Genomic DNA, 115,343 nt, shown 5'->3' with positions numbered 1-115,343 from the left:
GTCTACGTACAAGCGATTGACGGTGACGGCGAATTCGATCATGGAGCAAACAGCGGTTGGATGTATAACGTAAACGGCATTTACCCTGGTTACGGCTCCAGCAGCTATACACTCAAAGACGGCGATAAAGTGGAATGGAGATATACGACCAATCTCGGTAAAGACTTGGGGGCATCAACCAGCCAGTGGCCGGATTTGCCCGATGACGCAACAGATAACGAGGTGCCACCGAATAATGAACAAGATCAGAACACGGATTCAAGCGGCAGCGTGAACGTGGATCTGAACAAGCACTATTCGGATGCGAAGCAAATTGCAGCATGGGCGACCAGCGCCATCGAAACGGCGACGAGCAAAGGCTTCGTTAAAGGCACATCAGGCAAGTTAAATCCGAAATCGAAGATTACAAGAGCAGAGTTTGCCAAGCTTATGGTGGAGGTTCTCGGATTGAACGTGACAGCCGGAGCAGCAAGCCAGTTCACTGATGTACCACAGAACAAATGGTTTGCATCCTATATTAATACGGCCTACAACTCGGGGATCATTATGGGCTTCGAGAATCGATTCAATCCAAATGAGACGATTACGAGAGAGCAAATGGCAGCCATTGTTGTACGAGCCTTGAAACTTAAGCAATCTTCCTCATCCGTAACGCTTCAAGATTGGGATCAAGTATCGAAGTGGGCTCAAGCCGACGTTCAGACCGTTAGCGCGCTGCAAATCATGCAGGGATCGGCTAACCGCTTTAACCCGGCCGATTCGGTTACTCGCGAAATGGCGATCGTCGTCGCTATGCGGGCTTATGCGTACAAGCCGGATCACAATTCATAGTCACTGATAAAGCAAGAGCGATTCGAGATTCGATCGCTCTTGCTTTTATTTTACCAATATTGCATTTTAAGCCAATGGCGAGTACGATTTAGGTTATGCGAAGAAAGGGACGTGACGACACTATGAATAACTTCGAGAATATCAAATTAACTTCACTGTCCAGCAAGGGAGGCTGCGGTTGCAAAATAGGGCCGGCCGATCTGTCGGAGGTGCTGCGCAATCTTCCGGCTGCTGAGCCAAATCCCAATTTACTGGTTGGTTTAGATACGAGCGACGATGCCGGTGTATACCGTTTAAGCAATGAACTGGCACTGGTGCAAACGCTCGATTTCTTCACCCCGATTGTGGATGACCCGTATGATTTTGGACAAATTGCCGCGGCGAACGCAATCAGCGATATTTATGCGATGGGCGGCAAACCTTTAACAGTGTTAAATATCGTCGCTTTTCCGATCTCTACGCTAGACAAACGCATTCTCTCCGAAATTTTGCGAGGTGCTGCCGATAAAGTACAGGAAGCCGGCGCAACGCTGGTCGGTGGACATTCCATTGATGACAAAGAGCCTAAATTCGGTCTTGCCGTTACAGGTCTTGTGCATCCGGAGAAGGTGCGTACCAATGCGGGAGCTAAGCCCGGAGATCGATTAATTCTAACAAAGCCCATTGGAGTAGGCATCTTAACAACTTCAATCAAGAAGGATCAATTATCGATCGAAGAGACGAAACGATTGACCCAAGTAATGGCCACGTTGAACAAAACAGCAGCGGAGGTAATGGAGCCGTACCAAGTAAATGCTTGTACTGACGTGACGGGATTCGGATTAATCGGACATGCTCTTGAGATGGCCAAAGGCAGCCAGATGACTGTTAAGCTTCATCATAAGGATGTACCTCTGCTTCCGAGGGTACGAGAACTGGCGGAAAACGGATTTGTACCGGGCGGTACGAAGAATAACTTCGTTCACGTTCAGCATGATGTAACGTTCCCGGATGCGCTTGATCAGGTCGGCCGCTGGATTCTATGTGATGCGGTTACTTCAGGCGGGCTGCTTATTTCCGTAGCAGGTGAGCAAGCGGAATCCCTCTTACAGCAATTGTTGCAAGCTGGGGTAGAAGCAAGTATTATCGGTGAGATCACGGACGAGAAACCAGGACATATTATTGTAGATTAGAAGGGGAAGCCGATATGTTTCAAGACCTAAAACTTCAAGAATTGCTTGCACTGCGACAGCAGAAGAAAATAATAACGATTGATGTAAGGTCGCCTTCCGAGTTTGAGGATGCCACCATTCCGGGCAGCTTGAATATCCCTTTCTTCGACGATAACGAACGAGCAGAGATCGGTACGCTATATAAGCAAGTCAGCATCCAAGCGGCCAAAGAACGAGGCCTTGAGATTTTTTCTGCCAAGCTTCCTTCTTTCATTAAACAATTCTCCCTCATCCCCGGCAAGAAGGCAGTTTTCTGCTGGAGAGGGGGCATGCGAAGTAAAACAACAGCAACGGTCTTGTCTCTTATGGACATTCATGTTAGCCGGTTGGAAGGCGGCTATCGTGCCTTTCGCCAAGGTGTGGTCCAAACGATTGATGAACTTGACGTGTTGCCTCCTGCATATGTGCTGCATGGCAACACAGGCAGCGGGAAAACAGCGATTCTGCGTCAATTGCAAGAGCGGGGCTATCCCGTGTTGAATTTCGAAGAGCTGGCTGGGCATCGCGGCTCCGTGTTCGGGAATATTGGGGTAAAGGCACATAATCAGAAGAAATTCGATGCGTTGTTAGTAGATGAACTGGCGAGCATTCAGCGGGCTTCTTATCTACTCTTCGAGGCGGAGAGTAAACGAATTGGCAAAGTCGTCATCCCGGATCAATTGCTGTTGAAGAAAGAGGCGGGGCATCAAATATGGCTGGAAGTCCCGCTCGAAACGCGTATTCAGCATATTTTGGAGGACTATCGTCCTTGGGAGCATCAAGAGGCTTGCTTGAAGTCCTTCCTTCAAATCAAACCACGCATCCATACGCCGATCGCGGCTGAGATCGAACTGTGTTTGAAAGAAGAGAAGTATGACCGTGCTGTGGAGCTGCTGCTTGTCTATTATTATGATCAGCGTTATGCGCACACTTCATCGGGATACAGCTCGGAGAACAAGACAGTCATTGCAGCGCAATCTACCGAAGAGGCAGTTGCAGCCGTAGAGCAGATGTTACGTTCACTGCAGCCTACATCTATATAGTTTAATGCGATTAATAAATCCGCTGCTAGTGGCGGATTTATTTTTTTTGCCTATGGACGAACATTTTTCGCGAGGGCAACTCTATTTACTCGTCCCACTTTTGTGAGCCGCATGACAAAACGTTTCTCTAGACCCACATCGGTTTTGGCTGGTACGATAAGGCAACAAAGCAGTAGAGGAAGGGATTATTGCCGTAATGGAACAGCAGAAGTATGATCAACTGAAAATTGGAGAACGCGGTGCACTCCTTAGTATAATTGCGTATATCCTTCTATCTTCATTAAAGCTTACGATCGGGTATATGACCGGATCTGAAGCGCTGCAGGCGGACGGACTGAACAATGCAACCGACATCGCGGCTTCGATTGCCGTTCTTATTGGACTGCGACTGGCTCGCAAACCGGCAGATGATGATCATCCCTATGGTCACTGGAAGTCCGAAACGATTTCTTCCATGCTCGCTTCCTTTATTATGATGGTGGTCGGCTTGCAGGTTCTTTACCAATCCGTCACTTCGATCTTCCAAGGAGATGAGAAGTCCCCGGACCTGCTCGCGGCATGGGTGGGTATCTTCTCCGCAGTCGTCATGTACAGCGTGTATCGCTATAACAAGAAATTGGCTGCGCAGATTAACAGTCAAGCGGTCATGGCCGCTGCCAAAGATAATCTCTCGGATGCTTTTGTAAGTCTAGGCACGTTCGTAGGCATCATCGGTTCGCAATTTCATTTGGCATGGCTCGACCCGCTTACAGCCATCGTCGTTGGAATAATCATTTGCCGGACGGCATGGGTGATTTTCCGTGAGGCATCGCATCATCTCTCAGATGGGTTTAACGAAGAGACGATCCTCTCCTTCAAAGAAATTGTCTTGAACGTACAAGGCGTAGAGGACGTTCGAGATATTCGCGCAAGAAATTACGGCAGCAATGCAGTGGTTGACGTGACCTTACTCATTAAGGGAGATATGGAATTTCAAGAAGCACATGATGTCGCAACGAGAGTAGAGATGGAGTTGAAAAATTCGTCGAACGACGTTTACGAAGTCCATGTGCACTATGAGCCGGTCGAATAAGTAGACTTCCACACATGACCCGCAGCCAGCTGCGGGTTTCTTTATGTTGAGAACGGTACTGGAATAATTATGAATTTATACAGAGGTGATTATGGACGAGATGTAGAATGTTTGAAGTAGACATTAACCCACTCACAAAGGAGAAATAAGGGTATGGATGCAGCGAAAACTAGTGTATTTAATGAGCTTAATCAATATGTACTGGATATTCGAAATCAAATTTCAGCCTCTGCGACATCTGTTGTCGTGATCCAGAATGATCAGATCGTTAACGAATATTATGCGGGTTACCATGATAAATCGCCTAACAGTCGAATGATCGATGAGCGATCCCAGTTCAATGTAGCATCCATTCGCAAAACGTATTTGGGATTCGCCATTAGTCTTGCACTGTATGAAGGAAGAATTAAGGACATTAATGATTTTGTGTCCGACTATCTCGATGACGTGGACGAGAGTATTATCGCCCAGACTACAATTAGGCATCTGCTTACGCATACTCACGGATTACAGGGTCCAATGAAGAGGTTATTTCCTTCGGGAACGGATTGGAAATACAACAATGCCGGAGTGAATTTGCTGATTCGCATCGTACAACAGGTCTTTAATCAGACCCTCGCAGAGGTAATAAACGAAAGAATTATAGAACCGTATGGGTTTACAGAGACAGGCTGGAGAAGAGAAAAGAATGACAACTTGGTATGGCTTGGTGAGGAGTATCTAAGCGATCAAGGCGGCGAGGCGAATCTCTTCGTGAGCACAAGAGAGCTAGCTTACTGGGGACAGATCCATCTGTCTAGAGGCATGTATATGGGGAAGCAAATTCTTCCGGCTGCACTGTTTGATCAAGTCGTTTCTATTGCAACACCGAGCCGCCTTGATGAATCCTTGCCTCGAAACGGTTTCTTCTGGTGGGTGAAGGACAAGTTCCGTCCGTTATCCGAGCTCGGGAATGAGCTTCCGAATGGTTCCTATCAATCGCTCGGTTTCTACGGTAATGCGGTATTGGTTATTCCCGCGTATAACGCTGTGGCGGTTCGCATGTTAAATCAATTGGAACCGAATCCGGCCGACTATGATTATCTGCAGGATATTCAAGGCTTTGGGAATCTGGTTGTGAAAGGTTTGAGTGAGCAATGACGACAAAATTTATTCCAGTAAGTATAGACGCAGAGCGAATTCGGGCAGTCTCTAATCGCTGCTTACATCTCGATCAAGGATCTCTGATGGAGTGGCATTGTGAAACAATCAAATCAGCAAGACCTAATTTCGTGACAGGCGGCGTGTATCGGATAACTGGTCTGACAAGCATTGATGATGGATCACCTCGATCATGGTCTTTGATTTTGAAAGTCGTCCTTGTTGACCCGAATCGAAATGATCCGACGCATTACAATTACTGGCGCCGAGAAATTGAAGCCTATGAATCAGGTTATCTTCGCCATCTGCCAGCGGGGATAAAGGCTCCGGAATGCTATGGTATTGACGAAAATGCCGACAGTACCGTATGGCTGTGGCTAGAGGATATCATTCAGGAATCACGATCCTGGCGGTGGGACGATTATGCGTATGCGGCGGAGAAGCTTGGCGAATTTCAGTCCGCCTACTTAGCAGACAGCCTATTGCCGGATTTACCTTGGGCGAATCATCACTGGATGCGCTCATGGATTCATGAATGTCAGACCTATCGAACGACGAATCCCATGACGGCAACGATAAGTGATAACGATTCCAAGTACAGAGTGACCGCCGTCATTGAACACTTCACTACTTTTGAATCATTAATCGATGATTGGCTTATCGAGTTAGAGCAATTACCGCGAACCTTTGCTCACCAGGATTTCTATGAGCTAAACATTATGTTACACGCAGAGCATTCTCAGGTTTGGCAGCTAGCCGTGATTGATTGGCAGTTTGCCAGCATTTCCGGAATAGGGGAGGATTTGGGCCGATTCTTAGGTTTATCGCTTAGCCGCGGGAACGTGCCTATGGATCGATTCCGAGCCTATAGGGAGCACTTGCTATCCTCATACCTCGAGGGGATGAAGCGAACGGGTTGGAATGGGGACGAATTTATGGCGAGATTCGGTTATCTAGCTTCTTTCGCCTTACGCGCAGTTTGGGAAGTACCGAAGCTGCTCCGCAAATGGGAACAAAATGCCGAATCGGCAGAGTGCCAACGGTTGCTGCTCATTACAGAATTACAGATGGAAGCCGTGAACGAAGTTGAACGACTGCGAACCTTACTCGTTGCTTCCAAGTTGAAGGAAACGATATGAACAAACTTCTCATCGTAGGTATAGTAGCCAGCGGTAAAACAACGTTAGCCAAACGATTATCAAGTCAATTGGATCTGCCTTGGTATGAGCTGGATTCCATTGTTCATCACGTAACAGCCGATGGTCGACACAAACGAACACCAGCAGAACAACTTGAAGTCATTATGGATATTGATGATCAAGAAGGAAAGTGGATATTCGAAGGCACGGACCGTGAGTCGTATCAATGTTTATATGAAATGGCAGATACAATCGTGTTTCTGGATCCGCCGCTATGGAAGCGTAGAATTCGAATCTTCACGCGGTTTATGAAGCAGAAACTCGGTATCGAGAAATGCCATTACAAACCGGATATGAAAATGTTGCGCATGATGTATAAGTGGACGCAAGATTTCGAACGGAATCGAAGCCGTTTCGAAAGTAAGCTGCAGATCTATCAAGCTAAGGTGATCCGCATGAATGATAACAAAGACGAAGAAGCCCTGACGTAACTTACGCGCAGGGCTTCTTTGTATTTCTTGAATAAGGACATCCAAATGCTCACATGATAAAACGAAGCTGTTGGAAGGAGGTGGAAATGACTTGGAGCCAAACTTTCCAGTCGATGTGAACGAAAGTGTGACAATCAATCATGATGCATTACGCCATATTTTTGATAACTGTGCGGATATCGTATTTAGACCTTTAAAACTCACGGATCAATCCGAAGTTTTACTTGTTTATATAGAAGAGTTTACAGATTCGACTAGACTGGAACAGATCATTTCGGCATGCATGATTAGTCGCGATGTGGATCGGCTGATGCAATATCAAATAATTACTCGGTTCTCGGAGGTTATAGCCAACGTTCTCAAAGGCTGTACCGTTATTTTTATAGATGGAAAGCCTTGTGCTTATTTGGCCGAAATGACCGTTTACAAGCAACGTGCAATCTCTGAACCAACGAATGAGGCATCCATTCGCGGGCCGCGTGAAGGCTTTACGGAAGATCTCAAGACGAACTTAAGTTTGATTCGAAGAAAAATCAGTCATCCGTCCTTAAAGTTCGAAATGCATCAGGCAGGCGAATTAACCAATACGGATTTTGTCATGGCGTATATCGAAGAAAAGGCGAAACCCGAGCTGCTCCAAGAGGTCAGAAACCGACTTCAATCGATTCGCACGAATCAACTGATGGACTCCAGCTACATTGAAGAGTATATCGAGGACAAGACGTTCTCCCTATTTCCACAAATCCAAAATACGGAACGTCCGGACACCGTTTCTTCGAGTTTGTTATCTGGCAGGGTAGCCATTATCGTGGACGGCTCTCCAAACGCATTGCTGCTGCCTATGACGTTCTGGTCCGGCTTTCAAGCAGCGGAAGACCATTATGAACGATTCATCTACGTTTCGGCGGTCCGAATATTAAGAATCATATTTGTCATTCTGTCATGTCTTCTGCCATCCGTCTATGTTGCGCTCACGACGTTCCATCCACAGATGATTCCACTTGCGGTGATGCTCAGTATCTCGGCTTCGAGAGAAGGAATTCCATTTCCAACCGTTATTGAAACCTTGTTAATGGAATTGATGTTCGAAGGATTGCGGGAAGCCGGTCTTCGATTACCTAAAGCAATTGGGTCAGCAGTGAGTATAGTTGGCGCGTTGGTAATTGGAGAAGCAGCCGTTCAAGCGGGATTCATATCTGCCCCTATTGTGATGATCGTAGCAGGTACCGGGATTGCATCCTTTGCTTTTCCAAGCTATAGCTTGGCCTTGCCGTTTCGAATGCTGCGGTTTCCGCTTCTAATCGTAGGCGGTTTCCTTGGTTTATATGGTGTCGCGATCGGAGTCATCTTCATTATGATCCATCTCGTAACGTTAAAGTCGTTTGGGGTTCCTTATTTAAAGCCTGTAGCTCCTATAGGGAAAAATATTTGGAAGGATACGCTTATACGATTGAATAAACGATACGTATCGGCGCAACGAAAATAATGAGGAAAATCAGTTTAATGTTTTGTTTGATCGCGACACTATTCATTTCCGGATGTTGGGATAGAAATGAAATAAACGATTACGCGTTTTGGATCGGAACCGCACTGGATTTATCCGAGGACGGGACGCTGCAGAAAAGTGCTCAGATTGCCGTTCCTGCTGATTTCAAGGCGAGAAGCGGCGGTCAACAACAAAGGGCGAACATTGTTCTAACAACGACTGGTACTTCCATCGTAGATTTGGAACAAGAAATTCAAGACAAACTGCCCCGTAAGGTTTTTCTGGGACATCGAAGGTCCATATTCATCGGAGAGAAGCTTGCGCGTAAAGGCTTAACCCAAATCATGGATCAATTCTCACGGAATACCGATACACGTATGCGCACGGATATCTTCGTTGTGGATGGTGGAAGAGGATGCGATGTACTGAAAATCAACAGTCCCTTTAATCAATTTTCCGCAATCGTTGCCGTAGATCAAGACCGCTTCTGTCGTTTAGGCGACTCTGCCTTACGTGATGTCTTACTTGATGTAGGACGCGATGGCATTCGGCCTTCTATGCCAATGGTTGAGACCTCACCTAATAATGCGCTTGAGAAACATAAGATAATCGAAGTGAAATCCGTTGCCATCTTTAATCGACACTTACAAATGGTCGGTAAGGTGACGGGTAGAGAATCGCTGGAATTGTTCTGGGTGAAAGGCGTATTGAAAAATCAGTTTATTTCGTTGGAAACGGGAGGAGGCGCCGTATCCTTATTTGAAACCAACTTAAAGAAAACCGTTCATACCGAATTTGAAGGAAATAAAATCAAAGCGTACATCAAGCTGGTGGGAACCGGGAGGGTCCTTGAAAACAACACTAACATCGATATCTCGGTAACCTCGGAACGTATTCCGTTAGAACGCAAGCTAAATGAAATGAAAGCCAAGCAAGTAGAGGAAACAATCAAGAAAGTGCAGCTTCAATATGGACAAGATGTATTTGGAATCGGAGAAGAGTTCCACAGAGAACATCCGTACAAGTGGAAAGAAATTAAGACCAGATGGGATCAACTATTTCCGACTGTAGAGGTATCGGTAACCGTGAAATTGAGAATTCAGAATACGGGGGCAATTGGAAGACGCATCCCAGGAATAGGAGACAGGAAGTGAAAATTTCTCCTTGGCAATTGTTTTGGATGTTCACCACATTGGAAATTTCAATGAGTATCTGGCTCACGGTGTCTCCTTCCATCGAGATTGCGAGACAGGACGCCTGGATATCCCTATTAGTGGCGGGGGTCATTGGATTATTCGTGACCCTGATTTGTATTCGAGTTTCACAAAGGCATTCTTCACTTACTTTGGTGGAATTTGCACAGAAGCTGTTCGGGAAGTGGGTCGGGAAGCTGATAGGCATGTTGTATATCATCATGTGGTTTTCAGTTGCGTCCGATATCTTGCGCATTTTCTCCCTGTTCATTAAGCAATTTCTATTTCACAATACGCCGATTTGGGTTATCGCATCGCTAATGGTCGCAGCTATGGTCTATATCAATTTGGCTGGAAGCATCGAAGCGATCGCTCGTTTTAGCGAAATGGCCGGACCGCTGCTTTTGGTTGGCATCGTCATTACATTTGCATTAAACTTAACTAATTTGCATCCCTCGCTAATTTTCCCGATCTATGCGGATACGGGGATACAGCCTATAATAAAGGGCTCTTTTGTGAACGCGTCATTTCTAGGGGAGTCCATGATGATCATGATGTTGACGCCTTTTATCGCAAACTCGCAAAAGTTGGTTAAGCCGACGCTGCTAGCGATATGCGTTCCATCCGTGGTCGCCGTTCTAACGGCAATTATGGTCATTATGACATTCGGAGCCAATATCGGTTCAACCTTAATATTCCCTTATTTCAGCATGGTCCGATTTATTAACTATCTGGATTTTGTTCAAAATATGGATGTCTGGATTATGTTCATCTGGATCTTCAGCGTGTTCGTAAAGTTGGCGATTTATTTGTTCATTAACAGTTATGGTACCGCACAATTGCTTGGTATCAAGAATTGGCGAAGAGTTCTATTCTATGCTGCAGCCGTCATTTTCTCTATCTCACTCTTACCCGCCAATATTATAGGCATGCTGGATTACGCGAACTTTGTATGGATTCCGTACATATTCCCTATATTTATTGTCGGTTTGCCGTTACTTCTATGGCTCGTAAGTTTAATTAGAGGGCGCTCACTTGTGCATGAACCTAACTAACTGCGTTGAACTTGAAATGAAAAAAAGCCGCGAAATCGCGGCTTATTCTCGAATCCAGACAAGCATTTCCCCCGGCTTGCGATTACCCCACTGCGTATAAGGAACCGCATAGATGCTCTGCTTCTCCAGCTTCAGCGGCGAGGTTCTATAGAGCGACGTGTTCTCCGAGTCCACATCTGCTTGACGATATCCTTCAGCATGCAGCGCAACGGAATTCCCATTATGCACAAGTCGAATTTCAGCATCCGCAGGGAGTATGAGATTCGGAAGGGCAGCACCATTGTCCATTTCCTCGAAGCAGTATACGAGAGGTCCGCGCTGCAGAGCTACGCGACCTGCATTGGCGCGAACGTTAGGATGAGCATAGATGCGCTTCGGTTCCATATCGAATTCGAGCGTGATGACATCTCCTTCTTGCCAATCACGGGTCAAGTAGGCAAATCCTTGGCGAATTTCGGGTTCCACAGGACTACCATTCAAGGTAAAGCTCGTTTGTTGCGACCAAGCTGGAAGACGCATCGCAATAGTGAACTCACCAGTTCCCGCCGCAGTTGCAACGTGAAGACGAACCTGTCCATTCCAAGGCAAACCGCTCTCGAGCTTAAGGCTTACTTGTCGTCCGGCTAACGTAAGCGTCGTTTCTGTTCCGATATACAGATGCGTGTAGAGAACATCTGAACTTGAAGTGAAAATATACTGCCCGAGAGAGGAGAGCAGCCTCGAGATATTCGGTGGGCAGCAAGCGCATGCGAACCATTGTTGCCGGATGGACTTAATGTGATGTTTGCCTGGATTGCCTCTGCTTGCTGCTGGCCACACCTCGAGCGGGTTGACGTAGAAGAAGCTTTGTCCATCGCCGGCCAGTGCTGCCGTTACCGTATTATATAGCGCGCGTTCCATGACATCCCCGTATTCACCGTTCGGCTCGAGCTGCAGCATTCGTCTGGCGAAGAAGATTAAGCCGATCGATGCACAGGTTTCGGAATAGTTCGTATCATTGGGCAAATCGTAATCAAACGTGAATGCTTCGCCGTGATGCGTAGAACCGATACTTCCGGTTACATACATTTGCTTGTTCACAACATTGCTCCATAACCGCTGACATGCAGCCAATAAACTTGCGTCTCCCAGATGAAGTGCGAGATCAGCCATGGCAGTGTACATATAGACAGCTCTTACGGCATGTCCGGTAGCTACCTCTTGTTCGCGTACGGGCTTATGAGCTTGCAGATAACGTAGATCCTGATGTTCCCTCTGAACGACCCCAGGCGTCCAGTAGGTGATGCGACCGCGCTTCTCCCATTCTTCTACCAAATAATTCGGCTGCTGACCGCGCTCATCAATGAAGAAACTCGCCAGCTTCACATATCTCTCTTCCCCGGTGATTTCATAAAGTTTGACCAGAGCTAATTCGATTTCCTGATGACCGTCATAGCCTCGGAGTTTGCCCGGTTCATCCCCGAAGTGGGTATCGATATGATCGGCCAGGCGTATGGCCACGTTCAGCAGGGTCGACTTGCCGGTTCCTTGATAATAGGCTACTGCCGCTTCGATTAGATGGCCGGCCGTGTACATCTCATGGCAGTCCATTAAGTTCGACCAGCGTGCACTTGGCTCGGCAATGGAGAAATAGGTGTTCAAATAACCATCTTCTTGCTGAGCGGATGCAATTAACTTGATGGCCTCGTCTGCAATACGTTCCAGATCGGCGTCCGGAGTGGCTGCTAATGAGTAGCCGACGGCTTCCAGCCATTTGTACATATCGGTATCCTGAAAAACAAACCCTCCGAAACTTCCTTCTTCCAGTCCTGCTGCAATACGAAAGTTACGTATAACGTGGCTTGGCTCCGCCGATTCTATGCGATCGTTCATCGCTTCCCATTGATAGGGAATGACCGTCTCGCGAATCAGATTTACATAGGAAGACCAATAGCTATCTTGCACTTGAACGGCACGAAGGTCGAGTGGGGAGGAGAGGGCTAGTCTATGATCTGTTGTCATGTGTGGTTTCGCTCCTTTAGTTGAACTTGCAAATCTATCATAAATGAAGAGGGAATCGGCTGTCGGTAGGCGAACTAGTAGATTAGGTGTCAAAAACTGACTTCATTCCGAAGAATTCGCAAAGACAGGAGCTGTTGCGGGATTGCTTCCTCTATATGTGCATGAACCATATCGACTGGTTATGGCCGGCCAGTTTATGTCCGATGAAACGTGGTCCCATACGGATCGAACGATTTATGACTACGAGCTAATTATTGGCGTTTCAGGTGTTGTATTCTTGGAAACAGATGGCCTTATGTACGAGGTGAAAGCAGGAGATATCCTATTTCTGATGCCCGGAGAACGACATCGCGGATACCGGCTTTCTTCGCCCGGCGTGTCCTTTTATTGGTTTCATTTTCATTTGCCTGAAACGTTGGGGAGTGAGCCGCTGCGCCTTGTTCCCCGTTATGCAGAATGCTCGAATCAGAGCAGAGTCCATATATTAGCTCGTCAATTATTGCATGCGGCCAATGGCGGTTACCGGATTCCGCGAGCGGGGGACTATTATCTGACCTGTCTGCTGATTGAGCTGGCAGAGCAGCTTGAGCATTCGAATGAGCTGGAAGCGATGGATCCAAGGCTGCCGCAATTGCTGGAATGGACGCGTCTTCATGCGCTTGATCGCGATATTTCCGTAGAACGGATAGCTGCCCATCTGGGCTATAACAGGGATTATCTCTCTCGGATGTTCAAGCAGAAATTCGGCTCCGGACTCCTCAACTATATCCACCATATCAAGCTTGAGACGGCGAAGGAGATCCTTGCGGATTCGAAGCTTCACGTGAAAGAGGTGGCTGTACAGGTAGGTATCGCCGATGACAAGCAGTTTGCCAAGTGGTTCAAGCGATTATCCGGCGTAACGCCGACGGCCTATCGCGAGGCTTTCGCCCGGACACGGTTGAATAAAGATTAGCGCTCAACCTAGACATCCAGAATAGGTGAGCGTAACTTATCAAAGGAAAACGAAGCTTTTCTAGGGATATGTTCGCTTGAAAGCGTTTTAATATGGATGATAATAGATCATTGCCAGGAGGGGTCCCATGAAGCTGCTGATTGTCGACGACGAGGAAAGAACACGAGAGCTGCTGAGAAAGTACATCCCATGGGATGTACTGGGAATCGATGAGGTCCAAACTGCACGTAATGGGCAGGTTGCTCTGGAGCTCGCATCGGAATGGGGACCGGATATCGTGCTTTGCGATGTCAGGATGCCGAAGATGAATGGGATCGAGTTTGCCCAGCGCCTTCGGGAAACGGACGCCGCTTGTACCTTTATCTTTCTTAGCGGGTTCTCGGATAAAGAATATTTAAAATCAGCGATTCATTTAAAGGCACTCAACTATATTGAGAAGCCTGTCAATTTGGAAGAGGTACGCAGCGCCGTACAGCTTGCCGTACAAGTAAAGCTGGATGAACGCAAGAAGCAATCTGAGGATAGGCGGCTTCAAGCCGGCGTTGATCGAAGCTTGCCTTTCTTGAGACAAGAGATGGTACGCAAACTAATCGCTAATCCAACTTCAAGCCACGTGAGGCCTGCGCTTGAGAATGAAGCGACCTTCTTGTTGCCGTTGAAAGGACCTTATACGGTAGTTGCAGCGCCGCTGTACTGGGATTCCGTCGAATTGCCGGAGGACCCGACCTCTATTCAAGAAGGAATCCTATATTCGCTGAGTACCCATTCTCGCATCGGGAAGCATCGGCTGATCAGCGGCTTTGATTCACGGAACTGGCTTGTTCTCATTCTTCCGGGAGCCTATGGCAGCACTTATAGGCAGCAGAGGGAGATCATCGAAGAGCTTTATGTTGATTTGCGGAAGACGGCAGGAGAATTCATCGATCTTCGTGTAGGCGTCGGCGAGCCTGTTGCTACGCTTGAGGAAATTCCCTATTCCTATCGAACGGCAGTCAATATGAGCATTGTTCAATATTATGGCGATGGCTGCAAGCCCTTGTTTCATTCGGAGGTTACTGTGGGTCATTCACCCATGGAGACCAAATGGGAGGAAATTCGAAGCTTTAGAGATGTACTCCGTAAAGGCGATATCGAGGAAGCTAAACGGACGATACACCTGCTGACAGAGCGTGCCCGCAAGCACTGTGATCTGGATATTCTTAAACTAAAGGACAATTTCTTTCAATTTCTGCTCGTTATTCTTGAGGTGGCTGTGCAGCAAGGCATCACGGAACAATCCGAGGATGCGGAACGCAAGTACATCTGGAAAGAAGTCGACCGCAACCCAAGTTTGGATCGACTGGAGGCCTATGTGTTATCCTTCCTGCAACCTTTCTCGGAACGTACGCACGGGGAAGAGCAGGGGAGCGTGAAAATCCGGGAAATTGTTCGCTATATTCATGCGCATTTCCAGGACAAAGGATTTACGATTCAAGCGATCGCGAATCATGTGAATCTCAGTGAAACGTACTTATGCTCCTATTTCAAGAAACAGCGGGGAGAAACCATCAAGGAATTCATTACGCTAACCAGAACGGAGAAAGCCAAGGAGCTGCTGAGAGACCGCAATATGAAGCTGTTCGAGGTTGCCGTGCGGGTTGGATTTAATGACGCTAATTATTTTACGACGTTCTTTAAACGATACGTGGGTTGTACGCCCTCCGAATACCGGGAGAGAATGCCAAGATGAAGCCGACAGCCAGGAAAGCCGTTCAATGGTTCAACAACCTCAGCATCAGTTATAAGCTGTTTGCTTCTTATTTGCTTGTGATCTGCATTCCTTTTCTGCTTCTGCTCTTGATTCACCTGAATATAACGCAGCGGGAGAATAAGGAGCAGATGCTTTACTCCGCGCACAAAATGCTGGACGAGACGAAGTCGTATTTGGAGTATAAAGCGCAGGCCGTTACGGAGGTGCTTAATTTCATCGCCTTTAACGAACTGGTGCAAACGAGCGTAGCTTCCGATGCCGCTCAATATGAAGATGTGAATCTATGGGGAACCGATGCCAACAAGCTGGCAAAGGTTCTGAATCAATTTCGAAACAACGAAGATATTGATACGATTCAGCTCTATATGAAGCAAGGACTAGCGAGCGCTGCGGACAACTCGGATTACTTACGTATGGGCAGCATTGAATCCACGGAGTGGTTCAAGACCTTTACCGCGTCGAACTATGCCTATGCCTGGCTGCCATCCGCCGCGCTTGACGGTACGGCTAGCGAAGAACGAATCTCCGTGCTGCGCAAAATTCCGAATTACCATAATATCCAGCAGTTCGATGGCATGGTTCGCGCTCAAATGAAGCAAAGCGCTTTACAGTCCGTGCTGGAGCATGCCGTCATTACGCCTTCGACTTCTGCGGTTCTCCTTAACAGACGCGGCGATATTCTAAGTGCTACCTCTAAATTTGCCTACAATCAAGATCAATTACGGGACATTCTTCTTCTTCACCCGCCAAAGGTAGATAAGGATAACTATTGGAACGACAATCTGGTATTCCTTGGTACGCGACTGTCCTTCGGCATTCAAGAAATCCCGCATACGGATATGCGAATTGCGATGATCGTGCCGTATTCCGATATCCTGAAATCGACAACGAAAGCTCGGAATCGGTTGATTTCGATTTTTCTCATCGTCATTCCGCTGACACTCCCGCTTTCCTTCTTCGTAGCCTCCTCTGCTACGAAACGATTAAGGCGGTTAATTGTTCATGTTCGGAAGGTAAAGAATGGCCACTTTCAACTGGCTCCGCTGCCGACAAACGAAGATGAGATCGGGGAATTAACGCGTAATTTCAACGTTATGGTGCAGAACACGTCTCGTTTATTGGATGAGACCTATACACTCGGGCGCGAGGTGAAGAATAAGGAGCTTAAAGCGCTGCAAGCCCAAATCAATCCGCATTTTCTATACAACACGCTGGATTTGATTAATGTGATGGCCATTGAGAACGGCTCGAAGGAAATCTCCAAGGTTGTCGATGAGCTGGCGATTTTCTATAAGCTGAGCTTGTCGAACGGCAGGGAACGCGTCACGCTGGCAAATGAAATCAAACATGTGGTCTCCTATGTTCACATCCAGAACATGAGATTCGGCGGCTGCATCTCGCTGATCTTAGAGATCCCAAGGGAGCTTAATGAATGCATCGTGCCCAAAATCATACTCCAGCCGATCATTGAGAATGCGATCTTGCACGGGATTATGGAGAAAGAACGAGAAGAAGGGACGATTCGCATTAGTGCACGCGCGGTCAAAGGGGATGTTCTTATCGAGGTTGAAGATGATGGCGTTGGAATGAAGCCTGAGGAACTGGAGCAACTATTCAGTGAACAGACGAAGCAAGTTGGCGGTTTCGGCGTTCGTAATATTCAAGAGCGGCTCAGAATCTCATACGGCGCTGCTTATGGCGTAGAATTCGAAAGCGAAATGAATCGAGGGACGATCGTCCGATTGCTTCTTCCTGATCAGAGAGAGAGCAGCAGCTAGCGTAACATTTCGAAGGAAAGCGTAACTTTATCGGATATCCTCGTCTATGTAAACGCTTTACAATTAACTATATCAAGCACATAGAGAGAACAGATATGGATGGTGAAGGATATGGCAACCGAAATCGTGCCGGAACTGGCGTCTGAACCGGCACAAAGAACGGCGCGCAAGAAGAAACAAGGCGGCTTTATCAAGGAGCTGGTGAGCAATCGGGTTTTGTATCTCATGTTTGTTCCGATCACGGTTTATTTTATTATTTTCGCGTACATTCCAATGGCGGGTATCGTGATGGCCTTCAAGGAATTCAATTACCGTGACGGGATTTTCGGCAGCCCGTGGAACGGCTTTACGAATTTCCATTATTTCTTCGCTTCCGGCAAGGCGCTGCTCGTGACAAGAAACACGATTCTATACAATGTTATCTTCTTGACCTGCTATACGCTATTCTCGATTACGGCAGCTGTATTCATTGCTGAAATTCAGAAGAAATGGTTTAAGAAGTTAACGCAGTCCATGATGTTTCTGCCTTATTTCATTTCGTGGGTAACGGTAACCGCTTTCGTCTACAATTTCTTGAATTTCGAATATGGGATCGTGAATCACATCCTGAGCGGGCTTCATATCTCGGCGATTGATATTTACTCTACCACCTGGTATTGGTATCTCATTCTTCCTTTTCTCTATGTATGGAAGTGGGTAGGATACGGAAGTGTTCTCTATCTCGCGGCTATTGTCGGAATCGACCAAGAAATTTACGAGGCGGCAACCATCGATGGGGCGACTCGTTTCCAGCGAATTACCCAAATCACACTTCCGCTGCTAAAGCCTACGATGATCATTCTCATTCTATTAGGCCTAGGTCGTATCATGCGCGGCGAGTTCGATATGTTCTACCAGCTGATCGGGAATAACGGGACGTTGATGGATACGACGGACATTATTGATACGCTCGTCTTCCGATCGTTGCAGGGAAGCCTGGATTTCGGCATGGCCTCTTCGGTTGGCTTCTATCAATCCGTGTTGACGCTGATCATTATTCTCTTCGCGAATTATTTGGTGAGGCGATATGACAAAGATCAAGCCTTGTTCTAATTCCTATGAAAAGCAGGTGAATGCAGCATGAAAGACATGACCGCCCCAACAAACAAACTGGATCAATCCCCCTTATTCACTTGGTTGTCTTATAGCATTGTCAGTCTAATCGCGATCATCTGTTTAGTCCCATTTATCGTGCTTATTGCCGGGTCATTCTCCTCTGAGAGCTCGGTACTTAAAGAAGGCTTCTGGTTCTGGCCTAGGCAATTTTCGTTAGATGCTTATCATGCCATCTTCCGGTATCCGGAGGAAGTGATTTCCGCTTACCGCGTTTCAATTCTGTTGACGGCAATCGGGACGACCCTCTCCTTATTCATCTCGACGATGTCAGCCTACGTGCTTTATCGCAAAGAAGTGAAGTACCGGGGAGTATTGGCTTTCTTTCTCTTCTTCACCACGCTGTTTAACGGCGGATTAGCCCCTTATTACTTATGGTTAAGCAAGAACTTACATCTGCAAAATACGTATTCGGTTCTCATTCTGGGTCCGATGTTCAATGTCCTGTTTGTATTGATTCTGCGCAGCTTTATTCGTGGCTCGGTACCGGAACCGCTAGTGGAGTCAGCCAAAATCGACGGAGCAGGTGACTTGCGAATCTTTCTCCAGATCGTTCTTCCACTATGCAAGCCAGCACTGGCTTCGATCGGTGTCTTTACGGCACTCGCTTACTGGAACGACTGGTGGACGGCGCTGATGTTTACGAACAAGGATTACTTGGTTCCATTGCAATATTTACTCTACAAAATGCTTTCTTCGATTAATCTATCGGCTGCTATGTCCCAGCATGTGTCCAGTATCGATCAGCCAAAGGAAACGTTTAAGCTCGCGATGACAGTCGTCGCAACGGGGCCGATTATTATCCTATTCCCGTTTGTGCAGAAGTACTTTGTCAGCGGCATTACGATTGGTGCTGTGAAAGGGTAAGCGAGGAGAAGAAGCAAGATTGGCAAGCTTAAGTGCGATATAAGTTCCCTCGGGCCCGGGGGATTTGTATATAGAGGATGATACCATTCATAGGAGGGTTTCTTTTGAATAAGCTCAAGAAGAGAATGCTGCCGATTGTAACGGCACTGCTCGTGATCGCGGTTATTCTATCCGGTTGCGGCAATAACAACAGTAATAATACAAGCAGCACAGCTGAGGAAAACAAGAAAGCTGCCAATACGACTACAGACAACGCTGCGAATGCGACAGATTCTACGACGGCTAATACGGAAACAACGGCTCCGGCGGAAGAGGCAAAGCCCGATAATGCCAAGGAAGTCAAATTGGTCGGTTATTTGCTCGGCGATGCTCCCAAAGGAATGCCTGAGGTGCTTGCAGCGCTTAATGAGAAGCTGAAAGCCGATATTAATGCAACGCTTGAGCTGAACTATATCGGGTGGGGAGATGTGGCCTCGAAATATCCGCTTATTCTTGCTTCCGGAGAAGATGTGGATTTCGTATTCGCCGCAGATTGGAATTACTATGTATCGGAAGCCACGAAAGGTGCGTTCATGCCAATCGATGCCGAGATGATGACGAAATACATGCCGAAGCATAATGCGAAGCTTCCGCCGGAGGCGATGCAAGCCGCGCTTATAAATGGCAAATCGTATATGATTCCGACGTCGACGCCGGACCGCAAAGTAAATGCCGCCGTTGTACGCAAAGATATCCTGGAGAAAGCCGGTTTAACGAATGTAACGAAGTTCTCTGAACTTGAGCCGTATTTCGCTGAAATTAAGAAGAGTTATCCGGATATGATCCCGTTAAATCTGGACTCCCAATACGACCTGCCTACGCCGTGGGGTTATCTGCTGCAAGAGAAAATCGCCTATCCAGGTGCTCCGATTGATTCCGGAGATCCAAGCGCTGTAGGGGTGACCACGGATAATGAAGATCCTGCAGGCAAGATTGTCAGCATGATGGAGGAGCCTTTCCTTAGCGCTGAGAAGTATGCTACAGGGATTATGAAGAAATGGTATGATGCAGGCTATATCAACAAAAATCCGTATGCCAACAAAGTGCGCTCCAAAGACAACTTCTGCGAAGGCAAGTCCGGCGTCGCATTCGGTAATTCCATCGATCTTCAAGCGACGCTTAGCGCTTGCGCTGCCAAGGGTATCGATGTTCAACTGATCCCTGGATTGTCCCCTACCGGCCATGCACCTTCCAACAGCTGGCTGAACAACGGCATCGCGATCGCTGCCAATTCCAAGAACCCGGAACGCGCGCTGCAAGCGTTGGATCTAATCATGGAAGACGAAGCTTATGTTAATCTCGTTTACTTTGGTATTGAAGGCAAGAACTATGCCGTTACGCCAGATGGAAAGCTGACGCTGCCTGAAGGGATTACACCAGAGAACAATACGTATCCGCCGGATGCTGCAGGGTTCTGGTTCGTGAATAAGGATTTCTTCAAGCCTTGGGATACTTGGTCTGATTCGTATATCGAGCTTAACAAGAAAGTGAAAGATTATTTGCTCCCGGCTACTTACCTAGGCTTCAGCTTCAACTCAGAGAGCGTGAAGTCCGAGATTGCAAACTTGAAGAATGTATCGACGCAGTATGCAAGCCCGTTGTTTATCGGTGTGGTCAAGAACGTCGATGACGGCTACGCTACGCTAACATCGAAATTGAAAGCAGCCGGTATCGATAAGGTGAAAGCTGAAGTCGAGAAGCAAGCGGCAGCTTTCATGGCAGCGAAAGGCTAATAAGAGTAAACAATCATATCGTTAATGGAGAAGTGTTGGTCCAGGGAATGGAATTCCTGTACCAACCTTTTTCCATTACAGGAGGCGATGAGTTCCCCCATGAGAAACTATCGAATTTCAGTTCAAGACGATCGTAAAAAAATCTATGCAGGTCATATTAACCTCGGCGGCTCCAATCCGGATGGCGAGCATATCGGATTTACAAATTATTATATGGAGAAGAACGGTGAGCCTATCATCGGGATCTGCGGCGAATTTCACTACGCTCGTTATGACGAACGTTACTGGGAAGATGAGATAATCAAGGTGAAAATGGGCGGCGTAAACATCATTGCTACTTATATTTTCTGGAATATGCACGAGGAAGTCGAAGGGGCGTTCGAATGGAGCGGAAGCAAGAACCTCCGCCAATTTATTGAGCTGTGCGGCAGCCATGGTTTGTACGTCATTGTTCGTATCGGACCGTTCAATCATGGTGAAGTGCGAAATGGCGGACTCCCGGATTGGCTGTTCGGGCGTCCGTTCGATGTTCGTTCCAATGATGAGGGTTATTTGTTCTATGCGCGGCGTTTGTACCATCAAATCGGATTACAAGTGCATGGATTGTTGTATAAAGACGGAGGGCCGGTTATTGGAACTCAGATCGAGAACGAGCATAATCATTCTTCCGCGCATTGGGCCATGACATCCGGTATCAATAATGTCTGGTTGAACGGTGGGAGTGACGGCAATGCACATCTGCTTACGCTGAAGGATATCGCGCTTGAGGCTGGGATCGATACGCCGATTTATACGTGTACTGGCTGGGGAGGCGCATCGACGCCTGTTCCGGACATGCTTCCGTTATGGGGCGGATATGCCTATTGGCCGTGGATTTACTATGAGGAAGAACGATTCGCAGGGGTGAAGGAGCATCCGGCGACGCCAGAATATATTTTCCGAGATAAACATAATAACAGCATTCCGAAGAGCTATAACTTCGAACCCTTCTATACACCGGAGGACTATCCCTATGCGTGCTGCGAGATGGGCGGCGGTATGGTGCAATTCTATAAATATCGGTTCAAGCTGCCCTACAAGAGCGTCCCTGCGATGACGATCATGAAAGCGGCAGAGGGCTGCAACCTGCTGGGCTATTACATGTATCATGGCGGGACGAACCCTAAGGGGACCATCAATCCGTACACTAACGATCTGGCTACTCCGAAAATGTCCTATGATTTTTACGCGCCGATCGGTGAGTTTGGTCAAGTGAGGGAGTCGTACAAGCGGACGAAGTTACTGCATTATTTCTTCACAACATTCCAGAAGTCGTTCGCCTTAACGAAAACCATCTTGCCGGGAGATACGTCTGAGATGGACCCCTATGATGTAGATACGCTGCGATATGCGGTCCGATCCAAGGACGGATCAGGATTCTTATTCTTGAACAATTTCCAAGACCATGTCGATAATCATGATCTGAAGGACGTTTCGGTAAGCATTGAAATGCCCGAAGAGACCCTTACAATTCCGAGTCATGGCGGAATGACGATTGGCAGTGAATGCAGCACGATGCTGCCATTCAACTTTGACCTTGGCGGGATTATGCTGAAATATGCAACAGCACAGCTCGTGACCAAGCTTGAGGTTGAAGATGTGCTGTACTATTTCTTCACGATTCCCGGTGGGATGAATGGAGAGTACGCCGTGTTATCAGCGGACGTCGCGGCTATCGAGGTGGATCGAGGAGAGGTTGAGACGAGTGGAGCCTGGACATATGCACGATTGACGGAGCCAAGTACGGGAGGTATGATTCGACTTGAATCCGTAGGTGGCAAGAAGATCGTCATCTATTCGATGACCGATGAACAAAGTCTTACCTTCTGGAAAGCGGAAGTTGGCGGACGGGAGCGGATCTTGTTCACCGATGCTAATTTGCTCGTGTCCGGTCTTGAGGTTAAACTTGAATCGACTGGCGAGGAAGCCGTGTTGTTGCGCGTATTCCCTGATTTTGATAGCGAGATTAGTCTAGTATCTGGCGGGGATTTAATCGGCACAGAGGATGATGGTATTTTCAATTTATATCGGTTGCAAGCGCCTAAGCGCGAGATCGCATTTGAATGTTCGAGAGTGAAGGACGATCGTGCCATATTGTCGATTCAATCAGGCGCATTCGATGGCATCAAAGAAGCGCTGCTTCGCATCGATTACAGCGGCGATATCGGGTATGCATTCATCGACGGCGAATTAGTACATGACAATTTCTGCAACAACACGACGTGGGAGATCGGACTTAAGCGGTTCGAAGAGCGACTCATCGAGAAGGGCATGTACATTTACGTTTCGCCGATCCGCAAAGGAACCGTCTTGAACAGCAATACGACGATGGCAGGTTGGAATGAAACGGCGAAGGAACAGATTGCTGCGATAGCCTCCATAACCGTTGTGCCTGTGTACGAGATCGTATTAACCGTAGGATGAGAAGAGGGATCAGATGATTATAGTTAGGTCGATGGAACAAGGTGATTTTGATTTTCTGATGGATATGCATTACGAGTCGATTCATATTCAAGAAGGCAAACCGCCCAAGGACGAGCTTCTGAATGCACCTGCAATTAAGAAATATAGTGAGGGATGGGGCAGAAGTGGAGATCGCGCATTAATCGCGTGGAATGAAACCCAAGCAGTGGGGGCCGTTTGGTATCGCTTATTCGATGAATCTGACAAAGGATATGGATTCGTTGATCCGGATACACCGGAGTTAGGAGTTGCCATACTGCCTGATGCCAGGGGACAAGGAGTAGGTCTGGTACTCATGAATGAAATCATGCAGCAAGCCAGAGCCGACGGTTACAAAGCTCTATCGCTCAGTGTCGACCCAGACAATCAAGCAGCGGTACGGTTGTATGAGAAACTAGGATTTGAGTATTGCGGGATGTGCGGAACTTCTTGGACGATGAAAGTGGCTCTCTAAAGCCTGTGGCGTCGTGTAGCATTCACTCTGAAACTTCTAACGAACCGTATGGGGCTTATTAGACCATAAATACGAGGCATGGATTGACTAGTAAGTGACAATAGAAAAAGGCTGCCGATGGCAGCCTTTAATATTACAGAATGGAAGCGCGTGTACATCCTTATTTGGGGTTCGTAATATCGAATATTTTACCGATCATCCCAGCGGAACCCAGCGCATTCACGGCATCGGTTGGGATAAAGATGGTTGTTGCTCGGCCATCAGCCATTTGACCGAGTGCTTCAAAGGATTTATAAGCAAGGATTTGCGCATCCAAGCCTGCTGCTTTAATGGCTTCGATTCTCGCACGCTCCGCATTAGCCACATGTTTAATCGCCTCTGCTTTACCGATCGCTTCGAGCTCCTGAGCCTTTTGCTTCGCTTCTGCATCCAAGATTTGTCGCCGCTTCTCCGCTTCCGCAGCTAGGACGACAGCTGATTGCTGCGCCTCTGCACGCAGTACGGTCGATTGTTTCTCGCCTTCAGCCTGTAGAATAATGGCGCGTTTCTCACGTTCGGCTCGCATTTGTTTCTCCATCGAATTCTGAATGTCGGAAGGAATGGCTAATTGCAGCACTTCGACGCGGTCGATGCGAACACCCCAGTTCTCCGATGCCTGGTCGAGTACCAGTCGCAGATCCGTTTGGATGCGGTCGCGGTTGGAGAGAATTTCGTCCAATTCCATCTTGCCAATCGTCGCACGAAGAGCAGAAGCCACAATATTATGTATGCCTCCAACATAGTTCGCAATACCGTAAGTTGCGAGCTTGGGATCCACTACGCTGAAGAACGTCGCAAGCTCGATACCGATCGCGACATTATCCTTCGTAATGACGGATTGAGAAGGTACCGTTTCCTGATGAATGCGAAGATCGTGACGCCCCCGAATTTTATCAATGACCGGTATGATCAAATTCACTCCGGCATGAAGCGTTTTGTTGTATTTGCCAAGCCTCTCCACAATAGCTACGGTTTGCTGGGGAATAATGCGAATCCCTTTGATTACAATAGCAACAACTACGGCCAAAACAACGATAAATACGAGTATGCCAACCAAACTGCATCTACTCCTTTGTAACGAATAGTTTAGTAACACTAACCTGAGCGATGATGACTTTACTTCCTTCTTCGATTCTTTCGTTCCCAACAGCGGACCAAATTTCACCATGCACTTTGACCAACCCGGCCTCATCCGGTGAAATGGTCTGAACGACAAACGCTTCTTGTCCTACCAAATAGTCGGAGAGTGGAGGTATCGTTGATTTCGATGAAGAGGGGATTACTTTACGAAGGAGCGGCAGCAGGAAGACATACATAAGAGCAATCGCTACGACAAAAGTGAAGCATTGAACGAGAATCGGGAGTCCGGCAAGTGCGGTAATCATAGTGAGGATAGATGCGGCAGCAAGGAGTAGAAAATAGAACGTTCCCGTGTGCAGCTCGATCAATACGAGCACGGCAGTCAGAATCAGCCAAGCTAAGGCGAACATGAATCTCCTCCTTCACGAAGCGTCCATTTCTATACCTATGTTTCTACTTCTTGTTCAGAACATTTGAAGGTGTTATATGCCAATAAAATCCTACAAAAGTAAGTCTAATCCCCTATACTAATAGAGTGAAACAAAGAGTGTGGTGTGAGATACGATGAATGAAATTTGGAGGAACCGTGTTTCACAGCGTAGTTTCCGTGAATAATGAGAGGATATGGAATGAAATAGGAGGTACCGATTAAATTTTGAAAATAGTCTTACGAGTAGGTACAGTCTTTCTTTTATGGAACCTGATAGCTTGTGGCAGCGATTCTTTTTGACTTTCAATTACTCTAGGAGGGAACAACATGGAAGTATTTGCAGACTATTTGAATGGGATTGATAACCCGCAGCATCGTGCTCGCACGGAAGAAGTGTTGCAGTGGGTAGCTGAGAAATTTTCAGATCTAGAGCCTAAGTTCGCGTGGAAACAGCCGATGTATACCGATCACGGAACCTTTATTATTGGTTTCAGTATATCCAAACAACATTTGGCTGTTGCTCCTGAGAAGGCAGGGATGAATCATTTCGCGGCTCAGATTAAACAGGCAGGGTACGATCAAACGAAGCTGTTATTCCGTATTCAGTGGGATCAAGAGGTAGATTACGCCCTGCTTGAGCAAATGATCATGTTTAATATTATCGATAAAGCAGACTGTTCGACATTCTGGCGAGTATAAGGAGACACGACGATGAAGAAGCTTCGCTGTGCAATACTAGATGACTACCAGCAAGTGGCTTTGACTGCTGCCGACTGGTCACCGGTTCTGGATCGGGTGGAGGTTAAGAGCATCAATCGTCACATCGATCAACAAGATGAGCTGATCGAGTTAATCGCCGATTGTGAGATCGTCGTCATCATGCGTGAGAGAACGCCGTTCCGCGCGTCTCTTCTTGACAAGCTTCCCAGCTTGAAGCTGCTTATTACGACAGGTATGCGCAATGCGTCGATTGATCTTGAAGCTGCCGCATCCAAAGGCATTATCGTTTGTGGTACAGGAGGCGCCGGCAATGCAACCGCCGAGCTCACTTGGGCGTTAATGCTCGGCCTTGCCCGACATATCGTGCAGGAGCACAACGCAATCCGAAGCGGCCAGTGGCAAAGCACCATCGGCGTAGATTTGTACGGCAAGACCCTTGGTGTTCTTGGACTTGGTAAACTGGGCAGCCAGATCGCAAAATTCGGACAAGCGTTCGGCATGAATGTTATAGCGTGGAGCCAGAATTTGACGCAGCAGCGAGCGGACGAGGCGGGGGTAAGATTAGCTGCTACGAAGGAGGAGCTTCTGGAGAACAGTGATTTCTTGTCGATCCATCTCGTATTGAGTGACCGCACTAGAGGGTTGATTGGTGCTGCGGACCTGAAGCGTATGCGTCCTACTGCATTTCTGATCAATACCTCCCGAGCTCCGATCGTTGATCAAGCCGCACTTGCGGAAGCTTTACAGAGCGGCTGGATTGCCGGCGCTGCGGTTGACGTATTCGAGGTGGAACCGCTGCCGAAGGAAGATCCCTATCGATCGCTTCCGAATTTGCTGACAACGCCGCATATCGGCTATGTTTCGGAAGCCGGTTATGAAGCATTTTATAGAGACATCGTTCAAGATATAGAAACCTATCTATCCGGAGAGCCAATTCGAATCATGACCAAGTAGTTGCTGCATGAAATTGGTTGATTGCCACGATGCACAATGTTTAGGGAATCCATACTATAGGAGGAACATCATATCCTTATTCCGTGTCAAGGAGGGGTTCTTCACTTGGATTTCAATAAGCTGCTGCTGAACTTGAACATGGGCACATACACACGTAACATCCCCTTGAAGAATTCTTTTGGCAACGTGTTTCCCGTGTTAAATGATGAACTCCTGGCGCAGCTACTTGAGATACAACCCGGAGAGTTAGTCCTCGACATAGGCGGCGGATCTAATCCGTTCAATCGCTCGAATACAGTGACAGAGCCTTTTCTGACCCATAACTCCCATCGTTCCGGGACGGGTGTTGATACTCGGTATAATTATGTGGAATGTTTCGCGGAGAAAATGCCATTTCACGATAAGAGCTTCGATTTTGCGCTTTCCCGCCAAGTGTTCGAACATACCAACTCTCCCAAAGACGCATGCGAGGAAATGATGCGAGTCGCCAAGCGAGGGTTTATTGAAACCCCGCAGAAGATATTCGAGTTGTTGCTTGGTCCTAATCCATCTCATAATTGGTTTGTATCCCTGCAGGGGGATACGATTATCTTCGAGCGGCGGCAGTTTATTCGTCACCCGTTCGGTCATCTCTCATTAAGTACCGTTCCCTCCTCGCCAGAGCTTCAAGTACTTACGCATTGGGAACTCAAAAACCTCAGCAATGTACAATACTATTGGGAAGGTGCTATCTCGTACGAGGTGTTTGATGATCCGAAGGGATTTGATTACAGCAACCCGGACCATGCCTCCCAGTCGCATCTGGATGTTGCACTATGCGCACTCCAGCAAGGTGGTCATTATCTGGATCACCGAGAAGCGGATGCCAGAGAAGCCGTGCGACTTAAGCCAGATTGGGCACTTGCCCGTAATACGCTGGGCATTATTCTGTGGAACCAAGGGAAGAAACTCGAATCAGCAGCTGAGTTCACTCAGGCTTTTCAATTAGATCGACGCGAGGAATTTGCGCACAACGCTCATCTATCCGAGAATGAAGCACCTGTTCTTGTACGATTCGAAGATACACTCGCAATGGATGAAGCGTTCTATAAGCGCTATAGTCAAAGCAGCTATTTTGATATGAATGCGTATTTGCACCGACCACATGTGAATCGTTGATGAGGAAAGCGCTGCAGGAGGTCCTATGAGAACTTATATTTACATGGTAAGGCATGCGGAATCACCGAGAACGGACCCCAATGAGCGAACACGAGGGCTAACGGACAAAGGTTGGATTGATTCGCGCAAAATAACTGAAATGCTCAAGGATGAGGGTATCGATACATTCATTTCCAGTCCTTATCGGAGAGCAATATTGACAATCGAGGAAGCGGCTGCTTGCTACGATAAAGAGATTATCATAGTTGAAGATTTGCGAGAGATGGCGTTTCCACAAGACGATGGGAGCTTGACGGAAAAAGATCTTTATTCGTTCATATCGAACATGTTCCAAGACCCTGATCTATCATTACCTGGCGGAGAATCATGCCGTGCGTGTACAGATCGGTCTGTTGGCGAATTGACGGGGATTATGGAGAGGCACAAAGGGCAGAAAGTCGTTATCGGCACGCATGGCATGGTGATGACGCTAATGATGCGGTATTTTGACCGTAAATACGATTATCAATTTCTATTAGAGACTTCAAAACCTGATATATATAGGATGGAGTTTAATGAGGGAGTCCTGCTGGGCGTACAGAGAATGTGGCAATAGAGAAGGCGTAACCTATATGCGTTAATCAAACAGGCTGCCTGAGTGGCAGCCTGTTTATTTGTCTTATTTGAAAAAGAGAAAATGAGTCGGTACCGGTCGAAGTTGCCCGTCTGACGGGTGATTCACGATGCGGCCATTGAAAACGAGAGATGATGAACCTCCGCCGTCTAAGTTATAGCCATCGATCGCGCCGAACCGTTGAAGGAGCATTTGCGCCTCTTCAAGCGTCGCGCCTGAACTGCCATTCTCGTTGCGTCCATCGATAACGAGGAAGAGAAGCTGATTATCTTTATAATTGGCGACAATTGTTCGCGGTGCACGCAATGGGCTGGTTCGCCATTTGTCAGGTATCGGCTGTGCGTTGCCATTATGTAGGAGCACAGGTACAAACGATGCACCAAACTTCGGATTTTCGCTGTCCAGACGCGATTTGCTCGTATATTTGCCTCCGATGAGCTCTAATTTATCGTTTAGCCCAACGAAGAACAAATCCTTGTAAGTAGGGGAAAAGCCGTTCAAATACTTACCGTTCATCACGGTGGTACCGAGCGGATAACGTTTGCTGCCGTCATCTGCGAAGCCGCCGGCATTCACGCCGGCAATGGCACGGTAACGATTGACGGCTGCGAGAGTCGTTTCAGCTCCGCCATTCTTGTCTTGACCCAGCACCATTTTCATCGCTTTAGGCGATTTCAGCTTGACCTTCAGCGCATATCCGTTAAAGTGCTGCGCATGAATCACAAACAGCTGCGCGCGGACATTGTCCGAGTCGATCTGCTGCGTTGGTGCGCCAATCTTCCGCGTAATGCGCCGGTCATAAATGCGATAGGGCCGATTTGCTTGAGAAACGGCCAGCGAGACGATGGCGTTCATGTTTTTGCCCGTAGTCGTATAGAGTTGGATCGATTTCTTGAGTGACTTCGCTGTGACAAGTGCCGTTTTTTTCGCTTCGTCTAGCCCGGCAGTCAGCTTCGCGGTATCCGCCGGCACTGTTGTATGTGTTAAGGCAGGCTTCGGATATGTGCTGTCCGGAAGTGTAATCGACAGATCCGAGGCCATCAGCCATATGAGCAGTCCGATGAATGGGGCACATGCCATGAGAAAGAACCTATTGATTTGCTTAACGTTCAACGTCATTTCAGCACATCCAAACTTTTCTGCAGCTCGGCCAGTTTTTTCTTAACCTCATTCAACTGCGTGAATAGTTTGTTGCTGTTGTCGGTTTTTGAATTCGTATTATCTTTCGTGAATTCCAAGAGTTCGTTAAGTGCATCGACTTTGCCCTGCACCTTGTTCAGCTCGCCTGAGAAGTCAGTTTGCATCTGCTTCAGCTGCGCATCGTAATTCTGCTGCATCAGCGTAATTTGCTGCGCCGTTTGAGCGCTAATGTCTTGGGTCAATTTGTCTTTTACTTGGCCAGTATACCAAACTGTACCTATAACGCCGCAGCTGATCAGCAGCGCCCAGGCTGCAAGAAACATCGGAACAGAAGGCTTTGATTTACGGGAAGTTCTCTCGACAGAACGGCTTGCCGACGTCGGGACGTTCGTTTCCATGCTATGAATCGCTCCTCTTACTATCATTCAGAACCTCTATTCTACCACAAAAGTAGTAGGGGAAAAAGAAACGCTGGTGCTAGAGAATAACTTGAACCCTTTTTGTCTTCTGCTTGAAGGGGTTTAACCCGACCTATCGAATATTCACAATATAAAGTCAGAGATAGAGTGAGTAGGAAGGAAATAGTAGAGGAGAGGCTTCAGAATGAAAGAAAAATCGTTTATCCCTTTCGGTTTTCAATACTACCGCTCACCTACCCCGTACCGCGATCAGTGGGCGATGGATCTGGAAAGGATTTCGTTGAATGGCTTTAATTGCATCAAGCTTTGGGTGCAATGGAGGGATTGCCATCCTTCCGAGAACACCTTTATTTTCGACGATATCGCGGATTTGATGGATTTAGCGGAAAGCCATCGATTGAAAGTCGTGCTTAACGTCATTTTCGATGTCGCACCGGTTTGGTTTTACAAGAAATATCCCAATTCCTTGATGGAAACGGCTGACGGTACCGTGCTTAAACCGCAGGCGCTTAGCTACCGGCAAATCGGTGGTGCTCCGGGTCCATGCTATCATCACGAGCCGGCACAACGAGAGAAGGATCGTTTTCTTATGGAAGCCGTCAAGAAGTTGGGCGGCCATTCGGCACTCTGGGTATGGGATCTATGGAATGAGCCGGAGCTCACGACTGGCATTAAGCGAAAGCTTGCGTTCGAGAACCAGGTTTGCTATTGCGATCATTCGCTGCAAGCATTCGCTGTCTGGTTACACAAGAAATACGAATCCATAGACGCTCTAAATCTGAAATGGCAGCGCAGGTATGGCGATTGGTCCGAAGTCGAACCGCCGAGAGGACAAGCGATTTATAACGATATGGTGGACTGGCGGTTGTTCATGTCGGATGCGCTTACCGAGGACTTAAAGCGAAGAATCCAAGTTGTCAAGGCACTGGATACGGAGCATCCTGTCATGGTCCATACTGTGCCTTCGCCAATCTTTAACTTGATTACGGCTGGTTCGGACGATTTCATGCTTGCCGAGCCGTGCGATCTGTTCGGCAATAGTCTTGGTTCCTCGGCTTGGTCCGCAGATCTGTTATTGTCCGCTGCAGGAGGAAAGCCCGTTATCAACTCCGAGATTCATGCTCTCCCCGGTACTACCGCGCTGAAGCCTCGGAAGCTCAATTGGACCGAATTGAAACGTCATGTTCTCATTCCGCTTTCTCGGGGCATACTTGGCTATTTGTTCTGGCAGTATCGTCCGGAAACACTGGGACATGAGGCTCCTGCTTGGGGGAGTACCTATATGGATGGTAGTGAAACGCCTTGGTTGAAGGAAATGGCGGCTTTGAACTCGACTATTCAACTTCACGGCGACAGACTTACTGAATCAACTCGCCCCTCAGACGGTATTGCAATCCTATTCAGCTCAGAGAACCAAATCGCTAATTTCGCCGCTTATGCGCACTTGGACACCTATAACGATTCCGTGCAAGGCATGCATCATCTGCTCCACGATCTTAACTACAAAGTCGAATTTGTCCACGACAGACTGCTAAACAAGGAAACATTAGCTCGATTCCGATGCTTGTGGATGCCGTATCCTCTATATTTAAACCGGGACTTGTGTAAGATAATCCGCGAGTGGGTGGCAAACGGCGGCATTCTTCTTGCTGAGAATTCCTTCGGAGCGCTTCAAGCAGAAGATGGGACGCATAGCCCGATCGTTCCCGGTTACGGGTTCGACGAAATATTCGGTGTCCGTGAGACTTGGATTCACTCGGTCGAGCATCTGGACCACAGCTATCATGAAGTTATAGCGGAATCCCGAATTGCAATTCCGATTGCCTCGCTTACAGCGTCCGGTACTTCGGATGTAACTTTGGAAGGTTCTTACTATAAAACGGACATTACTGTCCGTTCGGATGTCGACGTATTAGCTGCGTTTGCAGAGGATGGCATGGCAGCCATCACTTGTGCCGATTATGGTCGCGGCAAAGCGGTGTGGATAGGCTCATTGCTGGCGGCTGCTTATGAGCGGAATCCGCTTAATGGAACGAGAACATTTTTCAGAGAATTGCTTCAAACGAAATTCGGTTTAACGCCTTATGTAACGATAGAGGGTGAAGACGGTGTTCGCGGTGATGTGCTCTCGTGGGAAGCGGAAGGGACAAGCGGTTGTTTCGTGTTTGCCAGCAATTGGAGTGATTCCGACAGGGAAGTCCGCATCCGGTTGCCGAAGCCATATTCGGCAGCAGCGTGTTGGTTTGCAGATGGGGAAGGTACATTGGAATCAAGCGGGGGTGCGGAATCATGTCTTCGTGTCCGACTTGCCCCCGGAGATATTCAGGTCTTTACAATGTGTGCGGGAATTGAAGAATAGGAAATGGGGTCGAATGCAAATCATGACAACGGACTGGACGAACAAAATTACAGAAATCACATTGTTTGTGGAAGATTTGAATCGATCGAAGGCATTCTATAAGGAGACGTTTAAACTTGCGATCCTATTTGAAGATGACGCTTGCGCGGTGTTTGATTATGGGAATACCTATATCAATCTGTTAAATCAATCGAATGCCAATGAGTTAGTTGAGCCGGCGCCGGTTGGTCGCAGCGGTGATGGCGCGCGGTTTCAGTTCACGATCCAAGTACCAGACGTTGATCGGGTATGCGAAGAGTTGAAAGAACGTGGCGTTCAATTATTGAATGGACCGATAACTCGCCCTTGGGGTCGGCGAACGGCTTGTTTTGCCGATCCGGATGGGCATATGTGGGAAATTGCGCAGGTTCTTTAATAGCAATGGGAATAGCGAGGCTGCCCGGATTCACAATCCGGCAGCCTTTTTTCGTTACAGATGTGTAAACATTTATAGTCAAAATGTATATTATAATATACAAAATGACAATAATCATGTATGATACCCATGTGGAGGTGATGTAGTGGTTGAATTACGTAACCGCGTCCGAGAGCTGAGGGCTCGCGATCGATTGTCGCAAGGCGATCTCGCCCAATTAATCGGCGCATCCAGACAAACGATTGCCTTAATCGAAAGAGGGGATTACGCGCCTTCAATCGTATTGGTCTTGAAGATTTCGGCAGTCTTTCAAGTGCCGGTGGAGTCCATATTTTTCTTAGAGGGGGATGAGGAGAACCATGAATAATAAATCCAAAAAGATAACTGCGCTCTACTTAATATCCATGATGGCCTTAGGAGGGGTTGGCGGGTTTCTTCTTACCAGCGAATCGGTTCCGCGTCCGGACCATTTAACGTTTAACCCCGGCATCGTTTACGATTACGATATCATCTTTGGGGTTATCGGCATTGCTTGTTTCCTTCTGACGACATGGAGCATCATAGGAATTCTGCGGTATACTTCCAAATCGGGTTACGAGCCTAATGGGTCTGAAGATGAACCGACTGCCGACGAGCATGCGGTTGGCAAGCTCATGAAAATTAGTGCCTACAATTATATGACGGCTGCTTTGTGGTTCGCGCTTTGTATGGCTTATTTTGCCAGCAGGGAAGCCCAAGCCAATGATCAAGAAGGCTTCCTGATTGTGAATCTGTTATGCGCGGTTGTTTTTATCTTAGGAGCGGTTGTATTGCAGTCCATCATCGTTCGTCATTATAACAAGCTGTTTCCGGATCGCTCCATTTCGATGCGTACAAGGAACACACAACGCGAATTGTTCGATAAACTGGACGAAGCTGAGCGATTCACCGTTTATAGGTCGGCCTACAGCTCCTTCAAGGCCGTCAATGTCATGATCTATAGCGGCATATTGTTCTTCATTCTATACTCGTTCCTCTTCGAATTTTCACCGCTGCCTATCATGGTCCTCACCATCATCTCTATTGTCCAGAAAGCCGTATACTTTCGCGAAGCAAGCAGATTCGGCAAATAAATAAAAAAACAAGCTGCCGTAAATTGTCGGCAGCTTATTCTTTGTGATTAAAGGGAGAATCGATTGCTTAAAATGGTGTACTAAATGCATTGATGAACGTGAATTCAGGGGGAGTAAAGCGCTGGTTCGTAACGAGTTGCCCAACCTCGTCGATTCCGTATACCGTTAATACAGTATCACCAATTAAAGGAGGCATCATTTCATCAAATTGAACTTCATAAGCAACGTTACCAGCAATAAAAAACGTCGCAACTCGACTGGATTTAGGTACTAGATTAATAGATTGAGAATATAGGTGATTAAAACTAGTCGAATCAACCGAAGCGTAAACTTTTACAATAAATGAAGTTGCTGTAGTTTGATTATTGTTCTTAATATTAACCACGATGGTTGATGCAGCAGTGCCGAATTCCCGTGTGTTTGTAACCCATCCTGTAGTATAAGGCATCCAAAAGCACTCCTTTCAACGATATCATTTTCATAGTACATGCAGTATGTTATGAGAACAAAATTATTATGTTACAATATTTGGAAGTAAAATTTCTATGACAGCGGACTTATGTCTAATCGGCCAAAAACATGTTATAATAAGTGCGCAAAACACATATTTTGCGCACTTTCGTCTCAGATCGACAAAAGACAGCAAAGTCAGCCCATCATAGAGGTGAATCCATGTCCCAAAACTACGAAATTGAGGAAAATTACGAGGAAGAGCTGCGTGCTTTTCATATATGGATGAAGCAAGCGGGATACACAACGACTACTCAGAGAGAGTATAAGAGAGAAGCATACTCCTATCTCCAATCGCTGGATGGGTTATCGGCCCAGAAAGCCGGTAAGATGGATGTGATCGGATATCTGGTATCCAAACAGGATTCCACCGGAGATCGCACGAGAAACAGAACGCTTTCGGCGATACGCTCCTTTTATGTGTCCTTGATTGATTTTGAAATGGCAACGAGGAATCCAGCCATGGAAGTGAAGAAATCCAAGACAGAGAAGAACAAGAAACCGGTTTACCTTGAAGAAGAGGAGCTTGTTCAGAGTCTGGCATTCGTAGACGGTCGGTACCGGGATCGCAATCTGGCGATTTTCTTGCTGATGAGCTATTGCGGCTTGCGCGTTGGAGAAGTACATCGGTTGAATCTCAAAGATTTCAAGAAAGCGAAGGGAACGATCGAAGTATTCGGTAAAGGGAGAAAATGGAACGAGATTCCCGTACCCGAAATGTTGAGCTCAATGCTGGCGAAAGTGGAGCAGGAGCGAATTGCCCCTTATCGCGAGAAAGAAGAAGCCTTCTTCGTCTCTCAGAAAGGGAAGAGACTGTCCATTCGGCAAATCCAGAAAATCGCGGAACAGACCTTTGCCGCCTTCAAAGCGGACAAGCCGGGGCTGACCGACATGAAGCTGTCTTGTCATAAATTGCGACATACTTTCGCGACGATGCTGCTTCGGAACGGCGTCGATATTCGGATCGTGAAGGAACTGCTCGGCCATTCCTCGATTGAAACGACGATGATTTATACCCATGTCAATGACGATCAGAAGAAACAAGCCATGTCGACCATCAACATTCCGGTACTGATCTAATTTCATATCCTTTCATTCAAGAGCTGCCATGAGGCGGCTCTTTTTCATATTGATTAGGATAGTTCATCCTTTAGCTGAATAAATATTAGCATAGCTGCTTCGACAACGTCCGCAGGTGCTGAATAAGATAACGGCAAGAGGAAACGGCATTCGCCGTGAGAAAAAGGGTGACACATCATGAGAAAACAACGACGGATCAACAATCAACCATCGGATTTGTTTCCGGTCAGAGGAATTGACTATCTTGAAATTTATGTCGGAAACGCCAAACAAGCTGCACATTATTTAAGTAAAGGGTTCGGCTTTAAGGTGGTGGCTTACGCGGGCTTAGAGACAGGGGAACACGGCAAAGTCTCGTATCTGCTGGAGCAGAATCAAGCGCGGTTTGTACTCAGTGGAGCGTTATCGCCGGACCATCCCATCGCAGAGTTTGTCATCAAGCACGGTGATGGCGTCAAAGACATTGCCATGCGAATCGACGATGTGGAGAAAGCTTACCATGACGCTGTCGCACGCGGCGGCATCCCCATTATGGAGCCGAGGGAATATAAAGATTCGCATGGAACAGTGACGACAGCCGCCATCGGGACATACGGGGATACCATCCATACGTTAATTAATCGCAGTAATTATAAAGGTGTGTTTCTGCCCCATTACGAGGCATGTGAGCTGAACATCCCGCATCAAACGACCGGGTTAATCGGGATCGATCATGTTGTCGGCAATGTGGAGCAGATGGAAGAATGGGTATCGTATTACGAGAAGGTTATGGGCTTCAAACAAATGATTCATTTCGATGATAAGGATATCTCGACCGAATATTCGGCGCTGATGTCGAAGGTGATGTTTGGCGGCGGACGGATCAAGTTCCCCATTAATGAGCCTGCGACAGGCAAACGCAAATCACAGATCCAAGAGTTTCTCGACTATTACCATGGGGCAGGCGTCCAGCATATCGCGATTCTGTCGAATGACATCATTGCAACTGTAACGGCATTAAAGGATAACGGGATCGAGTTCCTGAGCACACCGGACAGCTATTATGAAATGTTAACGGAACGAGTCGGCACCATCGATGAGGAGATTGCGAAGCTTCAAGAGCTGAACATCCTTGTAGACCGCGACGATGAAGGCTATCTGCTGCAGATTTTCACCAAACCGATCGTGGATCGTCCTACGTTGTTCATCGAAATCATTCAGCGCAAAGGGGCCGTTGGATTCGGAGAAGGCAACTTCAAAGCGTTGTTTGAATCGATTGAAAGGGAACAAGCGAGAAGAGGAAATTTATAAGAAATTACGACAACAATGAGGAGCTGGTTCGATGAAAGTAGATCCTGGCACGCTGCCGTGGAGGGATGCCTATAAGCTGCTGATCGGCTCCGTCCTGCCGCGTCCTATCGCATTTGTCTCCACGGTTGATCTGCAAGGCAATAGTAATTTAGCTCCGTTCAGCTTCTTTACCGGCATCTGCGCGAAACCGATGATGGTTTGTTTTGCGCCGATGATTCGGGGGTCGGATGGGAAGAAGAAGGATACCCTTGCCAATATTGAAGCGACCAAGCAGTTCGTCATCAACATCGTGGGCGAGCAAATCGCTGCACAAATGAACGACTGCGCCACCGAATTCCCTCCGGAGATCGATGAGTTCACCTATACGGGACTGACGAAAGTGCCGAGTCACACCGTACAGCCACCAAGAGTACAAGAATGTGATGTCCAGCTTGAATGTACGCTGCATCAAATCGTAACACTGGGCGAGTTGCCCGGCGCTGGCAGCCTTGTGATCGGCCAGGTCGTATGCATTCATGTGCAGGATGAATTGTTCGAGGGCGGCAGGATCAACAGTGAATTGCTGCGACCGATTGGCAGAATGGCGGGGCAAACCTACACGAGGGCGATTTCCGACACCTTTGAACTGGAAAGGAAGTAAAGCCTGGCAGTGAAGGGGGAAAACGAATATGGCGTTCTATCATCGGATGGGGGAGATTCCGCCGAAGCGACACACACAATTTCGACAGCCCGACGGCACCTTGTACCGTGAACAAGTGATGGGAACCAAAGGCTTCTCGGGCATCCAATCGATTCTCTATCATCACCATGCGCCGACCGCTATCACGAAGGCGCAGTTGCTGTCCGCGAGCAAACCGCAATTCGAGACGCAAGGTGCGCTCCGTCATCGCCACTTTCGCACCAATCGATTGGTCTTGAAAGGCGATGCCATCTACGGCAGGCAATATATGTTCGGCAACGACGATCTCTTAATCGCTGTCGCACATCCTACAGAAGCGATGGATTACTACTATCGCAATGGGGACGGCGATGAATTGATTTTCGTTCATAAAGGAAGCGGCAAAGTGGAAACGATGTTCGGCACCCTGCGCTATCGGCCCGGCGATTATATCGTGATTCCGATCGGAACGATCTACCGAGTAGTACCGGATTCCGGCAAAACAAAGCTTCTCATCGTGGAAACGAACAGCTGGATCACGACACCGAAACGATACCGCAATGAACAAGGCCAGCTGCTGGAGCACAGCCCGTACTGCGAGCGGGATATACGGCTTCCGGAACATTTGGAAACGTTTACAGAAAGCGGTGAATTCGAAGTTCGCACTCGAAAAGGCGGCTATCTGCATGCTCATATTTTCACTCATCATCCGTTGAATGTTGTCGGCTGGGACGGCTATCTGTATCCATGGATATTGAATATTCGCGATTTCGAACCGATTACGGGACGGATTCATATGCCTCCGCCGATTCATCAAACCTTCGAAGGCAACCAATTTGTAATCTGCTCGTTCTGTCCGAGGATGTACGATTATCATCCCGATTCGATTCCTGCGCCTTATTATCACAGCAATGTCGATAGTGACGAGGTGCTTTATTATGTGAAAGGGAATTTCGGCAGCCGCAAAGGGATCGAGGAAGGTTCGATGACCTTGCATCCATCAGGCATCCCGCATGGACCCCATCCCGGTAAAGTAGAGGACAGCATCGGCAAGAAGGAAACCAATGAGCTGGCGGTCATGATCGATACGTTTCGCCCCTTGCAAGTTGTCGAGCATCTGCAGTCGATCGAGGATATGAATTACGTATACAGCTGGGTATCGCGTCCGGTGAATCCATAATCCGGCTAGAACCTGAAGGAGATGCTGACTATGCGGCAACGAGCAGTGTGGTTTCCGAAGCAGTCGGAACAGGATCAAACGCGATTATATCAGTTCATGCTCAAGCACGGATTCACGGATTATGAGGCCTTCTATAGCAAATCGATTGAAGACGTCAGTTGGTTCTGGGATGCAGTCGTGCAAGACATGGGGATTGAATGGGCAATTCCCTATGATAAAGTCGTAGATTTCGCAGCTGGCCTTCAGTGGCCTTCTTGGTTTACACAGGGACAGTTGAATATCGCGGTTAATGCGGTCGACAGATGGTTGTCGGACCCTCAGGCAGCGGGCAGAAATGCAATGATCTGGGAAAGCGAGGATCAACAAACGCTGAGCTTCACCTATGCCGAGCTTGCCGAGCAAGTGAATCGTGCAGCACATGGATTGCGGCAGCAATTCGGATTATCGGCCGGGGAACGTGTTGCTCTCTATATGCCGATGATCCCGGAAACCGTTATTGCAATGCTAGCTTTGGCCAAACTAGGCGCTGTTGCTGTTCCCATCTATTCCGGTTACAGTGCCGAAGCGGTGGCTAAACGAATCGATGGATCCGGCTGTACCTTGCTAATCACAGCTGACGGTTATTACAGGCGCGGAAAACCAATTCATATGAAGGAAGAAGCCGACAAGGCGGCTGATGCGGCAGCTTCCCATGTTAAGCTGGTCGTTGTTCGCCGGTTGGGCATTCCGGTCTCTAAGCGGAAACAGGCAGGTGAAGTCGACTGGTTCGAGCTCATGGGCGCCGAGAACAGTGATGAATCAACACCATTCCCAGCAGCAGCGATGAACAGCTCCGATCCATTAATGCTCCTCTACACCTCCGGAACAACCGGTTCGCCCAAAGGCATCGTTCATACGCACAGCGGATTCCCAATCAAGGCTGCGTTCGATGCCGGTTATGTGATGGACTTTAGGCCGGGGGACACGATGTTGTGGAATACCGATATGGGATGGATGATGGGGCCATTCATGGTGTATGGCACCTTATTAAACGGCGGTACGATGGTGCTGTACGATGGAGCACCGGATTTTCCCGGCCCAAGTCGGATATTTAACCTCGTTAATAAACATAAAGTGACTCATCTTGGCATTTCGCCAACACTGATTCGGAGCTTAATGAAGCACGGTGAAGCATGCTACAACGGATGTGATCTGACCTCGCTAAGGGTCATCGGTTCGTCCGGCGAGCCTTGGAATCCCGAGCCGTGGCAATGGTTATTCCATGACATCGGTCAAGGCAGGATACCGATTGTTAATTATTCAGGAGGCACCGAGATTTCAGGGGGCATTCTGGGGAATGTACTGCTTAAACCGATCGCCCCTGCAGGTTTTAACGCTGCAATTCCAGGCATGCATGCGGATGTATTCTCGCAGGAAGGGAAACCGGTTCGAGGCGAGGTCGGGGAACTGGTGCTGAAGAATGTCTGGCTCGGCATGGCAGGCGGCTTCTGGCAAGAGCCGGAACGATACGAGAACACCTATTGGTCGCGATGGCCGGATATTTGGGTGCACGGCGATTGGGTGGAGTTGGACGATGATGGCTTCTGGACGATCACTGGACGATCTGACGACACGCTAAACGTGGCTGGAAAGCGGCTTGGTCCCACTGAAATGGAGTCGCTGCTCGCCCAGCATCCTCGCGTCGTGGAAGCGGCGGCAGTCGGCGTACCTGATGATCTGAAAGGAGAAGCCGCGGTTTGTTTCGTCGTTCTGGATCATCCGCCACTTCATCCCAAGGAATCAACTGCGATCATTTCCGAGCTATTCGAATGGGTAACGAGCCGGCTTGGCAAAGCATTCAAACCGTCGGCGATTCACATCTTAGACGCATTGCCTAAGACAAGAAATGCAAAGGTGATGCGCAGAGTAATACGATCAGCTTATCTCGCTATTGATCCCGGCGACCTGTCAGCACTTGAAAACCTCGATTCGTTAGAAGCAATTAGGAAATTGAGAGGGCAGGGGAACTCAAACTCACTGCATGATAGCAGTTAACCACCATGCGATGCATAAGCAAAGGAGATCATCCAATGGCGTGTTCGTTTATTCCTGTTGATGCGGAATCGCATTTTCCGATACAGAATTTGCCTTATGGCGTCTTCCGTCCACTGCATAGCAGTAATTGCATGCCTCGAATTGGTGTGGCAATCGGGGATTATGTGCTGGATTTAGCCGTGTTGGATGAAGCTGGCTGCTTCGATAACACCTCTGTCTCAGGGAGAGGCATCTTCGCACAACCTTCGCTTAATGCATTCATGGCGATGGGGCATCAGGTGTGGCGTGAAGTTCGTTCCATCCTTAAGCGACTGCTGGTTTCGGAAGAGCCGGCACTGCGAGATAACCTCCCGCTCCGATCGTCGGCATTTCACCATCAACGTAATGTCGAGATGCTGCTGCCTGCGGCAATCGGCGATTACACCGATTTCTATGCATCCAAGTCACATGCTGTTAACGTCGGTACTTTATTCCGAGGCAAGGAACAGGCTTTGATGCCGAATTGGCTTCATCTGCCGGTAGGATATCATGGCAGGGCAAGCTCTATCGTCATTAGTGGAACGGATGTTCGGCGTCCCTGCGGACAGATGAAACCTCCCGATTCCGCTGCGCCATTCTATGGACCGATCGGTCAGCTTGATTTTGAATTGGAGATGGGGTGGTTGATCGGTACAGGTAATAAACTCGGGCAGCCTATCCCAATTGACGAAGCGAAGGAGCATGTATTCGGACTTGTGCTCGTCAACGATTGGAGTGCTCGCGACATTCAAGCCTGGGAGTACCAGCCGCTTGGACCTTTTCTCGGTAAAAACTTCGCGACCTCCATCTCTCCCTGGGTTGTCACGCTAGAGGCACTGGCTCCATTTCGCATTCCGGCAGTTATTCAACAAGAGCCTGCCCCGCTTCCATATCTGCAAACGAAGAATGATGCAATAACCTTCGATATTCGACTGGAGGTTTATTGGCAAAGTGATGCCAATGGCAGCCGAGAACGAATCGCCGTCAGCAATTACAGCAATCTCTATTGGACGATTGAGCAGCAGGTCGCACATCATACGGTAGGCGGATGTAATTTGCGTCCGGGCGACCTGCTCGCTTCCGGAACGATCAGCGGTTCCACGAAGGAATCGCGAGGCTGCATGCTGGAGCTGACATGGCGGGGAACGGACCCGCTTCACTTGAACAGCGGCCAAGAGGAACGTTCTTGGCTTGCCGATGGCGATCGGATTACGATGACCGGCTGGTGCCAAGGCAATGGCTACCGAGTCGGTTTCGGAGAGGTTACAGGGAAAGTATTGCCGGCAACTAGATAGCACGCGCAAACTGCAGAGGGAGTGGAAGACATGAGAATGATTCCTCCTCATTTGTCCCCCTATATATCCGAGCAAAATTATGATCAGTACACGCCTATAGATCACGCCGTATGGCGGTATGTCATGCGTCAGAATCACCATGCCCTGCGAGATACGGCACATGCCGCTTTTGTCAGTGGACTGCAGCAGTCAGGTATTCAAAAGGAGAGTATTCCCCGCGTATCCGAGATGAACGCATGCCTTGCCCGAATCGGCTGGGGGGCAGTCATCGTCAATGGTCTCATTCCCGGCGCTGTGTTTTACGAGCTGCTTGCGAATGGGATTCTGCCCATTGCCGCCGAAATCCGCAAGTTATCCAATATCGAGTACACCCCGGCTCCCGATATTATCCACGAAGCTGCCGGGCATGCACCGATCTTGTTCGATCCGGAATATAGAACGTATGTGCAAACGATAGGGTCAATCGGCACTAAGGCTTTCTCTATGAAAGAAAGAGGAGAAGCCTTCGAAGCGCTGCGCCAATTAACGATCGTCATGGAAGATCCGAAATCGACAGCGGAAGAAAAGGCTGCTGCCCAGAAGCTGGTAGAAGAGAAACAACAAGCGATAACTGAACTAACGGAAGCGGAGAAAGTGTCCCGACTATTCTGGGCAACCGTCGAATACGGGCTCATAGGGGAACTGGATAATCCGAAAATATACGGCGCAGGCTTGCTGTCTTCCGTCGGAGAGAGCAAACATTGTTTCACCGATGCGGTAATGAAGCTGCCGTACACCGTTGATGCTTGTGCCGCCAGCCCCAAGGTCGTAACGGAGATGCAGTCCCGTCTCTTCGTATGTCATAGCTTTGAGCAATTACTAGAAGGTGTTGAAGCATTGGCGAACACCATGGCATTTCGAATCGGCGGCACGGAGAGCTTGGAGAAAGCGCTGCGTTCGCGTAATGTGGCGACTATTGCGTTCAACTCGGGCATTTGTGTTACGGGGATCATCCAGAGCATCGAGAAAGACTCGAATGGTGAAGCCATCTATATGAACACGACGGGCGGAACCGCGTTGTCGATTGACCATCAACAATTAAGCGGGCATGGCCAAGATTATCATGCTACAGGATACGGTAGTCCCATTGGTAAGCTGCAAGGCGGGATTGCAATAGAAGACTGCGATGATCAAGCACTTGCCAGGTTAGGCATACTTCAAGGAAGTCATACGGAGCTGCCATTCGAAAGTGGAATTCACGTTACAGGACGGATCAAGAGCATCCTTAGAAACGCTCATCACGTCGTCCTCATATCTTTCGAGGACTGTTCGGTCACCTGCAACGGAAAGGTGTTATTCAAGAAAGAGTGGGGCACATACGATTTGGCTGTAGGATCAAGTATCGTTTCCGCGTATCCGGGTGCGGCTGCCCCCGGTGCCTACTACAGTGCAGTTGTGCCTCTAGCCAAAGAAGAAGTAGAACCTACCCAATCCGCTCCACCTACCGAGCTAGAAACCCTCTATCAACAAATAAGAGTAATAAGAGAAGCCAGCGGTGCCGCTGCTCAATCTCTCCAAGCACTCACCGAAATCCATAATAAGCTCAACCAAACGTATGCGAACGATTGGTTACTGCGATTAGAGATGCTCGAATTAGCTGCAGGCAACCGGGAATTGCAATTACTAGAGCTCCCGCTGCAAGAAGAACTGCTAGAACTGAGCAAGTCGGCTTCCATCCGCAATCTCATCCTTAATGGTTTAGCTGTACTAAAGTTCCACTAAAGTTTAGAAAAAGCAGTGGTGCAGAGAAGCTCTCGTTCATACATTGATATGTATATCAATATTTGAATAAGAGGGTGTCTTCCTTGGGTCATAATCGTCGTCGGTTGAGAATCGTTGTCCTCACTTTCATAGTTTCACTGCTGCTGGGTGTTTTCCCGCTTGCTACCGCGAGCGCTAAAGCAAGTAATAACCAATTGATTGTGATCAATAAGAGCACGAACAAGTTGGCATATTTCAATAACGGTGAGTTGATTAAGACCTTCTCGGTTGCGACCGGCAGAACGCGGACATTAACCCCTGAAGGCAGCTTCGAAATCGTCAACAAAATCAAGAACAGACCGTATTACAAAGAAAAAATTCCCGGAGGCGATCCTCGGAATCCGCTCGGCGACCGTTGGTTAGGCCTTGAGGTTGACGGAACGGAAGGCACCACGTACGCGATTCACGGCAATAACAATAGCAAATCTATCGGCAAGTACGTAAGCGCAGGCTGTATCCGGATGAAGAATGATGAGATTCATTGGTTATTTCCACAAATTGAAATCGGGACGCTCGTGATCATTACAACGTCGGAGCATACTTTAACTGAAATCGCAGAAGAGCATGATTACCCGGTTATGAAGAGTTATGAGGGAAAGCTGCTCGTAAACGGAGAATTGAAGGCATTAGATAACGACTTGTTCTTAGCCGATTCACGCGTGTTTATTCCGATGCGTGAAGTCTTTGAATTATTGGGAGCCGAAGTAACGTGGGATGATGCAACTAAGACAGTGACAGCGGTCATCGGAGATCGAACACTTACCCATACGATACAGACGAATACCGTCGATGTGAATGGAGAGTCCGTAACCATAACCACATCTAAACTGGTAGCCGATAAGGTGCTGCTCCCGCTGCGGAATATATCGGAACTGATCGGTTATACCGTAGAGTGGGACAGCAGTACAAGAGAAATCCGAATATCCAAATAATACTAAATGCGTGCAACCCCTGTTTCTAATTAGGGTTTGCACGTTTTTCAATTTGCATCCGTCTCTTGACCGATTCCATTCAGCGGCGAAAACGATTAGAATAGAAGAATATGAATGAAACGGAAAGGGGGGATATCATTGTTCGAGCCTTATGATGCGCTGCTTTATGCGCTGTCCATTTGTACGCTTGTTTCATTGGCTTACTTATGTTTCGTTTGGATTCCGACCGCTGCTGATGACGCCAGATGGACGAGAATCCGCGAAGCGGATATGCCGTTATCTTTGCTGAAAAAACCGCCTGGTACTGTATTGACCCAGCGGCAGCGGCTAACTCGGCATACGAAACGCAAAGAAGCGCCTGACGATGATTCATCCCCGTGCATGACCCTGTTGATTGCCGCAGCATAACAACAACAGGGAGGATTATTAATCATGTTAAATATGTACGCTCAAGTCGGGTTTTTTCATCAATATTTTGTTTCGCCGTTCTCTTGGATGATTGATCATTTTGCAGGATGGTTTGGAGGCAGCTTCGGTCTTGCTGTTATTGCAATCACAGTAATCGTACGGCTGGCGCTTATGCCATTCATGATTAATCAATATAAACAGCAGCAGAAGATGAGACGTAAGATGACAACTATGCAGCCTGAACTTGATGCCATTAAGAAGAAATACGCCAATAATACGGATGCGGATAAGCAGCGAAAGCAAACGGAGGAAACGATGGCGGTGTACAGCAAGCATGGGTACAACCCTCTGAACATAGGCTGTCTGCCGATGCTCTTACAAATTCCGATCTTATCCGGCATGTATTACGCCATTCGGTCAAACCCAGAGCTTGCTCACCATACGTTTCTGTGGTTCCAACTCGGGAAGCCGGATCTTATCCTGCCGTTCCTGGCTGCCGGCGTGTACTTGGCTCAAGCACTGATCTCTAAGAGTGCAAATCCTCAGATGAATGCAGCCAAAGGAATGGGCTGGATTGTATATCTTTCCCCGGTCATGATGGGCATATTCTCATTCTCCGCACCGGCTGCAATGCCGCTCTATTGGTGCATCGGCGGGATGATTATTATCTTGCAAACACTGATTTCCAAATGGATGTATCCGCTAGAGGAGACAACTGCCATGCCAGTTAAGACAGCTCAGTCTTAAATGAACAAAGAACCGATCGGATCAATGATCCATCGGTTCTTCTTTATTTAGTGGCATTAATTCATTTGATTTCGTCACTGGAAAGAGAGATAATGTCCATGCAGTAAGTATACATACACAGCTATCAAACTTAAAGGAGCACATCATGACACCTATTTTACTTATACCTGTTGCCATTATGATTCCGGTTATTCTCTTCATCGTCGTTATTATTAGGTATAACAACCGGCAAAAGGAAGATAAAACAGAATAATTAAAACGTCAGAACAACTCGAGCAAGGTGCCGCCAATCATCCCAGCCATTACTATGGTCCAAGGCGGTAATTTCCAGAAAACTAACAGTAGAAACAAGATGGACGCCAGTGCAAAATCAGCCGAATCGATAATAGCTGTTGTCCATAACGGATTATACAAGGCTGCTAATAGTATACCGACCACAGCCGCGTTAATGCCTACCAATGCTGCCCCAATGTGCCTGTTATTTCGAAGAGCGCTCCAGAAAGGCAAGGTTCCAAGGATCAATAAAAAGGCGGGCAAGAAGATCGCAATTGTCGCAAGAATGGCCCCGAAAACGCCTTTAGTCATTGCGCCTAAGTAAGCTGCGAAAGTAAATAGCGGCCCGGGAACCGCCTGCGCCGCACCATACCCGGCAAGAAAGTCTTCTTTGCTTATCCAACCGGGTGGAACCACTTCTTGTTCCAATATCGGAAGTACAACATGACCCCCGCCAAATACGATTGAACCAGACCGGTAAAAGCTATCGAATAGAGCCACCCATTCGGAAGATGAGTGATGTCTTAGAATGGGGAGCGCAATCAAGAGACCGAAGAACAAAGTCAGACAGAAGGCAGCGAACGTACGTGTAATTGGAACATTTAGCGCGGGAGCATCCTGCACTTCCGTATTTCGAGATATAACTAACCCCATCAATCCAGCGGAAATGATGAGCGCAGCTTGGCTAAATACAGACTGCCACAGTAGCGAAATTACAGCAACCGCGATAGCGATGGAGGCTCGGATTTTGTCCGGTGCGAGCTTCTGTCCCATACCAAGGATAGCTTGAGCAACAATGGCTACCGCTACGATCTTCAAACCATGAATCCAGCCCACTTGACTAATATCCAATCCGGTTAGAACGTAAGCGAATACGACCAGTGCAATTACTGATGGCAGCGTAAATCCAAGCCAAGCTATTAATCCGCCGAGCAAGCCGGCTCGCATCGTACCGATACCAATGCCGACTTGGCTGCTGGCCGGACCGGGAATGAACTGGCATAGTGCAACGAGATCGGCATAGCTCCGTTCATCCATCCACTGCCTTTTGCGAATGTATTCATTATGGAAGTAGCCTAGATGGGCAATGGGTCCGCCGAAAGAAGTAAGTCCCAGCTTAACTGAAACGACGAATATTTCCATTAAGGCTTTTAAACTCCGTTTAGGCAGCTCGTTATTCGGATTAGGCCAGGTCACTTCTGTAACATCCTTCACGTCATGGATTTATTGATCGCCAATACGGTCAATGTTATAAATGTAGCAAAGGAATAAAGCTTGTTCAATCGTTTTCACAGAACTAATAAATTCGCAGTGGTGGTGTATTTGTATTGGATAACACGATTCGTAGGACAGAGCTCGCTACATTTGCAGGAGGCTGTTTCTGGTGTATGGTTCAGCCGTTCGACACGCTTCCGGGGATTGAATCTGTCATTTCAGGTTATACGGGCGGCCATACGATTAATCCGACCTACCAAACCGTCGGTACGGAAACGACAGGTCATTTTGAAGCCGTTCAAATTTCGTTTCAGCCGGACTTGTTTCCCTATGAGCGTCTGCTCGACATCTATTGGCAGCTTATCGATCCAACAGATTCCGGAGGACAATTCGGTGACCGCGGTTCATCTTACCGAACCGCAATATTCGTACATAACGAGGAGCAGCGCAAGGAGGCAGAAGCCTCCAAACAAGCGCTGCAGAAGAGCAAACGATTCAAGAAACCGATCGTAACCGAGATCGTACCCGCCGTGCAATTCTATCCCGCAGAGGATGAGCATCAGGATTACTACAAAACTCACCGAAGGTCCTACAATATGTATCATGAAGGCAGCGGGCGTGATGAATTCGCTGAACGAAGCTGGAACAGCAAGAAAGACAAGGATCGACTCCGTCAGCAGTTAACGGAGCTGCAATACGGCGTCACGCAGAATAGGGAGACCGAACCGGCATTTCATAACGATTATTGGAATGATGAACGGGAAGGGCTCTATGTCGATGTTATTAACGGCGATCCGTTGTTCAGCTCAAGGGACAAGTACGATGCAGGAACCGGCTGGCCAACCTTCTCAAAGCCCATCGAGGAGGGTTGGATTCGGAAAGAATCGGATCTAAGCAACGGTCAAGTGCGCACGGCGCTGCGAGCTCGTATATCCAAATCGCATTTGGGCCACTTAATCCAAGAACGTAACAAGCTCGAATATCGTATCAATTCCGCATCCTTGCGTTTTGTGCCGGTAGAGCAATTAGAGACGGAGGGGTATAGCCGTTATAAGCAGCATTTTGCATAATTCTGGGTTTGCAGGCGAATACTTTCATTGATTCTATTCTAGTGCAGACCCTGGAGAACAGAAATGATAATCGATCCTTCCGTTGCAAACAACATAAGCAAATTGGAGCAGCTGTATGCGGATAACAACTATTTCTGCTTCCAGAACTTCGAATCGAAACAAGGGAATCCACTGGGTGCGGTTGCCTATTTAAGTGTGATTATCAATCAGCAAACCTTGAACAAGCAGTTCGTCAGGAAGATCAACGAGGATATTCTCGCTCATGAGCATCCGACGGCTGAAACGATTCTCGAATCCATTCGTTCGTTAGGCATCGTCACCGAAATCCCTTCATTGGACAAGGTTACCGGGATGATCGCTGATGCCGGAATCGTATTTTTCATCGAAGGCTTAACGGTGTGTTATGGCATCGGGATCCCCGGATATGAGACGCGCGCTGTCGATCAACCCACCTCGGAAATCAACGTGCGCGGGCCGCGCGAAGGTTTCACAGAGGACTTGAAAGTGAATATGGGTTTGGTTTATCGCAGGATGAAATCCACTAAATTGAAATCCAAAATCGTTGTTCTTGGACGGGAAAGCCAGACAAATGTGATGATCGTATATCTCGAAGATCAAGTAGAAGCTTCCGTTCTGCGCGAGGTCGAAGAGAGAATTGAGTCGGTCAAGCTGAATATCGTCATAGACAGCGCCCAAATCGAAGAATGGATCCAAGACAGCCCGTATTCGCCGTTTCCTCAGATTATGAATACGGAGAGACCAGACCGTGTTGTGAACGCTTTAAATCTGGGGAAAGTGGTTATTTTCACAGACGGAAGCCCGAATGCGCTTATTGCCCCCTCCACCTTTACGGATTTCTTGCACCCCAGCGAGGATCTCTACGAAAAGTTTTATTTTGCCAATTTCCTACGCCTATTACGCATGCTCACATTGCTTATTTCACTCTGCGGACCTTCCTTATACATCGCGTTAACGACATTCCATCTAGAGATGATTCCGACACCGCTCATGCTCACGTTTCTGTCCACCAAATCAGGCATTCCGTTCCCGACTTTTCTGGAGGCTCTTATCATGGAGGTTGCTTTCGAGATATTAAGGGAAGCAAGCATTAGGCTGCCTCGTACGGTTGGTCAATCCGTAAGTATCGTTGGTGCGCTCATTATTGGAGAAGCAGCTGTTCAATCCGGCATTATCTCCAGACCGATGGTCATTGTCGTCGCGATGACGGGCATTGCTTCATTTACGATTCCGGCATTCAACACGGCGATTACGCTGCGTTTGCTGCGATTCCCGCTCATCTTCATAGCTGCGTGGACAGGCGTTCTCGGCTTGGCACTTGGCTTGTTTGCGATTGTCCTGCATTTATGTTCGCTGCGGTCGTTCGGGAAGCTGTATTTGCCTACGTTTAATGCAAATCGTTGGAAGGACGTAACCGAGCATTATTTGCTGCTCCCGATCAAGCACCGAAGACAGTCCAAGAATGACGCCTCATATGCATCTATGGAAGGGCAGGTTAGTGGACATGAGGATCATTAAACGGCTCTTGCTTGGCTTCATTCCCTTGTCGCTTCTTGCGGGATGCTCACCTGATGTCAGGGAAATCAACAGTATCGCGCTTGTTACGATTACCGGGGTTGATTACGATGAGGAATCCAAGAAAATGATTATTACGTTGTATTGCAATCACACCCCTTCGGCCAGCAAGGATGTGCCGAATAGGACGTTAGAGTGGATCGCAAGTGCTTCGGGGGATTCGATTCTTGATGCGGCGCGGAATATTAGAAGCCGTGCAGGCAAACAATTGATTTGGCAGCATGACAAATTTTTCATCGTGGGGGAAAGCGCGGCACGGCATAAGTTGTACGAAATCATTGATTACTTTAATCGCTCCCGTGAAATCCGGATGTCCGGTTATTTGGCGATAAGCAAAGGCAAAGCATCGGATATTCTTCATTTGCAGTCGGAATCCGGCGACCTGATCACGAATGAAATCGAAGGCAAGGTTAGGAACGAGCATCTATGGGGCAAGAGCATCAACATCGAGCTTAAGGACATCGTCAACTATTATACGGATTCGTACCGCGGATTCGTGCTTGGGAAATTGTTTATTTCGAAGCCGATCAACAGCGATCGCGAGGTCATGATTCTGAGCGGGGGGGCTGTGATCAATAAGGGAAAGCTCGTAGGCTGGATGAACGCCAATGATGTGCTGAGTGTACATTTGCTTATGGGGAAGAAGAAATGGAGGAACATGGAATTCGTTCAATCTGTGCCATTTCATTCAGATAAAGTTTCGCTCATGATGAAGATCGTAAAAAGTAACATCTATTACAAGTCCGTGAGCGGAATGCCGGCATTAACCATCGATGTGAAATTAAAAGGAACATTAATTGATACAAGCGGTCCCATTCAATTTACGGCTAACGATGCGCTTGAACAGCTGGAGGATGCGTCAGAGGCGGCAATGCAGAAGCAGCTTACGGCAAGCTTATCTCATTTTCAGCATGACATGAAAGTTGATGTTCTGGGCTTCTCCGATTTCCTTAGGCAGTATCACCCATATGTATGGAAGAGAACGAAACCGAATTGGACGGAAGTGTATCCAACCTTGCCCGTAACCATTACAGTCAGCGCCAGCATTCCGAATCTCGGCATGAGCCAAGTCCTGGGAGGACCATGATATGCTAATCTTTACGATCGTAGTGCTATTCTTCGTTTATGTGATTACGTCGTACGTCAAGCTGAAGAAACAAGGATGTAGAAAAGAAGCCGTCGTGCTGTTGTTCTTTAGTCTGTTTATCACCTGTTACTTCATTCCGGTTATTGAGGATTGGATGCCCACTTCGGAATCGCTGAATACATATTTATACAAACCTATTTCTTTGTATGTGAGAAATGCGTTACATGTACAGTTGGGAGTCGATTAAATCGTGAAGCAGGAGAAAATATCGAGTTTCCAGCTAGGATGCCTTTGTTTTGCGTTTATGTCAGGATTCTCGACTTTATATTTGCTCGAAGCCAAATGTCTTACCCAAGATGTTTGGATTTCCAATATTCTAGCTACGATTGCAGTGATTCTTACGTTGGTCATATCTTCGCATATTCAGAAACAATTTCCTCAGAAGAATTTCGGTGATATTATCATCATCCTTTTAGGGAAATGGATCGGGAAGGTGCTTCTGACGATTTTCATGATCGACTTAGTTGGTCTTGGCGTGTTGTCGGTTCGCTCCATAGCGTTGTTCTATACAAGCGCAATACTGCCCAATACTTCGCCGAATTTGATTATGCTCATTGTGTTTATCGTGACGATATATGCCGTTTCACTGGGTATCGGCACGATCGTTCGAAGCGTTCTTGTCATCTTGCCGTTCTTCATCATCTCGATTATCGTCATCGGCATATTCATCTATCGGGACGTGGAATATAATCCTTTTCTTCCCCAGTTTCAACACCCGATTAACATGTATGTATACGGAACGATGATTTCATTCGGATTTCCCTTTGGAAAATCAGGCGTAATGGCATTTCTGTTCTCTGACGTGAGCAATCCCAAGAAAGTATTGTTAAGCTGCAGCGTAAGCGTGACGTTTTCTTGCTTATATTTGTTGATATCAACGTATCTCGCATTCGGCTGTTTAGGAACCACGATGTTTAAGACGGCATCGTTCCCGTTCTTCTCGTCGATCCAACTTGTTAAATTCGGAGAATACATTGAACGGATTGAGATTCTGATCATCGGCATTTGGACCATTTTTACGTTATTTGAGATTATCATTGTTCAATATGTATTTGTGAAAATATTAGGAAGAGTGTTTGAGCTCAAAAACACGAAATCCTTTATTATACCGGCTGGAATCCTATTTTTCGCAGTCGCCATCAAAAGCTTCCTGCTGCCGACGGATTTAATCACTTACGACATCAACATTTTGCCATTTACGATTATCATGCCTGTTGTGATTGTGCCTATCGTGCTCCTTGTCTTAACCTGGCTGAAGATGCGGAAGTCTGGCATTCGGCCAGTCTAACCGTTAACGAATTCGATGTTCGCGAATGAAAAAACAGCGGATTGCAAGCATGCTTGCAGTTCCGCTGTTTTTTTGTTTGTCTTCAACCTTTAACCTGTCGAAGGGCTGTTCGGTACATTTCCCTTCTGATTGCGGTTACGATCCGTAGAACCGGCTACATTATTCTCGGCTTGACGGGAATCCGCCTGCAAGGCGTTCATTTTATCCTGCAGTGTTTTGTTCTTATTTCTGGACAATGCTCATCCTCCTCGGGTGATATGTAGTTGCCTTGAGGGAGGCGCTCATAGGTTGCCCAATCCGCGTGTCACCGATTCTTCGTCGAAATGGTTTTCATTTATGTCCTGATCGCAACAGTTATTGTCCAGATCGACCATGATTCCATGCTTTAGGCTGATTATGATGAGGGAAGTAATCGTTTTCATGTGAAATCGCAAACCAATCAGTAGACTATCTGAATGCTGCATGTCCGATCTTTGGATCGTACACGCAAACCAATCAGAACTAAAGGAGCGATAAGAACCCAATGATTGGAGTTGGAATCCTCGGATTTGCCCACGGACATGTCAATGCTTATTGTGACGAATGGAGAACGGTTGATCACGGCGTGAAGGTGCTTGCCGCATGGGATCATGATGCACAGCGTTTGGAGACGGCCTGCAAGACGTATGACCTTCAAGGGTATGCGGATGCGGTCCAAGTAGTCGAACGAAGCGATATTCAGGCGGTAGTGATTGCGTCCGAAACGTCGCGCCATGCTGAATTGGCAGAGCTCGCAGCCAGTCACGGCAAGGCGATCATCTTGCAGAAGCCGATGGCGCTCACGATGGCGGAAGCAGACCGAATCGTTGAAGCTGTGCAGAAGCATCAAGTCCCGTTTACGCTCGCTTGGCAGATGAGAACGGACCCCCAGAACATCCAGATGAAGCAGTGGATCGAGAGCGGTGAGCTCGGTCAAATCTTTATGGTTAGGCGCAGACATGGACTACCGGTAGGCTTGAATGCTGATTTTGCCGACAGCTGGCATGTCGATCCGGCAGCGAACCGCGATATATGGGCGGACGATTCCGCGCATCCGACTGATTTCATTCACTGGCTGCTTGGGGCGCCGGAAAGTGTAACGGCCGAGATCAGTTCCATGTATAACCCGCGCATTCCGATGGATAACGGAATTGCCGTGTATCGTTATGCTGACGGTCCGATGGCTGAGGTAAGCTGCTCGTTCACATGTACATCAGGTCAGAATACGACTGAAATTATCGGCGAGCTTGGCACGATTGTTCAGAACTACGGGGACGCCACAAGCTGCAATGTGCCTCGTCCTGACGATGGCGCAGGGCTCATGAAATATACGACGGCTACCGGAACTTGGACACCGAGCGACATCGCAACACCGGCGAACCATGGCGTCCGTATCCGCGGACTCGCGAAACCGCTGGCCGAATTCCTACGCGGCGAGCGAGAACCGATTGCATCTGCCGAGGAAGGACGCATATCGCTGCGAATGGTACTTGCTTCGTACGTTTCCAGCGGCGAAGGACGGCGTGTATTGCTCAGTGATCCGAAGATCGAGAACGTTTAATAGACAACCCAATAACTATAAAACCATTTCAGGAGGACTCAATCATGGCAGTGAAAATCGGAATCGTAGGTATGAACGGAATCGGCAATTTGCATGCGGTGTGTCACAAAGAAGATGAGCTCGCTGATCTCGTTGCTGTCTGCGATATCATCAAGGAACGTGCGGATGCAGCAGCGGAGAAGTATGGCGTGAAAGCTTACTACAGCTTGAAAGACATGATTGAAAATGAGCCGGACATCGAAGTCATCGATGTTACGACAGGCGGAATTGATAACGGAAGCTGGCATTTCGAGCCTGCGATGGAGGCCATCAGCTACGGGAAGCATGTGCTGGTCGAGAAACCGCTTTGCCATGATATTCGCGAAGCGCGCGAGCTGGTTGCCTATGCTGAGAAACAGAAGGTCTACCTCGGCTGCAACCTGAACCATTATTTCACCGAACCGGCTGCCAAAGGCAAGCAATACATCGAGAATGGCGACATCGGCGAGCTGGTGTACTGCTTGGCTAAGATGGGCTTTAACGGCGGAGAGGCCAATTATGGTTTGGCCGGATCCGGCAAAGTGAAAGGTCATCCGTATTTCCACATGAAGGCGTTTCTTACGCACCCACTTAGTGTAATGAGACATTTCTGTGGGGACATCACCCATATTCAGACGTTCTCGGATCGTCCGGGCTTCCGCAGAAGCGCTGGCGATGTGATGGCATCGATCAACAGCATCCATCTGAAATTTGCCAATGGCGGCGTTGGTTACTTGCTAAGCCAGCGCGGCGATGCTGTTTACGGCCTTGGCGGCTGGTGGAGCCTTGAGATGGCCGGAACCAAAGGGACGTTCTGCATCGAGAACTGCGTGGAGAAAATCTCGTACTGGAAAGCAGAGAAGGGCATTCCTGCGATCAGCGTACAGCCGGAGCCTGAAGTGACGGACTATGGCACCAATGACTTTAATTCGACGTTTAATCACAGGCTGCATGCATTCTTGGAAGACGTATCGAACAAGGTTCCATTCGAGGAGCTGCGTGCCAACGGCCGCGATGCGCTTGCTGTATTGGAATATACGTTCGCGGTTATCGAGTCGTTCGAGCGCGGCGGAGAAATGGTTAGACCGCATCCGCTGCCGCCGCTTCATGGCGATCCGTTGTTCTTGAAATAGAAACGAACTTTAATCAGATACTTGAGGAGGAACTAACAAATGATTCAAATCGGCGTGAACTCGGTATTATTCAAATCCTATGATTTCGCTCAAGCAGCTAAATTAATTGCACAATGCGGGTATGACGGCGTGGAAATTTCGGCGATTCAAGGCATGTGCGAGCATCTGGACCTCAGCCGCTGGCAGGAGCAGAAGGATGAACTGCAGGCGATCGTCCAAGAGAACGGTTTGAAGTTTCTCTCGATGGAAGTCGCATCGCTTAACGAAGATCGTCTGTTGCTTGCGTTCGAAGCGGCACAAGCCATCGGAATTCCGATTATCAATGTCGGCCCAGGCGGCAAATCCGGCGTGGATGAGGACTTGGCGGCTTCGATCGCAACGTTGAGCCGCTTGTCAGAGATTGCTGGCACCTACGGCGTTACGCTTTGCGTGAAGGCACATGTAGGCAACTCCATCTACAACACGCCGACTACACTCGCGGCAATGGATCAAATCGCGTCGTCTTCGTTCGGCATCGATATGGACCCAAGCCACATTCATCGCTCCGGCGAGAACGCAGAAGAAGCGCTGCCTGCCGTAATCAGCCGCGTGAAGCATATCCATATCCGCGACTGCAAAGGCCGCGAGCAAGGCCCGGGTTCCATCGAACTGCAAGCATGCGGTCGTGGGGAAATTGATCTGTTTGGCTATTGCGAAGCACTGGTTGTGGGAGCTTATGACGGTCCTGTCGTGCTTGAAGTTATCGGCGCGCAGCCAACGCATACGATTGAGCAAGTGACGGCTGTTGCGGCGGAGTCCTATGGCTATCTGAATGCGATCTTCAAGAAATTAGACGCTCGTTAGTCGGTAAGGCTATAAGTTTTATGCATAATCATTCATTCTTCGTTCGATCAAACAATTACGCTTAGGAGGCTACTGCCATGTCTGCTAAAAAACCTAATATTCTATTCTTCGGCATCGACAGCTTGCGCCGCGACCATATGAGCGGCTATGGCTATTCCCGTCTTACGACGCCATATATTGATAAACTTGCTTCACAAGGCGTAACGTTCGAGCAGCATTTTAGCCCGAGCATTCCGACTACGCCTGCCTACGCTTCCATGCTTACAGGTATGGATGTGTTCGGAACAGACGTCGTAGCGCTTCGCCACGAAGGCCCGCTTGGCGGACATGTGGACACGCTGGCTGAGGTGTTAGAGGCCAATGGCTACAACACGACTTGCATCGGATTTACCGGCAATCCATCGGCACGCGGCTTTCAAACCTATCTGAATTATGAATCCTGGCTGCCGGAGCAAGAGAGCGGTCGAGCCCCAAAAGCGGAGAACCTGAACAACGTTGCGATTCCGGAACTTGAGCGCCTTGCGGCAGAAGATAAGCCTTTCTTCTTGTTCATGCGTCATATGGATCCGCATTCGCCGTATTTGCCTCCACAGCCGTTCGAGCGAATGTTCTATGGCAAAGACGAGAAGGACCCGTCGAACACATCGATGGAGCCGGTATATGATTTCAAGCCATTCGGCGATTATTTGAAGTCATGGATCGGGGAAGACGTAACTGACCATGAGTATGTAACCGCTCAGTACGACGGTTCCATCGCGTATATGGACATTGCCATCCAATCATTATTCACGAAGCTTGCCGATATGGGACTGGAAGAAGATACCCTTATCGTCATTACGTCCGATCATGGCGAAACGCTGTATGAGCATGATTGTTATTTTGACCATCATGGCCTCTATGACTGCACGCTCGTCGTACCGCTTATTATCAAGTTCCCTGGACGCGTGCCAGCCGGTAAGCGAGTATCGAGCGTCAGCGTTATTTCGGACATTATGCCAACGGTTCTGGACCTGCTAGAAATCGACTCCGGTACTACCTATGACGGGCGCAGCCTAAATGCCTTCATCAAAGGTGAAGCCGATAGCAGCTTGGAGAAAACCGAACTCTATATTACAGAGTGTACGTGGATGCGCAAACACGGCTGGCGGACGCCGGAGTGGAAGCTGATCTGCTCGCTGGAGCCTGATTTCCATTACAAACCGGAGATCGAGCTGTACAATCTCGTTCGCGATCCTCAGGAGAATGTGAACGTAGCGGATCAAGAGCCGGAGGTCGTAGCTTTCCTTCAACAGCGGATGAACGAATACATCGCTAAGCGCGAGGAAGAAGTCAACCGGACCAATCCGATCTACACGAACACGAACTGGCACGGACAGAACAAGATTTTCACCTCCTCGCAGGAAGCATATGATTCCCTCTATATCGGGTCCATCACCAATGCGATTAAACTGCAGCAGAAGGACAAGGAGAAGGAACAAGAAGAAGTCAAAGAGACGGTAGAGAGCAATGATTAAGGTTGCTGTCGTAGGTGTTAACCATATTGGCAAAATCCACTGTCATGCTTACAAGCAGCACAAGGATACAGAGCTGACAGCGGTATGCGATCTCATGCAAGAACGCGCAGAAGCAGCCGGTAAGCTGCATGGCGTTCCGTTCTATACGGATTTGCGTGAGCTTCTTCAGAAGGAAGACGTCGACGTTGTCGTTGTGGCAACGGCCGGCGTCGAGAAGGGCAGCCATCACTTCGCCCCGACGATGATTGCGATCGAGGCTGGCAAGAGTGTTTTCGTTGAGAAGCCGATTTCGAACAACATCGAAGAGGCTCGTACGATGGTGGCAGCAGCAAGAGAGAAAGGCGTTCGGCTCGCCTGTAACTTGAATCATCGGTTCACGCCTGCCGCCTACAAAGCCAAGGAGCTTGTCAATTCAGGCAAGCTCGGCTCCTTGCTTTTCCTGAATATGCGCCTTACGATCCGCAATCCGCAGGAGGATACGGAATGGCTGCATATGCGCGCGCTGCATCCGCATTCCATCGATGTGATGCGTTATTTTGCAGGGGATATCAAGCGGGTGCAATCCTTTATGACCAAAGCTCCCGGCCGCCAATCGTGGTCAACCGTATCAATCAATATGGAATTCGCATCCGGTGCGGTCGGTCATTTGACCGGCAGCTACGATATGTCGATGCGGCATCCGATTGAATTCTGCGAAGTAGCAGGGAATGAAGGCCGGATTGTCGTAGATAACGTATATGAAAGCATGACCTATTATCCGCACGAATCCGATGAACTTACGGTCGTTCGAAACCCGCTGTTCGGCGGTATGAAAGGCTTCGACGATACGTTTGAACAACGCATCAATTGTTTTATTGAAGAATTGAAATCAGGCGTTACGCCTGAACAGATAACGGCATCAGGAGCAGACGCGCTTGCAGCCCAAGAAGTCATTGAAGCGGCCATTAAGTCGCATCAGCTTGGAGGAGCTCCGGTTACAGTCCTTTCCTAAGGATGCCGCAGGAGATACGGAGGGAAACATACATGAACAACGGTTATGGCTCGGTACTTTGGTTTACCGGACTATCCGGAGCAGGCAAAACAACGACAGCCAAAGCCGTAGAGAAGAAGCTCCTAGAGCGCGGAAGACGGGTAGAGCTGCTCGATGGCGATGAGCTGCGAGCTACAATATGCAAAGGGCTGGGCTTTAGTATGGAAGATCGTTTCGAGAACATTCGAAGAATCTCTTACATCGCTAATTTGCTCTCCCGCAACGGGGTTGACGTGCTGGTCTCAGCCATCAGCCCATACAAAGCAATGCGAGAATACGCGAAAGAGCAAATACCGTCTTTTGTGGAAATTTACGTGAAATGCCCGCTCCATGTGTGCGAAATGCGCGATGTGAAAGGGTTGTACGCGAAGGCGAGAGCCGGGGAAATTACGCGTTTCACCGGCGTATCCGATCCGTATGAGGAACCGGAGAATCCCGCTATTACGCTGTGCACCTCCACTTCGACGCCTGAGCAGAATGTGGATCAAGTTCTGGCCTGGATGGATCTGCATACGTCGACGTTATACAAAGACAACCAGAAAGGACTAAGTGGGCTATGAAAATCATTCTAATCTCGCTGGATACGCTTCGGGCATCCCGTCTGAGCAGCTATGGCTATGCGAAGCGAACAAGTCCCCATTTGGATCAAATCGCGCGTGACGGCGTACTCTTCGAACAGGCTTACGCCGCCGATATTCCGACAGAGGTAGCCCATACGGGCGTCTTCACCGGCAAAATCGGTCTCACTACCGGCGCCGTCTCCCATGGCTCTGAATTGACGCAGCTCCCGAAATCGGTCGAGTGGCTGCCGAATTTGCTGCGCTCAGCCGGATTTACCACGGCGGCTGTCGATAATATGTATCAGTTGAAGGAATGGTTCGCCCGCGGCTATAACTACTACATCAACAGCGTAGGCGGCAACCGCTGGATTGATGGCAGCACAGTGAATAAGCTGGCTCTGCCATGGATCGATCAGCATAAGGATGAATCTTTTTTCCTGTTTCTGCATTATTGGGATGCGCATACGCCGTATTTGCCGCCTGAGTCTTACATTCCGGAGTTTTATGATTCGGCGAAGGATCCCTTCGATCCACGAAATAAAAGCATGGAGCCCGCCTATAATCACTCGGCTTATCCGTTCTTCAAGCACCATCATTATGATCTTGTCGGCCAAGTGACGGACACCGACTATTATGATGCGCTCTATGACGCCGAAATCCGCTACTTGGACGATCGGTTGAAGGAACTGGACGATCATTTGGCGAAGCTAGGTATACAGGATGACACGCTGCTCGTCTTGTTCGGCGATCATGGCGAGAGTTTAACTGAGCACGATATCTATTGGGATCATTGCGGCTTGTACGAACAAACCGTTCATGTACCTATCATTATGAGATGGCCGGGGCGTATGTCGGAAGGAAGACGCGCTTCTGGACTTGTGCAGCAAGTCGACCTGCTTCCAACATTGCTTGAAGCAATTCGCAAGGAAGCGCCGGAGGGCATCGATTTAGCCAAGCTGAAGGACCCGGCAGGACTGGACGGCAAGAGCTTATGGCCAACAATAGCTGGCCAATCAGAAGGTACACATGATACGGTCTACTTGAGCGAGTGTGCGTGGCAGGCAGCAAGAGGCATTAGGACGGATCGTTACAAGTTTATCCGAACCTATGATGCCGGACCTTTCACGAGGCCGCCGCGTGAATTATATGATTTATCCGTTGATCCTGAGGAGAAAGTGAATCTGGCCGCTACTGAGTCCGCGCTTGCTGAAGCATTCGAGCATGAGCTGGAAGAATGGGTTCAGAAGAAGCTGCAAGGACGACTGGATCCGTTGGTTGTTCAGCTTGAGGAGAAGGGTTTGCCTTTCCGCAGACGGATCGAACAGATCTTGGCGGGAGCGGGAATGACGTGGGATGAATGGAAGAGCAATCCGGATCGCACGAAGTTTGATGAAGCAGCCAGTAAACATTCGCATAGTAAATAGTAAGAAGAGCAAGTCAGACTTGTTGGTGAAGGAGGGCGTGTATGAAGGATATCTTAAGCAGCACCGGGTTTATGAAAGTCGAATTTCCTTTCTGGATTACACGCACGGTTCAAGGCTCGATTCGCGAGCATGGGCATGAATTCGTTGAGCTTGTGTATGTCGTTCGGGGAAAAGGGATGCATGTCTTCGAAGGCACTCATTATGCCGTTCACGCGGGCGATGTGTTCATTATCAATCCCGGCGAAACCCATGCCTACGAAGTGGAGAGAGGCGAGCAGATGGAAATTATCAACTGCTTGTTTATGCCCTCCTTCATCCCGGATGCCCTGCTTGCCGAGCTGGAAATCACCGGATCGATGGATTATTTCTATGTGCATCCCTTCCTGAAAGAGGATGTCCGGTTCAATCACCGCCTGAATCTGCATGGGCAGGATGCCGCTCATGTACTGATGCTGCTCGAGAATATGCTGCGCGAGATGAATGGACGCTCAATCGGACACACCACGCTAATTCGGCTTCAGCTTATTGAGCTGCTTGTCTTGTTATCGCGCTACTACACGTTGATGCAGCAGCAGCGCGCACATCCTTCACCTCGCCAGATGGAGCGCGAAATGACGGCGAAACGCATTTATGGCTATCTGGAACGCAACTATGAGAAGAAGATTACACTACAATCCTTATCCTATCTGTTTAGCTCCAGCATTCGGCAGCTAAATCGGTTGATGCAGGAGGAATACAATCGAAGCGTATTCGAAGCGCTTCATGAGGTGCGGATTGAACGCGCCAAACATCTGTTAATGGAATCCGACGAGAAGGTGATTGTCATCGCGACGATGGTCGGCTATGAAGATCAATCCTTCTTCAATCGGTTATTCCTTAGACATGTAGGTTGCTCACCAAGCCAATATCGTGTAAGCGGCTAACCCGAGAGGAGACAACAACCGTAATGGTACAGCGCCCTCCTAATATATTGTTAATAACAGCCGACCAATTGCGTTATGATTGTGTCGGCTACAGCTGCGTCTACCCCGTCCAAACGCCCAATCTGGATCGCCTTGCTGCGCAAAGCACGGCGTTTCACCATGCCTACTCGCATATTCCGGTATGTTGTCCTGCCAGGCAATCGATGCTTCATGGCAGAAGGGCGGAGACCATTGGCGCGTTGTGGAATTATAATGCGTTTCTGCCGGTGGGCAGCTTGCAACCGGAGCATTATACTTGGAGCGCGGCTCTTGCGCAGAATGGCTACCGATCAGCTTTCTTGGGCAAATGGGGCGTCAATCCGAGCGAGGAGCCTACATCATTTGGCTACGATTCCTATGTGAGTGAAACAGAGTACCGAGAATTCCGGAAGAATCGCTACCCGGAGCTGGCGTATACGAACGGCTATTTCGGAGAGACCAATCCGATTCCGCTTGAGGATTCGGAGACGCATTGGTTTGCAGAGCGAGCCATTGAAGCGATCGATCAACTGAACACCGGAGAAGAGCCCTGGCATGTGGCTGTTCATTTCGCCGAGCCGCATCTGCCATGCCGTCCAGCCGGCAGGTTTGCTGACATGTATGATCCGGAAGAGATACCGGAATGGCATGGATTTCGAGAAACGTTCGAGGGAAAACCCTATATCCAGCAGCAGCAGCTGGTTAGCTGGGGAGTGGAGAACTATACGTGGGCCGATTGGGCGCCGGTAGTTGCCCGATATTACGGCATTATCAGCCAGCTGGACGAGGCGATTGGCCGGATACTTGATGCACTTGAGCAGAACGGAGCTGCCGAGAATACCGTCGTTATTTTCACGGCTGATCATGGCGATATGTGCGGTTCCCATCGAATGATGGATAAGCATTACGTCCTCTACGATGATGTGGTGCGCGTACCGCTGATGATTTCTTGGCCGGGCCGCTTGCAATCCGGTGCGGCAATTGAAGATTTCGTCTACAACTTATTGGATTTGGGACCGACCGTATTGGAACTTGCGGGAATTGGCGATGAACCGCCAGTTAAGTTTCATGGTCAATCCATCGTCCCCCCCCTGTTGAATGGCAGCGGACCAACGCAAGACTTCATCGGGCGGGATGAGATCGTGGCCTCCTACAACGGTCAGCAATTTGGACTGTATACGCAGCGCATGATCCGAACTCGGACTTGGAAATACATTTGGAATTTAACAGATACGGATGAGCTCTACGATTTGCAGTCTGACCCCGCAGAATTGGCCAATGTAATTGGAGAAGCAGCGAACGGTGAAGTGGTTGCGGAGCTGAGACAACGGTTATACGATCGTCTTGCAGCAGACGAAGACCCGGTCGTCACCAACGAATGGACACGCAGACAGCTTCTAAATGGAGCGAAGCTGCATAAATAAGAAAGACGCGAATTGGAGTGCGATCCGGACTGGCGACAGTTTGGGCACTCCTTTTGTTCGTTTTTTTGTATAGCTTTTCCAAAGCGTTCCTTTTATAATGAATTCACAAACTGTTGTTAGATTATCTAACATGAGAAAGTGGAGGGAAGACGAATGCGTGATCTTTGGAAACAGCGCAAAACTTGGGCAGGCTACATAATCGTCGTCTTGGCTCTGCATGTCTTAGGTTTCATCGGGTTAATGGTGGCGGTTCGTGCGGATGCGGGCTTCTGGAGTCTCGGATTGTTGGCGTATACGCTTGGCATGCGTCACGCGTTTGACGTGGATCATATTGCGGCTATCGATAACACGGTGCGAAAGCTGGTGCAACAGAAACGCAATCCGCTGGGCGTAGGTTTTTATTTCTCGCTTGGACATTCGTCGGTTGTCTTCTTAATGGTTCTTGCGATCGCGTTATCGGTCAAGTGGATACAGAATGAAATGCCGTTCTTGCAGCATACAGGGAAGCTGATCGGCACATCGGTATCGGGAATTTTCCTGCTTCTGATCGGCATTATTAATTTACTCATCCTCATTAATTTGTTTCAGCTGTTTCGTCGTATGCGCAGTGGCAATCACAATCAGAATGAACTGGAACAGCTCTTGGAAGCACGTGGATTATTCTCCAGGCTGTTCAAACCGTTGTTCCGTCTCATAAACCGAAGCTGGCATGTGTATCCGCTCGGATTTCTGTTCGGGCTTGGCTTCGACACCGCAACGGAGGTAGGGTTAATGGCGATTTCGGCAGGCGCTGCGCAGAGCTCCGTGTCGATCTTGGGCATTCTTGCTCTACCGCTGCTGTTCGCTTCAGGCATGAGTCTTCTGGATACGGCAGATGGCATGTTTATGACCAAAGCGTATCGCTGGGCATTCCATACCCCGCTTCGCAAAATGTTCTATAACGTTACCGTCACAAGTGTGTCCGTCATATCCGCGCTGTTGATCGGCATGGTGGAGCTGCTGCAGATTTTGACGGAGAGGTTGAACCTGCAGGCTCCGTTTCTGCAATGGGTGAGCGGCCTTGATTTGGGGGATCTCGGTTATTTCTTGGTTGCCCTATTCGTCATAGCCTGGCTCGTGTCCGTTGTGGTTTGGAGGACGATGAAGCTGGAAGAACGTTACTAGTCGCACCGCTCTCGGATAAGTACTGGCAACGCAGCGGTCTGAATTGCTATAATGATCGCAGGTAGGTGATCACGATGGCCAAGAAAGGCAAGTTTAAGCCCGCTTCCCATTCGCAGCAACAACAGCAGCAGAGGCAATCCACGGAGGAGAAGCCTGCGACGCTGAAAGATCTATTGCGACCGGAAGTGCTGGATAAGCTCAAAGGCGCTGCTCAGGAAATGAAGGATGCGGAAGAGAAGCGCAAGGCGGATATTCGCAAACAAGAGGAAGAAGCGCGGGCGGCCGAGAAGAAGCGGCAAGAGAACGACTTCGAATATCTGCTGAACAACAGCAAGATGGACTGGCGGAATAACAAAAGCTAAGCATGATGAAAGCTCCTGTCTGGCAAGTAGACGGGAGCTTTTTCATCTTCGCTTGGAATTATTTGGATTTCACGACCACATGTCCAAACTTTCTCCTTCTATTTCACATATGAATAGATAAAGGAGGTGATGTATTATGGCTGCTATTTTGCTAGATTCGAAAACATCACAAAATGCGAGTTATGCCAACTCCATTGCAATTCCGATCACGATAATCAACACGCCTAACCTGATTGCTCAGCAAACCCTTAATCTGTCTGCAGGCGTAGCCGGGCAAACCCGGGTCGAATTTACCGGCGTTGCAGCGGTTCAATTGCCGCTTCTTCCGCTTCTGACTACGGTTACGATTTTCGTTACAAGAGGGTTGACGGCAGGTGACACGAATGTGTTCTCCGCAGCGCAAAACCTTGACCTAAGTATCATTGGACCACAGTTACTAGCGTTCTCCGGCTCTGATTTCAATGCTCCTAATATTGCGAATCAGGCATACTCGGTATGGATTCAATCGTCTGCACTCGGTACTGTTCGTGTCGGACCAGAGAGCTTTAACTTCACCGCATTCTCGGGCTAATTTTCATTTATTTTGGCAAGAGGGATGCAAGCTAGAAATCACCATGCTATAATGGGGTATCTTGAAAGTTGTAGGAGGTATCCAATTAGACATCATGTGGACCTAATTTTCTGTCGATCATGATTTTCGAAAATGACGATAAGAGATGAGCTCAGCCTGTGCGCGGAGCGGAATAGGTTACGTGTGTCTATAGGAGACGACTCCTGCTGCCTGAACAGATGCCATTCTTTGGTGTTTGTTCAAGGTATGTTCACGCTATCTCTATATCCGTATATCCTTAGCCGCAGGCGTGCCCTGCGGTTTTTTTGTTGTCTTCGACAATCATCGCCCATGTCAGTTGTTCAACTAAACTCAAAGTGGTGATTGGTATGACATTATTAACTTTACGCGGAATTAAGAAGAGCTTCGGCGATACGAACGTGCTCGTGAAAGTAGACGCCGATCTGGCAAACCGAGAACGAGTCGGCTTGGTCGGGATGAATGGCGCAGGTAAAACAACATTGGCTAATATGATCTTCGGCAGCATACAGCCAGATGAAGGGAAGCTGACGTTTCATAAGGATCAGCTGCGCATCGGGTATTTGCTGCAATCGACCTCGTATACGGTCAGCACATTCAGCGAGATGATGGACCCAGCAGCCGAGTCGCGCGAAACCGAGCAATTCCTGCAAACGGCAAGTCACTTGGGCTTGCAGAAGGTGAAGGAATGGGACGGCGAGCGTCTTGCCGGACTAAGCGGGGGCGAGAAGACAAAGCTTGCCATCGCGCATATTTGGGCTTCCAAGCCGGATATCCTGCTGCTTGATGAACCGACGAATCACTTGGATTTTGACGGCGTTGATTGGCTTGTTCAGGAACTGAGAAGGTATAGCGGTACGACGATTGTCATTTCGCATGACCGGTATTTCCTCGACCAGACCGTGGATCGAATTATTGAGCTGCAAGATGGCGTTTCGACATCCTTTCCCGGCAATTATACGTTCTATCGGGAGGAGAAAGCCCGCCGCTTCCAAAGCCAGCTGCATCAATTTGAAGAGCAGCAGAAATACGAACAGAAGATTGAAGCGGAAATCACGCGGCTGAAGAACTGGTCGGACAAAGCGCACCGGGAAGCCGGCAAGGTCGGGAAAATGGCTGAAATGCGCACAGGTGTGAAAGAATTTTATCGCAGCAAGGCCAAAGCGATGGATAAGCAGATCAAGTCACGGTTACATCGACTGGAGAAGATCGATCTGGAAGGTGTGAAGAAGCCGGTAGAGGAAGCCAAAGTATCATTCGGCTGGGATCAGCCGGAGAAACGCGGCCGCCGCCTCGTGGAAGCGCAGCGGATCGGCAAATCATACGGCGGCAGATCGCTGTTTGCGGATAGCTCGTTCTATCTGCAGCGGGGAGAGAGAGTTGGTTTGCTTGGACCTAACGGCAGCGGGAAGACGACTCTCATCCAAATGCTGCTCGGTCAGAAAGCAGTGGATACCGGCCAGCTGTGGATCAGTCCGACTGCAAAGGTTGCTTATCTAACGCAGGACGTGACGGACCTGGATCAAAGGCGCACCGTCCTTGAGCTGCTGCAAGACAGCCATGAAATTCGCAGCGATGTCGGGAAAGCGCGGACGATGCTGGCCAATATGGGTTTTGATGCCTCTATGCTGCAGAAGCCGATCGCGCAGTTAAGTCTCGGGGAGCGGACGCGTATCAAGCTGTCGCAGCTCATGATGCGTGAACAGGATCTGCTGATTCTGGATGAGCCGACCAATCATCTGGATTTGACTAGCCGCGAACAGCTGGAAGCAACGCTGTCCGACTATCGCGGCACGCTCATTGTCGTCTCTCATGACCGATATTTAATCGATAAAATTTGCACGAAGCTGCTTGTCTTCCAAGATGGTGGAATCCGCCGCATTGAATCCGGATATGAGTCATTTCGGGAGAAGCCGCAAGCTTCACAGGCTGCAGAATCGGAGAATCAAGATGCCAAGCAGCAGCTGGAGGAAGAGAAGATGGTGATTGCAAACCGAATCGCCTTTCTGCTTGGCGAATTCAGTTTACTGAAGCCCACCGACAGCCGCTATACGGAGCTCGATGCTGAGTATAAGCTGCTGCTTGCCCAGAGGAAACAATTAAATACACGATAATCAGGTTCTTGAGTTATGCTGGCATGCTATGGCTGCCGCATAACTCTTTTTTATAGTCAAGCAGCCACCGGACATGTGCTTCAATTGTTTGAAAATGAGAAACGATAGCGCAGGTTTCGAATATAATATCTTAACGTTTGCAGCAGTGAATGACAACGTATTCACCGCCGCATACTAAGTGCTGACGGTCGCACTAACTTAATCGGCCAACACAACAGGGCGGTGACAACAGCATGCAGGCAGATGTTACCTTGGATTGGGATGTCTACTTATTGGCGGGCGTGGGCTCGAGTCGGACTATTTTTGCGGAATGCGTGAAGGAACTGCAGCATCGATATGCGGAAGCAGGCAAAGCTTCGAGCATCAGGGAGTTATTCCCGTATGGCGATCACACGCACAATTTCTTCCAACAACTGTTGAAGGTGCGCAAGGATCTGTACCGGTTTCGGCGTGCCGTTCAGTTTGGCGCTCGCGCGGTCGCGGGTCAGGTGCGCAAGCAATCCGCAGGCAAGCCCGTGCTGTTCATTGGGCATAGCGGAGGAGGCGTTGCGGCTTATCAAGCAGCTGTCATGCTGCATAAGGAAGGCGTAATTCCGGATTGGAGAGTTGTGCAGGTTGGCTCGCCTAAGATGCCGATTGCAGCGGACTACATCAGTAAAGTACATTATGTCGTGGCGGTAAACGAGAAAGGTGCGTGTGCCGATTTAATAACGCGGCTGGGCAGTTGGGGCGGCATTAGCCGAAACCGGTATGGCATGTGGTACTGGAATCGTGCGAAATATGCTCCGAAACATATTATTCCACTTCCGTTAATCGGGGGGCATCAACATTATTTTCGCAAAGAAGCGCCTTACATTCACCCCGAGCGAGGCTCTAACCTGGTCGTCATGATCGACGTAATCTGGGAGCGGGTAGCCAGGGAACTGGCGCTTGCAGCTTCTAGTTTGATGTAGCGCCGGGCAAGAAGGGGAATGTGCCATGATTCGTACGAATAAGAAAAAGCTTGGTGAGCAGCGCAGCTGTTAGGCATGCGTGCACCAAGCTTTTTTTGTTGTGTCTCTTAGCCTTACGTTGTGGTTTCGCTGCTGCCGGACTCGCTCGTTTCCGGTTTATTGGCGCTGCGAATTCGGCGTGGTCCTTTGGCCATCTCGGCATCGAAATAAGTTTGAAGCTCGGCGACTTTACGCGGGTCCTCAAGTGTAACCTTGCCGCTGAGTACATGTTCTACGATCATCGCCCAGGTCGGCGTTACGTTCTGGGAGGCAATGATACGGATCGCGTTCTTGACGATCTTGCGTTCCTTCGCGTTGGAATAGACGTCCTTGAACTGCTGAATCCGCTCGAAATCCATATGTTCAAACACCGCTCGGAAGATATCCGCCGTCATCCGCGCATCCTCTAGCGCGCGATGGGCATTGTTCTCTTCGCCGCCAAGTCCAAGTTCATTCAGGGCCGTTTCGACGCTTACGTCATTCGTGACATCCTTGTAACGAATGTAGCCTTTCAACAAATCGAAATAATTGACCGCAAGCCAATACGCATCGTCTATGTTATGCATGCGCGTATCGAACACGATCCGTTTCATATCTTCGCCGCCCCAAGTGACGAACAGGAAGTTCTCATTCGAGCCAAGCCAGTTCATAAAATCATGAATGACGTCCGGGAAGCCTTCTGCCGCATCGATGCCTTCTTGCGGAATACCGGTTTTCTTCTTAATGAATTCGTTCAGTTTGGCAAAATAGACCGGCTTGACCAAAGCGGAGAATTCAGCAACCGGCTGCAATTCCGCATTCAATCTGACCGCTCCGATTTCGATAACCTCCATCGGCAATTCGCTTGCGAATTTGCGCCCGTTAAACTCGATATCCAAAATAATATAGTCCAATGATGAAACCTCCGCCGCATTGTTGTCGTCCTTCATTGTATCAGAATAGGGCCGGGCTGTCTCGCGTAGTTGAAAGTCGCCGATTTGATCGTTAATCTAGCATTTTCAGCCGGATTGATAGATAATGGAGTCCGAATAACCGATCGTTCGGTACATAGCAGGAGGTGCCTGTGGTTACTTTTCTACAACTCAATACGATCTTTCTAAGCATGATCATGGAAGCGATTCCTTTTATCCTGCTCGGCGTGATCATTTCCGGTCTGATCCAGACATTTCTGTCTGAACGCTGGATCGCAGCCATCCTTCCGCGCAACCGTTACTTGGCTTCCTTATTCGGCTGCGGCGTGGGACTGTTCTTCCCGGCATGTGAATGCGGCATCGTGCCGATCACGAGGCGATTAATTCGCAAAGGTGTACCGCTGCACGCGGGCATCGCGTTCATGCTAACAGGTCCAATCATCAATCCAATCGTATTGTTTGCGACCTACATCGCATTCGGCAACAACTGGACGATGGTACTGATTCGTGGGGGGATGGCAATCGTCGTCGCCTACGTTACGGCAATCGTCATTTCGTACCTTTATCCGAAGCTGCCGCTCAGGGGGATGAAAGGAGCGGATGGTGAAATCGCAGCAGGTGCTGAATCCATGTCTGCTGAGCCAATTCGACTGCCGCTGCGCTCACGGTTATATGAAGTGATGCAGCACGCCATTGACGAGTTCTTCTCCGTCGGCAAGTATTTGGTGCTCGGGGCATTTATCGCAGCATCGATGCAGACGTTCATACCAACGTCGACGCTCATGCATATCGGCAGCACGCCAATTACAGCTTCATTGGTGATGATTGGATTAGCTTTTATTATGTCGCTGTGCTCGGAAGCTGACGCTTTCATTGCTTCCTCATTTCGCAGTACGTTCTCCGTCGGTTCATTATCTGCGTTTCTCGTCTTCGGACCGATGATAGACATTAAGAACACGCTGATGCTGCTGGCTGTTTTCCGCGGGAAATTTGTGCTTGTACTCATTGCACTGGTGGCGGCATGCACACTGGCTTCGTCATTGCTCGTGGGGAGGTTGATGGGATGATTCGTCTCTATGTGCTTGCTGGTTTCGCATGTTTGTTTATTATGATGCACCTAGGCGGCAATTTAAATAAATACATTAACCTGAAATACGCGTATTTGACTCAAAGCGCGATCGTCATGTTGATTATTTTGTTTCTATTCGAATTCGTGCGGCTGTACAGGAAGGAAAGGGACGAACGGAAAAGGAACGCGCGACACGACCTTGATGTTCACCATGAACACAACGAACACCATGAGCACCACGACCATAACCATAAACATGAACATGAACATCATGCGCATCATGATCATTTCGGCCACACGCATGAACAGCCCATTCGCTGGAAGCGAATTGTCTCGTACAGTATATTGATTTTCCCGCTGCTCACCGGCTTCTTCTTGCCCGTTCAGACGCTGGATTCCAGCTTCGTTAAGGCCAAGGGCTTCTCGTTCCCCAATTTCGACGCTTCTGCGGATAATCCGGGCTTTCACCAGTTTCTAAAACCAGACTCCAGCGTGTTCTATGGCAAACAAGGCTATGCGAAAGTATCGCGCCAAGAGCTTCAGGAGTTTCTGCCTATGAAGGAGGTTGGCCTGTCGGATACCAATTACTTGAAGGGACTAGAGGCCATTTATAACTTCCCGGATGCGTTTATCGGCCGGAAAGTCAGCTTTGACGGATTCGTCTATGCGGGGGAGCAGACGGAAGCGAAACATTATTTTGTATTTCGTTTCGGGTTCATTCATTGCGTGGCGGATTCAGGCGTGTTCGGCATGCTCGTCGATTTTCCGTCAACGACTTCCGACTTCCATAACGATGAATGGGTTCGTGTGACGGGAACCTTGTCATCGTCGTTCTATCAGCCATTCAAGCAGACGATTCCGATGCTGAAAGTGACCGAATGGAAGACGATCCCGAAACCGAAGGACCCCTACGTATACCGCGCTTAACGACAAAAAGGCTCTCCGCTCAGATTTCGAATGAGCAGAGAGCCTTTATTTCCATTTCCGGCGTTCCTCGCCGCTCAGCGAGTTACTCCTCATGGGTTTCAATCACAATCGTGACCTCGTTGGAATAAACGGAGTTGGTGAACAATTCGCCATTTACTTCGTAACTAAATTGCGCGAGCACACGGAAGCGCAGGCGATTCTGGAGCGGGTGAGCAGACACGCGCAGGCGATACGTGACGATAATCGTCTGATTTAGTGCCAATATGCCAATCGGCAGCCCTTCTCCGGGCGTGAACGGAACCTCGACCCCATTGATTCGGATACTCGCGATTTCGATGCTTGTTTCATCCGGAATGAGTGCGAACAGCGTTACTGCGGCGGCATAATTGCCCGTATTCGTGATGGCAACGGAAACCGCGATATACTCGCCTGGTCCGACGATCGGCGGCGCTGCACTCAGTTCCGCTCGAATAATCGGCACTACAACGGAAGTAACGACATCATTGGTTGTGACCGCATCTGTAACGAGAACCCCGCTTGGGAGACGGAAAGCGTATTCGACGGTCGCCCTGTTGATGAGCTCCGATTGATTGCCAGAGCGCGTAACGGTAACCAGGAAGGAAAGGACATATTGCAAACCTGGCTGCAGAAAACCTAGCTGAATCCCGGCATCCGGATTCGCACCGGGCAGCGGACGACCGTTAACTTCTGCGCTGCCTTGGGTGAAGAGGGCGCCGGCAGGGATCGCATCGCGCACGGTCACCTCGGCCCCGGTTGTGCCGCTGTTATAGATGGTAATCGTGTAGCGAATGGACTGTCCCACGGTAGCTTGCGATAGACTTGCGGATTTATTGACCGCCAGTGCAGGACCAGACACAAGCGAAGAAACCGTGTTGGAACTAACGGATTGATCGAAAGTGCCGAATTGAAACCTCAACTCGGCACTATTGGATAATTGCGTGTGGACGGGAACATCCAAGACTATGGCACTGAATGTCACCGTGACGGATATACCTGGCTGAATGAGTCCAAGCATAATACCGGCAATAGGCGAAGCCGATGGAGAGCGAACGCCATTAATGGTGACGCTCCCCTGAACAAACAGCGTTCCTTGCGGCAGCGCGTCATAGAGCACGCACTGCCGCATCGGCTCGGTTCCTTCATTCGCTGCGATGACGGTGTAGACCAGCATATCGCCGGTGTACGTATAAGCCGTATTCACGCCTTTAAGCAGACTCACCTGCTGCACGGTAACGGGCAGGCTCACGATATTCGAGGTTTCCGAACCCGTAATCGTACGACCATCCGTCGTTACAAAATAATAATTGGCCGTCGCTTGATTATCTAGCTGACCGGAAGGCGGGGCGGACACTAGCAGCAGTTGAAAATATATCGTAACCGTACTGCCAGGCGCAACATCTCCAATCGGAATACCGCCATCCGGTGTAACGCCGGGGACAGGAGAACCATTCACGATGACGCTGTTCGCAACAAACACGGTACCCGGCGGCAAGACATCAACGACCGTTACATTGGCGGAGCGATTCCCGCTATTGCTGACCGTAATCTGATACGTAACCGGCAGGGTCAAACCCGCTTGCGTCGAGGTGGTCGACAATACGACTGCGATGACCGGACCATTCACAGCGGTATTGACGATATTCGAGTACGAGAAGCTCGTTGAGCCGGCAGAAGAGAAGGACACGACGGACTGGTTGCGAATCGTCTGCGGCGGGTCCGGAGCTGCCATCATACCACCAGCACCTGGAATTGTACGGTTGAAACCGCGCCGACCGCGATTGTTCCGACATGGATACCTGTATTCGGGCTATCAGCCGGCATCGGTACGCCATTGATCGTGACTGTTCCTGCGATGAAGCTTGCACTAGGCGGAAGCGGGTCAACGAGCGTGACATTGTTAACCGGCGACAGACCATTATTCGTAACCGTGATCGTATACGTAATCGTATCGCCCACTACCGCATCGATCGCGTTGCTGCTCTTCACGACGGACACATCCGGTGAGGAAACCGGAATGATGACGATATTCGAATTGACAGTTGCATTGATAACACGGCCATCCGGCGGCGAGAAGGTATAGGCGGCCGTCGCTTGGTTAGCAAGCTGCTGCGGAGAAGGAAGCGCCTCGACCGTAACCTGCAAGGTGACAAGCACGTGAACGGATGCACCGGCAGGTACGACCCCGATATTGATGCCTGTAACGGGATCGGCACCTGGCTGAGGAACGCCGCCGATCGCTACGCTGTTCGGGATAAATTCGGCACCGGTTGGAATGGTATCGTACAAGATAACGGTAGCTTCAAGATTGCCGGTATTCGATATGAGCAAGGAGTAGGTAATGGTATCGCCGACAGTAGCATTCGCCGTACTTGCGCTCTTCAAGACAGACATAATCGGATTGTAGACCGGTGTCGTCAAGATATTCGACAAACCTGTGCCGGAGAAGACGCCTGATGTAAAGGACACCGTAGATTGATTGATAAGCTGACCGCTGACAGGAAGCGTAGTTACCGTAATGTCGAAGGTAACGGTAACGGAAGTTGACGGAGTAATGACGCCAAGCGTGATACCCGATGCCGGATTGGCATTCGGAAACGGTACGCCGTTTACGGCTACCGAACCAGGCACGAAGGTCGTGCCGGCTGGTATCGGATCGGAGAGAACGGCACTGTTCAAATTCGCGATGCCTGTATTCGTGACAACGTTCGAATACGTGATGACATCGCCGAGAATAGCATCCGTTGCCAGTGTGCTCTTCACGATGCTGATGTTAGGCGATGTGACCGGAATGTTAAGCGTATTGGACGATGCGGAACGAATGAACGATCTTGTATCCGGCAATGTAAAAGCATAGCTGGCTGTTGCCTGATTCGTTAATTGCTGTCCCGGCGGCAAGGTGTTGATGGTATATTCGAAGGTGGTTTGCACCGTTGCCCCTGGTGCTACAACGCCGATACTGTAGCCTGCTGCCGGATCTGCACCGGCTTGCGGTGCTCCGCTTACAATGACGCTGTTCGGTACCAGAGAAGTACCTGCAGGCGTAGGATCCGTAATGGTGACGGTAGTCGGATAATTGCCGCTGTTCGTTACGTTAACCCGATATACGATCGTGCTTCCGACACTGGCCAATGCGGTGTTAGCTGTTTTAACAAGGGTAATGACAGGCTGATAAACCGGCGTAGTTACCGTATTGGAGAACGTAACTGCCGAGAATACGCCAGAGGTGAAGCTTACCGATGAACGATTGCTGACAAGTTCGCCTTCTGGAACAGAAGTAACGGTTACGCTGAAAGCTACGGTGACCGAAGCGCCGGCCAGAATCGGATCGAGTGTGAAGCCTGCCGCTGGATTCGCATTTGGCCGCGGGACCCCATCAATGGTGACGCTCCCTGATAAGAAGGAGGTACCTGCCGGGATCGGGTCAGCGAAGATAATATTATCGACTGTGGAAATCCCGCTATTGGTCACTAGAATACTGTACGTCTGAATATCGCCAACCGTAAGGGCAGTCTGCAAGGCGCTCTTCACGACGTCCACATCCGGAGAGGAGACCGGATAAGTCAGTGTGTTGGACAAGGAAGAACCGTTAAGCGTGCGGGTGTCTGGCAGCGTGTAGCTATATGCAGCAGTCGCTTGGTTGGACAATTGCTGCGATGGAGGCAACGAGGTAATCACCGCAGTAAAGGTGACATTTACTGTAGCGCCCGGCTGAAGGACGCCGACAGGAATGCCTGTAGTCGGATCTACGCCTGCCTGCGGCGAACCTCCGACAATGACGCTGTTTGGCACGAACGAAAGCTCAGGCGCAAGCGTGGGGTCTGACAGCGTAACGGTAGCGGCATAGTTCCCGGAGTTGGTAACAGCCATCGTATAGATGACGGTTTGGCCAACGGATGCGTTTGTCGTGCTGGCGCTCTTCACAACACTGATCACAGGTTGATAGACCGGGATGTCTACGCCATTGGAGAAGGAAGAGCTGGAGAATGCGCCGGATGTATACGTTACGGTAGCTTGGTTGGAAATCAGAGCAGGCGTCGGCACAGAAACGACGAGCAGGTTAAACGCCACGGTCGCAGAGCCGCCGGGTGGAATCGTGCCAACATTTACACCGAGCGCCGGATTCGCGTTAGGCACGGGGACACCATTGAGTGCCACGCTGCCGGATACGAACGTAGTGCCGTTAGGAATGCCATCAATAAATACGGTATTCGTAATCGGTGATATCCCGTTATTGGATACCAGCACGACATAAGGGATGATATCTCCAATGGAGACAGAAGTGGATGTCGAAGTCTTAAGCGCCGTCACATTCGGTGAAGATACGGAGATGGACAGCGAATTGGATAGCTTCGTTAGTGTGATGATACGCCCGTCAGGCGGCGTAAATTGATACGTTGCTGTCGCTTGGTTGACGATCTGCTGCGGACTCGGGAGTGAATCGATCACGACAGAGAACATGATGTAGACGGTTTGGTTCACGTTAACCGTACCGGCATTGATCCCTCCGGAAGGCGTGGCGCTTGGCTGAGGGACCCCGTCGACGATGACGCTGTTGGATACGAAAGAAGTATTCGGCGCAATCGTATCCGTTACGATTACGGTGGCAGGAAGATTGCCGGTATTGCTGACCGCAATCGTGTAAACGACGGTATCGCCTACTTGGGCATTGCTTATGCCCGACGATTTAACCACATTAATTATCGGCTGCGTTATCGGCGTAGTAACGACGTTAGACGATGATGTACTCGAGAAGCTGCCGGACGTGAAGCTTACTGTCGACTGGTTAACAATTTGATCGGACACAGGCATGATTAGTTTCACCTCATAGGTCACGGTTGCGAAGGCACTCGGTGCCAAGGAACCGATCGGAATACCGGCGGTCACATCCGCCTGGGGAAGTGCAATACCGTTTACGGTCACGCTGCCCGGAACGAAGGCCGTACCGGGAATTGGCGTACCGACATAGATCATGTTGTTGACGTTCGTAATCCCGTTGTTGGTAATGACGGCCGCGTACTGAATGGTATCGCCGGTAGTTAAATCTATAGCAGTCGTGCTGAGCACAACCGATACATTAGGTGCGGATACGGGAATGGTTACCGTATTGGAGTTTGTCGATCCATTAACCACGCGTCCGCCTGGAAGCGTGTAGGTGTATGCGGCGGTCCCTTGATCCACGAGCTGCTGCGGGCTGGGAAGCGAATCCACGGATACTTGAAATGTTACCGTTGAGGTCTGAAGCGGCGGGACAATGACGCTTGGAATGCCTGTAACCGGATTAACGCCTGGCTGAGGAGTCCCATTAACAAGGACGGAGTTCACAACAAACGTCGACCCTGCCGGGATGTTATCCGTCAACGTCACATCCGCGCTGATATTGCCGCTGTTGTTGATTTGCAGCGTGTAGACGACGGCATCTCCGAGTGTAGCGGCTGAAGAATTGGCGCTCTTGGAAACGGCGAGTATCGGAGAATAAACAGGTATATTCACCGTATCGGAGAAAGATGTTCCCATAAAGGCACCTGAAGTGTAGTTGACTGCTGCCCGATTCGATAAGACAGCAGATGCCGTAAGTGACGTTACGCGTACCCGGAAGCTGATGATCGAAACCGCGGAAGGTGCCAGTGTACCGATCAGAATACCCGCAGCAATATCCGCGTTTGGAAACGGAATGCCGCCAACGGTCACGCTGCCTGCAATAAATTGCGATCCGTCCGGAATCGGATCGGATACGAATACTTGATTGACAGGGACGATGCCGTTGTTAGAGACGACAATGGTGTACGTAATTTCGTCGTTAAGCGTAGATTCCGTGAAATCTGCGCCTTTACTGATGCTGACATTAGGTGCTGAAGCGGGAATGGACACGGTGTTCGAGCTGCCGCTTCCGTTCATCACCCGACTGTCCGGCAACGTGTAGGTATACGTATAGGTACCGAAGTTAGTTAAGGTAGGCGGATTAGGCAAGGTATTAAGCAGTACTTGAAACACGACATTCACCGTGCTTCCCGCGGGAACAGAGCCGACGGGAATACCGGTTTGCGGTGTCGAACCCGGCCTTGGAGAACCGTCTACTGTAATACTATTGGCGACATAAGTTGTACCGGAAGGAAGCGTATCGGTCAATGTGAGCTGCGCTCCGTAATTGCCCGTGTTTTGGACGGCAAAGGTGTACGTTAACGTATCGCCTACCGTCGCGCGAGTAGAGTTTACTGATTTCAGAGCGGTGATGATCGGTTGATAGACGGGAACGGATATGGTGTTCGACAGGGAAGAGCCGTTAAATGTCCCTGAGCTATAAGATACCGTCGCACGGTTGTCAATTTGGGCCGGTGAAGGCAGCGAAGTGACAGTGAGCTGGAATACGACATTTACGGATGCGCCGGATGCAATGGTGCCGATGGAGATACCTGCAGCAGGATTAGCATTTGGCGATGCGACGCCGCCAACGGTTACCGATCCGTTGATGAAGCTCGTTCCAGCGGGAATCGGATCACTAAATACGACATTGGATACGGCGGCTACCCCATTGTTGGAAATTAAGGTGGAGAACGTAATCGTATCGCCGACGGTCGTTGCGGTACGGTTCGAGCTCTTCACCACGTTCACATTCGGCAAGGAAACCGGAATGACAAGCGTGTTCGAGGAGGCTGATCCGCTAAGCGTTCTGCCGCTCCCATCAGGAGGTGAATACGTATAGGCAGCCCCCGCCTGATTCGAAATCTGCGGCTGTACCGGTGTCGGCAGTGAATTTACGACGACTTGGAAGGTCACCGTCGTTGATCCGCCGGCTGGTACTAACCCAATGGGAACGCCGGTAACCGGATTCGCTCCGGGTTGGGTGACCCCGTTTACTTTGACGCTGTTCGGGACAAATGTCGTGCTTCCCGGAATATTATCTGAGAACGTGGTTGTCGCGCCAATACTGCCGGAGTTCGCAATGAGCACGGAATACGTTACGGTAGTGCCTACTGCTGCGTTTGCCGTATCCGCGCTTTTGGTAAGCGTAAGCACAGGTGAATAAACCGGCGTTGAAACCGTATTCGATGGGATGACACCACTAATAACGTCTCCGCCGGCGACACTCTGGAAGGTGAAAGCGGCTTTGGCGACGTTTGGAAGTGCAGGCGGATTGGGCAGCGATGTAACCTTGGCCTTGTATGTAATGGTTACGGAGCTGTTCAGGGCAAGGGAACCGATCGGCACGCCGGCAATGATATCGAAGGTCGGTTTGGCAACGCCCGCTACGACGACGCTGCCGGCTACAAAAGTGGAACCGGCCGGAATCGCGTCTGACACGACAACGCTTGCTGCGTTCGCATTACCTGTATTACTGACTGTGACGGTATACGTAATCGTATCGCCAATGACGGTTCCGGGAACGTTAGCGCTCTTGGTCGTGGAGATGATCGGCGCATTGATGTTGATCTGTAAGGCATTGGCATTGACGACATAGGCATCCCCTGAGGTGGTTAGCGTCAATACGGCTGAAGATTGGTTGTTGACTAAGTTGGCCGACACATTGACGTTCGTGATATCCCAGCCTTGTCGTCCTCCTACGATATTCGAACCAGGTGCTCCATTAATTTGGTTCCGCGTTCCGAATGTTCCGGTCGTATTGAGCGCACCGGTATCGTCGTTGATCTGCGAAGCGAAGAAGTTGTTGGCGAAATTGTTTGTTCCGGAGAGAGCAACCTGTGTGCCTGTTGTCGGACCGAATAGCGCCTGGTCGCCTGTGCGATTCGCATCGCCTTCCTGGGCGCTGAATAGTGCTCTGCCGCCGAGCGCCCCGGAGACGGGCGTGGCGAATCCGGTTATGGTCGTAACAACCGGGGCAGAGCCGGATTGAACAAGTACGGCTCCAACACGCAGTGACATGTTTCTAAAGGGCAGCGTCGGATTCTGATAAATAACGGCCAGTGTCCAGCCTGCATGGTTGGCTGTCGGGTCCGTTACCGTAATGGTCCCGACAACAGCCCCTACCGTGTAAGTGCCGGCACCGCCTGTCGAGATTTGCGAGGTTACGTTAGCTGATCGCGTATAACCGAAGGCGCCGCCGCCGAGATCGAATGTATTCGCAGTCGCGGGATCCGGTGTGACGCTGACGTTGGTCGCATTCGGCAATGTGAGTGTAACGGGATTGTTGATCGCTGCAGATAGATTGACGCCGGGTACAATATAGGTACCGCCCCAGATCACTTCCGCATACAGCACGGTGCTGCCTGCCGGCAGCACAAGAATAGCAGATGAGTTGTTGAGCAGATAGTTGTTGGTCGTTCCGAAGGGATAGGTACCGAACCGAACTGCTGTATTGGTCGTGACGAATGCGCCGATACTGTCTTGGGTACCGGGAACCCCTTCTACCGTGGAACGGCTTAGCCCTAGCGTATTACCGGTGAAGGTAATCGCGCCGGTTGCATTAAGGGTAGCCCGAACTACTAGTGGAATGCTCCTCGCCCTCCCTTAAGTTCCTCTACGAATGTGATTCATAGTGCACACTAACTCAAACATATGCACCTCATAAAGGCGCTATGCTACGGAGCATCGTTACGGCATGTGGTTCGGGGTGAACTTCGTTACACATCGCTAACCATTCCTCTTCAGGCAGTGGCGCCTTCACGACGACAAAATAATACAGAATCTCATCTACCACGTTAGCTTGAAGCTCCTTAAGTACTTCGAGCTCATCAGGTTCATAGAGATCCGTCAAATAAGGGGCTTGATAGAAAAGCTCCATACGAAGCAATCTGAAATCATAAGGCGGAGGCGTGACATAGCTGTAAGGGGATAGGGGAGGGCAGATCGGATTTCCCGGAGGTTGTCTGAAAGATGCCGTCATATAACGAGGCGTGTGTTCATCGAAGCGGTGTTTTAAGAACGGGTTGGAGCTATGGCGAAAGTTATGCGCATACGGGCATAACAAACAAACGACTGTCTTGTGAACGCTGACCCGATATAACTCTTGCAGCGCGAAGGATAAGTCGCTTACGTATGGCAGCATGCGGCTCACGGCAATGAAATCGATGGAATTATCGGGAAACGGTATTTCACTATTCAGATCACTGACCAGATTGACGCCCGGCAGTGCATAACGGTCAATCCCGTAGCAATCAGGAAGCTTATGGGCACCGCAGCCGATATCCAGCTTCATTGTTCGCACCTCCTTACACGCAAATACTCTACTAGCTTCTAGTGTATGGAGTCCAAGGCTAGCCTGTATATACGCTTGCCCACCGGAACGAAAAACGTGCAGAGCACCTAGGTGCCCTGCACGTTATGCAGACTAAATGACGTCGCGAGCGGTTACGAATGTTTTGTCCCAGATGCTTCCTTTGAAGGTTGAGATCGTAACACCGATTCCTACGCGGTACGTTTGAAGGACTTTGCCATTGCCGATATAGATGCTGACATGATTGATTTTGCCGTCACGATTCGTATCGGAGAAAATAAGGTCGCCTGGTTTCAAGTTGCTCTTCAGCACTCTAGTTCCTTTAACTGCTTGCTGTCTCGACGAACGCGGAAGGCTGATGCCGTTCTTCTTATATATGTATTGCACGAATGAAGAACAATCAAATGCGCTCGTAATGCCGGATTTGGCACCGAATTTGTAAGGCACGCCCATATATTGTTTGCCCTTATTAATGATGTTACTCGCTACGACAGAATCGGATGCTGCGTGAGTCGTTTTCGGCGTAAGAAGCATGCTTCCGGCAAAAGCGATAGATAGGCTGAGTGCTACACCTGCTAGTTTTCTACCTATACGCTTCTTTGTTGTGTTATTCATGTCTTCCTCCTATTAATTGAGAGTGTAGTGTGATTACTGGTTGTCGCTATCACCTGGTGACCACTATACCACAGCGCCAAAACCCACTACTTACCAATGTGGAGGAAAACTCTTCATTACGAACGCTTTCACAGCCATTGTTAGAATATGATTAGAAAATATTCATGCAATTCCCATTGACAACGCGAAAAGGCCAATCAGGTTCTCCTGATTGGCCTTAGGCTTGATAAGGTATGGTTTAAGTGCGTTTTATAAGAGTGAAATCATCATAATGAAAGCCCGGAGCTACAACACAAGAAACAAATACAGGCTCATCGCCGAGCGGCTTGGCCATCTGCCAAACATTCGCCGGTACCAGCGCTTGCGGCCGTTGACCCTTGGCGATATCCGGTCCAATGATAATCTCTTCGGTCGTCTCCGGATTCTCTCCCGTACCGCCTAAGCGGAGCAGAAGCGGGCTGCCGGAGTGCCAGAGCCACAATTCATCGGACAATACGGTATGCCAGTCTGAGGTTTCTTCCGGATGCAGGACGAAGTAAATCGATGTAGCCGCGAATCGTGCACCGGAATAGCGTTCGCCCAGTATCTCTTGCGGAATCTCGAAAGAAGCCTTCCACAATTCTTTGTACCAGCCGCCTTCCGGATGCGGTTTGAGGTCCAAAGCTTGTACAAGGGGTGATAATTCTTTTGTTAGCATCAGTTTGGTGTGCTCCTTTAATTTCTCTATGTTGGATCGATAAGTCCATCTCCATGTTTCAATTTAACGTATGACTCGTCCAGTTGTAAATGGCCATGAACCTCCTTAAGAGATCCATGGCCGATTTCAACGTTTAGTGGAATAGATATTCGTTATTGGGCGATGACGCCGCATACAATGCGATTTCCTGAATTTCCGGACGGGTCAGTCGCATAATCATCGGCTTTCTCATGAATCACAATCGCAGTGCCGCCTGTCTTCCGGAGGGAATTAGGCTGGTTAGGCGCTAATGTGACGATTCGTGTCTCGATATCTACTTTAACCGAGCCATCAGCAGCTGCCGTAATATTCGGCAAATCCCCTACATGAAACCCCTTCGGATTGTTGAAGCCATGTTGTTTGGTTTGCGGATTGAAATGCGCGCCGGCTGTCTTAAAGTCAGGTGCTTCGCATTTCCCGGTTTCATGAAAATGGATGCCATGTACGCCTGGCGGCAAGTTCTTGGCTTCAACATGAAGCACGACGGCATCGTTCTTCTGTGTCAATGTCGCCATGCCGACTTCGGTACCGGATGCACCAACCAGTTTCACTTGAACAACGGTTGGCGTCGTTTCTTTGACGGGATGCGCGCCGGCAGGACCGCCAATCGTTGCAGCCAGCAAGACGAAGCAAACGGCTGTTCGCGTTGTGTGTAGCAAAGTATTTCTCATTGCGCTGTGTCTTCCTCCTGTGCATTGATCTCTTAGCTCTTGCTTATCATTGCCTACTTTGTAATTGTCCAAACGTGGATATGGCTTAGCATATCTTGTCGCATATTTGGATTGGTAGCCGCCTTGATTTGTGTTAGCTTAAGGTGGAGATGTCTGATTTATCCAAATGTCTTATCTATTCCAAGCATAAGCGGGAGGCGAATTAATTGAGCTTGATTCGAGTTGGAATGATTGGAACCGGCGGCATTGCGGGTTGGCACGCGCGTCAGCTGACGGAGTTAACGGAGGTACAGATTGCAGCAATAGCGGATCCCAATGCAGCTGGCAGAGAGCAGTTTGCTGCGCAAAATCAATTAGGGGATATTCCGGCATTCGCAGATTACACCGACATGCTGGATAAAGTAGAGCTGGATGCGGTCGACATTTGTTCGCCGCATACACTGCACTTTGAACAGGCTAGCGCCGTATTGCGCAAAGGCCTGCATGTATTAATCGAGAAACCGATGACGTGCTCCTCTGAGGAAGCGAAAGAGCTAATCAAGCTTGCCAATGACGCCGGCAAAATCATGCAGGTTTCCTATCAGCGCCATTTTCAACCCGAATTTCTATACATCCGAGATGCCATTGCAAGAGGCGAGATTGGCAAGCTGACTTCGATTACCGCATCCTTATATCAAGAGTGGAGGCAGGGGACACCCGGATCCTGGCGCCAAGACCCTGCGTTATCGGGCGGCGGTTTCTTGATGGATTCCGGCAGCCATATTATTGATGTTCTGCTTTGGACGACAGGGCTTACGCCGATTGAAGTCAAACCACAGCTGCATATGCATGGCACGCCTGTCGAAATCGACACGTTCACATCGATACGATTTGCCGAAGGCGCTGTTGCCGGTCTCAATCTGGTTGGTTACTCGCCTTGCTGGCATGAGACTTTTGTATTCTGCGGAGAAGAAGGCGGGATCTTCTATGATAACGGCCGCATTACGCTTCGCCGATTGAGACAAGAGCCTATTGTTCCTGAGCTTCCGGCAGCATCAACTAATCAGGACAAGAGCTTTATTGATGCTATATTAGGTCGCCACGATGTGCTTGTACCAGGCGAGTATGCACTCAAAGTCGTTCAATTATCCGAGATGATTTATGAAGCGGCAGGTTACTCCCCGTTAGGTGATCTGAAATCAGAGGAGGTAAGCTAAGATGACCTATTCAATCGGCATGCGAATACCGCCTATTATTGGCCGAGCAGGGATTAGACAAACAGCCGCTTGGGCAGCGGAAATCGGACTCGACATCTTGGATGTCTCCGAACTGACTCCTGAAGTGAAGCAAGCCTGCAGTGAGTTCGGAATTGGCATCGGCTCCGTGGATGCTCGGCATACAGCACAGCTGCTTAGTCGAGACGATGCACGCCGCTCCGATGCGGTTGAGGCGACTAAACGCCAAATGGACACCATGGCTGAGCTCGGCGGAAACGTCATGTTCATGTGTTTGGTGCCGGAAGATCTCACGCTTCCTCGCTCGGAAGGCTTTGCTATATGGAAGGATTCGTTCCCGGAAGTCGTTCGCCATGCTGAGCAGCGCGGCATTTATATCGCCATTGAAGGCTGGCCCGGACCGGCGCCTCATTATCCCACGCTGGGCTGCACGCCGGAGATGTGGCGAGCGATGTTCGAGGCAATCCCTTCGAAGCATTTCGGCCTCAACTATGACCCTTCCCATCTTGTGCGGCTAGGCATCGATTATTTGCGGGCGCTATCGGAGTTCGGGGAACGTGTTAACCATTGTCATGGTAAGGATACGGAGCTGCTTAATGAAGAACTTTATGAATCCGGCGTGCTGCAGGCAACATTCGGAGCGAAATACGGATTCTCGGAAGGCTCGTGGCGTTATACGATTCCGGGACATGGCGCTGTTGAATGGAGCAAGGTGGCCGTGCGATTGGATCGCCTAGGATATAAAGGGGCTGTCAGCATTGAGCTGGAGGACCATCGGTTCTGGGGAACCTTAGAGCAAGAACGGCAAGGGATCGTGAAAGCGGCGGACCATCTGCGAACTTATTTTAAATAACAGGGAGGAACGAGAATTGAAGTGTCCATAGCGGACACTGCGTTCTCGTTTTTCAATTCGGATGAATGGAATATACGCCGAGCTCGGTTTGACCTTGTTCGTTTGATTTTAGTACACTTAATGTAAGGAGTGGATACGAAAGTGGACCAAATTCATTTTACATTAAGCGAAGCGAATGCACTTTTACCCCAGCTGCAAGAAGACCTGCTGAAACTGCAGTTATTGACGCAGCAATTCGAAGAGAAGTTCGATGAACTGCAAGTATTGAAGGCAACCACAGATAGAGGAAGCGACGATCCGTTCTTTGAGGCGGAGAGTCAGCTCGAGTTCATGCGGATGGATATTGAGCTGCACATCGGAAATTTCGATCGCAAAGGCGTTTTTCTCAAAATGATCAACCCGGGATTGATTGATTTCCCCTCCATTCTCGATGGTGAGGAAATTCTAATCTGTTGGAAGCAAGGCGAGGATCGAATCTCTCACTATCACGGCTGGAATGACGGTTTTATGGGGCGCAAGGCGTTTCCGGAAGCGTGAAAAAAGATTAAAAAACACTCATAAAGGAGCCTGAATCACTCAGGCTTCTTTTTTGTTCGTCATAGAAGGAATGTCCGTCGACAAAAGTACATATTTTTCTTACAGAAGGTTTGACATGCTTTTCAGAAGATAGCATTTACAATCTAACCTATATCGGAAAGGCCCTTAAATCCAAGGAAGAGGTGTTTCAATGACTAGAACCATCCAGTGGAATGTAGTGGCTTATATGATTTGTGCTTTGTTTGTAACTACGGTTATCCTATCCTTTACCTTTACGAATGCACTTTGGAACTCCCAAATAGCAGGTTTATCTGCTCCGCATTGGCTTCAAAACAAAGCGGTCTCATCACCATCGTCACTATCACTTACCACAGAAGCCATGCATATTCCGAAATCGTTGTTCCAACCCGCGACCGTTATCCCCAAAGCATCAGCCCCCGAAGCCCCTGAGCAGATTCGTAATATCCCCGTTCCGAGTGTTCCTGTCACCGTCGTTCCGATGGTAAATCTTATCCATACATATAAAGTAACGGCTTTCTACCTCAATGTACGTTCCATGCCGGATGCAAGCTCGACAATCATGACACAAGTGAAGCAAGGCGAGCTGCTTAAAGTTGTGAGTGTAACCGAATCTGGCTGGTTGTCTCTGCAAGATGGCGGATATGTTCATGGCGGATATGCAGAGAAAGTGCCGCAACTATCGGAGTCGATCTCGGTAACGCCAGCAGTAGCTGCCAAAGAAGTGAAAGCTGCTAAAGTAGAAGTGTCCACCGCATCCGTGATCCATCAGACGGTCAAGAAGGTGAATGCAACAACGGCTGCTATGGATAATTTACCCATCAAGAAGAAGCTTGTAACGTCTCTTGAGACGCTTGCTAAACCAACCTCTAAGGTGATGTCAGACTCGGGACTAAACAAAGAACAAATCGCGACCATTTTCAAAGGAACGAAGCTTGCCGGTCATGGACTGGAAGCAGCTGTTCTCGCCATTGAAGATAAGTATGGCATTAACGCTTTCTTCACCATCGCCGTCATGAAGCTTGAAAGCGGTAACGGATCGAGCCGACTGGCGCAAACGAAAAATAATTTATTCGGCTTGAACGCCGTCACAGGCAAAAACGCCTACAAAAAAGCCTTTTCTTTCGCCACCAAGGGGGAGAGCGTAAGGAAATTCGGACAACTCTTATCGGCCAACTACGTCGAGCGCGGCTATACGACGATCGAGAAGGTCGCGAAGAAATATTGTCCGGCTAACGGCCGATGGGCAGGGCATGTCCGAAGTATCATGCGAAGCGACTTTCTGAAATTAGCATAATTCCCGTCAATCACCTGTTGACATAAACTAACGAGTCATGTTACATTTCCATGAGTGATCACAAGCAGTTGCAACGGAAACTAATCTTAACTTCATAATAAATTCGTATAACCTCACGAACAAACAGGGTGAGGGTATCTACAGGAAGCCTTAACTTCCTTACTACGAATACGGAATGATCAGTCGATGATTCTGTATTTGTGGTAAGGAAGTTTTTTGTATTTGTTTACCGATCATACGCAAGTTTCGAAGGGGGCATCTTAGATATGAAATATATACTGTCTGTATTTCTAGGCGCGGTCAGTTACGGCATTCTGTCGACGATCGTAGTGAAAGCTTATGGACAAGGCTACAGCTTAGGCGAGGTAGTAGGGACGCAGCTGTTAACAGGATTTATCCTATCCTGGCTGCTCGTCATTGTACTTAAAGCACGTAACAAAAGTCAGGCTGCGAAGTCAAATGAACCGATTCAGCAGTCGCTCAGCTTAACTTGGAAACAACGCTTCATGCTGATGTCGGCAGGTATTCCAACGGCATTGACCGGTCTGCTGTATTATCAGTCGCTGCGTTATATTCCGAACTCACTTGCAATCGTACTGTTGTTCCAATTTACGTGGATGGGCGTTCTTATTCATGCCATTAGTACGCGCAAACGCCCGAACGGTATTATGCTGCTCACGCTTAGCATCTTATTCGGCGGAACATTGCTCGCCGCCGGAATTATAGAACAAGGGATTTCGGAGTTTAATTGGACTGGAATTGCACTTGGTTTGCTCGCTGCCGTCAGCTATTCGCTCTTTATTATCTTTAGTGGTAAAGCTGTACCCGCTGTTCATCCCGCTCAGCGCAGCTTATGGATGATTACGGGCGGCATGATCTTCGTGTTTATTCTATTCCCGCCGGTTTATCTGTTTAACGGCGTGATCTGGAGCAGCTTGCTGCTATTCGGTTTCTTGCTTGGGCTGTTCGGTGCCTTTATTCCACCTGTGCTGTTCGCAGCAGGCGTTCCGCATATCGGCGGAGGAATGGCTGGTATTCTTGGCGCATCGGAGCTGCCTGTAGCGGTTCTGCTCTCAGCGGTTGTGCTGCATGAACAGGTGAGCGGACTGCAGTGGGCCGGTGTCGTACTCGTATTACTGGGTGTTGCACTGCCTGAGCTGGTTAAGGGATCAAGAAATAAAGGCAATAACACGCGTAAGAAGCTTGAATATTCCGCTTAAAATAAGTGAAGCCCGATTCCATTAGGAACGGGCTTCATGTGTTGTAGAGTATCCGATTAGGGACTACTCTTCGTCTTCGGCTTCATTAGCTGCAACATTAGCCGCAGTTTGGTTCGAAGCTGGGTTGTGCTGGAACACTTCAGCCGCTTCTTCTGCGGAGAATTCGGTGTCTGCTGCACCCGCAACCGGAAGCTTGTTTAATGCCACGGATTGCACATCTGCTTTAGAAACTTGATTTTGTCCGTTTGCCATGTGTGTGATCCTCCTCATTCATTGTGAATTGCAACAGACATTAATGTGCCCAAGCAGGTATTGATCTTATGCATGACGAAATGAAAATTAAACTTTATATCGATTTAAGCCGTTATTAAGATTAGCTTCATTTCAATTTTATATCGAGCTGGTACGCTAGTGGAGCATCAAGAAGCAAAACGTAAGGAGGACGTTTCTGATATGAAAAGGAGAAAGAAGAAATCCCCCGGCACAGCCTTGCTTGCCTTAATCGTCTTTGCCGCGGCTTTATTCATATTCCAAGCTCATAATCGAGCCAATGGGTCTAGTGATGATGACGCATCAGCAGGGGAGCCGCTCGTCGCAAGCGAGAATCTGCTTCTTGCCGGCAAAACGATTGTACTGGATGCCGGACACGGCGGGAAAGACGCCGGATCGATCGGACAACAAGGGACTTTCGAGAAGGATGTCACCTTGCAGACAGTGCTGCACATTCGGGACGAGCTGGTGAAGCGAACGGGAGCTAAAGTGATTCTGACTCGCCCGGACGACGAAACCGTATCGCTGGACGAACGCGTGGAAATTGCCAATAACTCGAACGCAGATGTGTTTATCAGCATTCATTACGATGCTTTCGAATCCAATGATGTTGCAGGAATGACGACGTACTACTACAACGAAACGGATAACGGACTTGCCGAGCTTATGCATAACGAGCTTGCTCAATCGATCGACGCCAAAGATCGCGGTGTGAAGGTGGGCAACTATCAAGTCATTCGGGAGAATACCAGACCGGCGCTTCTGCTTGAGCTCGGATATATCTCGAATCACGCAGAGGAAGAGCGCATGAAGTCGCCAGCATTCCAAGAAACCGTATCGAGCGCGATCGTATCGGGTATAATCGATTTTCTATCCTAAATAATAAAGCGGCACAAGTGATGAGCACTTGTGCCGCTTTTTTCATTTACATCAAGAACGTACCAATCACGATCGACGACCCGAGAATAATGGCGCGAAGCAGTTGAGCTACGGATTTGTTGCCTTTGGCAATCTCTTCGCAAACATTAAGCTTAGGGGTAAGGAAATCAAATACGACATAGACAAGGCAGAGCAGCAGAATGCCAATTCCGGACCAGATCAGCATAGCCTCCCAATCATGGGAGCTGTACGATACCATCGCTACGATGATGCCAAGACCGAGCAGCTTGCTGCCCATGTAGATGCCGGCGGCTTCGTTGCCTCGCCTGATTTCCTCCCAATCATTGAAACGCGTTAGCTTGCTAAATACGAATGAACCAACGAGCAATGCGACAAGCAATATAACGATTCCAATTCCTACATTCAACAGATCATTACCAAAGTTATTCACGCTTTGATCCTCCTTGGGTTGTGTATGTAATTGCAGCAGGGCAGTAGTAAGCCATATCTCCGGTAATTTTACCGCCTACACGAGGAAGCAAGCCGGCGTAATGTCCGCCTATTACATAAGCGCCTGTTAATAGATAGCCGTCGAAAGGACCCTCTTCCGTCTCAACACGAGCTTCTTGCATGGGGAACAGCTGCTGGTAGACCTTCGGCTGGTTGTCATAATAGTCTTGGACTTCAATGACATCTGCTTCCTCATGACCCCACTCGGCCTGCTGGAATTGTCCTGCGCCATCATAGAGGGAAGTACCTTTGCCTTCGCGTCCCCAGTATCCTTTGGCTACATACGGAGTACCGGATTGCACGAACGGTGCCGCTTCATAATAAGTCGGGAGCAGGTAACGTTCTATGTCTGCGATATCAGCTTCATCGAAGAGGGTGAACCCGACAAATGCCTCGGTTTGATCTCGGCGCTCGTAAAGCGACCAAATTAGCGCCATAAAACCTTTGCTCTGCGTAATGATGCTCTGAGCCGGATTGATCAGCCCAAGCTTGCCTGAGGCAACAAGCTGAATCAGCGCTTCTCCAATCGGCATGTTCTCCTGTTCATCGTCCGTATCGTGAATCAGATATTCTAGCGGATACAGGCGATACAACACGGCAATACGCCGCCCACCGGCATAGAGTCCGTCACCAGGGATAATTTCGAGTTCTTCGAGGGGAACATAGAGGGTCTCGTAACCCAGCTGATTGACGGCCTTCATGATATACTCCGTGTTCGTGCGATCCTCAAGATGCCAGCCATAACTTGAAAATACAATCGGACCCGTTAGGCCTTGATTGGCGTAATGCCGAATTAATAGGTTGAAGGCATTCTGAATCTCATTGCGCATCCCGATTGAAGCAGCCGTATAGGTTGAGAAATGATGAATAAGCTGCTCTGCCAGGTAGGCGGTTTCGGGAATGCCTGTTGGCGTATCCGTGTTATTTTCAATGCATTTCATACCGTGTTCGCCAATAATCCAATCCTGTCTGGATACACCGTGATACGGAACTTGCATTCGTGCTGCCGATAAGAGAGCAGGATGTAGGCCTAGTTGCTGAACGAGAAACTCATCGGGCAAGTATTGTTGGGTGAAACGCAGTACTTTCCAGTATATGCGGTCAACGGATTCAGAAGCGGCTTGAAGTGAGGCTGCTTCCTCGGGTTGAAACAGTGTCAAGGCAGGAAGACAGTACTGTTTGCCATTCATCCGATGGTAGGGGATATGCTGAGCGATCTCACCACTGAATATCTCATCATGGTTCCCGCCCAGCTGCACAATCCGGTTTATCATGCGTTAACCTCCGCTGCTTCTGCTGCCGCTGCTGCCGAACCCTTTGAATGAACCCGAGCTGCCGTTAGAGCCTTTAACGACACCGGAGCTGCTGCTTGAACCGTTAGCGCTAACCGTTGGATTCTTGGTCGTGGAACCGCCGCTAGAATAGTAGGTACCGCCGGTACCGCCATAATAGCCATCATCACAATTCTCGTAGTTCGGGTCGCAGTCATAGCTGGAGCTGGTGTTACAGCCGCTAAGCGCGACAGGCACAGCGAGCAACAGCGCGAATTTCAGCACCTTGGCGGACTTCATGTCGTCTTTCATTTAAACGTGAACCTCCTTCATGAACAATACAACTTTGTTGCGATCATCATCGAGCACGGAATATAAGGACTCGAAGGTGCGGGTCTGCTTCACCAAATAATGATCGAGGAGCAATCTGGCGATGTCTTGCGACCCATGCGTAGGAAACAAACCCTCGCCTAATTCGAACGTCCGTCCGTTCCAATAGAGGAACTCGGTTTCCAGAAACACCGATCGATCACAACGCTCAAGCAGCGCCGGCTTGATATCAGCCCCATAGAAATCAAGATCGCTGGGCTGAAAAGAAGCCGCATAGATATGATGGACGCCGGTATCTTCGGACTCATGCGAGCTGTGGTGGAGCAGCCTGTTCTGGATAACCGTTGCATTAACCAGCTTACGGACGAACAGCTCATCCGTATCAACCGAATATTGTTTGAGCGTTCGTACTACTCGCTGCGAGGACTCATCCCAATCTTGATAACTTATCGTATGCATTAAGCGCGCACTCCTTTGGTAATAGTCTGATAGACTTCGACATCACAGACGACGAAGAGCTTGGCGTCGGCTGGAATGGGAGCGTTCAGCTTCGTGTTGATGGACATGTCTCCGCGATCTGAGATCAATGTCGCGCCTTGTTTCAAGAGGGAGAGGAAGGCATCCTCATAGGTCTTCCAATCCGGCGAGACGGTAACTTGGAAGACATCTGAGCCGTGCTGTCGACTCAGCAGCTGGGTGAAGATTTCTACGCTGCCATCGTTCAGTGCCGATCGAACCGCGAGCCTTGCAACGGCATCGTGAGAGAGTACAAATTCATTCACTTTGACATGTTTGAAATTGTGGATATGCTTCTCGAGCATAATTTCTACGGTCGTATGAACCTGCGGGGCAATGCTTTCGATGCTGGAGGCGATCAACAGCGATTTGCCGTCGACCAGCGATGATTCATCGATGCGATAATCGGCGAAGATGATGGCTGCTTTCGCGCTGGCAAGGCCGGCTTTCTCCAAGATGTCGCTGGAGCTGGGATCGCCGCTCACAAAGTGAACATTGTGATGCTCGTAGGGATGTTGATCGATGGCATCAATAATCACGATATGAGTAGCAGGAGAGATGGATAGCAGCTCTTCCACTGCATATCTGGCTTTCTTGCTCCAATTAATAAAGATGACATGTTGTTTCCCAGAATAGTTCAACTTACCAGCTCTCCTTTGTCGATGATACTGTGAGACCGAATCAATGATTTTGCCGATAATCAAACTCAATAAGCCGATGCCAAACACATAAATAAAGAGCGTAAGCACCTTGCCTGCGAATGTGTGGGCGAAATAATCACCGTATCCGACGGTTGCCATCGTGGTCATGACCCAGTAAAGCGCATTGAACCACGATTCGAATGTGTCCGGTTCCAGCCAGTAGGCTAACGTGGAGAGGATTAGCAGGAAGGCAATGAAAAGAAAGGCGACAGCTGAGTTCTTAAGCCGCAGCAGCTTTAAGGACAGCGTGTGCAGAAACAGTGGCATGCAGGGCATCCTCCTTCTGAATTCAGGCTGCGCAGGGCACTGTTAACCCGCGAAGCCCTTTACAATCGTACACTATTTCAGTTCATACGAGAACCACATCCATAGGTGTCAATTTCTTGAAATATGAACAGAAGGATACAGTTCGAAAGTCGGTTATTCTAGACGGACATGAGCATAAATGTTTATTGTTTAATCAAGTTGTTATCCTATATAATCAAGTTTAGAACACGAATGGAGGCGAAGCTTAATGCTAATCAGACAGCTAGGTCTAGGTGAACGTGATGCTTCAATAGCCATTCCAATTTCATATGTGATCCGTAAACACTAAGGCATTTGCTTTAGTGTTTTATTTTTGTCCAAGGAGGATTGTAATGAGCACATACAAGAGGGTACTGATCAAGTTAAGCGGTGGAGCCGTTGCGGGAAACAGCGAATTTGGGTTTGATCCGGACAGACTGGAGCATATCGCAGGCGAGATTTTGTCGGTGGTGAGCAAAGGCGTAGAGGTATCCTTGGTTATTGGCGGAGGCAATATCTTTAGAGGGAATATGGCGGAGAGCTGGGGAATTGAGCGAGCGGAAGCCGATAACATCGGCACGCTTGCAACGGTAGTGAACAGTTTGATGTTAAGAGGCGTGTTGAAGGCCAAATGCAGCAACGAAGTGCGTGTCATGACAGCCATTCCGCTCACTTCTGTGGCGGAGCCCTATATTCGGCTGCGAGCCATTCATCATCTGGAGAAAGGGTATATCGTGATCTTCGCAGGCGGTAATGGCCAGCCCTATGTGACGACCGACTATCCTTCGGTCCAGCGGGCGATCGAAGTCAATTGTGATGCGCTGTTTGTGGCGAAGCAAGGGGTAGACGGCGTATATGAAGCAGACCCCAAGAAGAACAGGGATGCGAGGAAGTACCAATCCCTGCACTATAACGATGTCATAAAGCATGACCTGCGGGTCATGGATCAGTCCGCGTTCCTGCTCGCGCGCGATTATAAGCTTCCCATTCATGTGTTTAATTTCGATGAGCCGGGCTCGATGGCGGCCATATGTGATGGTGAGTCGATCGGCACTACCATTACCGGTGAATCTGTCATGACCATTGCTTGATAATCGGAATCGTGCACGCTTTTGATGAGGCTCTGAAAGTAAAAGATATGCTCTTAAAAAAAGAGAAACCTGCTGATTTGATAAATCGGCAGGTTTCTCTACATTCTATGGCTGTCTCAGACGTGCGAAGTTGCACGGTTGAGACAGCCTTCTCTTATTCAATGACTCAGCAGCTGTTACCTTGAGACTTGTTGTCGCTCTCTTCCGAGAGCTTCTCTCCGTATTGATCCAGGCGTCCCGGATGGGATGCCGGACCTTTCTTCTTCGGTTTGCTGTTTCGACCTGTCATGGTAATGCTCACCTCCGTCATCCATAAGATGAGCGGAGGGAGCTGAAATCATGCACCGGCGATGATTAGCCCATATCTACGGCATGTGCGGGAGCTTGAGCACCATTTGGTTGAGGACGCTTCAAGGTGACAGCGAGCAGCAGACCGAAGATAGCCAGCCCGGCAAGGACTAGGTAAGTATCATGGAACCCGTGTGCCATCGCATCGGGCATTGGTTTCTCGCCTTCCGCAGCGTGATGCGTTGTACGGCTGACGATTAATGTCGTTAATCCTGCAACCGCAAACGAGGTAACGACTTGCTGTGCTGCGCTTGTCAGGGATGTAACCCTGCTGACCAAATTACTAGGCGCTGATTGAATGAGATGCGTATTCAGTGCCAGGAAAGACAAGCCCATTCCCATTCCGAGCATGGCGCGGGGAAGAAGGAACATGACTGCACTGTCAGACGGATCGATCCGCGAGATGAGGAATGCGCCGACCGCAACAATCGTCAAGCCGGTGACTACCAGCGGGCGAGCGCCGATTTTGTCATATAAGCGGCCTCCGATCGGCATAAACAGCCCTGCGGCAATGGCTTGAGGCAATGTCCACATGCCGGCATGGAAGGCACTCATGCCCATCAGCTCTTGCATGAAATAAGGTACGGTGAAGATGATCCCGAACATGACGAACTGTAAGACCCATTGAACGATAATTCCGCGTGTAAACAAGGGCGAGCGGAATACACGCAGCTCCAGAAGCGGTTCTTTCTTGCGTTTCAATTCAACGATGATAAAGAGGAGGAGCGATACGGAACCAACGACCAGACCGATAATCGTCTTATCTGACGACCAGCTGGTAGATCCTTCGCTAAGTCCATAGGACAAGCCTGCGAATGCAAGCGGACCGAGAATTATCCCAAGCATATCAAGAGAGGTGAAAGCTTTCTTGGGCAGCTTCGGCAGTAAGGTTATGCACAGGATGACGCCTAGGATGCCGATCGGGACGTTGATGAAGAAGATCCATTCCCAGGCGACATAGTCGACCAGATATCCGGAAACGATGGGGCCGAGTGCGGGTGCCAGCAGAATAGGCATACCCATAAGTCCCATAATAGAGCCGGCTTTCTCAGGCGGACTGAGCTGGTAAGTCATCGCGAATGCGATTGGAAGCACCATACCGCCGCCGAGTCCTTGCAGTACGCGGTACATAATAAGCTGCTCTGCCGTCGTCGCGAGTGCGCAGAGCACCGAACCGACTGTGAACAAGATGAGTGAAATGATGAAGATTTGTTTCGAGCCGAACCGATCTGTCATCCAACCGGCTAACGGAATGACGGCTGCTTGAGCCAGCGCATAACCGGTTACGGTCCACTGCACGATGCTAAGCGTACTGTCAAAGTCTTTCACTAGAACAGGGATGGCTACATTGACAGCGGTACTGTCAAGGATAACCATGAAGATGCCGACAATGATGGCGAGCAGCGGCCCTACAAGTTGTCGCATCGAGGTAAACGGAATAACGGGTGATTCCTTACGTGCAGCGCTCATGGCAGCCTCCTTGATTTTATTAATAACCTACTTTTACCACTTTACTTTTCCGTACACATGTTGTCAAAAAGGGACTGAAAATAACAAAAGAGAGGCTAATATCGCCTCTCCGGGTCTTCTTATTCGGTTTCGGACTCGATCTCGTTCTCCGGTTCAACCCCGCGGAAAGCTTGATTATAACAGCGTCTGCAAACCGGCTTGTAATCTTCATTGCCGCCAATTTGGATTTGTGCGCCGGCATTAACGGGCTGACCGTCACGGAAGCGGATCACCATCGTTGCTTTGCGATCGCAGAACCAGCAGATGGTCTTGATCTCTTCAATCTTATCCGCTTGCACCAGCAGGTTGTAGCTGCCTTCAAACAGTTGATTCTGGAAGTCGTTCTTCAGCCCGAATGCCATAACCGGGATGTTCAACTCGTCAACTACTTGCGTGAGTTCTAAGATGTGGTGTTTCTTCAGAAACTGAGCTTCATCGATGAGTACGCAATAAATTTTGTTAGGACCGGATGGTGGTGATAGATGCGATTTGACGCTCTCATACAAGTTCGTATGCTCGTCGACCGGAATGGCAGCACGCTCGAAGCCGACTCGTGAGCCGACCAGTTCTGCGCCGTCTCTTGCACTGAAGGAAGGGGAATAGATGAGGACCTGCTTGCCTTGCTCCTCGTAATTGTGGGCAACTTTAATGATTTCGAATGATTTCCCACTATTCATCGTGCCGTATTTATAATAGAGCTGTGCCATCTGAATCTCTCCTAAGCAATATCGTCCTTTACTTATTTAACATATTTAAATGAAAGTGACAAGCCTGTTTTTGCAAATGAAACAGGCTGCCGTTGGTGCCGGCAGCCTGCAAGTAATGCGGGCAATGGAGCTACGCTGTAGCGATTACATTTTGCCTTTGAGGTCCATCAGATACTTGAATACAACTCCGAATGCGCCGACGTAGTAAGCGGTCAACATCATCCAGCCCCAGTGATCGAGAGACTGCATGTTCGCAAACATGAATAATGGCAATACAAAGTACACCATGTCTTTAAGATACCCTAGTACAAAATCGGTCGAAAAAGTGCCTGACTTCATCATTTTGAACATATCCATTAAGAAGTTCAGACCCATGAATCCAAGTACTGCCCACATCGAGTAGAGCATCCAATCTGTGAGTGCAAATGTCATAAGAATCACCTCCCCTAAGAAAGAAGAGCTCTTGCATACGTTATCATATGAAGCATGGACGACATGCGTACTGGGACAACGCTCATTTTTGGGGCGAGCAATGTTCGGAAAGCTTGAAGAGATACTGCCTAAACAAGTACAATATGGCGACAGCACTTGAAGGAGATGGACGATCCGTATGACAGCACTACTGGAGGCTTTTAACCAAACGAACTACCCGGTTACCGGGCACAGCAAGTATACGGTGCAGATATTATTGGATGCATTTCGCGATATGGACGGCAGCGTGGATAGCGACATTTACGGAAACGGGAAACTGATCGAGGACTTTCAACGCAAGATGGCCGGCTTTCTAGGCAAGGAATCCGCTGTATTCTTTCCAAGCGGTACGATGGCTCAACAGATTGCGCTTCGCATCTGGAGCGATGAGCTGTCCAACAAGAAGGTTGCGTACCATCCGCTGTGCCATCTGGAAATTCACGAGAAGGACGGGCTTAAGGAGCTGCATCATCTGGAGCCGATTCTGCTTGCCGATAAGGATCGGCTGATTACGTTGGAAGACGTAGTGAGCATGAACGAAGACATTTCTTGTTTGCTTATCGAATTGCCGCAGCGCGAGATCGGCGGTCAGCTGCCTTCCTTTGCAGAGCTGGAAGCAATCGCGGCACATTGTCGTGAACGCGGGATCAAACTGCATTTGGATGGCGCTCGGTTATTCGAGGTTTTACCGTATTACGAGAAGTCGGCAGAAGAAATCTGCGCGTTATTCGACAGTGTATATGTATCGTTCTACAAAGGCATCGGCGGTATTGCCGGAGCCATCTTAGCCGGCAGTGAGCCCTTTACTGAACAATCGAAGATATGGAAGAGACGCCATGGCGGCGATCTGATCAGCCTCTATCCCTATATTGTGAGCAGCGATTATTATTTCGAGCAGCGAGCAGGGAAGATGGGACATTATTATGAATCGGCGGTTGAGCTGGCGAAGCTGTATAACGAATGTGAGGGACTGAAGACGGTACCGGAAATACCGGTTTCGAATATGTTCCATGTTCACGCTGGGATTGCGAAAGACAGATTGGAACCGATTTTCCTAGCACTCTATAAGGAAACCGGAATTGGACTTACGAAGCATATGAATGCCGTTCATGATTCATTAAGCACGTACGAGGTTAGTCTCGGCGATCGGTTTGACAACATTCCTAAGGCGAAGCTGAGTGAAGCTTTTGAAGTTCTGAAGCAGAAGTTGAAGGCGATTGTCGACAAATAAACATGATATGAAGGATGAAGAAGACAGGCTGTCCAATTGGGCGACCTGTCTTCTTCTGCGTTCAACCTGCGGAATATTTGCTAACAGCTTATGGCAAAATATGAAATACGATCAAGTCAGAAGCGAATGTTGAGGTGTGCCATGGAGTTGTTAATGCGATTATTCAAATTTCTCAATCGCCGCCATATTCAGTCGTTCAAACAGATGAAAGAGGACCACACCCCTGAACGCGGTCAATTGCAGAGCAGCTTAAAGATAAATGTCGATTCGATCATCGCGATTTTCAGCAAAGCCCCTGACCTTGTTATTCGGTCTTTCGATTATAAGCAAACGGAGAGTCAGGCCGTTCTTGTCTATTTATCAGGATTGGCGGACAAGAATTCCATTAACAACAACGTGTTGAATCAGCTGATGTTCGAGTCCGCTGATAGTAGCAGAGGCACTAGCGGCAAAGGGATTCTGCCCGTTACGGTTGGAGATATTTGTACGCTGACTACCTTGCAACATGTGGAGCATGCGATTCTGCAAGGTCAAAGCGTCTTTATCGTGGATGGTCAGCTACAAGCCTATGCCTTTGATACGCAGGGGTGGCCGCAGCGCGCAATCACGGATTCTCAAATCGAAGCTTCTCTTAAAGGGGCTCATCAAGGGTTTATAGAGACTGCAGGATTAAACATTGCCTTAATCCGGCGGTATATCAGCAGCAGAGAACTGAAGATTAAAGAGCTGCTCATCGGTTCCAGAGTACCTTGCAAAGTGTCGATCCTCTATCTGGAGGATGTTACACATCCTGATCTGATCCAAGAGATGGAAAGGCGATTAACGTCATTAAATGTAGATTGCATTCTAAATACCGGTGAACTGGCTGAGCTGATTGAAGATAACCCGTTCTCGCTTTTACCGCAGTTTATTACAACGGAAAGACCGGATACAGCTTCGTCGCAAATTTTACAAGGACGCGTTTGTGTGGTTGTCGATCGCTCGTCAAGTGTATTAATTGCGCCTGTCAGCATAGCCGCTTTCTTTCAAGGTATCGACGATTACAGCACGCGCTGGCCAATTGCAACCTTCTTGCGCATGCTGCGATTCTTTGCTTGCATCATCGCTGCTTTCTTGCCCGGTATTTACATTGCCTGCATTTCGTTTAATCATGAGGTGATTCCACTCGATTTGATCCTTTCCATCGGACAGTTTCGAGCAGCGGTCCCATTTCCGCCTTTCATTGAAGCCCTTATTATGGAGATTATGCTTGAAATGCTTCGAGAAGCCGGAGTCCGTTTGCCAGCCCCCGTAGGTCAAACGGTTGGGATTGTAGGCGGTATCGTTATTGGACAAGGTGCCGTGCAAGCCGGGATCGTAAGTAATTTGATGGTCGTCGTCGTTGCGTCAACCGCCGTTGCTTCGTTTATTTTGCCGAATTACGATATGGCTGCATCGATTAGATTCATCCGATTTCCGGTTATGATCATCGCATCGATGTTCGGCATGATTGGCATCATCGCTGCATTTATGGTGCTTGTCGCACATGTAATCAACTTGAAATCGCTTGGAGAAGCGTACAGTACACCGATTGCACCAATACGCATGGGGGATTGGAAGGATGTGTTTATCCGTCTTCCCTTGTGGAACATGATGAAACGTCCGAAGAGCGTGCGATCGCTGCAGAAAAACAGAATGGGGTTAAACCGCCTTGAAGGTGATGAGGAATGACGGGATTTAGTTTGAAAACGAACAAAACGAACTCCATAACGCTGCTGCAATTTATCATCATCATCCACAGTATGCAGCTTGGTGTAGGCGTCATCTCGATGCCTCGCGATTTAGCCAAGACCGCTGGAACTGATGGCTGGATCGCCTTATTAATTGGGTATGGCATATCGGTGATTGCGAGTATCATCATCATTCAAATCATGCAGAAACATCCGAATGGGACGATCATCGATCTGATCTCGCATTTCTTTGGTAAATTCTTCGGGCATCTGATGTCGCTCGTATTTGGCATCTACATGTGCTTGTTTGCCTATTTGATTCTAGATCGCATGGTGCTGCTTATTCGCAGCTGGATCATGCAGCAATCGCAGGATTATGTGCTGATGCTGCTCTTTGTTGTCCCTGCTTATATGATTGTGAAAGGCGGCGTTCGCATCATTGCCCGATATGGGGAGGTTGTGATTCTGTGCTCCTTATGGATGCCTGTCGTCCTCTTGACGTTGTTCAGCGAGGCACATTGGCTGAATCTGCTTCCCATTCTCAAAGAGGGATGGATGCCCGTGCTGCGGACCGTGAATACAACCGTCATCTCTTTTCTGGGATTTGAGGCGGCGTTCTTTATCTATCCTCATCTAGAGAACAAGAAGAAGGCTACGTTTGGTATCATCATCGCCAATACAATGACATTACTTGTTTATTTGTACGTAACGATCCTTTGCTTCGTTGTGTACAGTCCGGATGAAATTCAATTCTTCAATGATACGATGCTGACCGTTGTTAAAGTCATTGAGTATCGATTTCTGGAACGATTCGATATCGTCATGTTGACTTGTTACTTGCTGGTTATCTCCAAAACATGGATACCCGCGCTGTATATGACGGTGTATTGTTCGAAGAAGCTGTTTCATATCGGCAGCGTAAGCAAACATATCGTGGTTCTGCTTGCCGAGATGGTATTGATTACGTATATCTGGGAACCGGGGTGGAATGCAAGTACGACGGCGATCCAATATTTCACTTATTTTGGTATCGTGATGGCGTTTTTCTTCCCGCTCTGTTTGTGGGGGATATTGTCCATCATGACAAGCTTCCCTAGGTGGAACAAATGAGTCGGTTCTATCGCGTTACCCTGCTGTTATTCTTGCTGGCATTTGTACTAACAAGCTGTAAGGACCGCCTTGATCTTGAAAATATTACTTTAGTGCTCATGCTGGGCATCGATTTGGACGAGGACAATAACCTGGTGATTTTCTCTTCTTCGCCTGTGTTCAGTAAGGAAGCCAAGAAGAAGAATGAGACGACGAAAGTGAAAGCAATCACTAGCCGTCAAGCCAGAGGAGAGCTGGAAGCCCGCGTATCTGCGCTCGTAAGCAATGGGAAGCTTCAAAATATTCTCATCGGCAAAAAGGTTCTTCAGCACGAAGGATGGATGAATCTCCTCGATGTTTTTTTTCGTGATTCGAAAGCGAGAATCAATGCAAGACTAATTGCAGTCGACGGACCTGTCGAAGAGATTATGTTCTTCACGCCAGAGGATAAGCGCAGGCTCCCGCTCCATATCGCGAAGCTTATCGATACCGCACACATGAGGAATTTGGTAGAAAAGACGACACTTTTTGAATTCGTTCGGCTTGTCTTTGAGAAAGGACTCACTCCTTATGTTTCGGAGATTCACAAAACACCCAAAGAGGTTGTCGTAACCGGGACGGCATTGCTTGACAAGAAAGGACTTTATCGCGATTCGCTCGATCTAATGGAGAATGAACTGTTGCAAATTCTTCAAGAAGAGAAGCTGGCGGATCTAACGTTGACGCTTATATTGCCTAATATCCCGCACAAGAAATCCGTATTCGAGACAAGAGCCATCAGCTTCTACGTTACGGAAGTATCGCGGAAAGTGAAGGTTTCCTACTCGAATAACCGATTTCGTTTTGATATCCGACTAAAGCTTCCTATTCATTTAACGGAACAGATGTTTCGATACGATGCGGAGAAGAAAACGCCGGAACTAGAAGCGATGATTAATAAGCAGCTTGAGCAAGAAATGAACAAGCTGGTGAAGAAAATCCAACATAATAAACTGGATCCTATTGGTCTGGGGCTTTATGCTCGGGCTTTTCAATATCAAGCTTGGAAAAAGGTACAAAATGACTGGGGAGGCGCACTCGCGAAAGCGGAAGTGAACGTTCATGTTGAATCAGAGCTTAAAGACCATGGCGAGATCAAATAGTAAAGGGGGCAGCTTGATATTGTAAGAATCATGCGTGAAATGATTGAGTTGTGGGGCGTCTAACGCTATAATATAACGAGAAAAAGTCTAACAGAAAAGGTGTCATTCATGAGTATATTAAACGTAGAACGACTGAGTCACGGTTTCGGTGACCGTGCGATCTTCAACGATGTATCCTTCCGCTTGCTTAGGGGAGAGCATATCGGACTTATCGGCGCGAACGGCGAAGGTAAATCCACGTTCATGAACATCATTACAGGCAAATTGCAGCCCGATGACGGGAAAGTCGAATGGTCCAAGCGGATGCGCGTTGGCTACCTCGACCAGCATGCTGTATTGAACAAAGGCATGACGATCCGTGACGTATTAAAAGGCGCATTCCAATACTTGTTCGACATGGAACAAGAGATGAACGACATGTACGGAAGAATGGGCGATGTCACTCCCGAAGAGCTGGATCAGATGCTCGAGGATGTCGGAACCATTCAAGACACCCTTACGAATCAGGATTTCTACATGATCGATGCCAAGATCGAGGAAACGGCACGCGGACTTGGTCTGACGGATATCGGTCTGGACAAAGATGTAAACGATCTAAGCGGCGGTCAACGTACGAAAGTACTGCTTTCGAAGCTGCTTCTAGAGAAGCCGGATATCTTGCTGCTCGATGAGCCTACGAACTATCTCGATGAACAGCATATCGAGTGGCTGAAACGGTACCTGCAAGAATATGAGAATGCCTTCATCCTCATCTCCCATGATATTCCTTTCTTAGATAGCGTCATCAACTTGATCTATCACATGGAGAATCAAGAACTGAACCGTTATGTCGGCGACTACTCCCATTTCCAGCAAGTGCATGAAATGAAAAAACAACAGCTGGAATCGGCATTTAAGCGTCAACAACAAGAAATATCGGAACTGAAGGATTTCGTCGCACGCAATAAAGCAAGTGTCGCTACTCGTAATATGGCCATGTCCAGACAGAAGAAGCTGGACAAGATGGACGTGATTGAGCTTGCGAAGGAGAAACCGAAGCCGCAATTCAACTTCAAGGATGCAAGAGCTTCAAGCAAGCTGATCTTCGAAGCGAAGAATCTCGTCATCGGATATGACGCGCCGCTCTCCAGACCGCTTGATCTGCTGATGGAACGCGGTCAGAAGATTGCACTGGTCGGAGCGAACGGGATCGGTAAGACAACGCTGCTGCGCAGCATTCTTGGCGAAATTCCGGCGATCTCAGGTACCGTACAGCGTGGTGATATCTTGTCGATCGGTTACTTCGAGCAGGAGGCGAAGGATGCCAATTACAACACCTGTATCGATGAAATTTGGAACGAATTCCCATCCCTGAATCAATTCGAGGTTCGTGCTGCACTGGCGAAGTGCGGATTGACTACGAAGCATATCGAGAGCAAAATCGCGGTGTTGAGCGGCGGCGAGAAGGCGAAAGTGCGTCTATGCAAGCTGATCAACCGCGAAACGAACCTGCTCGTGCTCGATGAGCCTACGAATCACTTGGACGTGGACGCGAAGGAAGAGCTTAAACGTGCGCTTAGAGCCTACAAAGGCAGCATTCTGCTAATCTCCCATGAACCTGAGTTTTACCGCGATGTCGTGACAGAGACGTGGAACTGTGAATCGTGGACGACGAAGGTATTCTAATCGGAGTTGCATGAATAGAGAAGTGAAAAGCCGCTCGGAGCAGTCATTATTGGCTGCTCCGAGCGGCTTTTCTGCTGATCGGATGGGCTGCTTATTCCGGCAGTCTGGTGAACCAGAGGTCGCGGAAGTGTACCCAGCCGAGCGATTCCAACGATATTCCCCGAATGGAAGGGTGAAAGGCGGTCTTGAGATGTTTGCGATAGAGAAACATGAGGCTGTGAGCTGCAGCAAGCTGATGCTCAATTTGTCGGAACTGATCTGATCTGCGCTTGGCATCGGACTCGGACAACAACTCGTTCAGTTGCTGCTCCAGGATGACTTGCATATCCGGCCGCATGTGCAGCTGCATGTTCTTGAACAAATCGATGAGACGCAGCTCTCGGTGCTCGTCCAGCATAATGGCAAACAGCAGTAAATCCGCATGCAAGCGTTCTTCGCCTTTGAATTGTTCAGCAGGGATGAACTTGATCATTAGCGTGATGCCGGCAAGTGCGCAAACCTGCTGTACAATAAGTGCATCGGCTTCATATTGCGGAATGGTCGCAAGAATAATCGGTTCGCCCTTGTAGCCAGCTTTCATAAGACATTGCTCCACAGTGTCGGCAGCAGCTGATTTAATGGTAGGACTGCTTGTTGAATGTGGAGTCCAGAAGCTGTCGGCAGGCTCGATGACATCTCCGGATAGGCGTTCAATGATTTCGGCGCGATTCAGGGCCAGATCGAACGCCTCGCGAACCGCAGCATTAGCAAGCGGACCTTCTCGCAGTTCGTTAACGGTCAGAAACTTGCAGGTCGTTCCGGATTGGCGAACCTGCTGCCATTGCTCAGTTGCGGTCTCGGATATGCGTACGTTATGCATGACCTGGAAGGCTGGCTGCTCGGCTTGTCCGTCCAGCTCTTGGTGCAGCGGTTGTGTCCATACCTCTACACGATCCAGGAAACCTCGTCCTTGAAAATATGCAGGGAAGGCTTCCAATACCATGACGCCATGCTCCTGATCTACAAGACGAAAAGGGCCGGTACCGATCGGATGCAGTCCGATTTCCGCGTAGGCGAACCGGTCCGGGCTGCTGGTCATCTTCTTCGTCGATGGCGGTACTTCCGGAGCTGGAACGATCGATGCTCGATTAGTAGCCAAGAAGGGGAGGAAGGCTTCATTGCGCTCCTCTAGTATGAATCGAACAGAGCGTTCATCCGGCATCTCGATGGAGACGATCCCCATGTACACCCAATTATATAAGCCTCGCGGTGCAAGAGCCTTCAATCGCTCGAAAGTGAATACGACATCGGCTGCCAGCATCTCACGGCCATGATGGAAGAGGACTCCTTTACGCAGGTAGAAGGTCCAACTGGTGCGCGCGGCATCGATATCCCATGTATGTGCAAGATGCGGAAGAATGGTATCGCCTGAGGGGCTCATTCTTACGAGTCCGTCGAAGAGCTGGTTGACCAAATGCGATTCGCCTGAATAATGGATGGCGGCAGGGTCCAAGGAATGGATGGTTTGCGGCAGCGGAAATCGTAAAATGTCCAATCGACGCTCACCTAATACCTCGGAATGAAAGCCGAACCGTTTCGAGAGCCAATCCTGAAACTGCGAGCGAAGCCCCCGTGTGCCCTCGCTGTCCATCGTTTGCAGATAGGAGATTGCCATTTGCAAGTCTTGCTTCTGTGCGATTTCTTGCGCTTCCTGCAGCACGAGTTCTTCTTTCTTCGCCAGAAAGTGCAAGACGGAGCGATTGCCGCGGCCGCGACGGGGTTCCCAGCTTAACCAGCCTTCTCGCTGCATGCGCTGCAGCAGAAGGACCATATTGCGATGCGTGCAATCCAGCGCTGCCGCCAGCTCCAGCGTCGTGACTTCGTACGGTTCATGCTCCTGCAGCTGTGGCAGAGCGCCCCGAAGCGCGATGTAATGCTGCCTCATTTTCATCGTGAGCTCGTCTCCCGACTTAAAATATGAAATTTCTTTATCAAATCTTACACTTTTTCTTCTTATTTTATAGGCTACAATAAAATAGGAGAAAAGTACAATCGTTGCTAATACAGTCAACATGTCAGGAGTGAGCCCTTTGAGAGATCCAGCACCATGGCAAAGAAGATATGAGCTAATCGCGCTTTGGTCATTAGGATTTGGAGTATTTAGTCAATATTTATTCGTTGGTAATAGCTTGGGGATATCGGCAGCACTGTTTACCTGTGCTTTCTATGGTTTGTTCTTCTATGCGATAAAAGGGAGAATCGGCGGGTTTGATCAATGGCGAGGTCAATCGAAGTCTGGGTGGCTGCTATGTTTGCCTGTCGCGCTGCTGTCGCTCAGCTACACGCTCTTTAATAATGAGTTATTTCACATGCTCAATATCGTTGTCATACCGGCACTTGTCGCGGCCCAAACGGTATTGCTCTCAAGGAGCAGCACGAAACCTTGGTTTAGGACCGCTTTCTATCAGGATGTGCTTTACTTGAGTCTTATCAAGCCGTTTTCCTACTTTACCGTCCCATTTGGATTGCTGGTGAATCGTGTTTCTCCACAGCACAATAGTGGGGGAAAAGCAGGCGGCGGGAAGGTTCGCCGAATCTTGCTCGGCCTTCTTCTTGCGTCACCGCTTCTAATTGTAGTGATTTTGCTGCTGGCTTCGGCAGATCGGATCTTTATGGATTTGTTAAACCGCTTGCCTGAGATGTTCGGCGACTATTCGATTCGCACTTTGTTTACAAGAACGGTGCTTGCCGTGTTCATTTCAGTCTTTACGTTCAGCTACTTATGGACATTGTTATTCCGCAGAACCGATGACCAATGGAGGGATGGCAGCGAAGGCGGCACCGCTAACGCATTCTCTTCCGCTGCATCTGCTGCTTCGAGACAGCAAACACCGCTTTCACTAGATGCGCTTACAGCCGGAACACTGCTCATCAGCTTCAACATCGTCTATCTAATTTTCGCGGCGATTCAATTCTCTTATTTGTTCGGGGCTGCGAACGGCTTGCTGCCGGAAGGTGTTGCCTATGCCGAGTATGCGAGGCAGGGCTTCGCACAACTAGTCGTTGTTGCGCTCATTAATCTGGTTTTACTGCTGAGCGGTCTTCATTTCATACGTAGAGAAGGGATCGTGGCCGAATGCGTACGCAAGCTCTCCCTCAGCATGCTGGTTGGCTGCACGGTTGTGATGCTGGTATCGGCGTACAGCAGGCTGTCGCTCTATGAGTCGGCTTACGGCTATACGCAAACGAGAATACTCGTTCAAGGCTTCATGCTGTTTCTGGGCCTCATTCTCATCGCATCCTTCATACGAATATGGAGTGAGCATTTCTCATTGGCGAAGGCTTACATAGGACTTGCGGTAGCGGCCTATATCGTCATTAATTATGTGAACGTCGATGCAATTATCGCCAAGCAGAACATGATTCGTTTTCAGGATACCGGGAAGATCGATATGGAGTATTTAGGGTCGCTCTCGACAGATGCTTATCCTACTCTTATCAAGCTCCAGAAAGAAGAACCAACGCTGGCTGATGCCATAAATAACGTGAAGCAAAGTTTGAAGGATGAAGCTCTTGAGCGTGGTGGCTGGCCGTCTTGGAATTTGTCAGTAGCGAGAGTTTTAAATGAGGAATAGCAAAGTTATTAATGAGATTAATTATTTAGTTAATGGCATGAATTAAGTTGTTAGACATAGCTATTCGACGAGAAGTCCGCGTAATCGCGGACTTTTTTATTTTGTGGTGAAGAAATTTGTGGTTTACAAATACAGACGTTCAGCATATATTTAAGTCATTCGAGTTTTGCTCTAGGGAAACATTTTGTCCCTTGTCCACATTAATATTTTTTTGATTATTTTTTTGCACTCGGAAAACTTAATTTACTTTATGCAAAATAGGAGGTGGCATCATGGCATTTAATCTTAAACGCCCTGTCTCCAGGCGGGATGTGTTGAAATGGGGAGCTGCAGGTGTCCTAGGTGCTATTAGCGGTAACTTGTTCAGCCCGGGCTCGTTATTAGGGAAACCGGTTAAGGCGATGACCAAACATGAGGTGCACTCGGCATTGAAACAGCATAAACATCAAACGATGGCACATGGTTACGACCCCGGGAAAGATCAAACCTTCGGACTCCAAGCCGCAATTAAATCGCTGACAGAGTTTGATTACGGGAAAGTAAGCACCCGTGCAGACGGCAAGACTGTGCGCGAATATAGCATGGTCGCATCGGATTCAACTGTGGAAATTGCGAAGGGCATCACGTTTCCGGGTTGGACCTATAACGGGACCATTCCGGGACCTACGATTCGCTGCACGGAAGGAGATATCGTTCGCGTGAAGTTCTGGAACGGTTCCTCGCACCCGCATTCGATCCATTTTCACGGCGTTCATCCAACCCGTATGGATGGCATTGAACCGGTTCCGACAGGTACGGAATTTATTTATGAATTCGAAGCGAAACCTGCGGGCATGCATGTGTACCATTGTCATATTCCGCCTCTATCCAAACATATTCACAAGGGACTTTACGGGAATTTCATCGTAGATCCGAAGGTGCCGAGGAAGAAGGCTCGTGAACTTAATATGGTCATGAACGGCTTTGATCTGGACTTGGACGGAGAGAATGAGATTTATACCGTTAACGGCTATGCATTCGCATTCCAAGCTTGGCCGATTCCCGTGAAGGCCGGCGAGCTTGTCCGCGTTTATCTAAGCAATCTAACCGAATTCGATCTCATTAACTCTTTCCATCTTCATGCCAACTTCTTCAAGTACTACGAGGTAGGCGCAGATCCGGATGCCAGACCGGTTATGACCGACACCATCATGCAGTGCCAAGGACAGCGCGGCATTCTGGAGATGGTGTTTCCAGAACCGGGTCAGTATATGTTCCACGCTCATCAGAGTGAATTTGCAGAGCTGGGCTGGATGGGATTCTTCGAGGTCAAGGCGTAGGGAGGAGGGATTTACATGGAGATCGAAGTCGTGGAGTCTAAGAAACAAAAGCCTAGAAGTAAGCTGCTCTGGATATGGGGAGGCGCACCGCTCGCTCTGCTTATTCTGATCATCTACTTAATTTCCAATCTAGGAACTGGCATTAAGGATGAGCCTGTCGCGCCGATCGAAGCGCTTAACGTTCAGAAGATTGTCCTTACGCATGAAGGTTTTACGCTGCACGTGCTGAACACCGGGCCGGAGAAAGTCACAATCGCACAGGTACTGGTGAACGATGCATTCTGGAATGCTGATTTTCTTCCCAGCGATACGGTCGGACGACTCGAGCAAACCGAAATTTTCATTCCGTACGGCTGGGTTGAGGGAGATCCTTATGAGATTAAACTGATTACGACGAACGGACTGATATTCGCAGGTGAGGTGCCAGTTGCCGCGTTGACGCCGGTGCCGGATGTCACTCGTGTAGCCCAGTTTGCCTTGATCGGGTTCTATGTAGGTGTTGTTCCCGTAGGGTTAGGGTTGCTCTGGTTCCCCTTCTTACGACGATTCTCGCAGCGTGGCATGCAGGCTGTGCTGGCTCTAACGGTTGGTTTGCTGTTCTTCCTTGTCATTGATACGTTCGAAGAAGGATTTGAGTTAGGGGCAGAAGCAGCCGGCATCTTCCAAGGCAACGGGCTCGTTTGGTTCGGCGCGCTTCTCAGTTTCTTGTTCCTCGTTGCCATCGATCAGGCCAACGAGCGAAAAGGTGCGGTTAGCGGCAAGCAGGTTGCATATAAGATTGCCGGGGGTATTGGTCTCCATAATCTCGGCGAAGGTCTTGCCATCGGTGCTGCTTTCGCAGCCGGCGAAGCGGCACTCGGCACCTTCCTCATTATCGGATTTACGCTTCACAACATCACGGAAGGCGTCGGTATTGCCGCTCCGCTTTTGCAAGAACGCCCAACTTGGCGCACTTTCGTCGGTTTGGCTTTCCTCGGTGGGGGGCCGGCGATTATCGGAACGTGGACAGGGGGATTCATTTTCAATGAAGCCTTCGCCGCTTTGTTCTTCGGCATTGGCGCAGGTGCGATTCTGCAGGTCATTTACGTGATCAGTAAGATGGTGGTCAGAGAGGCTGGAAAGAGCAATCGAGCAGTCGTGTCTTGGAGCAATTTGGGCAGTTTGTTTGTGGGGATACTGATTATGTATGTAACGGCATTATTTGTTAATGTTTGATTGATTGTTCGAATATGGGTGACATAAATATAATTATGTAAACCAAATGATTTGAATGTCATATTGTGTATAAGATAAAGGAGAGGCCGCCGGCCTCTCCTTTTGTCATCTCCTAGAACACCTGGATACCATTCGTAGGATCCCATGTCATGTAGCCGCCTTGGAAGTTTTGCCTCGTACCGGATCCATATGGAAATTCATCACTGGAAGGAAATTGGAGGTAGGTATGGTTAGTGCCTTGAAGGTACGTTTGCCAGAAACCGTTACGGACTTGGAACGTCCCGCTGCCAGATGTCATAATGGCGCTAGGTCCGATGCTTCCGCCATCAAAATCCTGCACATAGCCATAGTCCCAATAATGAACATACGCGCTGCCACCATTGTCATAAGGGGACCCGTTCGTAGCCATCCCGCCGTGGCTGTTGAAATAATTGAGGATGTTCGTATTTGTTGTGCCACCAGACAATTTGCCTTCATAAGCCGTAGCATTACGGAAATTAGTCCAGCCTGTTTTCTTATCTGAAGAACCGAGTCCGCTGGATTTGAATATCCCATAGCTCAGCGATGGCTCATCTTGGAGGTAGAACCACACGCCGCTCTGTATATACGGGGATGCTTTCATGACGTTGTAAGCAGCCGTAATATTGGAGGCTTGCACGGCTTCGCTGACGGCATCTGTCGTCCAGCCGATCTCTGTCATGAAGATTTTCTTGGTCGTACCTGATCCTTCATAGGCTGCATATGCACTGTGTACGTAGTTGATGTAATTGTTCAGCTGCGTGGTGGATACGCCGCCGCCTTGATCGATATAGATATGCTGTCCGATATGATCGAGAGGATAGGACCCTGCGTTGGATTGAATCCAATTCCAGCTCCCTACGGTCGTACCTTCAGCATACGTATCACTAAGATAGTCGGCACCTGAGCCGCCGGAAGAGTAACCTGCAATATCGTGTCCGAAGATTCCGCCGCTGATGACTTCCACATCGTAGTTGTTATAGTATTTCATCTGCGTGTACACGTGACCCAACATTGCGGCAAAATTCGATGGATAGATGAACGAGCATCCGGTGTAGACGCCCGGAGACGGGTTCGAGCCCCAGCAGTTCGGCTCATTCCATACTTCCCAATATTTGATGACGCCGTCGTAATGGCCTGCCATTCGCCCGGCTAAGTACCCGAATTGGTCGATAAAGCTGTTGTAGCCGTCCCCTCCGGGCGTATTCTCTGCATTATTGTCCGTCCAATCCGACTGTGTGCCTGGCCAGGATTCGTTTGAAATCAGACCGATGACTTGAAGTCCTTTGCTTCGCAGCCTATTCACAATCGTATCATAGGTGCTGTAAAATGCCGCAGTATCCGAGGTGTAAGGTCCGAGGCGGAAGTTAAGCCGGACAAATCCCGCTCCGCTGTCGGCTAGTGCCTGCGCAACTTGATTCGTAATCAGAATATTCCCGGAATCGTCGATGGGGCGGCCGAACTGAATCCCTTGTGGACCCGCAGCTGCTGCTTCGCGGACTCCTATAAAATTAAAACCAGTGAATAGAAGGGCAGCCGTCATCAGAGCAGCCACCCATTTCGATACTCGGTTCATCACGAAACCTCCTTTAAGGTTGAAATCGCTTTCACTATCATGGTATGCGGCCTGCTAGGAGATCCCTCCTCTACATTCCGGACCTCGTGAAGTGGAAGATTTTGGGGCGCATGTGAGATGTAAAAGGCGAAGTTGTTCCTGCAAGAGGTAGATCTTCGCGGTGATGACGACAAATTGCTTATAATTTTGGGACGAAACGAAGTGTTAGATGTTCGTGGAGGTGCTTGTGCGCTGCTCACTTGGAGGATGACCATAGACACGCCGGAACAGTTGACTTAGGTAGCTTCCATTGGCGAATCCAATTTCTTGAGCGATTCGATCCAAGGAGTAGTCGGACTGTCGGAGCAGGTGCAAAGCGCGGTTTAATCGGATTTCGGTGAGGTATCGATTCATCGTTTTGTCAGTGACAAGCTTGAACATCCGGCCGAGATGCCGTGGGCTGAAATGTACATGATCGGCGACTTGCTCGAGCGTTATCGGGTTCTGATAATTATCTTCTAGGAACAGAATTGTTTCCAGGATGACTTCATAACCTTCGCGTTTGGCAGGGACGGAATAGTTAGCCATCTGTTCGTCTTCGCCTGCAAGCATTCTGGCAGTGGAAATAATGACGCCGGCAAGCCGGCTTTGAATGGCTGCATAATAGCCTGCGAATTGATGATTTGCTTCTTCGGCACAAGACATGAACTGTGGAATTGCGCCTAGTACGTCAGGGATACTGCTGTAAACTGGTGTGTTGAAAATATCGAGCAGCTGCTTTGCTTCTTCGAAGTGATGACGATCCGCGTTTTTCTTCAACGTAAATTGGCATTGCAGGCACAATTCAGCCATCGGCTCATGCTGATCCGAGTACTGTGCATGGATGATTTCAGGACCGGTCAAGTAAAACTGGTTCGTCTCGACATGGAAGGGGATCTGATCCATACAGATATGCCCTTTACCCGATGTGATGAAGTGAAATTCATAAGAGGAATGCTTATGCTCGGGTACATGCCAGCCCGGACCGGGAGGTACATAGTTAATCTTGATCACGTCGACGTGTAAGGCACCGATCTCTAGCTGAATAGGCATCCGTTCCAAATGGCGATAATGTCGTTTAGTAGGGTCTAGATCGAGCAAGCTGATCCACCTGCTTTCTTCATCGTTCTAGTACTAGCCTATTCTTGTTAGCCTGTTGACTTGCCGGTTAAGTTGTTGTACCTTTAGAATCACATTAAATCGAACGACCGTGATCAAGGAAATGCATGCTTGTTATTCTGTGCCCAGAGAGGGAGCCCGCCGGCTGAGAGGCTTCCCGCAGATCCAAGCGCTGCCCAGCCTTGTAGTCGCTGCAAGGAACCTAGCTTTCCGTATTTGCAGCCGGGATCGCCCCGTTATCCGTACAAGAGAGCCGTCTGCCGGACGGCTGAATTTTGGGTGGTACCACGAGCACGCACTCGTCCCTTAACCAGGGATGGGTGCGTGTTTTTTGTATTTTGATTTATAGGGAAAGGGTGTTCACAATGAAACAGAAATCCGTATTTCTCCCAACGCTGAGGGAGGTTCCAGCAGATGCAGAAGCCGTGAGCCATAAGTGGCTGGTCAAAGGCGGATTTATTCGTCAGCTCTCCGCAGGCGTTTATTCGTTCTTGCCATTGGGGCGCCGCGTGCTGCGAAAGGTAGAAGCTATTGTTCGGCATGAAATGGAACAGACCGGAGCGCAGGAGGTGCTGCTGCCTGCTTTCCAGCCAGCTGATCTATGGCAGCAATCCGGAAGATATGATGTTTATGGACCGGAGCTGGTTCGGCTGCAGGACCGTAACGGTCGCGAATTCGTGCTCGGTCCTACGCATGAAGAAGTCATTACGCAGCTTGTCGGTCAGGAGATCTCGACTTATCGGAAGCTGCCTGTCACGCTGTTCCAGCTGCAAACGAAGTTCCGCGATGAACGTCGACCACGCTTTGGTTTGCTCCGGTGCAGAGAGTTCGTCATGAAGGATGCTTATTCGTTCGACAGCGAATGGGAGGGACTGGATCGCACATATCAAGCGATGTACGAGGCATATCATCGCATATTCGAGCGTTGCGGGCTCGAATTCCGTGCTGTCCAGGCGGATGCGGGGGCCATTGGCGGAGAAGGGGGGACGCATGAATTCATGGCGATTGCTGAATCCGGCGAGGATGATGTGGTGATTTGCGGCACCTGCGATTATGCGGCGAACATGGAGAAAGCGCAAAGTCTTGAAGCTGCTTTGGTCGATGCGGACAACAGTCGGTTAACTAGGGATCAGGCTGCAGATGGATTACAAGCGGCGACGGAACAATTCCACACCCCTGGAATGAGAACGATTGACGAGCTGGTTACAGGACTCGGCATCGGTCATGATGAACTGATTAAGACGCTTATTTATTTAGCTGATGGTAAACCAGTCGCAATACTTGTGCGCGGTGACCATAGCATTAACGAAACGAAAGTGCTCAATGCCCTCCAAGCTGTAACGCTTACGCTTGCTGATACGGATACGGTCAGCCGTGTTACCGGTGCAGGTACCGGATTCGCTGGACCAATTGGACTTGCGATTCCGCTGCTGGTTGATTTGGAAGTTGCGCAGATGAAGGTGGGAATCGCCGGTGCTAATGTTACGGACTATCATGTTCGTCATGTTGTGCCGGGGAGAGATTTCTCGCTAGAGCGGACCGGTGATTTCCGTAATGTGGAGGTTGGCGATCATTGTCCTAGCTGCGAGCACGGTGAGTTGCGTACGATCCGCGGGATCGAGATTGGTCATGTGTTCAAGCTTGGGACCAAGTACAGCGAGAAGCTCGGCGCGCAGTTCGTGGATTCCAGCGGTGAGACGAAGCCAATCATTATGGGCTGTTACGGAATCGGCATTTCGCGGTTGCTTTCGGCCATTATTGAGCAGCATCATGACGAGAATGGCATGATATGGCCAACCGCTGTTGCGCCGTATGACGTACATCTTATTCCAGTATCTACGCAGGATACGATGCAAATGGAAGCAGCTGAACAGCTGTATGCACAATTACAAACTGCAGGTATCGACGTGCTGTTGGATGATCGCGATGAGCGATTAGGCGTGAAGCTCAAAGACAGCGATCTAATCGGCATTCCAATCCGAATTGTGGTAGGTAAAGGCGTTGCTGAAGGTCAGGTGGAATGGAAGCTGCGGAGTGCGAGTGGAGCGGCTGATCGTATGGATATTGAAGATGTTCTTGCAGCTGTACAGAGTACGATGGGCAGGACGAATTGAATGTTCAGCATTATTGGCGCTGATTGAATGACATCCCGATGAATGGAGGTTTTGGTGGATGACGAGACATGTAGTAATCGTGAAGGAACCAACGAATTTCAGTTTATATGGTTTCTCGAAGGTGCATAAGGAAGGCACTCCATACAGTCATGATGTTCGGGAGCTGATGGATAAATTGTGGAGCGTCATTCAGAAGCTCAAACTGCCCCATCTAGGAATCAATCATGTAGTGTATGAGCAAGGCGGTCGCGTATTTGCAGGCGTAGAGCTTGAGCAAAAGGCTTCAGAGATTCATCATGGCTTAGAGTCGTTGACCGTAACTCTTCATGAGCATGCCTATTACAAGCATGTCGGCCCCTATGACCGCTTGGGCGAAGCCTATGACGCGATTCATGCAGAGCTTCAAGCTCTCGGTAAGATAGCGTCCAGGCCGCTGGTCGAACTATACGGACACTGGTCGGACGACCCGGCGAAGCTTGAAACCGATATATACATGAAAATCTTGTAGTTCCTGAGTTTGTCTCAGCCAATACTTCATCAATCAATTTTCAGTGTGCCCACGCGCAACAGATGCTGAGAGTAGGAAAACCCAACTCTCAAGTGCTCAAACGTAAAGCCCCATACCAACCCGGTATGGGGCTTTCCTTATGCTTCCTTCGGTCGGTCGATGGCTTCGGCCATCGTTTTGTCCGTTAGGTGAGCGTAAATTTGTGTTGTCTCCGGTGAGGCATGACCAAGCTGCTCTTGCGTCTTGTACAGGTCGTTGCGCAGATAATAGTCGGTCGCGAAGGAATGCCGCAGTTTATGTACCGAGAGGTACGGTTTGCCGAAGC

The 115,343-nt window shown here is 49.0% G+C and carries 103 protein-coding genes and 1 riboswitch (2 of these 104 cut by a window edge); of the genes, 74 read left to right on the top strand and 29 right to left on the bottom strand.

Annotation, left to right across the window (positions count from 1 at the left end):
• From BLW29_RS02115 to BLW29_RS02070, 10 genes are all read left to right on the top strand, one after another.
• A protein-coding gene (locus BLW29_RS02115; RefSeq protein ID WP_177186443.1) for an S-layer homology domain-containing protein crosses the window boundary here: on the top strand, positions 1-831 show its end. Its footprint begins 2,439 nt before the window's first position; 831 of the gene's 3,270 nt are visible here — the last part of the coding sequence; the start codon falls outside the window, past its left edge; the stop codon is at positions 829-831.
• Between the two features lie 122 nt (positions 832-953).
• Entirely contained in the window at positions 954-2,003 is a 1,050-nt protein-coding gene (gene selD, locus BLW29_RS02110) for a selenide, water dikinase SelD (RefSeq protein WP_090975726.1), read from the top strand.
• Positions 2,004-2,017: 14 nt separating this feature from the next.
• The gene (gene mnmH / locus BLW29_RS02105) at positions 2,018-3,064 is read left to right on the top strand and encodes a tRNA 2-selenouridine(34) synthase MnmH (protein WP_090975724.1); all 1,047 of its coding nucleotides are present in this window, start codon (positions 2,018-2,020) and stop codon (positions 3,062-3,064) included.
• A 196-nt stretch (positions 3,065-3,260) separates the two neighbouring features.
• Positions 3,261-4,136 (top strand): cation diffusion facilitator family transporter, encoded by an 876-nt coding sequence (locus BLW29_RS02100; RefSeq protein ID WP_090975722.1) that lies wholly within the window; start codon positions 3,261-3,263, stop codon positions 4,134-4,136.
• Positions 4,137-4,289: 153 nt separating this feature from the next.
• Positions 4,290-5,276: a serine hydrolase domain-containing protein gene (locus BLW29_RS02095; protein ID WP_090975721.1), complete on the top strand. Its 987-nt coding sequence runs from the start codon at positions 4,290-4,292 to the stop codon at positions 5,274-5,276.
• Positions 5,273-6,415: a phosphotransferase gene (locus BLW29_RS02090; protein WP_090975719.1), complete on the top strand. Its 1,143-nt coding sequence runs from the start codon at positions 5,273-5,275 to the stop codon at positions 6,413-6,415. The genes BLW29_RS02095 and BLW29_RS02090 overlap by 4 nt, the downstream gene beginning before the upstream one ends.
• Entirely contained in the window at positions 6,412-6,906 is a 495-nt protein-coding gene (locus BLW29_RS02085; protein WP_090975717.1) for a P-loop NTPase family protein, read from the top strand. The genes BLW29_RS02090 and BLW29_RS02085 overlap by 4 nt, the downstream gene beginning before the upstream one ends.
• A 91-nt stretch (positions 6,907-6,997) precedes the next feature.
• On the top strand, positions 6,998-8,392 hold the full coding sequence (locus BLW29_RS02080) for a spore germination protein (protein WP_090975715.1): 1,395 nt from the start codon (positions 6,998-7,000) through the stop codon (positions 8,390-8,392).
• A 17-nt stretch (positions 8,393-8,409) separates the two neighbouring features.
• Positions 8,410-9,546 (top strand): Ger(x)C family spore germination protein, encoded by a 1,137-nt coding sequence (locus BLW29_RS02075; protein ID WP_177186442.1) that lies wholly within the window; start codon positions 8,410-8,412, stop codon positions 9,544-9,546.
• Entirely contained in the window at positions 9,438-10,640 is a 1,203-nt protein-coding gene (locus tag BLW29_RS02070) for a GerAB/ArcD/ProY family transporter (protein ID WP_090975711.1), read from the top strand. Before BLW29_RS02075 ends, BLW29_RS02070 begins: the two co-directional genes overlap by 109 nt.
• A 42-nt stretch (positions 10,641-10,682) precedes the next feature.
• On the opposite strand, the gene BLW29_RS02065 is transcribed toward BLW29_RS02070, so the two are convergent.
• Positions 10,683-12,641, bottom strand: a complete 1,959-nt coding sequence (locus BLW29_RS02065; protein WP_090975709.1) for a glycoside hydrolase family 127 protein — start codon at positions 12,639-12,641, stop codon at positions 10,683-10,685.
• A 142-nt stretch (positions 12,642-12,783) separates the two neighbouring features.
• Between BLW29_RS02065 and BLW29_RS02060 the strand changes: the two genes are divergently transcribed.
• The 8 genes from BLW29_RS02060 (at position 12,784) to BLW29_RS02025 (ending at position 23,871) form a co-directional block, all read left to right on the top strand.
• Positions 12,784-13,596, top strand: a complete 813-nt coding sequence (locus tag BLW29_RS02060; protein WP_090975707.1) for a helix-turn-helix domain-containing protein — start codon at positions 12,784-12,786, stop codon at positions 13,594-13,596.
• A 127-nt stretch (positions 13,597-13,723) separates the two neighbouring features.
• On the top strand, positions 13,724-15,325 hold the full coding sequence (locus tag BLW29_RS02055) for a response regulator (protein WP_090975705.1): 1,602 nt from the start codon (positions 13,724-13,726) through the stop codon (positions 15,323-15,325).
• Positions 15,322-17,124, top strand: coding sequence for a cache domain-containing sensor histidine kinase (locus tag BLW29_RS02050; protein WP_090975703.1), 1,803 nt, complete (start codon positions 15,322-15,324; stop codon positions 17,122-17,124). Before BLW29_RS02055 ends, BLW29_RS02050 begins: the two co-directional genes overlap by 4 nt.
• A 225-nt stretch (positions 17,125-17,349) precedes the next feature.
• Entirely contained in the window at positions 17,350-18,216 is an 867-nt protein-coding gene (locus BLW29_RS02045) for an ABC transporter permease (RefSeq protein WP_371264680.1), read from the top strand.
• Positions 18,217-18,243: 27 nt separating this feature from the next.
• Complete coding sequence (locus BLW29_RS02040; protein WP_256208260.1) at positions 18,244-19,143, top strand: carbohydrate ABC transporter permease; 900 nt, start codon at positions 18,244-18,246, stop codon at positions 19,141-19,143.
• Positions 19,144-19,247: 104 nt separating this feature from the next.
• Complete coding sequence (locus BLW29_RS02035) at positions 19,248-20,915, top strand: ABC transporter substrate-binding protein (protein WP_256208259.1); 1,668 nt, start codon at positions 19,248-19,250, stop codon at positions 20,913-20,915.
• 99 nt (positions 20,916-21,014) lie between these two features.
• Complete coding sequence (locus tag BLW29_RS02030; RefSeq protein ID WP_090975701.1) at positions 21,015-23,378, top strand: beta-galactosidase; 2,364 nt, start codon at positions 21,015-21,017, stop codon at positions 23,376-23,378.
• A gap of 13 nt (positions 23,379-23,391) precedes the next feature.
• On the top strand, positions 23,392-23,871 hold the full coding sequence (locus BLW29_RS02025) for a GNAT family N-acetyltransferase (protein ID WP_090975699.1): 480 nt from the start codon (positions 23,392-23,394) through the stop codon (positions 23,869-23,871).
• A 160-nt stretch (positions 23,872-24,031) separates the two neighbouring features.
• Here BLW29_RS02025 and BLW29_RS02020 read toward each other — a convergent pair whose 3' ends face one another.
• The gene (locus BLW29_RS02020; RefSeq protein WP_090975696.1) at positions 24,032-24,967 is read right to left on the bottom strand and encodes an SPFH domain-containing protein; all 936 of its coding nucleotides are present in this window, start codon (positions 24,965-24,967) and stop codon (positions 24,032-24,034) included.
• Positions 24,968-24,974: 7 nt separating this feature from the next.
• A complete protein-coding gene (locus BLW29_RS02015; protein ID WP_090975694.1) occupies positions 24,975-25,400 on the bottom strand; it encodes an NfeD family protein in 426 nt (141 codons plus the stop codon).
• Positions 25,401-25,747: 347 nt separating this feature from the next.
• On the opposite strand from BLW29_RS02015, the gene BLW29_RS02010 reads away from it, so the two are divergent.
• The 4 genes from BLW29_RS02010 (at position 25,748) to BLW29_RS01995 (ending at position 28,847) form a co-directional block, all read left to right on the top strand.
• On the top strand, positions 25,748-26,119 hold the full coding sequence (locus tag BLW29_RS02010) for an iron chaperone (protein ID WP_090975692.1): 372 nt from the start codon (positions 25,748-25,750) through the stop codon (positions 26,117-26,119).
• Between the two features lie 12 nt (positions 26,120-26,131).
• Positions 26,132-27,094, top strand: a complete 963-nt coding sequence (locus tag BLW29_RS02005; protein ID WP_090975690.1) for a D-2-hydroxyacid dehydrogenase family protein — start codon at positions 26,132-26,134, stop codon at positions 27,092-27,094.
• Positions 27,095-27,199: 105 nt separating this feature from the next.
• Entirely contained in the window at positions 27,200-28,252 is a 1,053-nt protein-coding gene (locus BLW29_RS02000) for a class I SAM-dependent methyltransferase (RefSeq protein WP_090975688.1), read from the top strand.
• Between the two features lie 25 nt (positions 28,253-28,277).
• Positions 28,278-28,847: a histidine phosphatase family protein gene (locus tag BLW29_RS01995; RefSeq protein WP_090975686.1), complete on the top strand. Its 570-nt coding sequence runs from the start codon at positions 28,278-28,280 to the stop codon at positions 28,845-28,847.
• 63 nt (positions 28,848-28,910) lie between these two features.
• Here the strand turns inward: BLW29_RS01995 and BLW29_RS01990 are convergent, their stop codons facing one another.
• Both BLW29_RS01990 and BLW29_RS01985 read right to left on the bottom strand, forming a co-directional pair.
• Entirely contained in the window at positions 28,911-29,984 is a 1,074-nt protein-coding gene (locus BLW29_RS01990) for a phosphodiester glycosidase family protein (RefSeq protein ID WP_090975684.1), read from the bottom strand.
• A complete protein-coding gene (locus tag BLW29_RS01985; protein ID WP_090975682.1) occupies positions 29,981-30,403 on the bottom strand; it encodes a hypothetical protein in 423 nt (140 codons plus the stop codon). Before BLW29_RS01985 ends, BLW29_RS01990 begins: the two co-directional genes overlap by 4 nt.
• 205 nt (positions 30,404-30,608) lie before the next feature.
• On the opposite strand from BLW29_RS01985, the gene BLW29_RS01980 reads away from it, so the two are divergent.
• From BLW29_RS01980 to BLW29_RS01965, 4 genes are all read left to right on the top strand, one after another.
• Complete coding sequence (locus tag BLW29_RS01980) at positions 30,609-32,783, top strand: beta-galactosidase (RefSeq protein ID WP_090975681.1); 2,175 nt, start codon at positions 30,609-30,611, stop codon at positions 32,781-32,783.
• Between the two features lie 13 nt (positions 32,784-32,796).
• Positions 32,797-33,198 (top strand): VOC family protein, encoded by a 402-nt coding sequence (locus BLW29_RS01975; protein WP_256208258.1) that lies wholly within the window; start codon positions 32,797-32,799, stop codon positions 33,196-33,198.
• A gap of 145 nt (positions 33,199-33,343) precedes the next feature.
• Positions 33,344-33,565 (top strand): helix-turn-helix transcriptional regulator, encoded by a 222-nt coding sequence (locus BLW29_RS01970; RefSeq protein WP_090975679.1) that lies wholly within the window; start codon positions 33,344-33,346, stop codon positions 33,563-33,565.
• Positions 33,558-34,310: a DUF3169 family protein gene (locus tag BLW29_RS01965; RefSeq protein ID WP_177186440.1), complete on the top strand. Its 753-nt coding sequence runs from the start codon at positions 33,558-33,560 to the stop codon at positions 34,308-34,310. Before BLW29_RS01970 ends, BLW29_RS01965 begins: the two co-directional genes overlap by 8 nt.
• 67 nt (positions 34,311-34,377) lie before the next feature.
• Here BLW29_RS01965 and BLW29_RS01960 read toward each other — a convergent pair whose 3' ends face one another.
• Positions 34,378-34,758 (bottom strand): hypothetical protein, encoded by a 381-nt coding sequence (locus tag BLW29_RS01960; protein ID WP_090975675.1) that lies wholly within the window; start codon positions 34,756-34,758, stop codon positions 34,378-34,380.
• Between the two features lie 224 nt (positions 34,759-34,982).
• Between BLW29_RS01960 and BLW29_RS01955 the strand changes: the two genes are divergently transcribed.
• From BLW29_RS01955 to yidC, 10 genes are all read left to right on the top strand, one after another.
• Entirely contained in the window at positions 34,983-35,900 is a 918-nt protein-coding gene (locus BLW29_RS01955) for a tyrosine-type recombinase/integrase (protein ID WP_090975672.1), read from the top strand.
• Between the two features lie 177 nt (positions 35,901-36,077).
• Positions 36,078-37,190, top strand: coding sequence for a 4-hydroxyphenylpyruvate dioxygenase (gene hppD / locus BLW29_RS01950; RefSeq protein ID WP_090975671.1), 1,113 nt, complete (start codon positions 36,078-36,080; stop codon positions 37,188-37,190).
• A 31-nt stretch (positions 37,191-37,221) separates the two neighbouring features.
• The gene (locus BLW29_RS01945) at positions 37,222-37,830 is read left to right on the top strand and encodes a flavin reductase family protein (RefSeq protein WP_090975669.1); all 609 of its coding nucleotides are present in this window, start codon (positions 37,222-37,224) and stop codon (positions 37,828-37,830) included.
• Positions 37,831-37,858: 28 nt separating this feature from the next.
• Complete coding sequence (locus BLW29_RS01940; RefSeq protein WP_090975667.1) at positions 37,859-39,028, top strand: homogentisate 1,2-dioxygenase; 1,170 nt, start codon at positions 37,859-37,861, stop codon at positions 39,026-39,028.
• A gap of 30 nt (positions 39,029-39,058) precedes the next feature.
• A complete protein-coding gene (locus BLW29_RS01935) occupies positions 39,059-41,062 on the top strand; it encodes an AMP-binding protein (protein WP_090975665.1) in 2,004 nt (667 codons plus the stop codon).
• Positions 41,063-41,097: 35 nt separating this feature from the next.
• Positions 41,098-42,375 carry a fumarylacetoacetase gene (gene fahA, locus BLW29_RS01930; protein ID WP_090975663.1) on the top strand — a complete coding sequence of 426 codons (1,278 nt, stop codon included), beginning with the start codon at positions 41,098-41,100 and terminating at the stop codon, positions 42,373-42,375.
• Positions 42,376-42,405: 30 nt separating this feature from the next.
• On the top strand, positions 42,406-44,136 hold the full coding sequence (locus tag BLW29_RS01925) for an aromatic amino acid hydroxylase (RefSeq protein ID WP_090975661.1): 1,731 nt from the start codon (positions 42,406-42,408) through the stop codon (positions 44,134-44,136).
• Between the two features lie 83 nt (positions 44,137-44,219).
• Positions 44,220-45,107 (top strand): L,D-transpeptidase family protein, encoded by an 888-nt coding sequence (locus BLW29_RS01920; RefSeq protein ID WP_256208257.1) that lies wholly within the window; start codon positions 44,220-44,222, stop codon positions 45,105-45,107.
• 138 nt (positions 45,108-45,245) lie between these two features.
• The gene (locus BLW29_RS01915; protein ID WP_090975660.1) at positions 45,246-45,515 is read left to right on the top strand and encodes a hypothetical protein; all 270 of its coding nucleotides are present in this window, start codon (positions 45,246-45,248) and stop codon (positions 45,513-45,515) included.
• A 24-nt stretch (positions 45,516-45,539) separates the two neighbouring features.
• Positions 45,540-46,262 (top strand): membrane protein insertase YidC, encoded by a 723-nt coding sequence (gene yidC, locus BLW29_RS01910; RefSeq protein WP_090975659.1) that lies wholly within the window; start codon positions 45,540-45,542, stop codon positions 46,260-46,262.
• A gap of 261 nt (positions 46,263-46,523) precedes the next feature.
• Here the strand turns inward: yidC and BLW29_RS01905 are convergent, their stop codons facing one another.
• Positions 46,524-47,678 carry a chromate transporter gene (locus BLW29_RS01905; RefSeq protein ID WP_090975657.1) on the bottom strand — a complete coding sequence of 385 codons (1,155 nt, stop codon included), beginning with the start codon at positions 47,676-47,678 and terminating at the stop codon, positions 46,524-46,526.
• A 185-nt stretch (positions 47,679-47,863) separates the two neighbouring features.
• On the opposite strand from BLW29_RS01905, the gene msrA reads away from it, so the two are divergent.
• From msrA to BLW29_RS01880, 5 genes are all read left to right on the top strand, one after another.
• On the top strand, positions 47,864-48,820 hold the full coding sequence (gene msrA, locus BLW29_RS01900) for a peptide-methionine (S)-S-oxide reductase MsrA (RefSeq protein WP_090975655.1): 957 nt from the start codon (positions 47,864-47,866) through the stop codon (positions 48,818-48,820).
• 63 nt (positions 48,821-48,883) lie between these two features.
• The gene (locus BLW29_RS01895; RefSeq protein ID WP_090975653.1) at positions 48,884-50,356 is read left to right on the top strand and encodes a spore germination protein; all 1,473 of its coding nucleotides are present in this window, start codon (positions 48,884-48,886) and stop codon (positions 50,354-50,356) included.
• Positions 50,343-51,500: a Ger(x)C family spore germination protein gene (locus BLW29_RS01890; protein WP_177186439.1), complete on the top strand. Its 1,158-nt coding sequence runs from the start codon at positions 50,343-50,345 to the stop codon at positions 51,498-51,500. The genes BLW29_RS01895 and BLW29_RS01890 overlap by 14 nt, the downstream gene beginning before the upstream one ends.
• Position 51,501: 1 nt before the next feature.
• A complete protein-coding gene (locus BLW29_RS01885; protein ID WP_090975649.1) occupies positions 51,502-51,747 on the top strand; it encodes a hypothetical protein in 246 nt (81 codons plus the stop codon).
• A 3-nt stretch (positions 51,748-51,750) separates the two neighbouring features.
• Positions 51,751-52,848: a GerAB/ArcD/ProY family transporter gene (locus tag BLW29_RS01880; RefSeq protein ID WP_143044343.1), complete on the top strand. Its 1,098-nt coding sequence runs from the start codon at positions 51,751-51,753 to the stop codon at positions 52,846-52,848.
• Positions 52,849-52,937: 89 nt separating this feature from the next.
• On the opposite strand, the gene BLW29_RS31300 is transcribed toward BLW29_RS01880, so the two are convergent.
• A complete protein-coding gene (locus tag BLW29_RS31300) occupies positions 52,938-53,084 on the bottom strand; it encodes a hypothetical protein (protein ID WP_177186438.1) in 147 nt (48 codons plus the stop codon).
• Positions 53,085-53,371: 287 nt separating this feature from the next.
• On the opposite strand from BLW29_RS31300, the gene BLW29_RS01875 reads away from it, so the two are divergent.
• From BLW29_RS01875 to BLW29_RS01810, 14 genes are all read left to right on the top strand, one after another.
• On the top strand, positions 53,372-54,427 hold the full coding sequence (locus BLW29_RS01875) for a Gfo/Idh/MocA family protein (RefSeq protein WP_090975646.1): 1,056 nt from the start codon (positions 53,372-53,374) through the stop codon (positions 54,425-54,427).
• A 44-nt stretch (positions 54,428-54,471) separates the two neighbouring features.
• Positions 54,472-55,578, top strand: coding sequence for a Gfo/Idh/MocA family protein (locus BLW29_RS01870; RefSeq protein ID WP_090975644.1), 1,107 nt, complete (start codon positions 54,472-54,474; stop codon positions 55,576-55,578).
• 39 nt (positions 55,579-55,617) lie between these two features.
• Positions 55,618-56,421 carry a sugar phosphate isomerase/epimerase family protein gene (locus BLW29_RS01865; RefSeq protein WP_090975642.1) on the top strand — a complete coding sequence of 268 codons (804 nt, stop codon included), beginning with the start codon at positions 55,618-55,620 and terminating at the stop codon, positions 56,419-56,421.
• Positions 56,422-56,498: 77 nt separating this feature from the next.
• Entirely contained in the window at positions 56,499-57,935 is a 1,437-nt protein-coding gene (locus tag BLW29_RS01860; protein WP_090975640.1) for a sulfatase family protein, read from the top strand.
• The gene (locus BLW29_RS01855; protein ID WP_090975639.1) at positions 57,928-58,926 is read left to right on the top strand and encodes a Gfo/Idh/MocA family protein; all 999 of its coding nucleotides are present in this window, start codon (positions 57,928-57,930) and stop codon (positions 58,924-58,926) included. Before BLW29_RS01860 ends, BLW29_RS01855 begins: the two co-directional genes overlap by 8 nt.
• A gap of 32 nt (positions 58,927-58,958) precedes the next feature.
• Positions 58,959-59,525, top strand: a complete 567-nt coding sequence (cysC, locus tag BLW29_RS01850) for an adenylyl-sulfate kinase (protein ID WP_090975637.1) — start codon at positions 58,959-58,961, stop codon at positions 59,523-59,525.
• Positions 59,522-60,949 (top strand): sulfatase family protein, encoded by a 1,428-nt coding sequence (locus BLW29_RS01845; RefSeq protein WP_090975635.1) that lies wholly within the window; start codon positions 59,522-59,524, stop codon positions 60,947-60,949. Before cysC ends, BLW29_RS01845 begins: the two co-directional genes overlap by 4 nt.
• Positions 60,950-60,990: 41 nt before the next feature.
• Complete coding sequence (locus BLW29_RS01840) at positions 60,991-61,872, top strand: AraC family transcriptional regulator (protein WP_090975633.1); 882 nt, start codon at positions 60,991-60,993, stop codon at positions 61,870-61,872.
• A 23-nt stretch (positions 61,873-61,895) separates the two neighbouring features.
• Positions 61,896-63,314, top strand: a complete 1,419-nt coding sequence (locus BLW29_RS01835) for a sulfatase family protein (RefSeq protein WP_090975632.1) — start codon at positions 61,896-61,898, stop codon at positions 63,312-63,314.
• Positions 63,315-63,467: 153 nt separating this feature from the next.
• Positions 63,468-64,478 carry a HoxN/HupN/NixA family nickel/cobalt transporter gene (locus BLW29_RS01830; protein WP_090975631.1) on the top strand — a complete coding sequence of 337 codons (1,011 nt, stop codon included), beginning with the start codon at positions 63,468-63,470 and terminating at the stop codon, positions 64,476-64,478.
• A 74-nt stretch (positions 64,479-64,552) separates the two neighbouring features.
• Positions 64,553-64,840 (top strand): YqkE family protein, encoded by a 288-nt coding sequence (locus BLW29_RS01825; protein WP_090975630.1) that lies wholly within the window; start codon positions 64,553-64,555, stop codon positions 64,838-64,840.
• A 136-nt stretch (positions 64,841-64,976) separates the two neighbouring features.
• Entirely contained in the window at positions 64,977-65,411 is a 435-nt protein-coding gene (locus BLW29_RS01820) for a hypothetical protein (RefSeq protein WP_090975629.1), read from the top strand.
• Positions 65,412-65,779: 368 nt separating this feature from the next.
• Positions 65,780-67,543 (top strand): ribosomal protection-like ABC-F family protein, encoded by a 1,764-nt coding sequence (gene abc-f / locus BLW29_RS01815; RefSeq protein ID WP_090975628.1) that lies wholly within the window; start codon positions 65,780-65,782, stop codon positions 67,541-67,543.
• Between the two features lie 233 nt (positions 67,544-67,776).
• Positions 67,777-68,496 carry an alpha/beta hydrolase family protein gene (locus tag BLW29_RS01810; protein WP_090975627.1) on the top strand — a complete coding sequence of 240 codons (720 nt, stop codon included), beginning with the start codon at positions 67,777-67,779 and terminating at the stop codon, positions 68,494-68,496.
• A 113-nt stretch (positions 68,497-68,609) separates the two neighbouring features.
• Here the strand turns inward: BLW29_RS01810 and BLW29_RS01805 are convergent, their stop codons facing one another.
• A complete protein-coding gene (locus tag BLW29_RS01805) occupies positions 68,610-69,428 on the bottom strand; it encodes a 3'-5' exonuclease (RefSeq protein WP_090975626.1) in 819 nt (272 codons plus the stop codon).
• A gap of 209 nt (positions 69,429-69,637) precedes the next feature.
• Here BLW29_RS01805 and BLW29_RS01800 point away from each other — a divergent pair, with 209 nt between their 5' ends.
• Together BLW29_RS01800 and BLW29_RS01795 are read left to right on the top strand one after the other, a co-directional pair.
• Positions 69,638-70,513 (top strand): permease, encoded by an 876-nt coding sequence (locus BLW29_RS01800; RefSeq protein ID WP_371264679.1) that lies wholly within the window; start codon positions 69,638-69,640, stop codon positions 70,511-70,513.
• Positions 70,510-71,442 (top strand): TIGR03943 family putative permease subunit, encoded by a 933-nt coding sequence (locus BLW29_RS01795; RefSeq protein WP_090975624.1) that lies wholly within the window; start codon positions 70,510-70,512, stop codon positions 71,440-71,442. Before BLW29_RS01800 ends, BLW29_RS01795 begins: the two co-directional genes overlap by 4 nt.
• 82 nt (positions 71,443-71,524) lie before the next feature.
• Here BLW29_RS01795 and BLW29_RS01790 read toward each other — a convergent pair whose 3' ends face one another.
• The 6 genes from BLW29_RS01790 to BLW29_RS01765 form a co-directional block, all read right to left on the bottom strand.
• Complete coding sequence (locus BLW29_RS01790) at positions 71,525-73,195, bottom strand: DUF11 domain-containing protein (RefSeq protein WP_090975623.1); 1,671 nt, start codon at positions 73,193-73,195, stop codon at positions 71,525-71,527.
• Entirely contained in the window at positions 73,192-79,677 is a 6,486-nt protein-coding gene (locus tag BLW29_RS01785) for a DUF7507 domain-containing protein (RefSeq protein ID WP_256208256.1), read from the bottom strand. The genes BLW29_RS01790 and BLW29_RS01785 overlap by 4 nt, the downstream gene beginning before the upstream one ends.
• A 304-nt stretch (positions 79,678-79,981) precedes the next feature.
• Positions 79,982-80,614: a methyltransferase domain-containing protein gene (locus BLW29_RS01780; protein WP_090975621.1), complete on the bottom strand. Its 633-nt coding sequence runs from the start codon at positions 80,612-80,614 to the stop codon at positions 79,982-79,984.
• Positions 80,615-80,746: 132 nt separating this feature from the next.
• Entirely contained in the window at positions 80,747-81,247 is a 501-nt protein-coding gene (locus tag BLW29_RS01775) for a C40 family peptidase (protein WP_090975620.1), read from the bottom strand.
• 238 nt (positions 81,248-81,485) lie between these two features.
• Entirely contained in the window at positions 81,486-81,944 is a 459-nt protein-coding gene (locus BLW29_RS01770; RefSeq protein ID WP_090975619.1) for a cupin domain-containing protein, read from the bottom strand.
• A gap of 152 nt (positions 81,945-82,096) precedes the next feature.
• Positions 82,097-82,654, bottom strand: a complete 558-nt coding sequence (locus tag BLW29_RS01765) for a superoxide dismutase family protein (RefSeq protein WP_090975618.1) — start codon at positions 82,652-82,654, stop codon at positions 82,097-82,099.
• 206 nt (positions 82,655-82,860) lie between these two features.
• On the opposite strand from BLW29_RS01765, the gene BLW29_RS01760 reads away from it, so the two are divergent.
• From BLW29_RS01760 to BLW29_RS01740, 5 genes are all read left to right on the top strand, one after another.
• Positions 82,861-83,850: a Gfo/Idh/MocA family protein gene (locus tag BLW29_RS01760; RefSeq protein ID WP_090975617.1), complete on the top strand. Its 990-nt coding sequence runs from the start codon at positions 82,861-82,863 to the stop codon at positions 83,848-83,850.
• A gap of 1 nt (position 83,851) precedes the next feature.
• Positions 83,852-84,721, top strand: a complete 870-nt coding sequence (locus tag BLW29_RS01755; RefSeq protein ID WP_090975616.1) for a sugar phosphate isomerase/epimerase family protein — start codon at positions 83,852-83,854, stop codon at positions 84,719-84,721.
• A gap of 141 nt (positions 84,722-84,862) precedes the next feature.
• The gene (locus BLW29_RS01750) at positions 84,863-85,258 is read left to right on the top strand and encodes a DUF2203 domain-containing protein (RefSeq protein ID WP_090975615.1); all 396 of its coding nucleotides are present in this window, start codon (positions 84,863-84,865) and stop codon (positions 85,256-85,258) included.
• Positions 85,259-85,448: 190 nt separating this feature from the next.
• Positions 85,449-86,573 (top strand): SH3 domain-containing protein, encoded by a 1,125-nt coding sequence (locus BLW29_RS01745; RefSeq protein WP_090975614.1) that lies wholly within the window; start codon positions 85,449-85,451, stop codon positions 86,571-86,573.
• Between the two features lie 83 nt (positions 86,574-86,656).
• Positions 86,657-86,758, top strand: a riboswitch (purine riboswitch).
• 81 nt (positions 86,759-86,839) lie between these two features.
• A complete protein-coding gene (locus BLW29_RS01740) occupies positions 86,840-87,793 on the top strand; it encodes an EamA family transporter (RefSeq protein ID WP_090975613.1) in 954 nt (317 codons plus the stop codon).
• Positions 87,794-87,856: 63 nt separating this feature from the next.
• Here the strand turns inward: BLW29_RS01740 and BLW29_RS01735 are convergent, their stop codons facing one another.
• Positions 87,857-88,045, bottom strand: coding sequence for a hypothetical protein (locus BLW29_RS01735; RefSeq protein ID WP_090975612.1), 189 nt, complete (start codon positions 88,043-88,045; stop codon positions 87,857-87,859).
• A 201-nt stretch (positions 88,046-88,246) separates the two neighbouring features.
• Here BLW29_RS01735 and BLW29_RS01730 point away from each other — a divergent pair, with 201 nt between their 5' ends.
• Positions 88,247-88,942, top strand: a complete 696-nt coding sequence (locus BLW29_RS01730) for an N-acetylmuramoyl-L-alanine amidase family protein (RefSeq protein WP_090975611.1) — start codon at positions 88,247-88,249, stop codon at positions 88,940-88,942.
• 46 nt (positions 88,943-88,988) lie between these two features.
• On the opposite strand, the gene BLW29_RS01725 is transcribed toward BLW29_RS01730, so the two are convergent.
• Genes BLW29_RS01725 through BLW29_RS01705 form a run of 5 tightly spaced genes read right to left on the bottom strand, consistent with a single transcriptional unit; the run spans position 88,989 to position 92,537 of the window.
• Positions 88,989-89,393, bottom strand: coding sequence for a DUF350 domain-containing protein (locus BLW29_RS01725; protein WP_090975610.1), 405 nt, complete (start codon positions 89,391-89,393; stop codon positions 88,989-88,991).
• Positions 89,386-90,726, bottom strand: a complete 1,341-nt coding sequence (locus BLW29_RS01720) for a glutathionylspermidine synthase family protein (RefSeq protein WP_090975609.1) — start codon at positions 90,724-90,726, stop codon at positions 89,386-89,388. Before BLW29_RS01720 ends, BLW29_RS01725 begins: the two co-directional genes overlap by 8 nt.
• A gap of 3 nt (positions 90,727-90,729) precedes the next feature.
• On the bottom strand, positions 90,730-91,035 hold the full coding sequence (locus BLW29_RS01715) for a hypothetical protein (RefSeq protein ID WP_090975608.1): 306 nt from the start codon (positions 91,033-91,035) through the stop codon (positions 90,730-90,732).
• Entirely contained in the window at positions 91,036-91,512 is a 477-nt protein-coding gene (locus BLW29_RS01710) for a hypothetical protein (protein ID WP_090975607.1), read from the bottom strand.
• Entirely contained in the window at positions 91,512-92,537 is a 1,026-nt protein-coding gene (locus tag BLW29_RS01705; RefSeq protein ID WP_090975606.1) for a potassium channel family protein, read from the bottom strand. The genes BLW29_RS01710 and BLW29_RS01705 overlap by 1 nt, the downstream gene beginning before the upstream one ends.
• A 371-nt stretch (positions 92,538-92,908) precedes the next feature.
• Between BLW29_RS01705 and pyrH the strand changes: the two genes are divergently transcribed.
• On the top strand, positions 92,909-93,646 hold the full coding sequence (pyrH, locus tag BLW29_RS01700) for a UMP kinase (protein ID WP_090975605.1): 738 nt from the start codon (positions 92,909-92,911) through the stop codon (positions 93,644-93,646).
• Between the two features lie 166 nt (positions 93,647-93,812).
• Here the strand turns inward: pyrH and BLW29_RS31655 are convergent, their stop codons facing one another.
• From BLW29_RS31655 to BLW29_RS01685, 4 genes are all read right to left on the bottom strand, one after another.
• Entirely contained in the window at positions 93,813-93,935 is a 123-nt protein-coding gene (locus BLW29_RS31655; RefSeq protein WP_256208255.1) for a hypothetical protein, read from the bottom strand.
• 65 nt (positions 93,936-94,000) lie between these two features.
• A complete protein-coding gene (locus tag BLW29_RS01695) occupies positions 94,001-95,464 on the bottom strand; it encodes a DHA2 family efflux MFS transporter permease subunit (RefSeq protein ID WP_090975604.1) in 1,464 nt (487 codons plus the stop codon).
• A 119-nt stretch (positions 95,465-95,583) separates the two neighbouring features.
• A complete protein-coding gene (locus BLW29_RS01690; protein ID WP_090975603.1) occupies positions 95,584-96,210 on the bottom strand; it encodes a thymidine kinase in 627 nt (208 codons plus the stop codon).
• A gap of 144 nt (positions 96,211-96,354) precedes the next feature.
• Complete coding sequence (locus BLW29_RS01685; RefSeq protein ID WP_090975602.1) at positions 96,355-96,642, bottom strand: hypothetical protein; 288 nt, start codon at positions 96,640-96,642, stop codon at positions 96,355-96,357.
• Between the two features lie 178 nt (positions 96,643-96,820).
• Between BLW29_RS01685 and BLW29_RS01680 the strand changes: the two genes are divergently transcribed.
• The 5 genes from BLW29_RS01680 to BLW29_RS01660 all read left to right on the top strand — a co-directional run bounded on the left by BLW29_RS01680 (position 96,821) and on the right by BLW29_RS01660 (position 103,517).
• Complete coding sequence (locus tag BLW29_RS01680; protein ID WP_090975601.1) at positions 96,821-97,912, top strand: threonine aldolase family protein; 1,092 nt, start codon at positions 96,821-96,823, stop codon at positions 97,910-97,912.
• A gap of 153 nt (positions 97,913-98,065) precedes the next feature.
• Positions 98,066-99,622 (top strand): spore germination protein, encoded by a 1,557-nt coding sequence (locus tag BLW29_RS01675; protein WP_256208254.1) that lies wholly within the window; start codon positions 98,066-98,068, stop codon positions 99,620-99,622.
• The gene (locus tag BLW29_RS01670; protein ID WP_090975600.1) at positions 99,619-100,731 is read left to right on the top strand and encodes a GerAB/ArcD/ProY family transporter; all 1,113 of its coding nucleotides are present in this window, start codon (positions 99,619-99,621) and stop codon (positions 100,729-100,731) included. Before BLW29_RS01675 ends, BLW29_RS01670 begins: the two co-directional genes overlap by 4 nt.
• A complete protein-coding gene (locus BLW29_RS01665) occupies positions 100,728-101,852 on the top strand; it encodes a Ger(x)C family spore germination protein (protein ID WP_090975599.1) in 1,125 nt (374 codons plus the stop codon). Before BLW29_RS01670 ends, BLW29_RS01665 begins: the two co-directional genes overlap by 4 nt.
• A gap of 108 nt (positions 101,853-101,960) precedes the next feature.
• Positions 101,961-103,517: an ABC-F family ATP-binding cassette domain-containing protein gene (locus BLW29_RS01660; RefSeq protein ID WP_090975598.1), complete on the top strand. Its 1,557-nt coding sequence runs from the start codon at positions 101,961-101,963 to the stop codon at positions 103,515-103,517.
• A 91-nt stretch (positions 103,518-103,608) separates the two neighbouring features.
• On the opposite strand, the gene BLW29_RS01655 is transcribed toward BLW29_RS01660, so the two are convergent.
• Positions 103,609-105,447 carry an ABC transporter substrate-binding protein gene (locus BLW29_RS01655; RefSeq protein ID WP_177186437.1) on the bottom strand — a complete coding sequence of 613 codons (1,839 nt, stop codon included), beginning with the start codon at positions 105,445-105,447 and terminating at the stop codon, positions 103,609-103,611.
• Between the two features lie 139 nt (positions 105,448-105,586).
• Here BLW29_RS01655 and BLW29_RS01650 point away from each other — a divergent pair, with 139 nt between their 5' ends.
• The 3 genes from BLW29_RS01650 (at position 105,587) to BLW29_RS01640 (ending at position 109,665) form a co-directional block, all read left to right on the top strand.
• Positions 105,587-107,131 (top strand): DUF4153 domain-containing protein, encoded by a 1,545-nt coding sequence (locus tag BLW29_RS01650; protein ID WP_177186436.1) that lies wholly within the window; start codon positions 105,587-105,589, stop codon positions 107,129-107,131.
• Positions 107,132-107,403: 272 nt separating this feature from the next.
• Positions 107,404-108,450 (top strand): multicopper oxidase domain-containing protein, encoded by a 1,047-nt coding sequence (locus BLW29_RS01645; RefSeq protein WP_090975595.1) that lies wholly within the window; start codon positions 107,404-107,406, stop codon positions 108,448-108,450.
• 15 nt (positions 108,451-108,465) lie between these two features.
• Complete coding sequence (locus BLW29_RS01640; protein ID WP_090975594.1) at positions 108,466-109,665, top strand: ZIP family metal transporter; 1,200 nt, start codon at positions 108,466-108,468, stop codon at positions 109,663-109,665.
• Between the two features lie 112 nt (positions 109,666-109,777).
• Here the strand turns inward: BLW29_RS01640 and BLW29_RS01635 are convergent, their stop codons facing one another.
• Both BLW29_RS01635 and BLW29_RS01630 read right to left on the bottom strand, forming a co-directional pair.
• Positions 109,778-111,259, bottom strand: a complete 1,482-nt coding sequence (locus BLW29_RS01635; protein ID WP_090975593.1) for a hypothetical protein — start codon at positions 111,257-111,259, stop codon at positions 109,778-109,780.
• 204 nt (positions 111,260-111,463) lie between these two features.
• Positions 111,464-112,378: an AraC family transcriptional regulator gene (locus BLW29_RS01630; RefSeq protein WP_090975592.1), complete on the bottom strand. Its 915-nt coding sequence runs from the start codon at positions 112,376-112,378 to the stop codon at positions 111,464-111,466.
• A 383-nt stretch (positions 112,379-112,761) separates the two neighbouring features.
• On the opposite strand from BLW29_RS01630, the gene BLW29_RS01625 reads away from it, so the two are divergent.
• Together BLW29_RS01625 and BLW29_RS01620 are read left to right on the top strand one after the other, a co-directional pair.
• On the top strand, positions 112,762-114,510 hold the full coding sequence (locus BLW29_RS01625) for a proline--tRNA ligase (RefSeq protein WP_090975591.1): 1,749 nt from the start codon (positions 112,762-112,764) through the stop codon (positions 114,508-114,510).
• Positions 114,511-114,568: 58 nt separating this feature from the next.
• Positions 114,569-115,018 carry a GyrI-like domain-containing protein gene (locus tag BLW29_RS01620; protein ID WP_090975590.1) on the top strand — a complete coding sequence of 150 codons (450 nt, stop codon included), beginning with the start codon at positions 114,569-114,571 and terminating at the stop codon, positions 115,016-115,018.
• Between the two features lie 137 nt (positions 115,019-115,155).
• On the opposite strand, the gene xerS is transcribed toward BLW29_RS01620, so the two are convergent.
• Positions 115,156-115,343: the end of a tyrosine recombinase XerS gene (xerS, locus tag BLW29_RS01615; protein WP_090975589.1), read on the bottom strand. Its footprint extends 895 nt past the window's final position; only the last 188 of its 1,083 coding nucleotides appear in the window; its start codon lies off the right edge, out of view; the stop codon is at positions 115,156-115,158.

It is taken from the genome of Paenibacillus sp. CF384 (assembly GCF_900106745.1).
GTDB lineage: Bacteria > Bacillota > Bacilli > Paenibacillales > Paenibacillaceae > Paenibacillus_Z.
Note: the sequence above shows the minus strand (reverse complement) of the source record. Positions and strands in the feature narration are given on the sequence as shown.

Bases quoted from the DNA above. Each gene is read 5' to 3' on its own strand.
- BLW29_RS02095 (WP_090975721.1), top strand. From the start codon at position 4,290: ATGGATGCAGCGAAAACTAGTGTATTTAATGAGCTTAATCAATATGTA.
- BLW29_RS02090 (WP_090975719.1), top strand. From the start codon at position 5,273: ATGACGACAAAATTTATTCCAGTAAGTATAGACGCAGAGCGAATTCGG.
- cysC (WP_090975637.1), top strand. From the start codon at position 58,959: ATGAACAACGGTTATGGCTCGGTACTTTGGTTTACCGGACTATCCGGA.
- BLW29_RS01965 (WP_177186440.1), top strand. From the start codon at position 33,558: ATGAATAATAAATCCAAAAAGATAACTGCGCTCTACTTAATATCCATG.
- BLW29_RS02085 (WP_090975717.1), top strand. From the start codon at position 6,412: ATGAACAAACTTCTCATCGTAGGTATAGTAGCCAGCGGTAAAACAACG.
- BLW29_RS01800 (WP_371264679.1), top strand. From the start codon at position 69,638: ATGATCATGGAAGCGATTCCTTTTATCCTGCTCGGCGTGATCATTTCC.
- BLW29_RS02025 (WP_090975699.1), top strand. From the start codon at position 23,392: ATGATTATAGTTAGGTCGATGGAACAAGGTGATTTTGATTTTCTGATG.
- BLW29_RS01935 (WP_090975665.1), top strand. From the start codon at position 39,059: ATGCGGCAACGAGCAGTGTGGTTTCCGAAGCAGTCGGAACAGGATCAA.
- fahA (WP_090975663.1), top strand. From the start codon at position 41,098: ATGGCGTGTTCGTTTATTCCTGTTGATGCGGAATCGCATTTTCCGATA.
- BLW29_RS01770 (WP_090975619.1), bottom strand. From the start codon at position 81,944: ATGCTAACAAAAGAATTATCACCCCTTGTACAAGCTTTGGACCTCAAA.
- yidC (WP_090975659.1), top strand. From the start codon at position 45,540: ATGTTAAATATGTACGCTCAAGTCGGGTTTTTTCATCAATATTTTGTT.
- BLW29_RS31655 (WP_256208255.1), bottom strand. From the start codon at position 93,935: ATGACAGGTCGAAACAGCAAACCGAAGAAGAAAGGTCCGGCATCCCAT.
- BLW29_RS01710 (WP_090975607.1), bottom strand. From the start codon at position 91,512: ATGCATACGATAAGTTATCAAGATTGGGATGAGTCCTCGCAGCGAGTA.
- BLW29_RS01875 (WP_090975646.1), top strand. From the start codon at position 53,372: ATGATTGGAGTTGGAATCCTCGGATTTGCCCACGGACATGTCAATGCT.
- BLW29_RS01905 (WP_090975657.1), bottom strand. From the start codon at position 47,678: ATGGAAATATTCGTCGTTTCAGTTAAGCTGGGACTTACTTCTTTCGGC.
- BLW29_RS01870 (WP_090975644.1), top strand. From the start codon at position 54,472: ATGGCAGTGAAAATCGGAATCGTAGGTATGAACGGAATCGGCAATTTG.
- BLW29_RS01775 (WP_090975620.1), bottom strand. From the start codon at position 81,247: ATGAATAACACAACAAAGAAGCGTATAGGTAGAAAACTAGCAGGTGTA.
- BLW29_RS01995 (WP_090975686.1), top strand. From the start codon at position 28,278: ATGAGAACTTATATTTACATGGTAAGGCATGCGGAATCACCGAGAACG.
- BLW29_RS01980 (WP_090975681.1), top strand. From the start codon at position 30,609: ATGAAAGAAAAATCGTTTATCCCTTTCGGTTTTCAATACTACCGCTCA.
- BLW29_RS01690 (WP_090975603.1), bottom strand. From the start codon at position 96,210: ATGGCACAGCTCTATTATAAATACGGCACGATGAATAGTGGGAAATCA.
- BLW29_RS01985 (WP_090975682.1), bottom strand. From the start codon at position 30,403: ATGGAAACGAACGTCCCGACGTCGGCAAGCCGTTCTGTCGAGAGAACT.
- BLW29_RS01945 (WP_090975669.1), top strand. From the start codon at position 37,222: ATGAAAGTAGATCCTGGCACGCTGCCGTGGAGGGATGCCTATAAGCTG.
- BLW29_RS02005 (WP_090975690.1), top strand. From the start codon at position 26,132: ATGAAGAAGCTTCGCTGTGCAATACTAGATGACTACCAGCAAGTGGCT.
- BLW29_RS01810 (WP_090975627.1), top strand. From the start codon at position 67,777: ATGCAGGCAGATGTTACCTTGGATTGGGATGTCTACTTATTGGCGGGC.
- BLW29_RS01655 (WP_177186437.1), bottom strand. From the start codon at position 105,447: ATGAAAATGAGGCAGCATTACATCGCGCTTCGGGGCGCTCTGCCACAG.
- BLW29_RS01825 (WP_090975630.1), top strand. From the start codon at position 64,553: ATGGCCAAGAAAGGCAAGTTTAAGCCCGCTTCCCATTCGCAGCAACAA.
- BLW29_RS01840 (WP_090975633.1), top strand. From the start codon at position 60,991: ATGAAGGATATCTTAAGCAGCACCGGGTTTATGAAAGTCGAATTTCCT.
- BLW29_RS02075 (WP_177186442.1), top strand. From the start codon at position 8,410: ATGTTTTGTTTGATCGCGACACTATTCATTTCCGGATGTTGGGATAGA.
- BLW29_RS01780 (WP_090975621.1), bottom strand. From the start codon at position 80,614: ATGAAGCTGGATATCGGCTGCGGTGCCCATAAGCTTCCTGATTGCTAC.
- BLW29_RS01820 (WP_090975629.1), top strand. From the start codon at position 64,977: ATGGCTGCTATTTTGCTAGATTCGAAAACATCACAAAATGCGAGTTAT.
- BLW29_RS01720 (WP_090975609.1), bottom strand. From the start codon at position 90,726: ATGATAAACCGGATTGTGCAGCTGGGCGGGAACCATGATGAGATATTC.
- BLW29_RS01975 (WP_256208258.1), top strand. From the start codon at position 32,797: ATGCAAATCATGACAACGGACTGGACGAACAAAATTACAGAAATCACA.
- BLW29_RS01625 (WP_090975591.1), top strand. From the start codon at position 112,762: ATGAAACAGAAATCCGTATTTCTCCCAACGCTGAGGGAGGTTCCAGCA.
- abc-f (WP_090975628.1), top strand. From the start codon at position 65,780: ATGACATTATTAACTTTACGCGGAATTAAGAAGAGCTTCGGCGATACG.
- BLW29_RS02030 (WP_090975701.1), top strand. From the start codon at position 21,015: ATGAGAAACTATCGAATTTCAGTTCAAGACGATCGTAAAAAAATCTAT.
- BLW29_RS01680 (WP_090975601.1), top strand. From the start codon at position 96,821: ATGACAGCACTACTGGAGGCTTTTAACCAAACGAACTACCCGGTTACC.
- BLW29_RS01675 (WP_256208254.1), top strand. From the start codon at position 98,066: ATGCGATTATTCAAATTTCTCAATCGCCGCCATATTCAGTCGTTCAAA.
- BLW29_RS01695 (WP_090975604.1), bottom strand. From the start codon at position 95,464: ATGAGCGCTGCACGTAAGGAATCACCCGTTATTCCGTTTACCTCGATG.
- BLW29_RS01745 (WP_090975614.1), top strand. From the start codon at position 85,449: ATGACTAGAACCATCCAGTGGAATGTAGTGGCTTATATGATTTGTGCT.
- BLW29_RS02100 (WP_090975722.1), top strand. From the start codon at position 3,261: ATGGAACAGCAGAAGTATGATCAACTGAAAATTGGAGAACGCGGTGCA.
- BLW29_RS02040 (WP_256208260.1), top strand. From the start codon at position 18,244: ATGAAAGACATGACCGCCCCAACAAACAAACTGGATCAATCCCCCTTA.
- BLW29_RS01845 (WP_090975635.1), top strand. From the start codon at position 59,522: ATGAAAATCATTCTAATCTCGCTGGATACGCTTCGGGCATCCCGTCTG.
- BLW29_RS01660 (WP_090975598.1), top strand. From the start codon at position 101,961: ATGAGTATATTAAACGTAGAACGACTGAGTCACGGTTTCGGTGACCGT.
- BLW29_RS02065 (WP_090975709.1), bottom strand. From the start codon at position 12,641: ATGACAACAGATCATAGACTAGCCCTCTCCTCCCCACTCGACCTTCGT.
- BLW29_RS01955 (WP_090975672.1), top strand. From the start codon at position 34,983: ATGTCCCAAAACTACGAAATTGAGGAAAATTACGAGGAAGAGCTGCGT.
- BLW29_RS01715 (WP_090975608.1), bottom strand. From the start codon at position 91,035: ATGAAAGACGACATGAAGTCCGCCAAGGTGCTGAAATTCGCGCTGTTG.
- BLW29_RS01790 (WP_090975623.1), bottom strand. From the start codon at position 73,195: ATGATGGCAGCTCCGGACCCGCCGCAGACGATTCGCAACCAGTCCGTC.
- BLW29_RS01890 (WP_177186439.1), top strand. From the start codon at position 50,343: ATGAGGATCATTAAACGGCTCTTGCTTGGCTTCATTCCCTTGTCGCTT.
- BLW29_RS01940 (WP_090975667.1), top strand. From the start codon at position 37,859: ATGGCGTTCTATCATCGGATGGGGGAGATTCCGCCGAAGCGACACACA.
- selD (WP_090975726.1), top strand. From the start codon at position 954: ATGAATAACTTCGAGAATATCAAATTAACTTCACTGTCCAGCAAGGGA.
- BLW29_RS01740 (WP_090975613.1), top strand. From the start codon at position 86,840: ATGAAATATATACTGTCTGTATTTCTAGGCGCGGTCAGTTACGGCATT.
- BLW29_RS02015 (WP_090975694.1), bottom strand. From the start codon at position 25,400: ATGTTCGCCTTAGCTTGGCTGATTCTGACTGCCGTGCTCGTATTGATC.
- BLW29_RS01990 (WP_090975684.1), bottom strand. From the start codon at position 29,984: ATGACGTTGAACGTTAAGCAAATCAATAGGTTCTTTCTCATGGCATGT.
- BLW29_RS01670 (WP_090975600.1), top strand. From the start codon at position 99,619: ATGACGGGATTTAGTTTGAAAACGAACAAAACGAACTCCATAACGCTG.
- BLW29_RS01755 (WP_090975616.1), top strand. From the start codon at position 83,852: ATGACCTATTCAATCGGCATGCGAATACCGCCTATTATTGGCCGAGCA.
- BLW29_RS01925 (WP_090975661.1), top strand. From the start codon at position 42,406: ATGAGAATGATTCCTCCTCATTTGTCCCCCTATATATCCGAGCAAAAT.
- BLW29_RS02010 (WP_090975692.1), top strand. From the start codon at position 25,748: ATGGAAGTATTTGCAGACTATTTGAATGGGATTGATAACCCGCAGCAT.
- BLW29_RS01640 (WP_090975594.1), top strand. From the start codon at position 108,466: ATGGAGATCGAAGTCGTGGAGTCTAAGAAACAAAAGCCTAGAAGTAAG.
- BLW29_RS01765 (WP_090975618.1), bottom strand. From the start codon at position 82,654: ATGAGAAATACTTTGCTACACACAACGCGAACAGCCGTTTGCTTCGTC.
- BLW29_RS02050 (WP_090975703.1), top strand. From the start codon at position 15,322: ATGAAGCCGACAGCCAGGAAAGCCGTTCAATGGTTCAACAACCTCAGC.
- BLW29_RS01635 (WP_090975593.1), bottom strand. From the start codon at position 111,259: ATGAACCGAGTATCGAAATGGGTGGCTGCTCTGATGACGGCTGCCCTT.
- BLW29_RS01795 (WP_090975624.1), top strand. From the start codon at position 70,510: ATGATTCGTCTCTATGTGCTTGCTGGTTTCGCATGTTTGTTTATTATG.
- BLW29_RS02045 (WP_371264680.1), top strand. From the start codon at position 17,350: ATGTTTGTTCCGATCACGGTTTATTTTATTATTTTCGCGTACATTCCA.
- pyrH (WP_090975605.1), top strand. From the start codon at position 92,909: ATGAGCACATACAAGAGGGTACTGATCAAGTTAAGCGGTGGAGCCGTT.
- BLW29_RS01835 (WP_090975632.1), top strand. From the start codon at position 61,896: ATGGTACAGCGCCCTCCTAATATATTGTTAATAACAGCCGACCAATTG.
- BLW29_RS01620 (WP_090975590.1), top strand. From the start codon at position 114,569: ATGACGAGACATGTAGTAATCGTGAAGGAACCAACGAATTTCAGTTTA.
- BLW29_RS01830 (WP_090975631.1), top strand. From the start codon at position 63,468: ATGCGTGATCTTTGGAAACAGCGCAAAACTTGGGCAGGCTACATAATC.
- BLW29_RS01730 (WP_090975611.1), top strand. From the start codon at position 88,247: ATGAAAAGGAGAAAGAAGAAATCCCCCGGCACAGCCTTGCTTGCCTTA.
- BLW29_RS01665 (WP_090975599.1), top strand. From the start codon at position 100,728: ATGAGTCGGTTCTATCGCGTTACCCTGCTGTTATTCTTGCTGGCATTT.
- BLW29_RS01645 (WP_090975595.1), top strand. From the start codon at position 107,404: ATGGCATTTAATCTTAAACGCCCTGTCTCCAGGCGGGATGTGTTGAAA.
- BLW29_RS01705 (WP_090975606.1), bottom strand. From the start codon at position 92,537: ATGCCACTGTTTCTGCACACGCTGTCCTTAAAGCTGCTGCGGCTTAAG.
- hppD (WP_090975671.1), top strand. From the start codon at position 36,078: ATGAGAAAACAACGACGGATCAACAATCAACCATCGGATTTGTTTCCG.
- BLW29_RS01855 (WP_090975639.1), top strand. From the start codon at position 57,928: ATGATTAAGGTTGCTGTCGTAGGTGTTAACCATATTGGCAAAATCCAC.
- BLW29_RS01860 (WP_090975640.1), top strand. From the start codon at position 56,499: ATGTCTGCTAAAAAACCTAATATTCTATTCTTCGGCATCGACAGCTTG.
- BLW29_RS01865 (WP_090975642.1), top strand. From the start codon at position 55,618: ATGATTCAAATCGGCGTGAACTCGGTATTATTCAAATCCTATGATTTC.
- BLW29_RS02070 (WP_090975711.1), top strand. From the start codon at position 9,438: ATGGGATCAACTATTTCCGACTGTAGAGGTATCGGTAACCGTGAAATT.
- BLW29_RS01960 (WP_090975675.1), bottom strand. From the start codon at position 34,758: ATGCCTTATACTACAGGATGGGTTACAAACACACGGGAATTCGGCACT.
- BLW29_RS01735 (WP_090975612.1), bottom strand. From the start codon at position 88,045: ATGGCAAACGGACAAAATCAAGTTTCTAAAGCAGATGTGCAATCCGTG.
- BLW29_RS01895 (WP_090975653.1), top strand. From the start codon at position 48,884: ATGATAATCGATCCTTCCGTTGCAAACAACATAAGCAAATTGGAGCAG.
- BLW29_RS01885 (WP_090975649.1), top strand. From the start codon at position 51,502: ATGCTAATCTTTACGATCGTAGTGCTATTCTTCGTTTATGTGATTACG.
- BLW29_RS02055 (WP_090975705.1), top strand. From the start codon at position 13,724: ATGAAGCTGCTGATTGTCGACGACGAGGAAAGAACACGAGAGCTGCTG.
- mnmH (WP_090975724.1), top strand. From the start codon at position 2,018: ATGTTTCAAGACCTAAAACTTCAAGAATTGCTTGCACTGCGACAGCAG.
- BLW29_RS01685 (WP_090975602.1), bottom strand. From the start codon at position 96,642: ATGACATTTGCACTCACAGATTGGATGCTCTACTCGATGTGGGCAGTA.